The organism is Legionella nagasakiensis (genome assembly GCF_900639915.1).
In the GTDB taxonomy this organism is placed as follows: Bacteria; Pseudomonadota; Gammaproteobacteria; order Legionellales; family Legionellaceae; genus Legionella_A; species Legionella_A nagasakiensis.
The window spans coordinates 1-102,064 of sequence record NZ_CAAAID010000012.1 but is presented as its reverse complement, the minus strand read 5'-3'; the positions used below and the strand labels follow the sequence as shown (position 1 = coordinate 102,064).

Sequence of the window (102,064 nt, the reverse complement as noted above, 5' to 3'; positions counted from 1 at the left end):
CTTTTAAAGCCTTAGCTTCACTGGGTAAGACACTGGGAGCTTGGAAAGATGAAGTCGCCAGAATGTGGCGGTTTAGTAAATCAAATGGAATCACAGAAGGGTTTCATCGCAAAATGAAACTCATTCAGCGAAGAGCTTATGGGTTTAGAAATTTTGAAAATTATAGAGTGCGTGTTAAGGTGCTCTGCGGGTGATTAATAGCTGCCCCCTTAAATGGGAAAGAGCCGCTTATGGGTTTAGAAATTTTGAAAATTATAGAGTGCGTGTTAAGGTGCTCTGCGGGTGATTAATAGCTGCCCCCTTAAATGGGAAAGAGCCGATTAATAGCTGCCCCCTTAAATGGGAAAGAGCCATAAATCAACAAGTTATATGGTGGAGGCGGCGGGAATTGAACCCGCGACAAATTTTTGTAAATTATTGATATTACTATACCTTATTTAGTGCCCAATATTTTTGGGCAGATTTTGGGTAGTTTTTTGTTGATAATTGTGTTCTTATTCAGTTCGATTCCGTATATGGGAATCGAACTGAATCTCTTACAATTGCTATGTTTTTTTAATTAATCTTTAACGTTGCTTGATAACCCAATTTATAGCTGGGTGAGATACCATTTTTTTCGCCAATTCACTGTCATCGGTTATTAACTCAGGGGATACAATACCTTCATTTCTTATTTTGGTAATAAACAGTTTTTCATTTGCATTAAGAGGCAATAGATCAGCTAATCGTTCTCGAAGCTCTTCAATTCTTGTAACAGCCCACTCCTTTAATTCACGAGTGTTTCTTGAAACAGACATCTGGTGCATGACGGGAACAAGTCGATTGCGCAAATCCGTTAAATCAAAATCTATCTTTTCAGGCACCATATGCGATAAATCGATTTTGGTCATGGCTAAGTAAGTCACAAAGGCCAGTTTCAATTTAGGCTTGTCTAGCGGCATTTGCGTCAATAAATAATGTGCATCAAACCAATCACGACTCGCGCTGCGATCAAATAGCGCAGATAATTTTCCAGCGGCCAGTTCATGAATATCCAGCACAGGGCCTTGCAACTGTTTGTATTCTTGGATATTGGGTGACTTTAATAGAACAGGAAATAATGGTTGGCGATACATAAAATTGATATCAATTTCAAGAGAACCGCGCTGCCCCAATAGGCTGGGATAAAACCACACCATTTTACCGCCAGCATGCATCATCGGAGCACGATGCCGTTCAAATTGGTTTTGTAACATAATTTGCTGAATTGCATCCATGATCATTGGTTTTTCTTCAAGCATCTTTTCTCGATCAAGTGCGCCAATGTAATTGAGGTCAATATCAACAGAAAGTCTTGGTAGACGTTCAAAACAAAAAAGATTGAGTGCTGTGCCTCCTTTTAAAACCAAGCGTTCCTTGAGATATGGAATCGACATGATTTGTTGAAATACATCAAGCAGTCGATACACTTTTTCTAAAATTTCTGGTTTATAGCCGTCAGCTCGCGCCTGACTCATGAGTTGTTCTTTAGAATTCAGCATCAGGTTCTTCCCATGATTGATTGATTACAGATAAGGGCAAGTAGATATTCCAAGGTTTAACCAGTTGAAATTGCTCTGTGGCTGCTCCCGGGATATATTGAGCAACTTTGGGTTTTCCCGCAAGCAAGGGGGATAGCTGCTGTTCTGTAACAGCAAAAGCATCTTGGCGTTGACTTAAAAAATACCCCACTTTTGCATTTAATCGAGAATTATTAAGCATTAAGCAGTAATCAATGACCTGATCAATATTCAATACAGCAAGACTACTTATCGAGCGAAATACCTCTTCCCAGCCACCACAAAGCTCAACTCGATCGAGAACATCAACAAAGGTTCGAGCTGGATTGGTTACCCGAATATCCACGCCTTGCCTGTTTATAGTGACAACACAAATATCAGTTGCTTGCTTCTGTTGCAACGCTTTTGGCACTGCGACAGACTGATACCAATGACCAACAAACTCAAAAGGCTTGCTTTTCTGTTCTGTGACATATGTTAACTGGCCAAAGCTAGAATAGGCCACACCTAATAATTCCAAAGCAGAATGGTAACCGATAACAGCATCTTGTGTCGCTTTGCCTGCCACAAGGTAAGGATCAACCGATACACTATCTACCGATTGATTTGGTGGTACAACCGCATATAATTTGCGGCGAATAGGCTTAATACGGCCAGATTTGGCATAATATGTTAAGGCCGTATTCACCGAAGTAGACTTAATTGCTCCGTGTTCTGACTTGAATAGAGCAAATTCCTCATATCGAAATACCGGATGGTCATAAAAAAACTGCTCTACTGTCATTTGTTTTAATCTCCAATAATATATATATATTAGTAGTTATCGGAGATAAAAACAAATATTAGGTGTTGCTATTCACTATTAACGTTTTTGACCAATCGGTGACTGGCTGATACCCTGCCACAGTTGATTTATCTGGAATCCAACGCCCATAATGTTTGATGATCATTTCTGTATCTCGATGACCCATCTGGGTTGCAACCCACAAAGGGTTTTCCCCCGCTGAAAGCATCATCGAGGCATAAGTGTGACGGGTTTGATACGGGTTACGATATCGAACCCCCGCCTTTTTCAAAATATGTGCCCAACAGGTTTTACGAATCTGACCATCGGTTTCCCATGGAGTATTGGTGCGGGGATTATAAAAGACTCGCTTACCTTCAAGATAAGTAAACGCTTTTTGATTTTTTAAAGCTTCTAATGCAGGAGGAAGCAATAAAACATCACGAACACCCGATTTTGTTTTTGTTCCTTTTTCCTGTTTTAAGACCACCGCACGAGAAACACGAACTAAGCCTTTTAGCCAGTCAATATCCTCCCATTCTAGAGCAATAAGTTCTGACGTGCGAAGACCAGCAAAAAAGGCAAATTGAAATAAATTTCTTGCTTGTCCTGTGGCTGTATTCAAGATGGCTTTAATTTCTTCTTGATCAAATGGATCAACTTCCCAATTGCTTTGGCTGGTCTTTTTATTGATCAGTTTTGAAAGAACTAGTCTATCCAGAGGGTTTCGCTCAATGATGCCGTCATTCAAAGCCTGATCCAGCATATTTCGCAGAGGCGTTATAATATTACGTATCGTTTTGACGGTCAGGTTCAATTCAGTTACCCAGTTACGGATAATGACTGGGGATAGATCGCGGATCGGTATTTTTCCAAAGGTGGGATATAAATGTGCCTCACAAACCTTCCTATACCCATTATAGGTACTTGCTTCTAAAGTTTTTTCAGCGATATCCATATAGTCTTTCAACAGCTCACCGGTTGTTGCTTTGATGATTACATGGCCGAATAGTCGAGCGCGTTTGGAGTCTGGAAAATAATCGGCATAATTAAAAGTACCCAAAGCAATGGCATTAATGATTTCGCCCCGCAGCCGCTCAGCATATTTTAAATTAGCTTTCGTGGGTTCAAGCTTTAATGTTTCCCGACATTGAACTCCACGAAAGCTGAATATAATCCGAATGGCCTGCCCTGTTCCCCACTCACGAATACTTACCCCGCGCGCAGGCTGCAATTCGTTGCCTTGTTTCCGTTTTCCACCCATTTCTCAACCTCAACTAAATTGATCCATATATTGCCATCTGGTCCTATTTTACATTGTACACCATCAAGCCACATGCCGCGTTTGCGTTTGGCGTGTACTGCATCGGATGTGTCGCCAGATTCTTGGCAATATTTTTTGAGTTTTACCCATTTCATAATTAAACTTCCTTCTTTTTTATGAAAAAATTCTACCCAGCAATAGAGCAGTTTTTCTGGTTCATATTCACCTCAAGCACAATCTGATAAAGCTTTAGTAGTTGTACTTCTGATTTGAAGCTGATTGGCAAAAGATCATGACAATGGATTGCACGAATGCTATCAAGAGACGCACTTGATAACTGTGCAATATGCTTTAGGGTATAGTGGGTTGAATCTAAGATATACTGAATCATTCCTTTGTAGATGATCAGCTTTGTATGATGTTCCATGGTTCGGCACTCCTTAACTCCCATCAAACTACAAATAACCTACTGATATTTTTGTAAGTTATGTTAATATTTACTTTTACATCAATGTAATTGAGTTACATAGATGTAACCTATTACATAAATGTAACTAAGTCAAGGCATGTCTACTACTTTTTTGAATGAATCGAGCCATTTACTATTGGCACAGACACTTACCGAATTGATCGGGCGAGATAAAAAACTCTCCCCCGCTGCTCTCGCGCGGCAATTGGGGATCCCAACCAATAAAATTACCCGTATCTTAAATGGTGATGTGACCGATCCAAAAGCCAGCACATTGATTCAAATTGCAAACTATTTTGATATCACCATAGAACAACTTCTGGGCCTGGAACCCATTGTTCGCCAAGGTGAAGCTGAGCTGGAAAGCACAAGGCCATTGCCGGTTTTTGAATTTAGCACGGCAGGAGAGTCTAATAGGCCAAAAGAATGGTATCGGTGGGCAGAGAATGATGTTGACGGTGAATATTATGCTCTTGCAATTGATACCGATCTGTATGAGCCAACTTTTCCGAAAAACTCACTACTCATTATAAACCCGGATATTCCTCCTGATGATCGCTCCTACATAGTTGTAAAGAAAAAGGATGGTTCATCTCATTGCTCAATTAAAAAATACGTTATTGAAGGAAGTCAGATCTATTTGTATCCCATCAATCCCAAGCTCCCAGTAGAAATTTATGATGGAAATTTTTACACTATTACGGGTGTAATCCTTGAGGTACACCAAAAATTGCGTTCTAAGAAGTAAGTTGTCAGGTTGTAACTATGGAAAAATGGAAACCAAAAAGCAAGTTGCTACGTTTTGTCTATCAGCAAATAATTGTACGTTTCACTGGTCAAGTCAGAGAGCCATATCTTATCCGCATTGATAGAATATTTACTCACCCAGATACCAATGAATTATCTGTTGCTTTTCACATTGCCAAAACGCGTTAATCAAGAGATGCCTGTCGCTAAGTTTGTTAAGTCGGATATGATTTACCTCATTGATCCGCGCATCGTTTTCGATATAGGGCAGCAATTTGGCGCCCATTCAGAACAGCTTGCTATTATGGAAAAAAAGAAACCAAGCTTAAAAACTAAATGTGTTGTTGGCTTAAAGCGAGTGTTTGTTGATGAGTAACCCGCTTACCGGTAAATCAAAAACACCGCTTCAATTTAAGTTATTCCATACTCTGATTGGCTTTGCTGTCTTTTTTTCTTTAATTACCGTTCCAGCGGAAGCACAGGTTATCAATCTATTTGGCATACCAACAGCATCCGAATTTCTGTGGTGGCCAATTGTATTTTTTGTTTTTCAATTGATTTACAACGTCTATGGTTTTGCCTATTTGCGGCATGCAACTTATTTGGTAATACTATTCCATGCCATTTACATTTTGTTTTTAAAATTTGCTATCTGGTTACCAGCATCTTCATTCTGGCAAATGCAGGATACATATACGCAGGTACTTGGTAGAGAGTTTTTTTACATCATCGAAAGCTCAGTGTTTTTATGGGGTAGTATCCTTCTACCGATTCGAGTGATCAGCCCCACAAGCGAAAAGAAAGCTCGCTACATGTTTTTAGCCTCTTTGGTGATATTTTCTCTGTTGAATATGTTATGGCTTAATCCTAACAAAGCTCATGAAGATTCTCAGCTTATCATCCCATTATTGATTTACTGCTTTTTCAGCATTTTTTCTCCTGTTTTGCGGAACATTATTACGAAGATTGAAAAGACAGAAAGTCTGGGGGATGCCAATAGGCAGTTACTTAAGTTTCATCTGCCACAGACTGTGGCTAACAGGAACGGTAATATTTTCAAGTACCACCACATCCTTTTTTGCTCCAGCATCGTATTTTTTATCGCATCCAAAACCATGGCAGCTAAATTCATCTCCATTGGCTTTTTAACTATTAATGTGGGCGGCATTGTATTTTCTTTAGCATATTTGGCTGCGGATATGATGACGGATGTTTATGGTATTGAACGCACCAAGCAAATGGTTCTTTTTGTTATTTTTTGTAATTTACTCTTTGTGTTTGACGTCTGGATCACCAATCTTTTGGCTATGGGTGGGGATGGTTCGTTTAAATTAATTTTGCATAATCAAGCGCGAATGTTTGTAGCTTCGGCAACTGCGTTTTTTCTTGGGATGACGATTAATTCGACCGTGATTTCAATTATAAAATCGAGACAGCGAAGGCGGGGCATTTCGTTAAAAAAAGAATTCATCACCACAGTTTGGACTAGAATAGCAACGTCCTCGGCTTTTGGAATCATAATTGATGTCAGTCTTTTTTCTTTGGTGGCGTTCTATGGGATTGTGCCAGCTGATAAACTGGCAAACGTTATCTTATTTGAGGATGCTTATAAGATATCTTATGAAATTGTACTAGCACCAGTATCGATTTTATTGATCTATTTCCTCAAGGTGAAAGAGAAAGTGGATATTTATGATGAGCTATCGAACTTAAATCCATTTAGAATTGATACCAATTACAAGATCAGTGCAAATAAATTTGATGAAAACTATTATAAATCTAAGAGAAATAACGATGGATAAACATATTTATGATTTTATGGCGACCACAATAGAAGTGGCAGCCGAAAACCCCATTGCTCCTTATGGTGCAATTATTGTTTATGATGATAAAGAAGTACTTTTAAAATCGGTCAACAGCGCCCACCATCATCCACTGATGCATGGTGAGTTGTCGGTTATTCATTCCCTTTTTAATAATGGTTTTGATGGTGATGTCAGCAAATTAAGCCTTTATACAACGGCTGAGCCTTGCCCTATGTGTGCTGCTGCTATTTACTGGGCGATGATTCCGAAGGTAGTTTATGGATCATCGATTGCATTTTTGCATGATTTGTTTGGTCGGCAAATTCAGGTTGGGGCTGAGGAAGTTCTTTCTAAAACACCTGATTTTTACAGCTGTCACTTAATTGGTGGAGTGATGGAAGAGAAGTGCAATGATTTATTTATTAAAGCTAAGCAATTAAGAGAATAATCTATAATTAAAACCTCAAAAAATCATGGGTTTTGTGTACACCAATTTTCCATGTGGAGCTTAACTTCAGGTATTTGAACATCATCAACTGAAAGATGTCCGTCAGTAACAACTACTTCTTCATATAAGTAAGCTTGAAAATCATTATAATTAAGCCATATTTTGTTTCCGCTTGCGGCCCTTCCTAAATCCTCAACTACCAGCCAATCTCTCACAGCATTTATAGCTGCACTTACTTCATTATCATGTTTTTTTATATCGCATCCAGATAAATCAGAAATGGCTTTGTGGAATCGGTGTCGCTCACTATCTAAGATAAGAATTTTTTTATCTGGAAATTCTTCTCTGTATATATTTTGACAAGCATAATCAATCCCCAGCTCAAAGGGCATATTCATTCTATAAAACTCACCTGATTTAGCAGATACCATTCTTGATAAATCATGGATGCCAAATTTTGATTCTTTAATGAGATTTACAATTTTATTTATTCGCGTTTGTCCTGAATCGGCGCTTTCAAGAGCTAATCGTGGGGTGTATGAGAGATATATCGCAGTGAACAATATCCCTAAAAAAATTTCTCTAAAATCATCATCAAAGGGACAATTAATGAAAATATTTTTACTATATTCATTTGGCATATAAATAGACCACTATTTTTTATCTTTTGGAGGGCATGGATCTTTCCCATAACTGCGCTTATCTTGGATTTTTCCATCTTTTCCATGTATATATAGCTCGGTTTTTTGATTTTTAGCAATTTGTTTGCCTTGCTCGACAGCTTCTTTCTGTGTTTCGAATACTTTAGTTGCTTTTGAAGAACCCCCTTTTTTTACAGCCCAACCACCACTGGGGTTTTTAACGATATGCTGCCCCTTTTTTTTAGTCATTATTGCACCCTGATTTAATTAATTTCATATATTACAGAAATATAAATTTAAATAATAAAAACCCACTTAGTATTATAGACAAACATACTCTAGCAAACACACTTATTTTCCGTGATTGCTTCAGTAAATTATGAGCCTCAACCAGCGAACTTGATATCATCATTTTTATAGCCTGAACGGACTCGCTGGTAGATTCCTGAAGCAACTTAGCCATAGCGTCTTTACTGCTAGACAATGCGGCATTAAGTACCTTCTCCGCTTTTCCCTTGGCATCATCTTTCCACTGAGAGGAAATGTTTTCCATTTCCTCTTTGAACTGGACAAGCATTTCCTGTTGGGCTTTTCGATTTTCTTCAAGTAGCCTGTCGTTCATGGTCTGAAGGATTAGGATCGGATCATCTTTACCCAAAACCACACCATGTTTGACCGCAATGTCTTGAATGATTTGATTAATTTTATCTGACATTAGATCACCATGGCATTATCAATCTGGCTAAACAGTTGATCTCGTATCAGCTTTAATCGCTGTCTAGTCATAATATTACGCTGAGGGGAGTCGATTGCTTCATTAAAGGTGATTTTTTGTTGAAGCATGTGTGATAGATCCAGGCCGAACGTTTCTTTTTTTAAATCAGGGATATTGATTATTGCCGCGATTCGGTCTTTTGTTTCTTTGTATACCCTTAATTGCTCAAAAGGCTTCCCTTCACTTTCAATTTTTCCCCAATAAGGATTTAACCAAACAACATAACGAACATCTTCTGGAAATTGATTTACCAACTGAGCAAAGCCGTTTATTGTATCCAGCAGCGCTTGACCGCCAGTGATAACGGTATGAATGATCAGCTCATGTCCCATATCTTTTAACAAAATGGGTACTTGGTTGGTGATGAGATAATGCGATAAAGGCACAAAGGTGCTGGCACCATTATCGATAATCACGTCATCTTGCGTATTTGCAATTTTTTCAATTAAAGCATCAAAATGGCGCGGATTTATTTCATCACCTTCCATAATATTCAAGCGTTCTACATTAAGTGACTTAAAACCATGAAAAGTGGCGTTAATGGGATCGGTATCAATACAAAGTGGGGATTGTGCTTTATTAAGCTTGTACTGAGCAGTAGTCGACGAGACAAAGGATTTGCCGACACCACCTTTGCCCTGCATCGTGATATGTATTTTTGCCATTACAAGAGTTCCTCCGGGTTGGGTATTGGATTAAAAGTAAAACCTTTGATTTCATTTGTAGTTTTACTTTTGCTCTGTTTATCATCCCTGGTGTTTTCCTGCTCTGACTTAATTAACTTAAGTACATAATGTCTAAACGCTTTATAGCCAAATGAAATTTGACCTTCATCAGATAAAGTTTCCCAAACAGCTTTCATTGAACACCCCTTATCCAGGGCTTCTCGAATGTCTTCCTTCAGTGAGATAAATTGAATCTTGGCATTGACTCGCCCGTTCTTTTTTTCTGACTGATTTTGGATTACCCGTTCGGAAAGTGGTTTTTTCATTCTTCTATGGCGTCAATTTTTTTATTTAAAAAGACTAAATCATAATTTAGGTTAAAACAAGACAAAAAAAAGAATATTTTGGAACCATTAAAGAATTTACTGGAATATTAAAATTACCATTCAAGTCTTATAAAAGAACTTTTAGGAATAATTTTTGATTATTTTGGTGCTATGGGCGGAAAAGTTCTTTGAAAATCGTTGCAAGTTCCAAAAAGTTCCTGATATGATTCTTAAAAGTGATCTAGAAAAGCAGGGCAAGATAGGTGAAGTTAGCTAACCAGCAAGCTGGCTATCAATCTTCACAAGCCTTATTCGCACCTTTGGTGCTCAACGGGTATCTTGCTTTTTGAGATCAAAAAGAAAACAATCAATTAATACCTAAAGGATTGCAAACCACTTGTTAAGAGGTCAGCATCCTTATGGGCGATAAAAATAAATCACCTACCAGAAAACACGGTCGTCACCTTCGTGTTCCCGTTCTTCCAAATGAAGAAATATCTATTAAATCGAATGCAGCTCAGGCTGGACTTTCTCTTGCTGAATACCTGCGCCGTGTCGGCCAAGGTCACCCAATCCAAAGTGCTATTGATAAGGAGTATATTCTTCAGCTATCCAAAATAAATGCAGACATGGGAAGGCTTGGAGGACTGTTTAAGCTTTGGCTTACTCAGGATAGGCGTGTCGCACACTTTGATCACCGTATGATAAAAGCATTACTGGATCGTATTCAAACAACGCAGGAAGCCATGTTTGAGGTGGTTAAAAAATTATGATTATTCGACATATACCCATGAAATCAGCAAAACTTAGCAGCTTTTCAAGCTTGGTGAAATATATTGTTGATGAACAAAACAAGCAGGAACGAGTCGGCAAAGTCAGGATATCAAACTGTAACAGTATTGACCCCACCTGGGCCATTCAAGAGGTATTAGCAACACAGGCAAGAAATCAACGAGCCAAGGCCGATAAAACTTACCACTTACTCATATCATTTGCTCCTGGGGAAAATCCTGCTGAAGAATTATTGAAGGCTATTGAGGATCGGGTTGTATCAAGCATTGGATTCAAAGAACATCAAAGAATCAGCGCTATTCATCACGACACAGACAACCTGCATATACATGTTGCAGTTAATAAGATTCATCCAAACTCCTTTAATATGATTGAACCGTATAGAGCGTATAGGGCTTTTGCTGAAGTAGCATCAACATTGGAAATTGAGCTTGGACTTGAAATAACCAACCACCAAACACGTAAATCTCGCTCAGAGAATCTTGCCGATGATATGGAACAACATTCAGGTATCGAGAGTTTGATTAACTGGATGAAACGCCATTGCTGGGAGAACTTGGAATCAGCAGAAAATTGGGATGAGTTTCATAAAATTCTTGCCCTGCATGATTTGGAAGTTCGGGTCAAAGCAAATGGATTTGTTTTTTGTAATAAGGATGGCCTTAGTATTAAGGCCAGTTCAGTTTCAAGAGGATTTTCTAAGAAGAATCTTGAGTATCATCTAGGTCCATTTCTCCCTTCACCCTTCAAAACTCAACTAATTAGACAAAATATTTATCGCTATGAACCACTCAACAAACAAGTGATCGGCAAAGAAATTTATGTGCGTTACCTCCACGAAAAAGCGCATGGCAAAACACTTCTTTCCGAAAAACTTAAGAGCCTTCGTGAGGCTAAGTCCCGATTGATTGATAAGGCCAAAAAGCGTGGCAGAATCAAACGTGCTGCTTTGAAACTATTGAAAACCCCAAGGACTCAAAAAAAATATCTATACAAGCAAATCAGCAAAACCCTTTTGAACGACATTGAAAAAATACGGCAAAATTACACTAAAGACCGAAACAATCTGCTTGATTTACATAAAAAAAATACTTGGGCTGATTGGTTGAAATACAAAGCTCAGCAAGGTGATAAAGATGCTTTAACAGCATTGCGTTACCGTAACCGAAAAAATCAAAGTAGCTACACCTTATCTGGCAAATCTCCCGGTATTTCATCAGCTGATATTGAGCAAGTTGACTCCATTACTAAAGAAGGAACTGAGATTTATAAAGTTGGCAAGGCTGTCATCAGAAATAACGGAAGGGAAATCAACATTTCTAAAGGTGGATCTGTTGCCACACTGAAAAAAGCAATTGAGATGGCACAGCAGAGATATGGAAGGCATATACAGGTAAATGGCTCGCCTCTTTTCAAAAAGATCATTATTCAATTAACCGTTCAGAACAACATCCCAATCACCTTTGCTGATCCTGAAATGGAATCTCAGCGCCAAAAATTAACTGCACAACTGGAGAAACAATATGAGCAATCAAGACGATACAGATTTAATGATGGAAGAAGAACTTCAAGAAGCCATGAAGCTGCTGGAGCAGCCTTTGGAGAAAGAAAAATCCGTGCCAGATCACAGTCGAACTCTGTCAGCACTAGACAAGGCCCGCCAGCCAAAGGTCAAAACAGCTTGCGAAACTTGTCCCAACTCGATATGGTTCAGCTCACCAGAAGAAGTGAAATGCTATTGCAGGATAATGCACATGATCAGCTGGAGCGGCAAAGACTCCAACCTGATAACCATGTGCGACGGAAAATTTTTGGATTAAAGCCGAAAGATAAAAATATCAAGCACTCATGAGGTTCGATCGAGAGCAACTTGGACAAGGAGGATATCGGCTCCTGGCCGCTAACCACAAACTGAATTAAAATGGAATCTTTACCTAAACCCCCAGTCGGATGCAAAGATGATGAAAAAAGCAGAGGTTATAATCGACTTGCCCCTTGTTCAACGATTAGTTAACAAACAATTTCCGCAGTGGACTGATTTGACAATCAAACCAGTTGCATCCAGTGGATGGGATAATCGAACGTTTCACCTTGGCGACGATATGACGATTAGGCTTCCGAGTAATGCAGCATATGCAACACAAGTCGAGAAAGAACAATATTGGTTGCCTAAATTGGCGCCTGAATTGCCACTAGCCATTCCAAAACCAGTCGCTATGGGTAAGCCCACAAACGAGTATCCATGGCACTGGTCAATCTATCAATGGCTAGAAGGGCAAACTGTCACAGCCTCGCGTATCAGTGATAAGAATCTTTTTGCTGAAAACCTGGCAAAATTTCTTAATGCTTTACAACAGTGTGATACGTTAGGCGCGCCAGTAGCTGGGCCTGATAATTTTTATCGTGGCGGAGACTTGAGCGTTTATGATGTTGATACCAGAAAAGCCCTTGCTCAAATTGATAATGAACAATTGGCAAATACACTAACAGCTATCTGGGAAAAGGCACTATCTTCCACATGGCAAAATGATCCAGTCTGGGTGCATGGTGATGTTGCTGTTGGCAATTTACTTGTAAATAAAGGTGAACTCGTTGCCGTTATTGACTATGGACAACTTGCCATAGGGGATCCTGCTTGTGATTTAGCCATCTATTGGACCTTTTTATCAGGACATAGCCGTGACATATTTCGTGACATTTTAGAGCTTGATAAGGATACATGGGACAGAGGGCGCGGTTGGGTTTTATGGAAAACACTATGCGCACCGATTGCAGGGACTGACTGCGATACAATTTTGAATGACATCATTACTGACTTTAATTTAGTTTCGGGAAGTGAGTCGTATGATAAGTAATAGAACTTTGCCTGAAGTATTAAGCCAACAGAAATTTCTAGCGCGAAAATTTTCAACTTCGTTCGATTGCGATCACCAAATAACTCAATCCTTTTTGAGCCTGGGAATTTCTAGTTTTAATGAGGCGGTAAATTACATTCATAGCTTACCTTATGGAAGAAATACTTCTCGCAAGGATTATAGACTAGTTTTAAAGGAAGGTAGAGGCACATGCAGCACAAAGCATGCTCTTATAAAATCATTGGCAGATGAGAATCGTGTCGATCTCGATTTGTTAGCAGGTGTTTTTTTAATGACAGAATCAAATGCACCGGCAATCAGCCAAATTTTAAAACAGTACAATGTTAGTGCCATTCCTGAAGCACACTGCTATTTACGCTGTAAAGGCAAATCATTTGACATCACTTTTCCAGACAAAATTACAGACCCCACTAGCCTCATTATTTTGGAAGAAATATCAATAAGCCCTGAACAAATAGGCGAATATAAAATAAATTTTCATCAAAATTTTATTCGCAACTGGATCAACAGTAACGACTTATCTATTTCCTATGAAGATTTATGGAGTTGTAGAGAAAAATGTATAAACGCTTTGAGCGAAGCATCATAGGGTAAAAAACATGATTAAAATTGATATCCGCAAGGCGGACAGTGATGACCTACCTTCCATTATACAATTACTTGCCGATGACTTGCTTGGTGCTCAGAGAGAAGATAGTGCCATGCCGCCCAACGCGCTTTACCTTAAAGCATGGGATAACATTTCCAAGAATAATAACTGTGAAATATTTGTTGTAGAAGATCAAGGTAAAGTCGTTGGTGTCGCTCAATTAGATTACTTACAATACTTAACCTACCAAGGTGGACGTCGAGCTCAAATTGAAGGTGTTAGAGTTCATCGAGAATACCGGAATAAAGGTATTGGCAAAAAGTTATTTCAATTCTTAATAGAGAAGGCCCGCCAGAATGACTGTCACTTAGTGCAGCTCACGACAGACATCACCAGACCAGATGCCCTGAAATTTTATGAGAGCCTTGGATTTGTGCAAAGTCATATCGGTATGAAACTTCACTTTGAAAAAAAGACGGAGGCTGATAATGAGCCAAAGCCGTAAGAGCAACTATTTCATTTTAACTGGTGCTATGGGGGCAGGTAAATCAACAATCCTCAAAGAATTGAGAAAATTTGGATTACTCTGCGTTGATGAACCGGCCAGGCAAATTTTAGCGGAACAAAGAGCAATCGAAGGAAGAGGTGTTCCTGAGCATGATCCAAAATTATTTACCGACCTTCTACTATCTCGCTCAATCTACCAATTCAAGCAAATGGAAAATCGTCAGGGCATCGTTATTTATGATCGTGGCATTCCTGATAACATTTGCTATGCAGGACTATTTGACTTAGATTCGCATTCTTCAACCAAAGCTGCTTATCAATATCAATACGACAAACACGTTTTCTTCCTCCCAGCTTGGGAAGAAATTTATGAAAATGATGATGAGCGTAAAATGACTTACAGTCAGGCCAAGTTGTTTGGTGATGAAGTCAGGAAGGTTTATGAAGACTTGAGCTACAATATCATTGAAGTTCCATTGCTACCCCCATATGAACGAGCAGAGTTCATAGTTAATACCATTGTAAAAAAAATGGGGGCTCAATCAGCAATACCTCTTAAAACAGCGCCTGATTGTCAAAATATATTACAAGAGCTCAAACAAAGGGAACCAATTTTTCACAGGCGAGAGTTTGGCACATCCCGTGAAGCATTGGAAAATATGACGACTACATCCTTTTGGGAGATCGGTGCTTCAGGACGAAGGTATAGCCGAGAAGATGTCATCAAAACATTGCTTGAAAGATATCAACAGGAGCCTATTGATGAATGGAAAACTGAGCAGTGGGGAGCAACAGATTTTTGTTGCCAGGAAATCGCTGATCATAATTACTTGCTAACTTATACCCTTATACAGGGAACAAGAATCACAAGGCGTTCAACGATATGGCGGCTTGAAAATGATTCCTGGAAGATTGCATATCATCAAGGTACTGTGGTGGAAGATACATTATGACCGATGAAAAGGCTAATAATATACTTAAAGAAGCTATTCAATGGGCCTGCAAAGTCCTGACATCGCTTGGGTATACTCTAAAAACAGATTTACCAGAAAAGGTGCAACACACCCATTGGTCTTATGTCGTCAGGTTTAAAACATCTGAGGGATATGTCTATCTAAAACAAACGCCACCGGCAATTGCCTTGGAAGCTAAAATATCTCAAGTTTTACATGAACAATTTGATGCCTCTACACCAAAAATAATAGCTTCAAACGCCGAATTGAATTGTTTTTTAATGAAAGATGCTGGTCAATCTTTAAGAGAAATACTAAAGAAGAAATTTGATAAAGAATTGGTTTGTAGCGCTATTGACCAATTTACATCACTTCAGATAGCAGTTTCAGAGCGCGTTGATGTTCTTCTGGATGTTGGTGTGCCAGATTGGCGATTAGAAAACTTTCCTGACTTGTATAGAGAGGTAATTTCAGACAAGAAGTTGTTGATGGATGATGGATTGTCAGAAATAGAAATCGATGAAGTAGGGGCTTTGGTTCCAAAGATTTACACTTTATGTGAAAAATTATCTTCATATTCAATAAAACAAACCATTGTCCAGCCTGACTGCAATGACAATAATATACTTATTGATGACACCTCAAAGACAATCACTATCATTGATTTAGGTGAACTAGTTATTTCCCATCCTTTTTTTTCGCTGCTTAATTTTTTGCACATAATTAAAAAACATCATGCCTTAAAAGAAGAGGATAAGACTTATGTGGAGATAAAGAGCGCCGGTCTTAAGCCTTACATGATGTTCGAGTCCGAAGAAAATATATCAGGTGCTTTTTTAATAGCACAAGAACTATGGTTTGTTTATGGAATCTTAGCACATTATCGATTAATGCTGGCATGTGGTAAGAAAAGAATCATGTCCTGGCAACACGGAAAACTTAGCAGTTTATTTAGAGGCTTTATGGCCAGCGGAAGATGATATGACCGATGAAAAGGAAAATAATATAGATATTCCAGGTGACTTTAAAGAACGAATTATCAATACACATGGTGAAAAAGGTTCAGCATGGCTTAGCGGTTTAAGTCATGTAATAAAGTACGCTGAACAAGCCTACAAGCTATCAAATATCCAGCCTCTACCCCATCTTTCTTTCAACTATACAACCACTGCAAGGCAAAGTGATGGAAAGACCATTATTGTTAAATTTTGTATGCCTGGAACTGAGGCTGACAGTGAAATAGAGGCACTTAATTTTATGCGTGGCGAAGGCATTGTTAAACTTATTAATTATGATAGGAATCAAGGTATTTTGTTACTTGAGGAATGTTGCCCAGGAAAAACATTAGCAAATGTTGTTAGTGAATCTGAAGCGACGCGTATTGCAGCTAATGTCATTATTAACATCCAAAAGTCGATATCTGATGAATTAAAGTTTCCCTCGACACTTGATTGGTTTAAACGACTTGATATAGAGGTTAAATGTCCTTCAGGGTTCAACACCAAGCACATTAAAAAAGCAAAACGCATTGCTGGTGAGTTGCACAATCAGTCAAAGAAAAAAGTCTTACTGCATGGAGATCTTCACCATTTCAACATTTTGTCTGCCCACAGACAGCCATGGTTAGCGATTGATCCAAAAGGTGTAGTAGGGCCACCAGAATATGAATGTGGAGCTTTTCTAAGGAACCCTATTCCTCAACCTTGCGACTATGCCCAACCTGAAAAAAATTATGGCTGATCGCATTGATATCTTCGCTGAAATACTTGGTTTTGATCGACAAATTATTACTGGCTGGGGATACTCGCAAGCTATTTTAGCCAGTGTTTGGTGTCTTGATATGAAATCTGACGATTGGGGTGTTTTTTTGGCGTGTGCTGAGGTATTAAATGATTTTATATGAAATACGAATCATAGCGGTCAGCTGAAGGTCAAAACAGTTCTCAGAGCCTGCCCAACTCAATATAGTTCAGTTCATATACGCAAGCATCATAATTTTGCGAGGTTTGTTAGATGCTGGCTAAAATCTCTGCGACTACATTAGTTTTCCACACAACACCCAAATCAGATTCAGAATTAATGCGGCCACTATAAACGCCAAGAAGATTAGTGATTGGATTATTAAAAAAAGCCGTACTACCTCCTTCCAATGCTACAGCACCTCCGCTTCTATGTGCCACTACGGGCGATCCTGATTGCCCTTGTCTTGATCGGCAATCAATCAAAAACTTTGGCATGCCTTCATATTGTAAATTCGGTTCGCTTGCCATAAAACCTGTTGCCCATATGGCAAGGCAACCACCAGCAGTTTTTCCAAATGGGAAACCGATAACGCTTACAATATCAGCAGGGCTAATGGCAATTTTATTTTTTTCATCAAGGGAATATGGGTAGCAAATAACACTGTCATTTAGCTGTAGAGATAAGGCAACCACATCTGCCTTTTCGCCTAATTTTGGGTGTTCATGCCACAGAGGTTCTTGCATTATTTCTGGGTCATTGTAAAGCTTTTGCTTAATAGGCATCCAACTACCCAATTTGTCTTTAACATTGTGAAAAATTTCCACACTATTTGGTATGCCGCCATGAGACGAAAGTACTTCGCCAGTATAAGGATTTCTACCTGTGAAGTTATGTCTATTAGTGATCAATACATATCCACTTAGTGTTTCGATAGTAAAGCCAGTTCCTGTAGCCAATAGTGTATCGTTAAAATACATTCTTAAGAATAGAGATTGGACAGATTGTATTTGTATACTGTTTGGCTTATTTGATGACACTTACATTCTCGATAAAATCTTTGTACATAAATATCAGAATAACAAATTGACAAAAGAAAGTGGAATACCATCTCACTTAATGTATGCGAGTGTATGATGGGTTGCTTCAAAATACTCCCTATTATTGGTTGCATTTATATTTGAGACAACACGATAACAGTAAATCAGGGTGCCAACTGTTTATAGATTATGTGATATGAACAACGTTTCCTTTTTGCGGCTGACGTAAATATTTATATCGCTTAGCAATTCTATCAACCTTGGGTTTAATCTGCCGTTTCACACCATCAATTCCTAGCTTACTACGGTTGCCCAAGTCATTAAAATCACTGAATTGTTTAGGATTTAATGACTGCTCACCTGGCGCAAAGGTCGGTATAACAATAAAGCCGTTGACTGCATCGGCGGCTTCACCAGCTTTTTCTTTGCCTGGGTTGATACCTTTCGATTGCTCAAGGCGCTTGTCATCATCCGCGGCCAGCATGATCGGGGTATGGGGATATTTTTCATGTATTGCCTTTGCCACCGATTTAAGATTTCCTGCATCAAAGGCAGAAACAACGGCTGGCAGATCAGTGGCTTCTTTTATCGTTGCCGCAGTTGCATAGCCTTCAGCAATGACAATGACAGGCGAGTCAGCAAGCTTTTCCAAGCCACCTAATGCATGAAAGCATCCTTCCTTTTTGGAGTCTTTGGCAAAATTTTTGGTGCCATCATCACCGATATATTGAATACTCCAGATTTTGCCATCGATATCCATTGCTGGAATACAGGTCATTTTGTGAGCATGGCTAGTATAAACACCAGGGTGAAGCTGAATACCTTTTGACTTCATATACGGGGTTAGCTCGGTGGCTTCTTTCATTTTAGATAGCCTAAGCTTTAGTTTGAGTGCGGTACTTTCATACTTTTCATCAAGCTCAAGTTCTCGATTTTTCTGATTCTCAAGCGCTTGGGCTTTAAGCGCTGATTTTTGCTCATCGGTTAATACATAACCTTTGCACTTCCATTTTAATTCACTACCGGTACGGTTATTTTTAATATAGCCTGCGGGAATACCATCTAAATGGGCTACATAAAATCCCGCCTTTTCACCGTGTTTATCATCGTCCATTTGAATGCGGTGGGGTTTACCATCCATGATAGGATGTTCACCTGTTACGATTGCACCTAAGCTGATTAACGCTTCCTTGAATTCATCAGCAGGTGAAAGGGCTTTATCTTCTGGCGAAATTTGGTTTGCTGGAAGCCAGGCTTTGATTTTTTCAATAGAAACACCTGGGTTTGCATACCAGCATTTTTGTTCTTTATTCCAGGCAATGCCAGGTGTGCCATCAGCCAGTTTTCCGGCGATTGATTTTGCTTGGTCTTTTTCTTTGTATGGGATGCTAAGCCAGATTTTTTCAGAGATGGATAGTTTTGATTCCATGAGGATTTCCTCTTTTGGTTGCTCATCCCTGATTTCAATGCTTTGCTCAAGATTTATATCTTGGACTTGTTCTAAAGAGAATATGTGATTGACGATTTTTTCCGCATCAGCTGATGCTCTGAATATTTCCAGCGGATCATTTTCTAAAACGCGAATCCATGATTTGATGTAAGTCGTGTGTTGGGAAGGGTCATGTCCAATGCCAAGCTCCGAACCCAACAACATGCTGGCGATTTCAGCCCTTAGTTCCTCTTTGGCGTAAGCTTCACTGCCAAAGGGATGGCTTAGATCCCGATCAAGCCTGGAGGGATGACCACTCCAATGCCCAAGTTCATGAAGGGCTGTAGCATAATAATGGGCGGCTGATTTAAATTGCTCTTTGGGCGGCAGGTGAATGCTGTCGGTTGATAGTCTGTAAAATGCTCTATCAGATTCGGAATGGAAAATGGCAGCACCGGAATTAAGCAGCAGGTTTTCTGCTCTTTCAATTAAAGACCAGTCCTGCTCCTTTTGTACTAGCTCGGGCATATTGTCAATTTGTGAAGCGTGGAATACCCTGGCATAAAACACCTTGGGTCTTTCAAGGTTGACTTGCACTTTAACCGGATTGCCCTGTCCATCGAGGACTAAGTTTCCCGCTTCATCCTTTTTGACTTTTTCATCTGTGAACTTCCAGTATTGAACGGTCGTGCCTTTTTCTCCCTTCCTCACTTGTGCATCAATACTTTGGGCTTGTTTGTAAGTTAACCAGCGATTGTCTCCGGTTTGATTCAGCATTAAATACAAAGCATTGATGCCGCGATATCGCTTTCCTGTGACAGGATTAAAAGGAATTTGCCCGTTGCCGATACCTGGCTCCCATGGTTTTAACCAGGGTGCGGTTCCAAGTTTCAGGCTTTCGATGATTTGATTGGCGACAATCTGGTGATGAGACAACTTAGTCATAGACTGCCTCCTGAGCATCAATTGCGCTTAAGGCATCTTCAGAAAAGGCGCCCATAGTGTCTGCCTCAATGGGTGTGACGTCAGCGATAAAACCAGGAATCATCAAGTCCTCTAATTTTTCTGCAATCACATCGTTTAGATTGGTTTCTTTATTCATGCTATTTCTCCATTGTTGCTTTGACCCATACGGGTGTGATCATTCCCTTGATTTGCCCCGTGTGAACAGGGCCGTAATATCGACTGTCAAAAGACCATGCGCTTTGACTGGTCATGGTCAATATTTCATCTTCTTTAAGCTGATAATTTCTGGTGTGCCATTGCGGTAAAGGGCGGTCCATTCCATCAGATGGTATTGGTTTTGAAAAGGGAATAGGTTGGTGATTAACAAAGACACCTTCAGAGGTGACAGATATTTTATCACCATTTGTTGCCACCACTTTTTTCATTAAATACCCGTAACCATCTGGACAAAGACCACTGTCAATATAGCCTCTTTCTAATCCTTCTTTAAAAGCTGGTCGATCCTCTGGGCAAAAAATCACAAAAGCATTCTTAATATTTTTTAAGTTTGTGATGCGGTAAAGTCCAACTGGAATTGAATCAGTGGTGTTCACTCGAAAGCCCATTAGCATTAAAAGAAATGCCATGCTGATGATGCTTAACATAAGAACAGCAATCCAGGAAGTAAACTTTTTCATAACCTGATTTCCTCATCTTTACTTAAGCTGGCGCGTAAGATATCGGATTGCTCAGGCGCTTCAACAGAAGCTCTAGCGATAAACACAGGGTCTTTAAAATAAAGCGGTTGTTTGCCATAAATGGCGGGAAATCCTGCCACATACACCACCATATCACCTGCTTCCTTGATCAAACCGTTTTCATCTTTTTTTGGCCCTGGCATACGTTGACATTCATCTGCCGTTAAAAGTGGTCGAGAGACTTCTTGTTTTGTTTTGGAAATCTGGTTTAAAAAGGTTGAAAACCGTTTGCCGCTGGTGGTGATGTGCTCTTTGACAATAGTGGTCTGGCCGGTTAGTTTTGAAAGATGCTCGGCGGTTTCAATCCGATTAGGCGGATAGGCGTTTTGGATATGACAATTCGAGGTAATAGTTTCATCAGGCCCATAACCTCGATCACGACTTTTAAGCTGGTTGATGTCCTGACAGATTAAGTAAAACTTCAAACCATAACCGGCAACAAACGCCAATGACTCTTGTAAAATATCAAGCTTCCCAAGACTTGGAAATTCATCAATCATGCACAACAAACGATGTTTATAGGTTTTTTTTGTTCTTATAAACCCGTCTACCCGTTCGAATTCCATTTTGTCCGCCAAAAGACGCACAACCATATTAAGCATCACCCGAACTAGAGGCTGCAATCGTGCTTTATCATTAGGTTGTGTAACAATATAAAGACTGACAGGACTTACATGGTGCATTAAATCTTTAATGCAGAAATCGGATGCAGAGACATTGTGGCCGACCACCGGATCACGGTATAAAGCCAGGTACGATTTTAAGGTGGATAAGACAGAACCCGCTTCTTCCTCCGGCCTATCTATCATATCGCGAGCTGATGCGCTGATCACAGGGTGCGTTTTGCCATCAACATGTGAGTATTGCGTCATTTCAATTAATAAATCAGCGATATTGGTATTGGGATCGACCAACATGCGATCAATATTGGGAAAAGTAGCCGGTTCTCCTTGATTTTTAAGCTTATAAATCGCATGCAGAATAAAACCGACCAACAGTGCTTGGGATGTTTTCTGCCAATGTGTTTCAAGCCCTTTGCCATCAGGATCAACCACAAGTGTTGCAAGATTTTGCACGTCACCAACTTCATATTCCGTACCCACCCTAATTTCATCTAACGGATTCCAGCGAGCAGAGCCTTTTATTGTCGCCGGCTCAAAGCGAATCACTTTATTCTTGGCATGCTTTTGGCGCCAACCGGCCGTCAATGCCCAAAGCTCTCCTTTTAAATCGGTAATCACACAAGACTGTTTCCAGGATAATAGGGTAGGAATAACAAGACCCACCCCTTTGCCAGAACGTGTAGGGGCATAAGTCAAAATATGCTCTGGGCCATTATGGCGTAAATAATGAATATCACCTTTTTCATCTTCAATGGCGCCGACATAAACGCCTTCCTCATTGCCAAGCAGTCCAGCATTTTTTAAATCATCGCTATTGGCCCACCTTGCTGAACCATGCAGGTATTCACTAATGTTTTCTTTTTTTAAATGCTTGCCAGAAAAAACAATCAACATTAAAAAAAGACTGCCGCTCATCACCATCAAACCAAAGGCCGCATTAAAATAATCGGGATAATAGTGATGATATTTCAGGCTCCACCAAAGTGACTGCCATGGCAAATAGATATGACTTAAGGAATATCCCAAGTTGTCACTAAAATGTAACTTATAAGCCACAAATTGCGTGCCAATCTGCATGCTTATGAAAAGAGAAATCACAACTAAAACAATAAGTTGTTTATTCGACTTGTCCTGACACTTTTCTCTCACCTGTGGCCCAATGGATTTGTTGGGTTTGTTCAAGTTCATTGAGCGTCTCCAGATGCTTTTTGATTAACAAACTGATTGACCTCATCATCACTGCTTACGTCTCCCGAGCTAAAACTGCCTTCTGGTGCCCCCATCGAAGTGACATTTTGAGAATCAGATTCTTGATGATTGGAAGTTGGCGATTCAGCATTGGAAGATGCGCGCTGATGAATGGCATCAGCAATTTTACCGCCTGTTGTTTCAGACGCTTTTGAAGAAAAAGCATCCTTCATGCTGCCTACTTTTTCACAGGCCACATCAAACGCACCAGAGGCTAAATGTGAACCAAAAGAACCGGCAAATTTAGAAGCTTGTCCCATGGCTTGGGCTAAACCGCCTAGTTTTGATCCTGGATTATCTCCTGAAAGAGAACCTGCGCCACTTGAGCCGAGACTTTGAGAAGCTGCTTTAAATGCAGCATTTAATGCTGACAAACCCCCAGCACTTTGTGCCGTTGCTGCACCTGCCGCTCCCGCTAATGCTGCCCCTGCAATTCCGGCAGCCCCTAATGCACCACCTAAACCTAAACCGCCACCGCCACCTGAGCCACCACCTGAAACGATGCCGGATAAAACCGGTGGAATTTTATTAATAAGAACTAATAAAAGTACTGCGACCACCAACATCACAAACATTTCTTTCAATAAAATGTCTTTAGACATGGCAGCATAGTATTGATCCACAAATGATTTGCCGATGCCGATGATTAAAATCATTGCAAACGCCTGCAATGCGATACCCAATACCGTTTTGTAATATTGAATTGCGATATCCTGAGTCCAGCGGCCACCGCCAAACCCTAATAATATGATGCCGCCATAGGTTAACACCCAAGCTGTAATAAGGATAATGAGCATGTTGATGCTGACTAAGGCGAGCACAATTAAGATAATGCCCGCTACAATCAACCCCACAGTCGTTGCCGCCGGTGACCAGATGGATGAGTTATCAATTGCTTTTGAGACAATATCAAAGCCCACATCAACAATATCAGATGGAGATACGTGCCAATCAATTCCAGAAGCTTTTGCGGCGAGTTGGCGCAAAGAATCCATAATAGCGGTTGCAATGCCGGGGCCATTATCTAAAATCCAATAGAAAAAACCGACAACCACAATGAATCTTACGGTTTCCGCCATGAATTCTTGAATATCTGCGCGCCGTAATGCCATTAAGCCATAAGTCCAGACCATGCTGATGGTGGCCAAAGACCAAAAAAGGTATCTGGCATAGCTTAAGATAGTTTGGCTCCACATCGAGGCGGTAACAGAAAATCGATACAGGATATTATCGAGCAGATCCCTGCTGTCCATACCGATGCCCTGGGCATGGCTGCTTACCGAAAATCCAATTAAAAATAATAGGATTAAATAAGGAAATATCTTTTTTTTCATAACATTACCATTTATGGCCTGAGCTTTTGGAGTAACTGCCTCGTTTAAAACAAGCATCGGCAATCGCCTGCAACTCTTCTTTTGTCCGGCCTTCTTTGGAACTGTCACAAGTCAGTGAGGCAAGATGTTCTGCCTTTTTTCTTGCTTGGGTTTCAGCATTCTCACAGCCTGAAAGAAAATACGCTAAAAGCACTATGGTTAAACTTAATATTTTCATTTTTTCTCCTTAGTTTTTTACTGATTTACCATTTTTTCCCTGAGCTTTTGCGATAAGTTCCCGCACGAAACCGTTCATCACCAGCCGCTTGGATGGCTTCTTTATTCAAAGCCGCAGCATCTTTTGTCGCTTGGGCATTTTGCTGAGCTAGTAATAGTCCTCTTATTTGAAGTAATTGATGCGATTGATTGCTGGCTAATTGAGAGGCGGCTTGAAGCGCTTGTTTTTGTCCCTGGGCACTTTGGGCCTGGGTTTGTAAAGTGCGAAGTTTTTCTGAATCGCTCTTTAAATTCTGCTGCTGCTTATCAATGCCTTTAAGCATTGCGTCATTTGCTCTTTTTTGGGCAACGGATGCAGACAGTTGATTTTGGTTTATTTTTTTAAGCTCATCGGGTGAGCACCTTCCATTGCCATTAAAGCATGGTGTTTTTTGGTAGTACTCTTGGCTTTGGTAACGGTCGAGATAACCTTGAAAGCTTCCTGCTTCTTGTTTGTAATAATCAATGGTATTGGTCGCATCCAGAAGGTTATTAATAACACCATTGGCATTATCCCATTGGAATGAAGTCAGTGATTTGGTGTTTTCGAGCATATTTTGATATTGCTCAAGCTGATTCTTGTATTGATCAACCTGGGTTTTGTACTGGCTCACCTGATTCAGGATAATTTTTCCATTTTCAAGCCAGTTGGCAAAATCAAATACGGGTGCACCGCTTGAAACTGCATTTGTAATCCATAAAAAAACAAGCAAGATTCTAAGTTTCATGACTTTCCCCTGTATTAATATGCAAACTGCCTATAAGGCTGATTAAAAGTTAAGTCTTTTATGACAATGACATTAAATCGGTAACCTGGGCGTACATTAATCGTTGGCGATACATTTAGATTTTTTGAAACCAATTGCGCGGTCACTTCACCCAGCTGTTGCCCCAAAGCCTGGCTTAAGACACTACCTGCGGTTGGTTGACTATATCCGTATGGATTGGATTGATTTGTATTTTGACTGTAGGTAATGCCTGCGACGATACCGGACATGAGAAGGGCTGAGCCATAAATTCTTGCATAATGATGGTCAACCTGATCACGAAATCCTGCGTACCCCGCACTATCTGCCCCTGGCATAGAGCCAATATCTAAGGCTTTGCCATCTGGAAAAACCAAGCGCTGCCAGGCCACTAACACGGAGTTCTGACCAAAGCTCACATCACTAGAATAAAGTCCAATAAGCTTTGTTCCCTGTGGGATTAAAAGATACTTACCTGTTGCCGTATCATAAACGTTTTGCGAAACCTGACCGATGATCTGTCCTGGCAATTCAGATGAAATGCCGCTAATCATTACCCCAGGAATGACACTTCCTGCCCTTAATTCGAAGCGACTATTCGGGTTCTCGAGGCTTGAATTTAAATGCCAGCGACTTGCATTTTCTTCACCACCCAAAGTTTGTGGCATGGGTTTGGCGTTTTGCCGTCCTTGTAACTGTTGAAGTTGCTCTCTGAAGTTAAGCGCTACATTAACCTCATTTGATGACTCATGGCTAACGATTGATGTCTTTGTGATTTCTCTGGTATTTAGTCGTGAGTTATCAACCATGATTGTTGTTTTTGCATTGACTGCTTCCTCAAAAGCTTGCGTTTTTTCCTGTCGAATGCGCTCCATTTCAGCATCGGTTGCGTTCTGGTTTTCTAAATCTTGTTTTTGGGGCGTATTTTGTGGATTAGGTGCTGGTAGTTTTGATTCTGGAGCGTTTGCCAACTTCTCAGGATTAGTAACTACCCCTGGTTTGTGATTATCAATGACCTCATAAGCCAAGCTCATGGTGTTTTTCTTCGCTGCTTTTAACTTTGGTGGTTCTATCACCAGGTTTTGTGCGTTTGCTCTTTTAAGCGCTACGAGCGCTATCAATAGAACAAAAACGGTTAGGATCCCAATAGCGATAAATAAAGGCATGTTATTTACACGCCTAACCCCTTTGGTTTGAAGCTTTTGTGGCGAAGAATCAGGTGATAATAAATCGTTATTTTTACGCATGAGATCATTCCTTATGTGACCACGGGCTGATTGGAGCAAGTTTGTTATTGGTTTTTGCATATACCCTGCTTAAGGTTTGCGAGCCAATGTATAGACTGACTCGGTAGTGACAGCCCGGTTTAATCTCATCGACCACATAGAAAAAATTGGCTTTTTGTCTTCGGCAGACGTTTTCTATGAGGCCATATCCTTTTTGCCGCATCATTTGAATCAAGTTAATGCCAAACCCGTCACAGATTTTTTGATTAATACAAAAGGTATTCTGCGCTGGTGGATAAACTCGCCTTAATTGAGATACCGCATCTTTAGCCAAATAAACCTCCTTGCTTTGGGAAGCGTCGGTAAAATTTCCATATCGCATGCTGGCACAGCTTGATAACAACAAAGCGAGCAATAAAATGCTTAATTTCTTCATCTTTAGCACCTCGTAATGGTAATTTTTTCTTGAGCGCTACCGCTTCCGACCACCAATATCGCCTTATCAAAAACGCTATCAACAATGTAGCGGCAACCTTGCAATCGATAATTCACCATGACGGACTCTGATTTTTGAAATAAACCACGACTTCTTAAAACCAATAAGGCAGGGGCTTCGCTTTGAGCCATCGTCCCTGGCATCTCAATGATGGTCTTAACGCCATTGTTGTAAACTCGAACTGGCTTAAATCGTGCATTACCCTGAATTCGGTAATTAAAATTAAGATTGCCAAGATATTCATTGGTTTCTGGCAGAGTATCCGCTTTACGTCTTTCTGCCTGAATCTGTTGAATTAACCGCCATTTTGCTTTAGCTTCATCAGGATAAATAAAAGAGATATAGGGCATAAAATCATATCGGTCTGACTTTAAGCGGAAATGATAGGTCCGTCTGTCGGTAGTCACGACTAAAGATGAATCAAGACCAACATCTCGCGGTTTGATAATCATGTGTATTTGTTGGCTGGCTCCTGCTCCTGTTATTGATGGCTCAACCATAAAGCGTGGGTCACCAACATTCATCCCGTTAAACTGTTCACCTGGCTGTAATGCAATATCGCATACCTGTAGCGGTGCACAGACGATACTGATTTGACCTGAGCCATAAACAAACTGAACCGAACCATCTGATGAATGAAAAGGCTTGCTTGTTTGGTCGCCTTTCTGCCATTTTCTAGCGATATTTAATGCTTGTCGTTCTTGAGTTGAAAGTCTGGGCACGCTTTTGGAAAAGTAGCGCTGGTCGATGTCGCTTTTATCAAAAGCAATAGCAGATAATGGCAGTAGTAGACTAATGGTGAGTATTATTTTTTTCATGCGCTTTCTCCATGCTNTAGTTGTAAAGAAAAAGGATGGTTCATCTCATTGCTCAATTAAAAAATACGTTATTGAAGGAAGTCAGATCTATTTGTATCCCATCAATCCCAAGCTCCCAGTAGAAATTTATGATGGAAATTTTTACACTATTACGGGTGTAATCCTTGAGGTACACCAAAAATTGCGTTCTAAGAAGTAAGTTGTCAGGTTGTAACTATGGAAAAATGGAAACCAAAAAGCAAGTTGCTACGTTTTGTCTATCAGCAAATAATTGTACGTTTCACTGGTCAAGTCAGAGAGCCATATCTTATCCGCATTGATAGAATATTTACTCACCCAGATACCAATGAATTATCTGTTGCTTTTCACATTGCCAATAAACGCGTTAATCAAGAGATGCCTGTCGCTAAGTTTGTTAAGTCGGATATGATTTACCTCATTGATCCGCGCATCGTTTTCGATATAGGGCAGCAATTTGGCGCCCATTCAGAACAGCTTGCTATTATGGAAAAAAAGAAACCAAGCTTAAAAACTAAATGTGTTGTTGGCTGGCTCCTGCTCCTGTTATTGATGGCTCAACCATAAAGCGTGGGTCACCAACATTCATCCCGTTAAACTGTTCACCTGGCTGTAATGCAATATCGCATACCTGTAGCGGTGCACAGACGATACTGATTTGACCTGAGCCATAAACAAACTGAACCGAACCATCTGATGAATGAAAAGGCTTGCTTGTTTGGTCGCCTTTCTGCCATTTTCTAGCGATATTTAATGCTTGTCGTTCTTGAGTTGAAAGTCTGGGCACGCTTTTGGAAAAGTAGCGCTGGTCGATGTCGCTTTTATCAAAAGCAATAGCAGATAATGGCAGTAGTAGACTAATGGTGAGTATTATTTTTTTCATGCGCTTTCTCCATGCTTTAAGTCATAAGACCAGTTAAAGTCGCGGACATATATCAAGTGAGGGTTTTTCAGAATCGTATCGCTCGATGCGTCATTGAGCACATTATCCTGATAGAGCGTGACCATGGCTTTCATCACCGCTGGTTTGTCTTTAATAGTGCCATCGTGATTGCGGACTGTTTCAATCCAGTCGACCTGCCAGGTATTTTCTGATTCCTGCAGTACAGAGCGAATTTCAATATTCACGATTTCATGGGTTGCTCTTTCAAAAGGATTGGCGCGTTGCTTATCATTATAAAATTCTTGGACTTTTGATAATGCCGCATCGTTTTGATTTAAGTAGGAATACACCTGAAAGACAGCTTTCTTTTGTAACTCAACATCAGCACTGACCATGCGGATATTTTCTATAAAATGTGCGGCTGCCGCACGATAATCATCAATACTTGCTTCGCCTACTTTATCCGCACGAGTCACCGATAAGGTGTTGCCATTCGCGTCTTGTTGAAAAACCAAAGGAATAAATTTGGACTGACTGCCAATCGATATCAGCCCACCAACACAAGCCAAAGTAACCAATAGACTGCTTAATCCCACAAACTGCCAGATTTGCAAGGACTTCATTAGACCTGCGGTATGGACATTCCAGGCACGTTTGGCATTGAGATAAGGGTTATCGGTTAGCTGAATCCTTTGCTTATCCGGATTTGTTTTATTAAACCATTCTTTGAGTTTGCTCATGCTGCTTCTCCATATTGTTTGAAATCAATTCCTTTTTCTTTAATCCAATAAGACACCCATTGCGCACCGTATTGCTGCTCAAGCTGTTTCATGTGGTCAATGGAATCGGGATCAGTGGCACCCACAAAGGCCAGTGCCATCGGGCCTAATGCCAGTTGATATAAGCGTTGGCCTTTTTCACTGACATAGTAGTAATCCCGTTTGGGCTGAGCCGATGCGATAATGTCAATTTGACGTGGATTTAAACCCATACGCTCGTAAATGCCCCGGGTTTCCGGATCTCTTGCGTAGAGATTTGGTAAAAAGATTTTGCTTGCGGTTGATTCAACAATGATATCTAAAATGCCAGAGCCCGCCGCATGGGATAAATGTTGCGTTGCCATAAAAACCACGCAGTTTTTCTTGGCCATTGAATCGAGCCATTCTGCGATTTTGTTTTTAAAGACAGGATGCGCGAGCATTAGCCAGGCTTCATCAAGCAGGATTAAAGTTGGTCTGCCATCAAGTGAAGTTTCAATTCGTCGAAATAGATATAGCAAAACAGGTAGAGCAAACTTTTCACCCAACCCCATTAAGTGCTCAATTTCAAAAGTCATGAATGAAGACAGGCCAAGACCATCGCTGTCCGCATCCAGTAGGTGCCCCATTAACCCATCAATGGTGTATTGTTTTAGGGTTTCCCGAATTTCTTCATCTTGAATCGTCATGACAAAGTCAGATAAGGTTTTGGAACCGCTTTGATGCATACTGATAATGGCATGACCGATCTCATTGCGTTGAGCTGGCGTGGTATTTAAGCCATTCAAAGCAAGAATGGTATCAATCCATTCCATCGCCCAGGCACGGTCTGCTTTGGTTGATAAAAACTGCAAGGGAGCAAAAGCCAGACGCGAATCTTTATCGGCAATGGTATAATGTTCGCCACCTGTTGCCTTACAAGTTGGATACATGGACATACCTTTGTCAAAAGAATAAATCCGAGCATCTTTATAACGGCGCCATGATAAAGCAATTAAACCAAGGTGGGTTGATTTACCTGAACGGGTAGGACCAAACATAATACCATGACCTAAATCCCGGACATGAAGGTTTAAACGAAAAGGCGCATTGCCACTGGTAACACAATGCATCAATGGAGGGGAGCTGGGTGGAAAGAGTGGACAAGGCGCTTTGTTTTCACCGGTCCAGATGCTTGATGTAGGCAGCAAATCAGCGAGATTCATGGTGTTGATTAAAGGCCGTCGGATATTTTCAACACCATGCCCGGGTAGGCTGCCCATAAAGGCATCCATGGTATTAATCGTTTCTGTTCTAGCGGTAAATCCAAGGGCATTAATGTTTTTCTCAATATAGAGCGCTGCTTTTTCAACTAAAGAGCGGTCCTCATCCATTAACACCACCACAGATGTATAATAGCCTTGCCCAACCATACCGGAATTTGTTTCAGCAATGGCTGATTGGGCATCATTGACCATGCTCAATGCATCTTCATCGACTACACCCGAACTGGTATTAAATATCTGGTCAAAAAAACCTCGGACTTTCTGTTTCCATTTTTTACGAAACTTAGTGAAATGCGCCACGGCTTCATGGTTATCCATGAATATAAAACGAGAGTTCCAACGATATTCAACCGGTAGTTGAGTCAGAGCTGTTAAAATGCCCGGATAAGACTCCAATGGGAAACCTTCAATGGCTACACATTGAATGAATTTGCGGCCTATCTTTGGAGTGATACCTGAAGCTAGCTCCTGACCACCTATCAGGGCATCAAGGTAAATTGGATTTTTTGGCAGATTGACAGGATGATTAAGGCCCGTCACGCAATACTGGATATGTCTTAGAAAATTTTCCTGCGTAATAATATGGCCATGATCATCAACAACCTTTTCAGATTCAAGTCTTTCTAAGTGAAGGGCTGAACCTAAGCGTGATTCAAAATTACGACAGGACTGCTTAAACTCTTCAATCAACTGAGCTGTCTTTGCTTTCTGGCTTAATCGCTGGTTGCTATCATCAAACATTAATTCTACAAATCGTTTTTGCGCCAGAACAGGTGGATACCAGGTTAAGGTAATGACGAAATAGCCTTCATATAAAGTTCCGATTTCTTCAAAAAGCTGTCTTCTTTCTTCATCAACAGCTTTTGAAATGTCATCAGGAAAATAAGAATAGTCACGCTCACTATATCCGGGAGCCGCCCGTCTGATAGCATCGATATGAACCATCCAGCCACTGTCCATTGCGGACAATGCCTGATTGATTCGAAAGGACACCATTTCACGCGCTTCATCCGTGGTATTGGCATTATCTTCACCGCTATAAAGCCAGGCCGCCATGAGTGAGCCATTTTTACCGACAATCACACCATCATCAACTACCGATGCATAATTTAGTAAATCAACCAATCCTGCTTTTGAGCTCCGATGCTTTTTTAAATGGTATTGCAGACTTTTAAGTCTTGTCTGATAAAACAGAGTGCTTAAAAAGATAAGCCCTGTTATCGATAGTAAGAAGGTAATTAATACAATCATTGATAACCTCTTTTGTTATCCCTGAAAGGGGTTGAGCGGGGCGCATAATAATTTTGATAGCGTCTTTGTCTCAGATAGATTGGTCTCATGTAAGGATCGACTTTTGCCATTAAACGCAGTGCTTTCAGTGATAAAAACCACATCGCAATACCAACGATGGCTGCCAACCAATCCTGAGCCGCAAAAACCAAAATGGCTGACAACAATCCCGAAAACATAATAAGCTCACGATCCCCACCCATAAAAAGGCCAGGACGGTTTCCACATTGACGAATCGGAATGGTACGAAGGCTCATGACCTAGCCTCCGCATTCACTATTTCAATATCGGGCTTTGAAATTTCAGCCCCTTTACCGGTGATGGCGGTCATGGTGTTTTGTGCAGCAACTAAAAATGACAGTACCAGAACGAAAAAAATGAGGGTTCTCATAAAGCCATTCATATCCCCACCAAAAATCAAAGTTGCACCAGCAGCAACTAATCCGATGATGGCAGCACTAAAAGCAAAGGGGCCTGTAATAGATTTCTGGATTTTCGTTAGCCATGAATCAAAAGGTAGGCCGCCACCGGTTGATGAAGCTAATGCCGGCTGAGTGATAAAAAGTAAAAATAAGACGACAGACCCCATCAGCAATATTTTTTTATAATCAATTGAATTTATCTGGTTCATTCATATTCTCCTTAAGAAAATTGTTTAATTTGATATTGGCCGTCTTTAAAGCCATTCACGGATATGATCTCTTCAACCTTTCGGCCATGTGGGGTTCTTGCAATATGCACAACACAATGAACGGCTTCACCAATCAGAGGTTCAATATCAGCAGGGGCTGCCGGATTTCGGGTTATCAGGGATTGAAGACGCTGAAGCCCTGCAAGACAGTTGTTAGCATGCAACGTTGCTACACCGCCCTCATGTCCTGTGTTCCAGGCGTCCAATAAATCAAGCGCTTCACTACCACGCACCTCACCAACCAGGATACGGTCAGGCCGCATTCTGAGCGTTGTTTTTAAAAGCTGAGTCATCGATATATCAAGGGTTGTGTGATATTGAACACAGTTTTGAGCAGCGCATTGGATCTCACCAGTATCTTCAATAATGAAAATACGCTCTTGGGGTGACTGAAAAACCATTTCCTGAATGATGGCATTCACCAAAGTGGTTTTACCTGAACCTGTACCGCCTATGACTAAGATATTTTTATGCGTTGTAATCGCATATTTAATCTCATTGCATTGCTTTTCAGTCATAATGTCGGTCCGAACATAGTCATCCAAGGTAAAGACGGTTATGGCTTTTTTACGGATTGCAAAGGTAGGGCTTGATACAATCGGTGGTAACTGACCACTAAAACGGGAACCATCCAGAGGTAGCTCACCTTCTAAAACCGGCATAGAGCGGGTGACTTCTTTCCCATGAAATCCGGCAACCGTTTTTATAATCGATTCAGCGCGGCTATCAGAAACATGACCGATGTATTCCATCTTTTCACCGAGTCGCTCCTGCCACAGTCTGCCATCAGCATTTCTCATAACTTCAACGGTTTTAGGATCGTTTAATGCGTTTTCAATCAAGCTCCCCAGATCGCGCTTGAGTTTCAACTTAGCGCGATCTTTTACCGTTAAACTCTGTTCTTCATACTCAAGCATAGGGCTGCTCCTGAGAATGAAGTTTGGGCTCAGTTGACCAATGACCTTGCTTAAATTTATTAATTAACCGATCAACAATGTTTTCTTGCTCTGCGTTGCGGTCATAGAACCAATTATCATTTTGACGCTCGCGATAGATACGACGTTGAATCTCATCACGGTGAATAGGTAATGACTTAGGTGCATCAAAAGCAAGACGAACCTCGCCATCACGATAACCAACAATGGTGCAATACACATCTTCACCAATAACCACTGACTCGCCAATTCTTCTAGTTAATACCAACATGTGTTATCTCCTTCTATTTAAAATTTCTTTCATTTTGTTAAGGTGGTACGCCGCTGTTTCCGGGCTTGATGGGCTACTAGGCTCTTTTTTCTTAACGTATTGACGGTTGACTTCGTTCTTACAGAGTCCAATGAACTGCGCCATGGTCGGAGGAAATTCAAACTGCTGTTCGCAAATATCAGTCACTCTTGCGATAACAGAGTCCGAAAACTGCTTTAAATTTTTTCCCCACTCCTTTTTGGCAAAATCATTAAAGCGGTCATCCTGTAAATCTCTCAACCAGAAATGACGAAACGCCACAGCAAACTTTGTGAACATCATTTCAATCACCTTGCGATTTTTAACGCTTTCTGAATTCGACGACTGTTCCTCGTTCTGTGAGTTCCTCGTCTTCGTCAGGGATATAAAGTCCGCTGGTCGTTGTTTGTTTGCCAGTAGTTGTCCTACGCTTTGCATTGGTTCTCTCCTTTGTCACTTCAGTGTTGATTTCATCTTCCCAGCATTTTTGAGCCAGCCAGTTCGCTGGAAATTTCCAGGCTGGTACCCAATCACCATAAGCCTGCTTGGCCTGATAAGCTTTGATTTGACTTTCAAGTGCCTGCAGCATGGTTTGAAGAAGGGTTTCATTGGGGTTAATCAGCTTAAATGCCTCGAATGCTTTATCACGGGATTTTTTTTCTGGATACATCCGCCAAAAATGCTCAAATCCCCTAAGAAGATATATATAATTATCTTCTTTAAGAGGTGTGGCGGCTTTTTGGGGTTCCGCTGTGTCGGCTTTTGAGGCCCAATCTTCTGAAAAGCGCGTGTCTAAAGGGTTTGAAACAGGCGGGATTGTGGTGGCTTTCTGTGGCGGGTTTATGGCGGCTTTATTTTGGACAGAAAAATCCCTGGAAGCTAAAAGACATTTTAAAATAAGCTGCTTACTTTCAGATTGAATTTCAACTATTCCAGCACGATCTAAACCAGAAACAGCACGACGAACTTGATCACGAGAAAAACTTTGGCTTTTAACCCCTTGGTGAGGCTCAATATAAAGCTGCTCAGATATCGACTGATAACTGATGCGTCGCTTGATGCCTGTAATTCCTGTTTTAACATCCATATATGGCCTTATTCCTCTAAAATAAGTCAGTTGCTGGATATGGGGTAAACCACACATCACCTCCAGCTCCTCACCATTAATGACAAAATCCATCATCGTACCTATCCCTGTAAAAACTCGTTTTTATTTTCATACTGTGATATATTTATATAAACTACATATAATTATCACGAAATGTGAATAATAGATTTTAATATATATCACGTATTGTGATATTGCAATAGGTTAAACTGATTATTTTGGAGCAAATTTGGCTGAACTAAACATTAAGAAAGAAATTGGCAAACGAATTCTTGAAGCTAGAAAAGCTAAGGGCTTAACGCTAAAGGCACTTGGGGAGCTTGCTGGTAACTTGAAGCAAACGCGCCTAACCAATTGGGAACAAGGTACACGCGCCCCTGGGCCAGAAGAAATTAAACAATTAGCTCGGGCACTTGATGTTTCACCAGCGTACTTAATGTGTTTATCAGATGATCAACAGAAACAGAAACAAAAGAATCACAGCCACTTAATTCCATTATTGGATCATCAGCAAGTCGGTGATAGTGAATCCAATGTTGGAGCGATTTCACAAAAAGAGGCACATATTGATACGGTGTTTATTTCGGTAAGCAATGTGTTACTACCTAGGTTAAGCAAAGAAGCATTCGCTCTAAAGATGGATGATGAAAGTATGCATCCCGAAATCAGGGTAGATGATATATTGGTGATAGAGCCTTTAGCTTCACCAAAACCAGGAAGCTTTGTTGCTGTTAAAATAGAAGGTGCTCAAAAAATCATTATTTGTCAGTACAAAAAATTATCCTTTGCAACGTCTGATTTTGAGCTTATGACCTTAAATGACAATTGGCCAAATGTACAAATATCTGATGAGCTAGGGCTAGAGATTAAAGGGGTTGTGCTACAGAAAATTACATCATTGTCATGAGCGAGCAGAGTAACAGGAAGATTTAAAACAAATGATCAGGTGGGTTTGAAATAAAGCAATAAGTATGGACAGTTAACTCAAACCGTATCAATGTCAATCATTATTTCTATATGATAATCTTTGATAATAGACGCACAAGGTCGAATTTTATTTCTTGAGATCATATATAGGGATAGCTAATGAAAAGAAGGGGATATTTGAAAGCGGCTTTAGTGTGCTTTTCCGTTGTAAGTATTATCTCAATTAACAAAGCCTATTCATTTTCTTTATCTCTAAAGCAAGCTGAAAAACTTGCTATAGAATACTCAACAGAGCTCCAATCCTTGAGAGCAAAAAATGAATCCTTATACCAGGCCGCTATAGCTGCAAATCAATATCCCGATCCCAGCCTCTTTGGGGGGGCTTTGAATGTGCCTGTTGATACCTTTAAGTTTAACCAGGAGCCCATGACGCAAATTCAAATTGGTGTTGGTCAATATATTCCCAGAGGGAAAAGTTTAAAGTTTGGCTCCCAAGAGAAAAATTGCTTGGCCAAGGCTGAGCTCTTTAAAATACAAAGTACGCGCCTAGATATTCTTCAAAAAGTACGCTTAAGTTGGCTTCACTTATATTACTGGCAACAAGCAAGAATCATTGTAGTAAAAGAAAAGGCTATTTTTAAAGAGTTGCTCGAAGTCGCCAAATCAATGCTAGCCAATAATAAAGCGCAACAAAAGGATGTGATTCGAGCACAATTGGAACTCTCTGAATTAGACAATCGGTTGATTCAAATCGATGAGCAAATTCAAACAGCCAGGTTTCAATTGGCACGCTGGATAAGTGAATCCAATGCGCATAAAGCACAAGCCTCAAGTTTGCCTCTATGGCCTTCATTGCCAGCAAAGCAAATATTATTGAATGTTGTAAAACAACATCCAGAATTAAAAACTGACTCAGCAACCATTTCTGCATTTCAAGCAAAAGTGCACTTAGCACTTGAACAATATAAACCTGGCTTTAATGTCAATGTCGGGTATGGATTTCGCCAGGGGCGCGGAATAGATAGGCGAAAATGGCCGGACTTTTTAACAGCTACTGTCAATATGGACTTACCTGTATTTACTCCAAATAGACAGGATAAAAGCTTAAAATCTAGCCAAGATAACTTACTGGCTTCTGAAAAAGACCGAATGAGTCACTACCGAAACTTAAGAGAGTACCTCAATATTCAATACAATATCTGGCAGCAACAACAAAAAAGCACACATTTATTTAAAGGATCATTAATTCCACAAGCCAATCAATATGCTAAAGCCACTATGACGGCATATCAAAATTTTCAAACTGATTTTCCAACGCTGGCCAGAGCCTATGTTCGTCAATTAAACACAGAATTGGAAGCATTAAAGGTTAAGGTTGACCGGGATGCCGCCCGCATAAACCTTCTATATTTACAGGGAAAATAATATGAAGCGCAGAATCATTGAGGTATTGGTTTTAATTATCGTTTTTTTAGCAGGCATGTTTTTCTTCCACTTTTGGCAATCAACAAAAGATTCAAGTAATTCAAAAACCGAACGTAAAGTTTTGTATTGGGTTGCGCCCATGGATTCAAACTATCGAAGAGATAAACCCGGCAAATCGCCGATGGGCATGGATTTGGTTCCCGTCTATGAGGACAAAAACATACAAGACAAAGACACCGTTCAGATCTCTTCATCGGTTGTTAATAATCTAGGGGTTAAAACATCGAAAGTTTCCAAACAAAATTTGTCGCGCATAGTAAAAACTGTTGGATATGTCACAGTTGATGAAAACAATATTGAACATATTCATACTTTTGCTGATGGCTGGATTAAAGAGCAATTTGTCAAAGCAACCGGTGAACAAGTCAAGCAAGGTCAACTATTAATGACATTATACTCACCAACATTAAATAATGCGCAAGAAGAATTGATAATAGCGCTCAAAAATAATAACCGGGCCTTGATTGAGGCCGGCAAAAAGAAACTAATTACATTGGGTATGGCCGAATCACAAATAAAACAATTGATAACCTCTCGTAAGTTAATGGAGCAAGTTAAAATTTTTGCCACACAAAATGGTATTGTTTCAAAAATAAACGTACGTGAAGGTCAGTTTGTAAAGCCAGACACTGAATTACTTAGCATTGAGGACTTATCTCAAATATGGATAATCGCCGAAGTTTTTGAATATCAAGCTGACTGGATAAAACAAAATCAGGCAGCCATTGCCACACTTCCCTATCTACCCGGAAAAACTTGGCAAGGTGTTGTTGATTATGTTTACCCAAGACTTGATGCTAAAACACATACATTAAGGGTAAGACTGGTTTTTCCAAATCCAGATTTCACCCTTAAACCAAACATGTATACGAATGTAAAAATTATTAGCAACCCGATTGAAAACACCCTGGTTATTCCTAAGCTTTCACTGATAAGAACGGGCGACAATGATAGAGTCATTGTGTCACTGGGTAAAGGACGTTTTAGAGCACAGCCAGTAACCATTGGTATCGAATCAGAAAACTTTTATCAAGTATTATCTGGACTTAAGGGAGATGAGGAAGTAGTTACCTCCGCGCAATTTTTAATTGACTCTGAATCAAATATGAAAGCAGCCATTAACCGAATTGATGATAAGAAAAGTACCAAATCTAATGACCCTAAAAACATTAAAACCGAACACATTGGTATGGGTAGCATTAAAGCGATTGATATAGAAAATCATCAAATTACGATTTTTCATCAACCCATTTCCTCATTAGGTATGGGAGAAATGGTTATGACAATACCAGTAGCTAAAAACGTTTCGCTAACGTCAGCCAAAGTTGGCGATTCGATTCACTTTATTATGATAAAAAAGGAAAACGGCTTTGTGATCACCAAACTTCACATCATGCATAATATGTCACATGGTAAGGATAAAAAATGATAGCAAAAACCATTCAATGGTCTATAAAAAATCGCTTTTTAGTCCTTATCATAACGTTTCTAATCGCAGCAAGTGGTATCTATTCACTACTAAAAACACCAGTTGATGCTATTCCTGATTTATCGGACGTCCAGGTCATCATTAAAACTTCATACCCAGGACAAGCACCCCAGGTTGTGGAAGATCAGGTCACCTACCCCCTGGCCACCGCAATGCTTGCTGTACCAGGAGCAGTAACGGTTCGAGCTTATTCTTATTTTGGTGATTCCTATATCTATATAATTTTTAAGGATGGGACTGACTTATATTGGGCACGCTCTCGTGTCTTAGAGTATTTAAATCAGGTTGCAGGCCAATTACCGCCAGGGGCAACACCACAACTTGGCCCTGATGCGACAGGGGTTGGTTGGGTATATCAATATGCGCTTATTGATAAAAGTGGCAGACATGATTTATCTGAGCTGACAACATTGCAAAACTGGTTGTTGAAATTCGAGTTACAAACGGTTCCCGGTGTGTCCGAGGTTGCCACCATTGGCGGTATGGTAAAGCAATACCAAGTGGTATTAGAGCCAGATAAAATCAGAGCCTATGGTATTCCTTTAGAAAAAGTAAAAAACGCCATTAAAAATGCCAACAGTGAAATTGGCGGCTCAGTCATTGAAATGGGTGAGGCTGAGTATATGGTGCGTACCGATGGTTATATACAAAGCATCAAAGCATTAAAAAACATTCCTCTTGGAATGAATGAGCATGGCACACCCATTTTATTATCCAATGTAGCTCAAATTACCTTAGGCCCTGAAATGCGCCGAGGAATAGGTGAACTTAATGGACAGGGTGAAGCTGTTGGCGGGATAATTGTTATGCGTCAAGGAGAAAATGCGCTAACAACCATAAAAGCCGTTAAAAATAAACTAACAAGTTTGCAATCAAGCCTACCTAAAGGCGTTTCCATTGTTGAAACATATAACCGCTCAAGCTTAATTTATCGTGCCATTGATACGTTAAAATCAAAATTAATAGAAGAAACCATAGTTGTGATATTGGTCTGTTTTTTATTCCTTTTTCATTTTCGATCTTCTCTAGTCGTTGTGGTAAGCCTACCTCTTGGTATCTTATGCGCTTTTATCGTTATGTATGCACAAGGGATTAATGCGAATATCATGTCTTTAGGTGGAATTGCCATAGCTATTGGTGCAATGGTTGATGCCACTATTGTTATGATTGAAAATGTTCACAAACATATTGAAAAAAATCCAATTACAGATGAAAACCGCTGGCAAATTATTCAAGAAGCCTCACTAGAAGTTGGCCCGCCTCTATTTTTTTCATTGCTTATTATCACCTTAAGCTTTTTGCCCGTGTTTGCACTGCAAGCACAAGAAGGACGTTTATTTGCGCCTTTGGCGTATACAAAAACTTACGCTATGGCAGCTGCTGCTGGACTTTCAATCACATTGGTTCCAGTGCTTATGGGCTATTTTATCCGGGGTAAAATTCTACCAGAAGACAAAAACCCCATTAATCGCTTTTTGATAGCAACCTATCGCCCAATCATTAATGCCATATTAAAGGCTCCAAAAGCCATTCTTGGTGTCACGCTCTTTTTAGTTCTAGTAAGTTATTGGCCTCTTGCTCATTTAGGTTCTGAGTTTATGCCTGAATTAGATGAAGGTGACTGGATGTATATGCCAACAACACTGCCTGGTGTTTCTATAGGAAAAGCACGGCAAATCCTTCAACAAACAGACAAATTAATTAAAAGCATTCCTGAAGTTGAAACAGTTTATGGTAAAATTGGTCGTGCTCAAACGGCAACCGATCCAGCGCCACTGACTATGATTGAAACGGTGGTTCAATTTAAACCGAAAAATAAATGGCGGAAAGGGGTAACCAAAGAGAAGCTAAAAGAAGAGCTTAATCGCCTAGTGCAACTACCAGGCCTTACCAATGCCTGGGTCATGCCCATTAAAACACGTATTGATATGCTTGCAACGGGTATTAAAACGCCTGTAGGTATTAAAATTTCAGGCCCTTCATTAGATGAGCTGCAAAAAATTGGGGAAAATATTGAGCGAATTTTAAAAAAAGTATCTGGTACTGCTTCTGTTTATGCTGATAGAGCGGCTGGTGGTCGCTATGTTAATATTAAAATTAACCGAAAAGCCGCTTCTCGTTATGGATTAAACATCAAAGACATTCAAGAAGTTGTTAGTACAGCTATTGGCGGTATGAATGTTACCCAGACAATTGAAGGTCGCGAAAGATACCCAGTTAATCTTCGTTATCCTCAATCAGAACGTGATTCAGTGGAAAACATAAAATCATTACCCATCATTTCCCCATCGGGTGCCCATATTCCTTTAATGGCGGTAGCTGATGTATCCATTGATGATGGGGCACCTATGATCAAAAGTGAGGATGCGCGCTTAACCAGTTGGGTGCTTGTTGATTTGAATGATACAGATATTGGTTCATACATCAAACGTGCTAAAAAAGCGATAGATCAAAATTTAAACCTTAAATCAGGCTATTCATTAAGCTTTTCAGGGCAATATGAATATATGCAGAGAGCAAAAGAACGATTAATGCTTGTTGGTCCGGTCACGCTCTTAATCATCATGTTTTTGTTATATCTTAACTTTAGGCATGTTGGCGAAGTGCTATTGATCTTATTAACTTTACCTTTGGCTTTAACAGGTGGCATATGGCTCTTGTACGTATTAAATTATAATCTGTCTGTCGCAGTCGGCGTTGGATTTATCGCTCTGAGTGGTGTTGCGGTTGAAATTGGGGTTGTCATGCTGGTGTATTTAAACCAAGCATTGCAACAAGCCACCGACAACTGCAAACAATTAAACAAAAAAATCAGCGATAAAGACATCAAAGATGCTGTCGTTAAAGGAGCATTATTAAGGGTTCGTCCAATAATCATGACGGTATCTGCCATCATAGGTGGCTTGTTACCCATCATGATAACAGCGGGCACGGGTTCTGAAGTGATGAGGCGTATTGCTGCCCCTATGATTGGCGGCATGGTAAGCGCGACCATCCTGACTTTAGTGGTCATCCCTGCAATATTTTTATTATGGAAACAAAAGCAAATTAAATATTAGAGATATGCAATGAACCAGGTATTAGAACTTTGGCATCAATCAGCTATAACAACTCTAGGATTATTCTGGATGGCATTCTGGGCATTCGGCTTGGGGTATCTTATCAGCAGCATGATTCAGGTGTTTGTTACCAAAGAGCGCATGCAAAACACTATGGGTGATACGGGGTTTAAAAGTATTGGGTTAGGTACGTTTTTTGGTTTCATCTCTAGTTCATGCTCTTTTGCAGCCCTTGCAACCACCCGCTCTTTATTTAGCAAAGGGGCAGGATTAATCTCCTCATTAGCATTTTTATTAGCTTCTACTAATTTAGTGATTGAATTAGGAATTGTGATAGCTGTTTTTTTAAGTTGGCAGTTTGTTGTAGGCGAATATGTGGGAGGCTTATTACTCATTCTTTTGATGTGGGGATTAGTTCGTATTAGCCTTAATAAAAAAATGGAGGAAAATGCTCGACAACATGCCCAAAAGCTAGATCAAATTGAAACAAAGAATGAGTCCAATGACTGGAAGGCGCTAATCTTAAGCAAACAAGGGTGGTCTCAGGTAGCAAGCCAATATGTCATGGAATGGAAAATGGTTTGGAAAGACGTCACCATAGGCTTTAGCGTTGCAGGCATTATTGCCGTTTTTGTTCCAAAGGCTTTTTTTGAAACGTTGTTTGTTGGTTCTTCCGTATCCAATCCCGCGGTTTGGCAAGTGCTTTTTCAAAGCCTCATTGGACCAATTGCTGCTTTTTTTACCTTCATTGGCTCGATGGGTAATATTCCGTTAGCTGCAGTTTTATACAGTAATGGGGTTAGTTATGCTGGGATTATGGCATTCATATTCAGTGATTTAATCGTATTTCCGGTATTGAGAATTCAAGCAAAATACTACGGTTGGAAAATGGCTTTATATATTATGGCGGTTTTTATCACTATTTTAGTACTAACATCGATAATCTTGCATTATGGCTTTGCTTTGTTTTCTTTGTTACCAAATCCAGGTCAAGTTAAAGGTTTATCACAAAGAAGCTATTTTGATATCAACTATGGTTTTTATCTTAACTGCATCTTCATTTTATTAAGCATCGTTTTTGCTGTTTGTTATATGGTAACCGCTAAAACAAAAAAGGCTAAAAACTCTGTAATTGAAAAAATATTGTTTTTCTTTGCAATGGTTGCTATTGCCTGGCTAGTAGTTGGGATATTTATATAAAATTATCTAGCTTATATGCTATTTCTATCTAATATGACTCGTTAAAAACGATTTTTGGCTATATTTTATATATGAACGTGAATGAAAAAATCATTTTGCAATTATTTAAAGAGCAAATGCTAAAACGAAACGTCTTACGCTACAATTTTCATCTATCTATAAATGATGTTTGTGAGATATTACATCCAAAAACCACACAAGAACGCGCATCAATTCATCAATTAATTGATGATTGCGTGAACCATGGATATCTACCCGCTAAATCTTCATTATCAGCTTTTCCTAAACAGGATTTATATACCATATCTGTACTTGGCTTAATTAAGTTGGATGATGAATAAATCTATTCCATTTCTAGCTCATATTTAACTTGTTATTGATAAATTGATAAACCACTTTTTCTGGACTATGGTTTATGAAGTTCTTTCATTTTAAAACAAAGGAGTGTAACGATGCACCATAAAGAATGTATACAGTCATGTCTTGACTGCCTAAAAGCCTGCGAGGCCTGCGCTTACCAATGTTGTTTTGGAAACGATTCTCACCTTGAATGCTTCAAGCTTTGTACCACTTGTGCTGATATTTGTAATCTATGCGCCAGAATTTGCATGCGAGGAGATATGCCCTTTTGTAAAGAAATTTGCGAGCTTTGCGCTAAAATCTGCGATGCATGTGCTGTTGAGTGCGAAAAACACGATGAAGAGTTATGCAAAGCTTGCGCTAAAGCTTGTCGCGAATGCGCTGAAGCCTGCCGAAAATGCTGCTAAAATAATCATCGTTTTGTATGGCATGAAACTTTCTCATGCCATACTAGATTTTTATTAAATAATTTTCATCAACAATAACATCAAAGCCATTACAACCATACCAATATCTTCAGTTAAGGTGACGGTTGATAGCGGGACATCAAGTATCGAGCCCATACAAGGGCAGTTAATATCTAAGCCTGCTTTTAATGCTCTAATCACGCCAATACTACCAAAGGTTAAAATGACAATAGTTAACACATACGTCAACATTGGCAAAATAAAGGAAAGATATAAAAGCCCTAAGATTAACTCAATAACAGGATATGCATAAGCATAAATACGTGATCGTTTAGCCAAAATATCATACATTTCAAAGCCATCAGCAAATTTAGCAGGGTGAAAAAGCTTAAGTACACTGAATACCAGTAAGAACACACCCATAAAATAATGCATCCAAATGGTTGCACTGCCATTGACGCGCCAATTAATGGCAAATGCTGCCAATATGGAAACCAAAATTAAGGAAATTAAAGGCCAATATTGTTTTATTGAAGCTTTTTTTGCTTTAGTATTCATAATTAATATCTTTTAACTTACTGTTAAATATAACTATAGCAACCTTAGATAGATTTTCTAATCCGGGTATTTTTTAAAGGATTTAATCGAATGAAAAAAGGATGTTTATTCCTGCTTATATTCCCATTTTTTATGAATAATCTTTGGGCAAAGCACCATACCGTTGATTTAAATGTGGCTTATGATACGGTTAATTTTACAGGTTACCCTGCCCGGGCAATTACCGTAAATCACCAAATCCCAGCCCCAACTCTTCGCTTTAAAGAAGGCGATACCATCACTTTAAATGTGCATAACCATTTGGATAAAGAAACAGCCATACACTGGCACGGAATTATTCTACCCTGGCAAATGGATGGGGTAATGAATATCACCCAAAAAGGCATTCCACCAGGAGAAACCTTTCGCTATCACTATACGCTCAGACAATCTGGAACTTATTGGTACCATGCCCATGCAGGCTTGCAAGAACAAGATGGTCTATATGGCGCCTATATCATAGAGCCAAAAGAACCGCCTCCCTTTTCGTACAATAAAGACTTTGAAGTCGTGTTATCCGATTGGAAAAACACCAAAGCAGATCACATTCAGGCTAATTTGAAAAAAACAGGGGAATATTACGGCACAAGATTTCCACTTCAACCATCCTTACTCCATTTCATCCAAAGCTATCGAAAAGCATCAAAAGAAGAACGTAAAAAGCTATGGATGGATTATAAAATGATGCAATTTATGCGTATGGGAATTTTTGATTTAAGTGATATTGCTTATGATGCATTTTTAATGAATGGTCACCCAGCAAATCACCCCTGGGTGAAAAAAGTCAAGGTAGGAGATGTGGTGCGTTTGCGTTTTGTAGGAGCAGGTGCCAACTCCTTTTTCAAAGTCAAAATACCCGGCAGCGCCATGCAAATGGTTCATATTCAAGGTAATGATGTTATACCCTATCCTGTTAAAGACTTTTTTATTGGGCCTGGTGAAACCAATGATGTGTTGGTCAAAATTAAAAAAGACCAACCTTATATCATCTATGCGGAATCATTTGATAAAGTCGGGAAAGCTATAGGTGCATTAGTCACATCTTCCAATCAGCACATCCCCTTTGAGAAAGTAAAGCCCTTTCCCGACCCAAAACCTGCAACCCGTACCAAAATGAAAAACGAAAAGGCCAGGGGACTTATGCCTATGAAACATATGGGCATGCAAAGTACGCTGCATCATCAGCCACTTATCAATACCATTGCTGCAGCACACACACCAAAAAAGATAAATAAGCCACATCATCAAAATAAAAAAGAAGCTTATGTAACGGTTGGCACAAAATATCAGGACTTAAAAGCCCAGAAGGTGACTAACAACCCAAATAGACCCATTTATAAAACCGTTGAAATGAAGTTATTTGGCTTCATGGACCGATACATTTGGTTTATTAATGGCGTGCCAGCATACAATGCAAAACCGATTAATTTATTGCCTGGTAAACGCTATCGCTTGGTCTTTACTAACAATTCTATGATGCATCATCCTTTGCACCTGCATGGGCACTGGATGATTTTGCGAAATGGCCATGGGAAATATGACCCTCTGCTACATACCATTGATGTGCCACCAGGAAGTATGGTCACAGCCGATTTAGACACCGATGCAAGTGGTCAGTGGTTTTTTCATTGTCATATGCTCAATCATATGATTTCAGGGCTTGCCAGAACGTTTCAATACAATGATATCATTAAAGTGGCCGAAAATGAGAAAAAGCCAGCTCATGTGATTAAAGAAACCGGATTTTATAATCGCCCCATTGTTAGAGTTGATGAGCTAAGACCCATACCTCTTTCCATTGTTAAAAACGCAAAGTCTCATCCTCAGCAAATGTGGGCTGCTTCGTTTTTGGAATTTGGCGGGGATTTTAATAAAAATCGCCAGACATTGACCTATCTTGGATTATATGGCTATGACTTTCATAAGTTACAATTATTTGTAAATGATGCTGAAATGAGCAAAGGCTCAATCGAAAACGCTGATATTGATGTGTTTTATTGGCATTTATTAAATCAGTTTTGGGCCGTAAAAGGAGGGGCTAACTATTTTTACAGGCCCTCACAAACACCTTACTGGCAGCCAGGTATTGGCTTTGAAGGTTTGATGTATTATTTTATCGCAAATAATTCACGCTTTTACTACCACAAGGGAAGTATTAAAGCCGATATAGAGTTTGGAAGAAATACTCAGCTTACCAACAATCTATTTTTAGGCCTTAGTGCACGTGCCACAGCAGCAACAAAAACCATTGCGAAAGACCAAATCGGAAGTGGTTTGAACCAAATCTGGCTTACAGTGCGACCAAACTATCGCCTAATGCCTGGAGTGGCCGCTTTTATAGAGTATGAATATGTAAAATATTACGGCTCTTTAAAGAATATTCGAAGAAACATAGGTGAATCAGCAACAGAAAACTCACTCTTTTTTGGAATAAGTGTTATGGTTTAAGTAAATATACATTAAAATCGGCATAGCAAGGAATGCAAATGATAGAAATAATACCGAACTGGCACCCTATTTTTGTGCATTTCACTGTGGCATTGACAAGCATTGCTACTTTTTTCTTTTGTCTAGGATTTGTTCTTCAAAACATAAACTTTGGTAAAGAGTTGCTAGTTGCAGGTCGCCTTTGTCTATGGGCAGGAGCGCTTGCTGCAATTGCAACAGTCACCGCTGGATTTATAGCTTATTATACTGTCTCCCATGACACGCCTTCGCATGAAGCGATGATAATTCATCGAAACTGGGCTCTTACTACACTGAGCGTTGTTCTTATTACGGCTATTTGGTCTATATACATATGGCTAAAAAATAAAACGATAGGGGTGTTTTTTCTATTGGCTATGGTAAGTGCTTTTTTACTTGTGACTATTACCGCCTGGCATGGCGCTGAACTGGTCTATCGTTATGGGCTAGGGGTGCAATCTTTGCCAAAAGAATCCCATGCTGGTCACGCACACCATTTGAAAGCAAAAGAGAATCATGATTCTGATAGCGGACATGATCATAATCATTGAAATGTCGGCTTTAATTTATTACTCAAATTAATATTTCATTGTTTAGCAGCAAAATGCGTAAGATAGGAATATTATCAAATAATATTTAGCCACATTTAGTGTGTTTTGAGTATTCTACGTTCAAGTAACCCCAAATTTTTGGGCAGATATTGGGTACTTTTTTCTGAATTTTGGGCATTTTTTGGGTGATTTTTGAGCCAACAGGAGACCATAAAAGACAGCGTCAAAAGAGAAAAAATTAGCCTTAACCCCTTGAATTAAAAGGGTTTTTGATGGTCTTTGGTGGTCATGAGTGGTTTAAGTAATTGGTGGAGGCGGCGGGAATTGAACCCGCGTCCGCAAATCCTCTGCCATCAGCTCTACATGCTTAGCCTGGTCTATTATTCTGACCGTGGACCCTCCGACTGGCAGGATGGTACACGGCGATTCCCTGAATTTCGCCCTTTGATGCGGGACAAATCAAAAGACTAGCTTATCTTCTATGACCGTTGATTCGATACCGACAAGCGAGCTCGGTCAACGGGGCGCTGGTTTTTGGCAGCGCACAGTGATGTTTCTGGTAAAACCATCAATGCTTACGCAGCGATAGCTTCTCCCTCAACACCAGCAAAGTTTTCATCATTTGCATTTATATTTAGTTGAGTCTTATTTACGAGAGATCTCATTCTCGGCATGCACTTCAGGTTTCGCAACCCACGTCGAAGCCAGGTCGCCCCCTTTTAGGTACACTTTAATTATAACATAAAATGCCCTGAAACAATCTATTGTTATTGTTCCGCAACCTCAACAGCCGCTTGGCGGCTATGGGTCTTGTTTCGACGCATGGAAGGATGATGGTTGAGAAAATGCTGCAAATCCTCAGGCGTACCCAACCCCCACATTTTATCGACCGCATACGCTTTAAATTTCATGCCGTCGGCGATGGCCTCATTATAGACAGGTGCGACGTAAAACTCGTTGTTTACCCGGATATTTTCGGCAATCATTTGTTTAGCGTAACGCACATAATCCTTACCACGTGTCCAGTAATAAATACCGACGGTTGCCTGATTGGAAATGACTTCCTTTTCCCGCAGCGTTGTGACATTCCCATACTCATTCAGGCGAATATAACTCCATTTAGGATGAGTACTTTCAAACGTTAAAATACCGCCATCAATGTGAGGAGCATTCATCGAGTGAAAAAATGCACCGCTTTCCCATTCTACATATTGATCCGAATTGGCGATCAACAATGGCGCATCGTTGTTGATGTACTCTTCGGCTAACAACGTGCTGCAGCAAGCCCCCTCGGTAACACCGTCCGTTAATACGATCTTGCAGCCCGGGGCAATAATTCTTAGCAGCGATTCCAGGTGATACGTTTCATAATGATCGCGTCGAACAATAAAAATAAAATTAGCGGCAATGTTCAAGTTTTCGACTGCCAGCTGGATCATTGGCTTTTCACCAATGCTGATGAGCGGTTTAGGGAAACTAAAACCCACATTGGCAAAACGGCTGCCGGCACCAGCCATTGGAATGAGGACATTGAGGGTTTCATCAGACCATTTAGCGGACTGGAATGTACGCCTCATGTCCTGATAGATTTTAGCCAAAGTCACTTCTGCAGGGCTTTTCACCGCACACAAGTTGGCGCCGGAAGAAATGGCTGCGGTACGGCCGACGTAGGAATCTTCCACAATCAGAGTTTCTTTGGGCAATACTTTTTCTTTGATCATCGCCATCCAGTACATTTCCGGGTGCGGTTTGGGAGATAACACGTCTTGATTGGAGATGAAGTAATCTACATATTTCATCAGCTCCATTTTTAATAAGATTTGTTTGACGGTTTCACGGATGGAATTGGAGCACACATAAATTTTTAAGCCATCTTGTTGTAACTGCTGAAATAATGCCATAATTCCTGGATTGGGTTTGAGCAATTCATCAATGACCTGGAACGTTAATTCCTGTTTTTTTTGCCAAATGCGCTGATGAAGGCTACTGTCTAACCCCCGCACTTCTGTGAGCAAATTCAATTTGCGCTGCGTGCTTAAGCCATCAAACAACTGCAAATGATCTTCTTGCGAAATGATAAAGCGTTCATCTATTTCAGCCAAAGCGCGATTTAAGGCAACAAAATGATGTTCACGTGTATCAACCAACACCCCATCCAAATCAAAAATGATAAGTTTAATGTTCATGCGGCGGCTCCATCGAGGCTTGGTATTAATTCCTGGCAATGCTGCATGACTCGTTGATGCTCCGGAGGCAACGTCATGTAATCGTCACCATACAATTGCATCAAAATAATCTCGGCCTTGTTGATAATATTAAACTCACCTGTTTCAAACTTAGTCCGTCGCAAAGGATAAATATCATCATAAGAAACGAGGTTACTGTTGCTGCAATCATAACCATAGCCAAAAAAGGAACTATTACTGCCATTAGCCTGTTGAATGATGGATTGTAATTTATTGTCGAGAACTTTTTTGGGGATAAAACGTCCAACCGCCGTATATAACCAAGCATTATGCCCCATGACCAGCGACGTGTATTTATGACGCATCAACCGCAGAATTTTTTTAGCCATGAACTTATAACGCTTGCGCAAACGCACATCAACTGGCATGGAATCATACACAAACACATCAATAAAAATCCCTTGCTGGTAAGGTTCTTTTCCTGTTTCATGCGCTTCAATAAAACGGCTATTGCGATCGCGGATTTTAAGAGGAACACAAAAATTAAAATAACCAGGATCGGTGTGCGGGGTTTGCAGCCACATATGTTCTGGGATTTCTTGTGGTGCCAAACGAAGAAATGCTTCATAGCTGGCACGTGGCATGGATATATCGAGGTCATCATCCCAGGGAATAAAGCCCTGATGGCGAATAGCGCCCAGCAGCGTGCCACCTTCCAGCCAATAGTCCAGCCCATGTTTTTGACAAATAGTATCAACCACTTCAAGCATGCTTAACATTTTAAGTTGCGCTTGTCGTAAACGACCATCTTGCTGTGCCGTGGCTGCCGAATGTTGATTGATTGACTGTCCTTGATTCGTCATAACATTATCTTAAGAGAAGAGAAAGTCATCATTATACTGATCACCGCAAACAGTGGCGAACTATTTTCATGGCGAGCAATTCTCCGTAACCATAGCGTACCATTATTGTTTGGTTAATAATTCATCCAATGCATTATGGATGGTTTTAAAGGACGTGGTTGGTGGATAGCGTCTTAACACTCGGCCGTTTTGGTCAACCAGGATTTTGGTGAAGTTCCAGGGAATAAATATCCACGGCTTTTTCTCAATGTGGCTGGCAAGATAGGCGTATAAAGGCGCTTGACTTGGTCCTTTGACATCACACTTGCCAAATAAAGGAAACGTCACCCTAAAGCAACTTTCCGCAAACGCCTTGATTTCTTCATTGCCGCCAGGTTCCTGCTCACGAAATTGATTGCAGGGAAAACCCAATACAACAACACCACGCTGGCGATAGTCCTGGTACAAGGATTCAAGCTCAGCGTATTGCTTGGTAAATCCACAACGGCTAGCTACATTAACAATTAACATTACCTGCCCCTTATAGGGTTTGAGTGTCGTGGGTTCTCCGTTGATGGTTGTCACGGGAATATCATAAAGGTCTGTTGGCATAATATTATCGGTAATTGCAAAGGTTGATTATAGATTAATGACTTATTTAAAAAATACAAAATTCTGATAACGACTCATTGACAAAGGGGATTGATTTTTGCAAATTTGCATGATTATAAATCATTCAGGATGACAAAAACGAGTTATGAAATACATTGAATTGCCGCCAGGTGTTGACGCTTTGCAACAAGATGCAGAGGGTTATCATTATTTTGAATACCAAGAAAATATTTATTACCTTCACGCCATTATTGCGACAGCGGAAAAAGAAACTTTTTCTGATAAAGACACCGGTTTATCGTTGTATGTTGGCGAACGCTGCCCAAGAAAAGACACATTGTATGCTGAATACCTGCCAAGAGATGGTCAACCTACCCGTTGGTGTAAATTATATAACGGCCTAGAAAAAGGCAGAGAGCTTGATCGCATGTGGCAATCGCAATCTTGGATAATGACTACTCCAATATCGGCATCACGCCGGGAAGAAGCTGAAGCCGCACGCAAAGAGCAGCGAGATGACCGACGGCACAAAGGCCCCAAAAGCGTTTAAAGTCCATAGGCACTCTTCCAGTCATGGACTTTAAAGCCGTCTATTCAATGCCATTATGCCTTAATAAAGCATCGACAGTAGCCGGCCGCCCTCTGAAAGATTGATAAGCGTCTTCGGCGTTTCGTGCTCCCCCAACTTCCAGGATACAACGAAGAAAATCACGTCCTGTGTCTTCATTAAAAATCCCTTCTTCTTCAAAACGCGCAAAGGCATCGCTGGAAAGCACTTCAGCCCATTTATAACTGTAATATCCGGCAGCATAACCACCGCTAAAAATATGAGTAAAACCATGTTGAAATCGATTATAGGAAACAATGGGGACAACAGAAACATTCCGACGAACGTCTGCAAGAATGGAAGCAATAAATTCCGGCTGATTGCTTGCGTATTCCTGATGAATGCGAAAATCAAAGAGAGAAAATTCAAGCTGGCGCATCATCATCATGGCCGACTGGAAATTTTTTGCAGCCAATAATTTTGCAAACATATCTTTCGGCAAAGGTTCTCCAGTATCGCGGTGAGATGTTAACCATTGCAGCGCCTGTTCTTCCCAACACCAATTTTCAAAAAATTGACTTGGCAACTCGACAGCATCCCATTCTACTCCATGAATTCCTGAGGCGCTCAGGTAGTCAACTTGAGTCAAAATATGATGTAAACAATGCCCCAATTCATGAAACAAGGTCAAAACTTCATCATGTGACAAAGAAGCGACTTGATTCGCCGCAGGTTTAGCAAAATTGCAAGTCAGGGTTGCGATTGGCCGTTGGATGCTACCATCTACAAGCTTACGTCGGCTTTGACAAGAATCCATCCACGCACCACCACGTTTGTGCGTGCGTGCAAATAAATCAACATATAAATAGCCACGCGTATTATGTTCACTATCTCTAACTTCATAGCAAATAACATCTGAATGCCATGTATCGATGTCTTTAATTTCCTGAACGCTCATACCATATAATTTGTTTACAATGGCGAACAACCCTTCCATCACTTTGGGCAGAGGGAAAAAAGGGCGTAATTCTTCTTGAGAAATCGCATGCAATTGTTGTCTTTTTTTCTCGGACAAATAAGCAATATCCCACGGTTGAACTTCATCAAGCGCATAATTCTTTTTGGCAAAGTCCTGCAACTGTTTAAACTCTCCTTTGGCTTGTTGGTAAGCACGATGACTTAAATCCAATAAGAAATCAGTCACCTGTTTACAAGATTTCGCCATTTTGGTAGCCAACGATAATTCCGCATAATTGGCAAACTCAAGCAGCTGAGCTTTTTCATGGCGTAATGCCAATAGCTCATTCATAATGGAAGTATTATCAAATTGTCCGGCGTTAGGGCCTTGATCGGAGGCTCTGGTCACATAAGCTCGGTAGATTTCTTCACGCAAAGTACGATCATCGGCATAAGTGACTACGGCAAGATAACAAGGAATCTCTAGATTGAGCACCCAGCCGTCCAGTTTCTTTTCTTCAGCCAATACACGGGCATGATGTAGGGCATGGTCTGGTAAACCCGTTAAACGAGCAGCATCCGTGATATGTAACTGATAGGCTTGCCCCGCATCAAGAACATTATTTTCAAATTGATTAGATAATTCTGACAAACGAGTCTGAATCGCTTCGAAGCGTTGTTTCTTTTCAGAAGATAAAGCAACCCCAGCCAGCTCAAAACCACGTAGCGTATCTTCTATAATTTTAACTTGTGCCTCGTCCAATTTATTTCTATCCAATGATTTAACGGCTTCATATAAACATTGATTATGACCAATAGTCGCTTCATAAGAAGATAATTTAGGCAAACATGCCTGATAGCAATTACGCAAATCTGGCGAATTGACTACGGCATGTAAATGAGCCACAGGCGACCAAAAGCGCTCAAGTGCATCCTCCATGTCCTCCAAAGGTCGCATGAGATTATCCCAAGTAAACGAATTATTTTCAGACAACAAGCTGGAAATCTGCTGTAAATTAGCGTTTAACAGCGCGTCAAGCTGTTCAACAAAATGCTTAAGATCAATATCAGTAAATTGAGGTAAGGAAGTAGCGGACATGAAAGCCTCTGGCTAAACTTAAAGGCCATAAGGATACCATTGAAAATCAGCTCATTTCTACTGAAGATTCAACGCGCGTATTGTGCCCTCTTGATGAGAAATAAAATCGCCTGTGTTGCGTGATATTTGTAATTCTTGCTGCAGGATTAATGGTGAAGGGCTGGGTTTAAATAAACCATGGCGAGCTAAGTTGGATTCTTTCTGTGGTTCAACTTTAAGACACGAAACATCATCTGTTGGCTTTTGTTTTTGCAATTGTCGAATCGCACTATGAACTACAATCGTCGTTAATACGGCCAATGCAGCACCAAGCACAGGAATTAAGGGATTAAAAGCCAACGCTGGGATCGCTAAGCTAAGGGCCAATAGAAGTACAACGGTATTGATCACAATTAAGCCCAGCCGTTTTCGCTCATGGGCAATACGTTTTTCCAAATGATATTGATACTGACGAATATCATTTTGTTCTTCTGCTGACATACTTTTTTGGTTAAGCATCTCTGCATATTGCTTCTGTAATTGTCGCATTCGACTGATTTCTATATGGGCTTGTGCGACTGCCATCGCAATATCAAACACTTGCAAAGCAAGTGAAAGATAAAGTCCAAATGGCGACAGCACACCGGTCAACACAAAACAGTTAAGTAATCCGACCGTTAACCAGGCAGAATCATTTCCCAAGAAAAACCATCGCCGCTGCCACTGCAGCATAAACCGTGTTTTTAATCCCAAGTCATATTCGTTCTTACTCATCCACCAGCCAGGAATTGTATGCTTTGCCATCATGACCAAATTCACCAACAACCTTGGTATAAAAAAAATCCAGCCAAAATAAGCCAAAGCAGGACGCGCCCATTGATCCATTCGATCTATCCATTGACGGTAGCTTGAAAATTCATGGGTTAAAGCACTGATACTCACTAATAATCGTCGAGTACGTATGGAATAAAGACGAAACCAATTAAGAGTGGCAGAGGTTTCATGAACAGTTTTACTAATACCCAGTTCGTTTATATGTTTTTCTTTATCCGCTTGAGATTTAATAAATTGATAGCCTTGTACCATCAAAAAATGTTTGTAAATGGCTTGTTCCCGGCGTAAACGTTCGACTTCACGTGGAACATACAGGTAATCACGATAAATAACCTCAAGCGCTTCCGCCAGGATCAATGCGGTTTTTATTGACTGAGTTAATTGAGCATGATCTTCTGTTCGAATAAAGTCATGCGCCAATTGCGTACAAAGCACTCCGTACTCAAAACGAAGCAATGTATGGTGACGCACCAGGTTACGAAAAAAATCAATATCTTTTTCGCGCAATTGTTCTGAGAACGTCCATGCATTTAATTCATCGCAGGCTTCTGGAAAATTAAATCCACTAGACTGTAACCGCTGTAAAATGGCTGACATTGGACATTAATTTTTAGTTAAATAGAACGATCATCCTAGAAAATGGACAAAAAGTAAAATTTTTTTCATCTTTTTGTCATTTGTCAAACTTGCCGAATGGCATCTTCTGAGCGACAATAGTGCCCCTGTTGACCGTCAATGAGTACGCATGAGTTCAATCAAAGAGTTATCTCTTGCCATTCGATTTTTAAGTATCGATGCCGTTGAAAAAGCCCAATCAGGACACCCAGGCATGCCTTTAGGCATGGCCGATATTGCCACGGTATTGTGGAAAAAATTCTATCGCCATAATCCTAAAAATCCACATTGGTTCAATCGCGACCGCTTTGTCCTCTCGAATGGCCATGGTTCCATGTTGCTTTACTCACTACTGCATCTGACCGGTTATAATTTAAGTCTGGATGAGCTAAAAAATTTTCGTCAGTTGCATTCTAAAACACCTGGACATCCCGAATGCACGGAAACGCCTGGCGTAGAAACCACTACAGGCCCTCTAGGCCAAGGACTTGCTAACGCCGTCGGAATGGCCATCGCGGAAAAAATCCTTGCCGCCCAGTTTAACGATGAAGAAACCACGTTGGTTGATCATTTTACCTATGCATTTGCTGGCGATGGTTGCATGATGGAAGGCGTTTCTCATGAAGCTTGTTCTCTTGCAGGAACGCTGGGGCTTGGCAAATTAATTGTTTTTTATGACGACAATGGCATTTCCATTGATGGTAAAGTCGAGCCTTGGTTTACCGATGATACGGCCGCTCGCTTCAGAGCTTATCATTGGCATGTGATTGATGCCGTTGATGGGCATAATTATGAGGCCATTGAGCAAGCCATCTCTGCGGCCCGGCAAGAAACCCAAAAGCCAACACTCATCATCTGCAAAACCATCATAGGGTATGGTTCCAACGCCGCAGGTAGCGAGAAGGTACATGGCGCGCCACTAGGGCGTGAAGACATTCAGCAGATGAGAGAACGCTTTCATTGGCCACATCCACCGTTTGTCATTCCCGATGCACTTTATGCTCGTTGGAATCATATTGAGCAAGGTGTACAAGATGAGCAACAATGGTTAGAAGAATGCCATCATTATCAACACCGGCGGCCCGATGATTATCATGAGTTTCTGCGACGAATCAATGGTGATTTACCAGACAACTGGCCAACCGATGCCAAAGCATTTATTGAACAATGTCAGAAAAACGATAAAAACGTCGCTACCCGTAAGGCATCTCAGCAATGCCTGGAACACTACGCGCCTTTACTGCCGGAACTTTTAGGTGGATCTGCCGATCTTACAGGTTCTAACAACACCAATTGGTCAGGCAGCAAAGCCATTACCCATGACCATTGTAACGGTAATTATCTTTATTATGGCGTGCGCGAATTTGCCATGTCAGCCATTATGAATGGCATTGCCCTGCATGGTGGTTTTATTCCCTATGGCGGTACATTTCTGGTATTTAGCGATTACGCCCGCAATGCAGTACGTTTAAGTGCCTTGATGAAACAACGGGTGATTTATGTTTACACGCACGATTCCATTGGCTTAGGTGAAGATGGGCCGACGCATCAACCCATTGAGCATGCCGCCATGCTACGTATGACCCCAAGTCTTGACGTATGGCGTCCGGCTGATCTGACAGAAACCGCTGTGGCTTGGCAACAAGCCATTGAACGTCATAATGGTCCCTCATGCCTGCTGTTATCAAGGCAAAACTTACCTTCTTTAGGCCATGCTGCTCAACAGCTTACACACATTCAACGCGGCGGTTATGTTCTTAAAGATTGCCAATCGTCACCCGATATCATCCTGATTGCTACTGGTTCAGAAATGCAAATAGCGGTGGCTGCTGCGGGTCTACTCGAAGAACAAGGGGTACGGGTGCGAGTTGTGTCCATGCCATGCGCTGAACGTTTTCTGCGGCAAGAAACCACTTACCAAGAGCAAGTATTGCCAACAGCCGTACGCAAACGAATAGCCATTGAAGCAGCGGCAACAACATACTGGCATCGTTTTGTTGGTCTCGATGGCATTGTCATCGGCCTGGATCGTTTTGGCACGTCGGCTCCCGCTCAAGAAGCCTATAATTACTTAGGGATCACCATAGAAAAAACGGTGGCTGCGGTGCAGTCTTTATTATGAAAACTAACTGCAAATTTCACCCATGTTCTTTAGGAATAACGATAATTTTTAATATGCTCTTAAGGTTCGGAGAAGTAACATGACAATACGCGTTGCAATTAATGGCTATGGCCGCATCGGCCGATGTATTTTACGATCAATTTTTGAATATGGACGTCAAAATGATTTTAATGTCGTTGTCATTAATGATTTATCAGGCATTGACACTACCGCTCATCTAACTCGCTATGATTCCACCCACGGTCGATTTCAAAGCAAGGTTGAAGTAGATGGCGAACATTTAGTGATTGATGGTCACCCCATTCTTGTAACCTCTGAACGTCATCCAGAAGCTTTGCCTTGGAAAGATTTAAACATTGATCTGGTATTAGAATGCACTGGCTATTTCACGAAGCGTGAAGCGGCCATGCAACACATTACCGCAGGCGCAAAAAAAGTATTAATCTCGGCACCGGGAAAACAGTCTGATACCACCATTGTTTATGGCGTTAACCATCATACACTTCAAGCCTCTGACATCATCGTCTCCAATGCCTCCTGCACCACCAATTGCCTGGCACCTGTTGTTAAACCGCTCAATGATGCCTTGGGAATCGAATATGGCTTATTAAATACCGTTCATGCTTACACAAAAGATCAAATGCTTCTCGATGGCAGTCATCCGGATTTACACCGCGCACGGGCTGCAGCCCATTCAATTATACCAACCAAAACCGGCGCAGCTTCTGCCGTTGGTCTAGTATTGCCTGAACTAGCTGGCAGGCTGGATGGATTCGCCATGCGCGTGCCAACACTTAATGTATCTGCAATCGATCTAACCTTTACGGCACAACGTCCTACTTCCGCCGATGAAGTCAATGACATCATGAGAAATGCAAAAAGTGACATAGTACACATCAATGAAGAGCCTTTGGTTTCTTGTGATTTTAATCATTGCCCAGCTTCCGCAACGTTTGATACCACGCAAACAAAAGTCCTAGGAAATTTGGTTAAGGTTGTTGCCTGGTATGATAATGAGTGGGGATTCTCCAATCGTATGCTGGATACGGCTTATTACATGATGAATCTTTAAGGAATAATCATGAACCTTATTAAAATGAGCGATCTTGATCTACGTGACAAACGTGTGTTGATTCGTGAAGACTTAAATGTACCCATTAAAGAAGGAATCATCACCAGCGATCAACGTTTGCAAGCCGCATTGCCTACCTTGCAAGAAGCCTTGCAAGAAGGCGCTGCAGTCATAGTATTGTCTCATCTTGGCCGACCTGAAGAAGGTCGATATGAAACGCACTTCTCACTTGAGCCTGTTGCCGAGTATTTAGCTTCCCACCTTGATTATCCAGTGCATTTTTCCAACAATTATTTAGACGGCGTCCAGGTCAAACCAGGTGAACTCATGGTATGTGAAAATGTGCGCTTTAATCCGGGTGAAAAAGCCAATGACAAAATCCTAGCCAAAAAACTTGCAGCCTTATGCGATGTCTTCGTCATGGATGCCTTTGGTACCGCTCATCGCGAACAGGCATCAACTTATGGTGTCGCCCAATACGCACCTATTGCCGCTGCCGGACCACTCTTGGTCCGTGAACTTGAAGCACTGCAACATGTGCTCGAGGCACCAGAAAAACCAATTGTTGCCATCGTTGGCGGAGCAAAAGTTTCCTCTAAATTATCACTCCTTAAACAAATGGTAAGCTTGGTGGATGTCTTAATTCCTGGCGGCGGTATCGCCAACACGTTTCTCAAGGCACAGGGCCATGAAATCGGTGTTTCCTTATACGAACCCGAGCTTCTTGATGAGGCACGCGCCATATTGGCGCTTGCTGCAGAAAAAGGATGTCAAATTCCTTTGCCTAGCGATGTTGTCGTTGGCAAATCATTCAACGACAGCTGTCCGGCTTTTAATAAAGCATTATCTAATATTGCCGAAGACGACATGATTATGGACATTGGCCCGAATACCATCACTCAGTATATTGATTTTCTCGATGCCGCAAAAACCATTATATGGAATGGCCCTGTTGGCGTATTTGAATTTCCCCAATTTGCTTACGGTACCCGTGCCTTGGCCATTGCCATAGCCAACAGTGAAGCTTTCAGCATTGCCGGTGGTGGAGACACATTGGCAGCCATTGACCAATATGATCTGACTGACCAGATTTCTTATATTTCTACGGGTGGAGGGGCATTTCTGGAATATCTGGAAGGCCGACCATTACCTGCTGTTGTCATTTTGGAAGAACGAGCTCATGCAACATCGTCGCACTAAAATTGTTGCTACCATAGGCCCTGCCAGCAATACGCCGGCAACATTACGATCCATGCTTCTGGCAGGTGTCGATGTATTGCGTATTAATTTTTCCCATGCCAACAAAGAATTTGATCAAACCATTAAACTGGCGCGTGAGCTTGCAACCGAACTTCATCGTCCACTGGCCATCATGGCCGATTTGCAAGGCCCTAAAATTCGCATAGGCCGTTTTAAAAACGATGCCATCACCTTAGTGGAAAAACAAACCTTCACCCTATCATGTGCAAGCGATGCTAAATTAGGCGATGAAAATGGTGTATCCGTTGCTTACCCTAACCTATGTAACGAATTGGCAGTCGACGATCATTTACTATTGGATGATGGTTTGATTGAACTAGTAGTAACAGCCATCAGGCCACCCTACATAGACTGCGTCGTCATTGAAGGTGGTGTATTAAGCAACAATAAAGGCATTAACCGTAAAGGCGGTGGCTTAGCGGCTGGGGCGCTTACTGAAAAAGACCAGAAAGATATGGCAGCAGCCATTGCCGCCAAAGTAGACTACATCACTTTGTCTTTTGTGAAAGATGCTCATGATATCCGTATGACAAGGCAGCTCTTAACAAAATTAGGCGCACGACACGTGCCAATCATTGCGAAAATTGAACGGACAGAGGCCCTGGACTGTTTGACAGATATCATTCTGGAAGCGGATGCCGTGATGGTTGCCCGTGGTGATTTGGGCGTAGAAGTCGGCGCTGCTGAAGTGCCTGCCATTCAAAAACGCATCATTGAGCAAACCCGCCAATTAAATAAAATCGTCATTACAGCAACTCAAATGATGGAATCGATGATCAACCATCCTCAGCCTACAAGAGCGGAAGTTTCTGACGTTGCTAATGCAATTCTGGATGGTACAGACGCCATCATGTTGTCTGCTGAAACGGCAAGCGGACATTATCCAATAAAAGTCATCAGCATGGTGGATAAAATTTGCCTGAGTGCTGAAAAACATGCGGCTTTTTTTTATCAGATTGCCAGCGATTCCTGTCATTATCAACGAGCCGATCAGGCCATTGCGATGGCGACCATGCATGTAGCCAACCATTTTCCAATCAAAGCAATTGTGGCACTGACGGAATCCGGGGCGACCGCCATCTGGATGTCGCGTCATTACAGCACGGTTCCCATTTATGCCATATCAGACAATGAAGACACGGTAAGAAAATTAAGCCTGGTGAATAATGTGTTTCCTTTATTTTATGATTATCGCGAGATAGCGAACAAAGACATCAATCATCAGATAATGACTTATCTGATGAAAAAAAATCTGGTGGAAAAAGATACCTTTTTACTACTGACCCGAGGCAGTCTCATAGGCAAGCCTGGCGGTACGAATTGCATGGAAATCATACACGCCATATAGCCATGTAGAATTGGTCTACGCTCCAAATTGAGGTGCCGCAACGTCCATGAGCTTTTCTACAAAAGCATCCAGTTTTTGCTCAGAATCGGTCTTCAGTGGTTTAAAGAAACGAAACTCGCCGGTGAACGCTTTATTGGCCAATGGTGCCAAACCAAACGTCACAGTGGACGTTAACCAAAAAGCCAGATCCGCAAGAATCTTTCCCCAACCGCGATGCTCTTTCAATACGGGACGAGCAGTTTCTATGGCTGCGTTGCAACGCATGTAGAACGTATCAAAGGTATCAAAGCTTATTTTTTCACCCTTAAAGAAATCCTGAGCTGCCTTCTTAAGTTCGATATGCAACCGTTTACCTGCCTTACTGGCCGCATCATACTGGTCATTTGTTTTTGCTTTTTCCGTCATCTCTTCACTTTTCAAGCGAATTTGTCGCAGCAAACGCAAGAACTCAGGTTGAGATTGCGCTATCAATCGCTCATGCGTTATCAAACGATCTTTGGTTGACTGAACTTGCTCTTTAATTACGGGGCGCAATACTTCATATTTCGCCAAAGCGGATGTCAAAGCATGTTGTGCGGCTTCTACCTCATCAAGCTGCTGCCTAAACTCTATAAGCCGGTCATTTTCTTCTTCATCAATGTTAGGCAAAATCGCTTGCAAGCTTGCTGTTAGTGCATTCAACGTGCAATATAATCGGCCAATATTACATCGCAATGCAAACTCACCACGATAAAAGTCTTTTGTTGCTAATTCAAACTGTGCAAAATTTTTAGCAGCTTGCAAACGTTGGTGATTGTCTGGACGGAATAGATAAGCATCTTTAAGTTCAGTTATTTCCGTCTGAAGAATGCCAAAAAGCCTTGATAAATACCGCTGAACCCTCTCCGATTTATTGCTAGTAACAGCACTTAATAACTGATTTTTAACGCGCGTAACATCTTTTTCTTCCTTAGCAGTTATATCACGCGACTCTTTAAAATAGGTTTGTTCAAAATCACTCAAATCCTGAAAAGCTGGATGATGGATAAAGCCATTCAGAGTCCATCGACGAAGTTTACTAAGAAGGCTAGGATAGTCCCGTTGCAGGGGAGTCAACGTTTCTTTTAGATGCATTAGACGTGAATTTAAACCTTCTTTCATACAGCCTCAACATAATAAATACAAAAAACGCATTATATTCGCACAATGGGCAAAAATTTGCAAATTATGAGGCGCGCATACGTATATTGATTAATCCCATGGCTTATGTAATTACTCAACGGGCTCTTTTTTCCGCGATAACCCTAATTTTTCCTTCAATCGAGCAACAGCCTCCGGATCGTATTGACGAGATGATTTATGTTTAACCATGATCGAAGCAGATTTAGTTGACGGCAAGAGACCCTGTTGTGCTGTAAATGCGGATGAACGCTCTGAATAAGAAGGCATCAATTCCAGCCCTGAAACATCATTAGGCGGATTTGCTACGTTCGAATGGCTGGGAACAGAAGATTTACTATTTAGATTTTTACGTGCGTTTTTAACACTTTTTTCCACTATTTTTTTAATTTTTATTGCCGCTCTTTCTGCTTCTTCCTCCGTCACCTGGCCAACAGAATGTCCCTGTAAATCAATGCGCGTTTCACGCGCCTTCAACGATGCCAAATAATCAATACGACGAGTAAACACGACAACAGCTTCTCGCAACTTACCTTTGGAAATTCCTACAGCCGCTGCTTCATCCGCATGAAGCAAAATATCATTCATAACCCCCAGTTTTAACGGTCTGATCTGCAGCGTATTATCAAACGCCTTAGGAAACATCGCAGCCAACCAGCGCAAAGCTTCGAAACGCAGGTGTTTAGACTGGTTCTTTTGTTTTTTATTAATCATAGCCGTACGGGGATGCAACTCCTGTCTTCTCATGCGATAACCCTTGTCTGGTAAAACGTCTTTTAGTGAGATTGGAAAATTGAGCATGCAATGTACAGCGTTTGGATTTATTTTGCAAGCCGCGGCAAGAGGGTGAAAGACACCGTTGTTATTGCATCCAAGCATTAAATAATAGAAGATTATTATCAAACTAGGGCAATACCTCACTCCATTCTGCAAAGCAGAAATATAGATGATTGAGGACATACCCAAGGTTCTGTGAACAAAATTTTTCGCAAAGCGAAAATGTGGACAATTAAGTACCATTATGTCTTTGAATGAGGCGAGTAACTGGCTCTATTTAACGAATTCAAAGGCGCAATAGTGCCAATTAGCCGCATTTGCAGCTGTGAAAATTTTTGTTCACAGAACCTAATATGAATATATAATTATTGTTAGGGCTTGTTAACAACTTCACTTAAAAAGGTAACTGCACGATGAAACTGTTTATGTTAGGTCTCTCTTTTGTATTCCCTGCTCTAGTTTTACTTATATGTGATAATCCTGGCGGTGCTCTTATCGCACTTATTCTACAAGCGACCATCATTGGATGGATTCCGGCGACTATTTGGGCATTGAGGGTTGTGCGCGAAGAAGAAAAGTCCTCATCTGGAAGAAAATAGACTGGGAGTCAGTATGCAAACCCGTGTCATTGTAAATGGTGCGCAGGGAAAAATGGGAGCATATGCCTGCGAAACCATCACCAACCATCCGAATTTCCAGCTTGTCGCAGGGTTAACCCGTCACGATGATTTGCAAGCCGCCATTACTAGCACAAAAGCACAAATCGTCATTGATTTAACCCGCGCGGACTGCGTTTATCAAAATAGTTTGACCATCATCAATAGTGGCGTTCACCCAGTGATTGGCACCAGTGGTTTACTTGACGAACAGATTAAAACGCTAAAAAAAATATGCAAAGAAAAAAAACTGGGGGGTATCATTGTGCCCAATTTTTCTATTGCCGCTGTATTAATGATGCGATTTGCCGCCATCGCTGCCCGCTATCTGCCTGAAGTTGAGATTATTGAAACCCATCATCAGCAAAAGTTGGATGCACCCTCCGGAACAGCGATGAAAACGGCAGAACTGATCGCGACCGCAAGACAACATGAAAAAAATCAATTGCCATTAAAAGAATTAGTGCCCGGCGCTCGAGGCGCATCCTATCATGAAGTCAACATCCATTCGTTGCGCTTGCCTGGAGTACTTGCCCAACAGCAGGTTTTTTTTGGCAATCAAGGTGAAACTTTGAGCATTAATCATAACAGCATAGATCGTAGCTCCTTTATGCCTGGGGTAATCTTGGCTTGTCAACGGGTGCAAACCATAGATTCGCTCTATTATGGACTCGAACATTTACTGGATGATTAATAACCTCTTATCGTGTTACACTGATTAGCCACCTATTTTCAACAGACTCTAGGGGCATGTCTTCAATTCATTTTTTGCAACCATAGAATGCATTGAAATCATGCCTAATATTAAGAAAAAGAAGGAAAAAGGATGATCACAAAAAAAATAGGAGATTTTACCGGCTATTCAGACTCTGGTATTTATGAAGCCGTTCAAAACGCTTTAGAAAAAGCTGGGGAACATGCTCACTTTGAAGTGGTGGAAACGTGCTGCTCACAAGGTGGGGAGAATGACCGTCAATATCAAGTTACATTAACAACGTTTGGTGAATAATCGCATTTCAAGGAGGTAGGCGATGATTTACACAGTACCTCATTATATTGCAGGCAAAACACACACAGAAAAAACGGATCAATGCCACACGATTCACAATCCCGCCTTGGGCGAAACCATTGGCGAAGTCTTTTTTGCCAGTCAAGCCATTTGTAATCAAGCTGTTACTGCCGCGCAGCAAGCCCTGCCTGCCTGGTCAGAAACACCGCCCTTAAAGCGAGCACGAATTTTATTTAAATTTCGTGAATTGCTGGAAAAACATCAAGACGAGCTCGCTAAAATAGTGACTCGTGAACATGGCAAAACCCTGGATGATGCCAAAGGGTCTGTAGCGCGTGCGATTGAAGTGGTTGAATTCCACTGCGGACTCATGACACAACTGCAGGGTACTTTTTCACTGAATGTTGCTAATAATATCGATTGTCACACGTTGCGCCAGCCTTTGGGCGTTTGCGCGGGAATATCACCGTTTAACTTTCCAGTCATGGTTCCCGTTTGGATGATGATCCCTGCCATTGCCTGTGGCAATACGTTCATCCTTAAGCCTTCAGAACAAGATCCATCCGCACCAGTGCGCTTATTGGAATTGCTTAGTGAAGCAGGTCTGCCGGCAGGAGTAGCCAATTGCGTTCATGGCAATAAAACCACCGTTGAACAATTGCTGAAACAACCAGACATTCAGGCGTTCACAGCCGTAGCGTCCACACCGGTCGCTGAATTTATTTACACCACTGCAACAACACTTGGCAAACGTGCTCATACGTTTGGCGGCGCTAAAAACCATTGTGTGGTCATGCCAGATGCTGATCTTGATTTTGCGGCGAATGCCATTGTAGGAGCCGCCTATGGTTCTGCCGGCGAGCGATGCATGGCTATTTCGGTCGTAGTAACCGTCGGCGAACAGACCGCCGATCATTTATTAAAAAAACTTACTCCTCTCATTCAAGCCATTCGTGTCGATGCAGGCGATGTCCCACAAACCGATATGGGTCCAGTCATTAGCGCATCCCATCGTCAGCGCATTTTGACCGCTATAGGAAAAGGCATTGAAGAAGGCGCCAAATTGGTTATTGATGGCCGCGACTTCAAGCATCCCCAGCATCCTAATGGATTTTTCATAGGTCCTTCTTTATTTGATAAAGTAACGGAAAACATGTCCATCTATCAAGATGAGATTTTTGGACCCGTCTTGGCCATGGTTCGAGTTGCAGATTTCGAACAAGCGCTGCAATTAATTAATCGCAACCAATATGGCAATGGCACTGCTATTTTTACACGCGACGGATACGCGGCACGCGAATACAGCCAGCGCGTGCAGGTCGGTATGGTAGGGGTTAATATCCCTATTCCTGTTCCCATAGCAAGCCACCCCTTTGGTGGCTGGAAACAATCTTCTTTTGGCGACACCAACATGCATGGCCAGGAAAGCATTCAATTTTATACACGACGAAAAACCATCACCAGCCGCTGGCCTGTCACAGAATTACAGGCCAGCCAGTTTACTATGCCAAGCCATTAGGCTATCCCACGGTCAAAAAGGAGAAAAAATGGCACAGATTGCTTTTATTGGATTAGGACACATGGGCTTGCCAATGGCAATCAATCTGGTTAAAGCGGGACATGCCGTCACAGGATTTGATTTACAACCTCAGGCACTTGATGCATTCATTAAAGCAGGAGGCACTTCCGCGACCTTATTACAGGAAGCGGCACAAAATAAAGACATCCTCATCACCATGCTGCAAACGGGAGAGCAAGTCAGGCGGGTATGTTTGGGCGATGGCGGGTTATTTGCCGCGGCCAAAAGTCAGGCCTTATTTATTGATTGCTCATCCATTGATGTTCCAACCTCCCGTGAAATCCATCAGCAGGCAAGCCAATATCATTTGCAAGCGGTCGATGCACCGGTATCTGGCGGTGTAGCAGGGGCTGCCGCAGCGACATTAACCTTTATGGTCGGCGGCCCTGAAGAATATTTTACCCGTGCACAGCCAATTCTTGCGCAAATGGGTAAAAAAATTATCCATACGGGCGAAGCCGGCAGCGGCCAGGCCGCAAAGATCTGCAATAATATGATTCTTGGTATTTCGATGATTGCCATATCGGAAGCCTTTATCCTGGCGAATCAATTAGGCCTTTCAGCAAAAAAACTGCATGAAGTTGTTACCAATTCATCCGGACAATGTTGGGCGATGAGTCACTACGCGCCCGTGCCAGATGTGTTGGAAAATGTTCCGGCTAATCGTGATTATCAACCAGGCTTTACAGCCGCCATGATGCTTAAAGATTTACGTTTAAGTCAGAAATCTGCAGCAGTAGCAGGGGTTCATACACCACTGGGAGAGCATGCCATGGAATTGTATCAGCAAGTCAATAATAACGGCATGGGAGAACTGGATTTTTCTGCCGTGATCAAACTTCTCACTGCAGAACAATAATCATCTTTCATGGTTGACAAGAAATTTAATTTCAATAAAGATTAAATTCTAATCAATTTGCTTGGAGAACTTATTATGGGTGATGAAGAAACAAATTCCACACAAAATTCCACACCAGTCGCTCCTGAGGATACAGCACCTCGGTCCCCAAGACCTGCAGAAAGTGCTCCAATTCCTATACAGCCAAGACCTTCAACTCCTCCACTCTCTTTAAGCCAATCGCCTGATTTTTTGTTCTTTTCGCCCTATGACGCGGAAGAAGCAAGAGAAAGAGCATGGGTACGTGTTCAAATGGAGAAACAGCTAAAAAAAACGCCTGACAACAAATTAAAAAGACCACCGGTACCTAGAATCATCGTGGAGCCACCCACTCCTGCTCATGAAGAACATGGCGCAGATGATGGGTATGATGGGTCTGTATTTAAGATGGAATTGTAGTTAATGGGTTTCCTCGAGGGAGCCTGCATTAAAGTCAAACCATTGATTCAATCTCTGGATCAATTCTTCTACGCCTTGCATTTTCAAGGAAGAAAATACTTGGACTGAGAGCTGATCTTGTATGGATTGATAATGCTTACGTACCTGCAATAACGCACTTTTCGCCTGGCCACGACTTAATTTGTCCGCTTTGGTTAATACGACATGGGTAGGAAGTTCCCGTTCAATGGCCCAGGCTATCATCATTTGATCCAGTTCCTTGAGGGGATGGCGAACGTCCATCAACAGAACCAATCCTTTAAGACTTTCTCGTACTTCTAAATAATGAGCCAGATTTTTTTGCCACTCCTGTTTGATGTGTTGCGAAACTTTCGCATATCCATAGCCAGGCAAATCAACTAAACGTCGATTCACATCGTTTAAAACAAATAAATTAATTAATTGCGTCCTTCCTGGTGTTTTGCTGGTTCGGGCCAGCTGGCGAATGCCTGTCAGGCAATTTAGGGCGCTGGATTTCCCTGCATTGGAACGACCAGCAAAAGCAACCTCATAACCTGTGTCAGGAGGTAATTGTTCAACACGAGCGGCACTTTTTAAAAATTTGGCTTGAGTATAAGGGTTAATTAACATAGTAGCATTTGCAGATACGCTTTAAGACAGTGTAACATTAAATGAGACATAACCTATGAGACAATAATGAAAAAAATAGCATTAGCCGTTGTCTTATGCTGTCCAATACTGGCAACTGCTGCAGGCAATTATCAGGCCGGAGAAAAAAAATCAGCCGTTTGCGCTGCCTGTCATGGAGAGAAGGGCATAAGCATCAATCCTGAATGGCCCAGTATTGCCGGTCAACATGCTGCCTATTTTGTCAAACAATTAGAGGATTTTAAGGTTGGGAAAACGCGTAATGCGGCAACCATGACGCCTATTGTTGCTGATCTAAACAAACAGGATATGGAAGATCTTGCTGCCTTTTATTCTGAACAATCCTTACCCGAACTGGCAACCCCTAAAAAATACCTGGCGCGTGGCGAACAACTTTACCGGGGGGGAGATTTTACACAACACATTACTGCCTGTATTGCCTGTCATGGACCACAAGGCAAAGGAAATGCGCAAGCTGGTTTCCCAGTACTTTCCGGACAACAACCGCTGTATACTATCCAGCAATTACAAGCCTTTAAAAGCCATGAACGCCGTAATGATTTAAATGCCATTATGCAAGACATAAGCCAACGTATGACTAAGGAAGATATGGAAGCAGTCGCCTATTATATGGCTGGCTTGCATTAAAAATGCTGTTTTTTGATGTTAATTCGATTTAAAATAAACCAATCGCTCTAGAGTGGATTGACGATTTATTAAGGTGGCTCATGTTAAAATGTATTTTTTCTGTCGTTTTGTTGTTCATTATTCCCACAATAACCTTTGCTGAAGAGTTTATAGCTGGAAAAGATTATGTTCTCGTTAAAAACGCTGATCCGGTTCATTCCCCGGCAAATAAGGTGGTTGTTACTGAATATTTCAGCTATGGTTGCCCCTGGTGCTATCGTCTTGAGTCAGAATTAAACCGCTGGGTTGACGCTCAAGGAAAGACCATTTCTTACAATAAAGTCCCCGTCATTTTCAATAAAGATTGGGAATACTATGCCAAAGCCTATTATACGGCTAAGGCCTTGGATTTAAGTGCGCAATTGTCCCCTGCTTTATTTAATGCCATTCTTAAAGAGAAACAATCCCTTAATAATGATAAAGCAATGGTTGATTTTTTTGCAAATCACGGTGTTGATGCCAAGGTAGCCAGCAGCGCCTTTTTGCATTCGCCAAGTATTGACATCGAAATCAATGACAGCAAGCGGCAAATGGCGCATTATCAAATTGCCGCCGTACCAGCATTGGTCGTCAACAATGACTATAAAACCGATTTACAAATGGCGAAATCTGAAGAACGACTGTTTGCCATTTTGGATTTCTTGGTTAAGAAAACAGCGGCAGATAACGCCCAACGTTAACGTTTAACACATCCGGAGAGCAGGAAGCCATGGTGATGAAAGCGTCTGAAATAAAGAAACATAAGGCAGCTCATAAACAAGCACTCGGCCTGATTAATAAACCTGAAAAATTGATCAACATCAAGCAGACTTATGACCGGATTGCCTGCATATTTCAAGGCGGTGGAGCCTTGGGAGCCTATCAGGTTGGCGCTTTTCAAGCCATCCATGAACGAGGCTATGACCCCAATTTTCTGGCAGGTGTCTCCATTGGTTCCATTAACAGTTCTATCATTGCTGGAAATCCCCGTAAAAAGCAGATAGAAAAATTATTGGAGTTTTGGAGTACCATCACGCCGAGCTTATTCGCAGAGAATCTGGGTCAATTTCATGATTTTGATTTTACTCATCATTTAAGAAACCAGATGGGCGCCATGCATTCTATCCTGTTTGGCTTGGATGGTTTCTTTAAACCCCGAGTGTTTCCTCCTACGCCTCTAACGCACGACACTCCTGATAAATTAAGCTATTACGACACTTCCGAGTTGCGCAAGACATTGGAAAGATTAATTGATTTTGATCGAATCAATGATAAAAAAGTAACCCTTTGCCTTGGGGCCGTAAATGTAGTTAACGGCGAGATGGAGTTTTTTAATAATCAGATGACGACGATCACGCCCGATCACATTCTGGCAAGTTGTGCGCTACCTCCCGGTTTTCCCGCCATCAAGATCGGCGAAAATTATTATTGGGATGGTGGAATTTATGCAAATACACCGTTAGTCACGGTACTGGATGCTTTACCAGAACTCGATACCCTTTGCTTTATGGTCGATTGCTTTAGTCTGCAAGGCACGCTACCCAAAACCATGGACCAACTTGAAGAGCGACAAAAAGACATCCGCTACGCCAGCCATTCGCGCCGCTTAACCAACGTCTATGCGAGCCGGAAAAATCTACAAACGGCCATTAATTATCTAGGCACAAAATTAACGCCAGAAGCAAAAAAAGACCCAGAAGTGCAAAAAATCCTGGCTCTGGGGCATGAAAAACGGTTTAGTGTAGTACACATCATTTATCAGGACACCCCTTATTCTCATTCTTTTAAAGATTATAACTTCATCCGAACCGTGATTGATCTGCGTTTAAAAACAGGCTACAAAAACGCCATGGAAGTGCTCGAAAAGCCTGAATGGGAGAAAAAATCCGACAAAAAAATGTCTTGTTCCATTTATGGCGTCACTGAAGGCTATTTTGAGCAACACTAACCTAATCATTAGAGTCAGTCTTTAAAACCCACGCTTAGGGATACATGGTGTTTTTTATGATATTGACTAAACTTAAATGGAATGCTAGTAAAGATCGGAGAAAACCATGGCCAAAAGAACGCTTTCGTTAACCTCGTTAACGCTCTTTGTATTAACATCGGCTGGCGTTGGTGTTATTGACCCAACCCATACTGTTATTGCAACAGCTAAAGCTGCTGCTGCAACGAACCAACAGTCTTTCCCTGACCAGTTCAACCAATACCTCGAGAATGGCGATGTAACTGATGCTGCAAACCTATTACAGAACGCAACCGCTAGCCAGCTAAGCTCCATCTCCATCAACAATACACAGAATCCAACCATGATGACTACAATGGCCAATGCTATTGAACAGGCATGGTGGACATCAGGGACATCACAATTTACGTCGATCGTCCAAGGCCTTTCTCCAACAGTAACAACAGCCACGTTCGATTATGCAATAAACAATTTCAATAATCATAATGGCAATTTCGAAGCTACCGCTGAAAACATGATGCAAAATTTGTCATCAACGCAATGGGCCAATTTAGACCCTACAACCCTTGCAAGTAAAAACGTCGCATCAATCTTTAACACGGTATATGCTAACGAGAGTACCGCACAATTTAACACTATGATTAACGGGCTTAATAGTAATCCTGCCAATGCTGGAGCTGTGCTAACTGGCGTCGCTCAATATGACAGTGGCTATACCAGCGTAATAACTTCTGGGCTAAGCGATACAACTTTTTCAGATCCCAAGTTCACCCAGAGTATAAATTCCTTAACCGCTCAAATTAATAGCAATAATCCCCAAACATCCCAGGCAGCTCAAGCAGCGGTTCACAATATTGTTAGTAATTTATCTAATTCACAATATTCAAATTTAGTTACAGGCATTGTAACGTCCGGAAATGCCAACTCATTGGAAAGCATCTTGGCCACCACTTCACCTCAAGAGCAAGGCCAAATACAAAGTTTAAGTGCCACGACTTTATCAAGCCCAACGTTCAGCAGTGCCATGGGCATCTTAAGCAAAAACTCAGGACAATTTACGAACTTCATGAATGATCTAAACCAAACTCAACTTAATGCCATACTACCTAGTGGGTATTCTTATAAGAATGGCAATATATACAATAGCAATAATCAAATAGTATCTGCATCAGACGTTTTTCCTCCACCATCACCATCTGCTACCACCATGGGGGCAACTTCACCTTCGATGAAAAGCGACATCACAGATAGCGCATTAGAATCAAACAATCCATCCAGTACGAATACGCTTCCAACATTTGGCGCAAGCAAAGCAACCGAAGAAGCACTGCCGGCACAATCACCAAACACACTATCACCGCAACAAGAGCAATCTGAGGAGGCACTTGCAGTTCCTGAGAGATTGCAATAAATAAATCTACTTCTTGCATAGATTGATATTCTGGATTCCCCAGCTTCCTTCCTCTGGGGAACCCAGACTCTGACAATTTGCTAAATGTGAGTCAACTTATAAAAACAGACATGCTTGGCTGAAATTTGATAACATCTTATTATAACTTGTTTTTTAGGATAAAACACGATGCAAAAAGGGCTCAGACTGGTGTTTGTAACGATTCTGGTTCTGACAACGCTTTTGGCGTGTGAAAAACAAGATAAAAAAACCGATAAACTTGAACAAGCAGCCGTTCCTGTCACCGTCATTCCTGCCACCTTAGAATTGGTCAATGTCCAATATAAATCCATCGGCACTTTGGTTGCGCGAGAAGCGCCCGTCATTCGCGCCCGTATCTCTGGTCAAATTGAGCAATTGCTCGTTCATGAGGGCGAAGAAGTCCATAAAGACCAGTTATTACTTAAAATGAAACAAGAAGAATTGGCGTTAGCCCTCCAACAGGCAGAAGCTAAACTGATGCAGGCCAAGGCGCAACTCAATGAAAGCGTCCAGGATGTCGCGCGCGCTGACAAGCTCATCGGCAAAGGATACATTTCTCAGGAACAATACAGCCAAATTCAGGCACAGCGTCAAACCGCTCAAGCAAACGTCACAGTCGCCATGGCGGATTTGGCACACGCGCAATTTCAAGCCACGCATGTGAATGTATTATCTCCCATCAACGGCCATGTTGGAAAAATTGCCGTGTCCGTCGGTGAATACGTATCTGAAAGTACCGCGTTACTCAATATTGTTAATCATGACCAGTTACGGGCAGAGCTGCCATTTTCAGAACAAAAAACCCCATTACTTGCCAAAGGTCAAAAAGTACTGCTAGCGTCTCCTACAACGCCAGGGAAAACCGTCACCAGCACCATTACCTCCATTACTCCTGACATCAATCCCGATAATCGGGCGGTAAATGCGTTGGTTGTTTTTACCAACCAATATGACTGGAAACCAGGCTCCAGTATACAAGGGATTATTTCTGGTCCTACGTTGAAAACCATTATGGTTCCCGAAGCCTGTTTAGTCATGCAACCTACTGGAAAAATTGTCCATATTGTACAAAATAATAAAGCCGTTGCCCGTACTGTGGAAACTGGATACCAAACGGAGGGTTGGATAGCGATTACCAAGGGATTAAAACCAGGCGATCAGGTGGTGGTTGCCGGCACCCATTATTTATCGGATGGCACGCCGGTTATTGTGCAAAAACCAACAGCGAACAAATCATGAGTTTACCTGAACTATCCATCAAACGGCCAGTCATGGCCGTCATGATTAGCATGGCCTTTGTTGTTTTTGGTTTCATTAGTTACTTTAAAATAGGGGTCCAGGTAAACCCTGACATCACCTTTCCAGTCATTACGGTAACAACAACCCTTCCGGGCGGGGATTCAAAAATCATCAATGAAACCATCACCAAACCGATTGAGGTCGTATTAAACACCATTGCCGGCATTAAAACGATCAACTCATCCTCCAGCCCCGGACAATCGAAAGTTGAACTGCAATTTGCGTTAGGCACAAACATTGATGCCGTATTTAACGAAGTGCAAAGCAAACTTAATCAAGTGACTGGTCAATTCCCGGCAGGAACAAAATCGCCAGTCATTCAAAAGGCAAGCATTGGTGCAACACCCATCATGCTGATAGGGCTTGCCAGTAAAAGTACGATAGAAGAACTGGATGAAATTGCCCGCACCATGGTGCAAAAAAAATTACAAGGCTTGCCTGGCGTTGCTGAGGTTAACGTGGTAGGCTCCGACGGCGTTGTGGTTATGGTGGAACTTAACCTGGCAAAAATGGCCGCCTTAAATATTAGCCCCGGGATGGTGAAATCTGCGTTTTCATCCCAGCATGTGCAGTTACCAGGTGGTTTTGTGCGCGCTGGCAATAAACAATTTTCCCTGAACCTAGATCTTGAATTTCATCAACTTGCTGAGTTGGAACGCATGGTCGTCGCCTACCGGCAAGGTGCCCCCATTTATTTAAAAGACATTGCAACACTCACCCTCACGGTTCCAGACAAAGAAAACGTCGCCACTTTAAATGGTCAAACCGCACTAGGTATTAATATCGTCAAGCGACCCGAGGCAAATACCGTCCAAGTGGTGGAAGAAGTTCGACATCGTTTACAAAAAATCCAGACAGAGTTGCCACCAAATGTTCATTTAAAAGTCGTCTATGAGGAGGCGCACTATATTTTATCGGTTGTTCATGAGCTGGAGGAAGATACAATTTTAAGTATATTTGCCGCGGGATTTGTCATCTGGCTTTTCCTGCGCAACCTGCGCTCCACATTGATTATTGTCACAGCCATTCCAGTTTCTTTGTTAGGCGCTGTTTTAGCCATTTATGCGTTTGGCTTTACTCTCAATATCATTACCCTGCTTGGCATCATTTTACTCGTCGGAGTCGTTGTAGACGATGCGATTGTGGTTTTGGAAAATATCTATCGGCAAATGGAAAACGATGACTTGAAACCTGAAGATGCAGCAATCAAAGGCAGTGATCAGGTTGTCTTTGCTGTTTTAGCGGCCTCATTAAGTTTGGTTTCAATTTTTTTGCCCGTTGTTTTTATGGGCGGTACTCTGGGATTATTTTTTAAATCCTTTGCCGTTGTCGTGACCGCAGGGGTGGTGATCTCTCTATTGATATCGTTAACCTTAACGCCAGTCCTGTGTGCGAAATTCATGCGAATAATTGTAGAGTATGGCTCGGTCTATCATTACTTAGAGACAGGATTTCTGACGGTTGAAGTATTTTATAAAAAGATGTTAAACATCGCCTTGCGCTTTCGCTGGTTGATGGTCCTCCTGGCTCTGGCTACCATACTTCTTGGACTGCCCATATTGATGGCGATTGGTAAAGGCTTTCTGCCCGAGGAGCGCGATACAGGCCGTTTCCAGATTCTGGTACAAACAGCACAAGGTTCCAGTACCAGTTATACAAAATCCCGGATTACGGAAGCAGAGAAAATCCTGGCAAAAATGAGCAGCATCGAAACCTATTTTGCCTCTTTAAGTAAAGCCAATTCAGGGACCATAAACGTCAACTTGTTGCCAGAGCAAGAGCGCAAACTATCACAGCCGGAAATCATGGCGGCCGTGCAAAAACTCCTGAAAGAAGTTCCGGGGGCCTTGTTTTTAGTGTATAGCATGCAAGCAGGTGGCAACATGAGCTTTGAAGTGCGGGGAGAAGATTATCTGGGAACGGTTAAAGCTGCCTTTAAGCTTTATTCTGCGCTAAAAAATGAGCCGGCCATTGCCCCCGTCTACATCCATATCGCCCTTAATCAGCCTCAATATCAGCTGGTTATCGATCGTGTATTGGCCAGCAGTCTGGGGATTTCAGCAGAAGAAGTAGGGGCAGTCACCATGGTGCTAAATGATCGCGGCGTGAAGGTTGCCAAATTTAATAAGGAAGACGGCAACCAGCGTCACGACGTCGTGATAAAAGCGGATGAAAGTCAATACGTAACACCAGAGGATTTAAGCCAAATTTATTTAATCAATCAAGCAGGCAAGCGCATCAATCTGGATACCATCGCCTCTTTTGAATCCTCCCTGGCACCTCTGGAAATCACCCGCACCAATCAGGAATACAGCGTATCCTTTAGCGCTTCTCCAAAAATTTCGCTCAATAAAGCAATTAATCTCGTGCAAGACACAGCCGAACAGGCATTGCCGCAAGGTTATACCGTAACCATGACCGGTAATACCGAAGCATTGGGGAAAACGGAACGTTCGATGCTCTATACTCTCGCCTTAATATTAATTTTGATGTACATGGTACTAGCCAGCCAATTTAATTCGTTTATACAACCTTTCATCATCATGATTGCTCAACCACTTGCTTTAATTGGCGGTATTGTGGTTTTATGGCTCACCCATCAAACGCTAAATATTTATTCCATGGTTGGCGCACTATTATTGATGGGATTAGTTGCCAAGAACTCCATTTTATTGATTGATTTAACCAACCAGTATCGGGAAGCAGGCAAATCGATTCAAGACGCGTTATTAGAAGCCTGTCCCTTGAGGATGCGTCCGGTATTGATGACGTCCTGTGCAATTATTCTTGCGATGTTGCCAGCCGCCATTCTACCCGGTGCCGCCTCCAGCTCTCATCGTCCTCTTGCCTTGGTGATCATTGGCGGCATGATTTCTTCCACGCTCCTGACTTTAGTCATTGTGCCTGCAATCTATTCATTGATTGAAGGTGTGATAGAACGGGGTAGCAAAAGAAAAATGACCATGGAACAACATTAAGAACGGTTTAAATCAAACCCCTGACGTTCCAGGATTTTCTAGACTAAGAATGCCTGTATTAAAATCATAAGCAAAAAGTTCGGCGTAACGACCCCAGTCAATCATGGTGCGCAAAACCCGATCGGCTTCTTTTTCGCTCAAATAATCTTCTAACTTACTTAGAAACCGCTCCTCAGAAACCCAATGCCCGCTTTTTTCATCAAGGATTTTGCGAATGTAGCGGGCTAATGGCACTTTTTCTAATAATCGTTGGGCAAACAATTGTTTTCTCTCTTGCAAATCTGCTTCGGAAAATTGCTTGCCTAAATCACTTAAATGAATATCGCCATCAAGAACCTTGGCAAATCCCAGAATTTCCAAAGTTTCAAGAATCGGAAATAAATCATCGACATTCATCATCAACTCATCCGCCAGCTCAGGCAAGTCAATTTTTTCCTCAAAGGATTTCATCGTTTCAATTAAGCCAGATAATTCAGATGGCTCAACATCAGGCAAGCGATATCCTAACCCAATCTGGCGTTCAAGCCGGGCATGTCTTGCCCGCTCTTTAGGTCCAGTCGTCATGAGCGTATAAATTCTATCGACCAAGGCGCGAAATTCAGGCGTATCTGCTTCTCGAGGCTGGGGCAAATCAACCGGCAAATCGGCGCGGATATATCCGGGATCACTGCCTAAAATAACAATACGGTCTGCGAGCATGGCTGCTTCTTCGATATTATGAGTGACCAACAAAATGCCATTGGTATTGGTTTTCTTTTCCTGCCACAACTCCAATAAGTCTGATTTTAAATTTTCGGCAGTCAATACATCCAGTGCAGAAAATGGCTCATCCATCAGCAAAACATCCGGATTAATAACCAGTGCCCGGGCAAAGCCCACACGTTGCCGCATACCGCCGGATAATTCTTTAGGAAAAGCGGATTCAAATCCATCCAACCCAATGATATCAATCGCTTCAATAGCGCGGCGACGACGCTCTTCGCGCGGAACACCTTGCGCTTCCAATCCTAATTCCACATTTTCCAAAACGGTCAGCCAGGGCATGAGTGCAAAAGATTGAAACACCATGGCAATGCCTGGCACCGGTTTTACAACCGGATGTCCTCGATAAGTCACATCTCCACTGGAAGGAGAAACCAGGCCGGCAATGATTCGCAGCAGCGTTGATTTACCGGAGCCTGATTTTCCTAATAAGGCAACGATCTCACCTTCTTTCAATTCAAAATTGACGTCTTTGAGGACTAGCAAATCTTGTGTAGCCGCTTTCTTAAACGCTTTACGCAAATTTTTAAGGCAAATAATGGTTTCTGGCATGAGTATCTCAATTAACATTAAATCGTTCTTGCGCCAGGCGATAAAGAGGACGCCAAAGAACATGATTAAAGAATAGTACATACAAACACATCATCGCCGTACCTAAAGCAATTTTAGGAAAATCACCCGCAAGCGTGCTGGCCTGAATATATTCTCCTAGTCCTGTGGCTTTCAGTGTTGTATCACCCCAGCTGACCCATTCAGCCACAATGCTGGCATTCCAGGCACCACCTGCCGCCGTAATAGCGCCTGTAATATAAAATGGAAAGATTCCCGGCAAAGCCAAACGCCGCCACCACTGCCATCCTCTTACGCCAAAATTATCTGCCGCAAGACATAGATCGCGAGGGATCATAGAAGCTCCAGCAATGACATTAAATAAAATGTACCATTGCGTACCTAAAATCATCAAAGGGGTCACCCAGATTTCTACATTTAAATTAAAGCGCACAATGGCGATGACAAATAAGGGGTAAAATAAATTGGCTGGAAACGCAGCAGCAAATTGAATAACCGGCTGAAGTTTTTGTGCCAGACGAGGCCGCTGTCCTACCCAGACACCAACTGGAATCCACACCAAAGAGCTAAGAATAATAAGCACAAGTACCCTGGTTCCTGTCACCGCACCTAAAAAAAGGACATGAAAAATGTCTGAAACCTTAAGCTCTGCCAGTATAAAGTTTAACAAAAAATAACCGCCACTGATGATCGCAAGCCAAACAATGCTGTTCCACAGCCAATCCATGCGTCTCTGCCAGCTGTCATCAACCTCCCTTATTATTTTAGAGCCCGACTGACCAAACCAGGTTGTATTAACAAAATGATCTTTTAAAACACTAAAACCCGCACCAACATGCTTCGTCAACCGACTGCTGCGCATCCAATCAACCAACCAGGACTGATACTCTTCTTCATCCGGCGACTGTTCCATTTTAAATTTCTCTGACCAGGCAATCAGTGGTCGAAATAAAATCTGATCATAGAGAAAAATAACCACAACCATGGTTAAAATAGCATAGCCAACACTCGGCAAATCACGTTGTTCAATCGCTAATGCAATATAAGAACCCACCCCTGGTAAGCGAATGTCCTGATGGGACACAGCAATGGATTCTGACAGCACCACAAAAAACCAACTGGCGGACATCGACATCATCATGTTCCACAATAAACCGGACATTGAGTAAGGGACTTCAACCTTCCAAAATCGCTGCCAAGGGGAAAGCTGAAACATGGCAGACGCTTCACGTAAATCATGCGGTACTAATTTAAGTGATTGATAAAAACCAAAGGTGATGTTCCACACCTGTGCCGTAAAAATAACAAAAATAGAAGCGCATTCAGGACCTAATAAACTGCCGGGAAAAAGATGAATAAAGCCAGTAATTGTAATGGCTAAAAAGCTCAAGACCGGCACCGATTGTAAAATATCAATGGCGGGAATAATAATTTGTTCAGCTCGTCTATTTTTAGCGGCAAGCGTTCCTACAACAAACGTAAATAAAATAGATAAAATCAAGGCAATAAACATCCGCAGGACGGTTCTTAATGCATAGAATGGTAATTTTTCCGGATTAAGGGAAATAGGTAGAGGTTCGCCTAATTCATAAGGAACAGCCATTTGCTTGCCCGCCCACGCCAAAAAAAACAAGACGGAAAAAACAAGAATTAACAACAATAAGTCCCAGCGATTTACATATCGACTGACATTTTCACGATTGGCAAAGTAAAAACGGTTATTGGTCACAGCCTCTCCTCAAGTCAGTCTTTTTCACCAGGATGCCCGCAGACTATTCTACTACAGATGAACAGGCCTAAAAACGTTTAAATTTCTGTGTGCAATCCATGCATTCATCCCTCATAATTAAATAAAAATAGACAGGAGTAACCATGGTATATCTACGAACCTTATTGATTTACTCTGCTTTATTGTTGTTTCCTTTACAAATGCAAGCGGCTCCTGATGACACACAATTAGCCGTTTGGGCCAATGAAGCGATCGTTGCAACCTACACCTACAATTATCAAAACTACCTCGAGCGCCAAAAAGAAATTGCCAAGTACTTCACAGCCAAAGGGTGGATTGCTTACAGCAAGGCACTGAATGCCTCAAAACTTCCTGACGCAGTAAAAAAGAATGCCTATTATGTGAGTGCCGTAGCAACCATGCCGCCGCAAGTCAAAAACATCGGAGATAATCATTGGGAAGCCACCATGCCTCTTCTGGTGGTCTATAAAAATCCTCAATATCAGCAAAAACAAACGTTGAATGTTACCATTGGCTTTACTGTCACTCCTTCAGGCCAGGGCGTCAGAGGGTTAGCCATTACCAGTTTACAATCAAAAGTCATTCAGTCGCCATGCAAATGTCCTGTTGATGCGGATATGAATAACCATTCAGATGCAAAAAAAGATAAAGCCTCTTAGAGCTTATTTGCAAAGAGCGAAAACAGCTATTGAGGAAGAATAAACGGCTGATTAAAGCCTGGATAATGCAAAGGGATATCTTCTCAGATATCCCTTGCTGCTAACGCGGTTAACCAGCCTAAAAAACCATGCAACTATAGAAATCGACTGGCGCCACAGATTAACGCAGGAGCAACTGCGGTTTCCAGTTCAGAGGCTGATGCTCTTGGTGAAGCGAAGAAACCTATGGATGGAACAAGTTGGCTTTCTGCAATGGCCATGAATCTATCATGAGAAATATCTTGCAACTTTTTCCCTCTCTGCAATGCTTCTTTCATTTTTTGTAATGAATGCATTCTTCCTGCAAGGATATTTGCAAGGGTATAGGCATCCTTTTTTTCTGTTTTCTCCACAGTAATAAAGGAGGGCAGTAAAGGCTTAATTCGCAAAGTATTCTCATCAGACATCGCCTCCTCCAGAACATGTGCGACCATTACAGGAATGATTTCCTGGGCATGTGCCAAAACACTTGCTGCCTGCTCACAAGCCTCATAAAAGCCTCGCCGTTGTGCTTCTCTTAACAACGGCTTATCTTCTGCCGTTAAATCAAATAACGTCGGCACAACCTGCCTAGGTAATAAAGGATAGACGACTGTATCAAAAGGCATGAGATGTTGAAATCCAGTAATGTCTTCTAATCGATATCCTAAATAATCCACTCGACTGCTTTCGCGATTAAATTGCGGATTTTTAAACGCACCTTCCTCAGCAGTAAAGCCACCAAAACCTACTCCAAGAGAATTTCCCCAATCAACTATACTAAGTTTTAAAGTATCATCAGGCTGGCAAATGCATCCAAGATTCGATAAGTTAATATTATTAACCAAATCATAATGGCCAAAAAGGAGGGCAACAAAGTAAGCTTGGCCAAGCATCCGCGCTTGTTCTTCGGTCGTGACCAACGTTGCAAAATCCGGTGGAGGATGCCTTAACCAGTGATCTGGTGTTTTTGCTGGTTCTACTTGCGGATGTTCTGACAAAAACTCCCTGAGCATTCCAACCGACGGTGAAATAACCAAGAGATGACGTTCATGGATATGAAGATAATTTCGTGGGACGACTAATAAATCGCCCATAATGGCGCCACAAATCCGTGGCGCTAAAATTTCTAGAGCCGTATTGGATAACACTAGTTCATCAACGTGCTTCGTATAATTCACAAGGCTTGCCTGGATTTGCTCGAATTCCATCCTGTTTTCAGTGGATAAATCCTCAATCCTGCGTTGCGTTTCTTCATCTTCCGGAATCTCAATATGAGCCTCAAGAACACCATCTCCTAACAAGTCGCAACGACGCCCCATAAGCGCATTAAAAAATGCGTCGTTTTTAAAGATTTCTACAGCTTTTCTAGACTTGGACTCTTTAACGTAATAGTCTTTGCCATCTTGATCTTGATATAAGCCTTTCTTCGAGATTCCAGATAATTCTCTACCGTCGTCTTTGCGCCTTAATTGAATGGTCGTATGATCCCGCAGCTCTATAGTCAGCACTTCACTGTGATGGGGCATGATACACCTCAATCCATTATTGCATTCCTATTTCTACATCAACCTTTTTTGTTATTTTTAAACGTATCAAGAAAGAAAAAATATTGCTAGCTTGAAACGCGTATGCCTACCAACACAAGATGCAAAACGATGAATGCGAAAATAAGGACTAAAATGAAATTGAGTTTCCCCGGGATGCAGGTATCAAGAACGGCTTGTTCGGGTTTATCTGGATTATAATGCACGTCAATGGTTTCATCTTTTTGATAAGCTTTCGCCACTTTATAAGCAATATGGCGCGCATACTTACTGTTAGGATCATGGTGGGAAGTATCCAAAAATACATGTTCACCAATAAAATCCCGCTCGCCCACCTGATAAATGTATTCAATTTTTGGCCACAAACGATGTCCCTCAATCGTCCATTTACAATAAGTGATCCGTCCTTTTGTTTTCGGCCAATCCTGAGCTTGCCTGATTTCTCTACGCATGCTCCAAAAATAGCCCAATATCAATAGTAAAAACAGCAGCCACCCCAAATCAAGAGCATTCTGCCAAGAAATATACTGGGCTAGCATCAATCTATCCTGCTAAAAAATGATGCCTTTGATAGTAGAGCAAGAAATGCGATTATGCCATATTCATTTACTTGCAGAAGGCCATATGTTTACGTTTAACACGATTATTGTTTTATCTGCCACATTATGCTTAAATTTTTCCCCAAAAAGAAATGACTTATAAAATACAATCCCGATTTTACTAAGTCCAGACTGATAAAGCTTATTAGTTGCAACGCTAACAGGACGATCATGGCTGTAAGAAAATGGATGTTTTTATTTTTTCTATTCGTAGGTTCAAATGGATTTTCAGCAGAAAAAACTTGTGGCAAATTGTTAGATCAAATCATTATTAAATTTAATACAATTAGCAGCCTAAGTAATCCAAACCTGGATAGGCCTTTTTGGAAGGATTTTTCAAAAAAAAATAGCTTGCCTATTCAATCAGTAAAACCAATGGCAAGTGGCGCATATCTTATTGTAATAGATTCTAAAAAACTCGCTCAACTTGCAAAAAAGGCGGCCTTACCTACAAGCAATTACCTCAACCTAGCCATTAAAACTTTATCAAAACAGCCTGATGTGAAATACGCCGATCAAGACATGGAGCTTTGTCTGATTAAGCCTCCAATACCTATAAAAAAACCATCGTTATCGAACGCAAAAGCCGCCTTAATTTCCCATGCATCCCAATGGGATGTGTTTCACTATCCTGGAGTTTTTTTAGAATCTTCACCAGGCTTATTAGATGGTGCCTGGGCGACAACCTTGGGCTATGCCAATCCCCCTATTGTTTTATCCAATTTTGAGCCCATTAATTATAATCCTGATTTAGCGCCCAATGTATTAACCGGCTGGAATTTTGCAACGAATAATACCAATACCTCAGATCCCGGCGAGGATCATGGCACCCATACGGCCGGAACCATTGCCGCCACAGGAAATGTGTTCGGGATAGCCGGGATGGGGCCTGCGCTTAAAATTTTACCTATTGTAGTGGATACATTTTCTCAGCTTGAAGAAGGCATTTATTGGTCCATGGGTAACGATGTTTTCGGTGCTCCCCATAATCACTACCCAGCCAAAGTGCTGAGCATGAGCTTTATTTTACCTAAAATAGGGTGCCCTTCTTCGCTTCAAGAAACAATAGATGCCTTCGTCAAGAACAATGGTACTATCGTTGCAGGAGCTGCAAATAACAATCAACCTGTTCCCAATGCACCGCCGCAAGCGTGTAATCATGTTATCGTGGTCGCCGCCACCCAGATTAATGGGTACAGGGCTTTATATTCAAATTTTGGCCCACGAGTCACCTTAGCCGCCCCAGGAGGTGAATGGACAGAAGGAGGTGGGTGTGATGCGAATGGCATTTTATCCACCGTGTCTGCAAACACCGGATGTCAAAACAGTGGTTTTGCATTTTGGCAAGGAACCAGCATGGCAACCCCTCATGTTGCCGGGATTGCAGGGCTACTTTATGCCATTAATCCCAAACTCAGCGCAGCAGAAGTCAAAAACATTCTCTTGGCAAGCGTATCACCATTTCCAAGTACCGCTGATCCGGAACGCTCGTGTACCGGCGTAAAATCATGTGGTGCGGGCATTGTCAACGCCTATAACGCGGTACAGTTAGCATTATCCGGCCGCGTTGTTATACCATCCCCTCCATGGGCAAGCTTAAAGTTACAAACCTCATTTGATCCATTTAATCGCTGTCCGCCTAATATGTTTGTGCCAACCGCCGAGTCCATCGCATCCCCAATTTCTGGCAATTGGATAGTTAATAAAAGTACACGAGCCTGCCAGCCTCTGAGTGTATATGAAAACCCAATTTTCCAAGTGAATACTCAATACATCCAAGTCGCTTACGGTAAAACGCTATTGACCTTAAGCACTTCCGGATTAAATTGTCGGGTTAATTATCCATATGGATTTATATGTTAAGGAAAGACATGAACATCAGACATTTCATTTTTGCTGCAATAATGATTATTTTTACTACAAGCTTAGCCCAAGCCTCACAAAATAGGCCTATTTCCATGAAATTTGGCGCTGACTATTTTTGGAGTCAAAGCAGTAATTATTATATTAAACGCATCAATCCTATCACAGAAACACTTAACCCCTCGATTACCCCAGGCTCTCTCAGAAGCACTCATTGGGCAGGACATGTGGCGGTGGAATTAGTGCGCCCATTATCAAGCACATGGACATTAAACCCTGAACTTTCTTTTCTCCAGCTGGGAAATTTTTCAAAAAATTTTAATCCATTTATTGAAGGCCCTTATGAAAGTACCGATATCATTAATACGTTTCACTCAACAATGAAAGGGAATATTATTGCCGCAATTCTAAATATTGACTATTTAATAAATAATAAATTTTCAATGTATGCAGCACCCGGTTTAGGCTTTGCAAATATCAAAACCACGAGTACTTTAAATTATCAAACCGCGGAGGATGCAACTTATTTTTTGATAACCTCAAAAGATAGACATAGCAGTTTTAGCCCACAATTCTCGATCGGGATAATGTATGCAATGACTACGAATGTTTTTTTTGATTTGGGATTACAGTATATTTGGCTAGGAAATATCTCGTTTGGAACATTTTCAAGAGATTCGGATAATTACACCGCAACAAAAGTTGCCGCTGATCACGTTTATTTACTAGGACCCAAGCTTAATATAAGCTTTTTATTTTAATGGATAAATTAGATGAAGTCAGTGTCAAAACCACTTGAAAATGCTTCTATAAACTTGACCACGTCATGTCACCTCGCATTTTTATAAGCGAAAAGTATATAATCAAAACTATATTAAGCGAAATGAAGGAATCACAATGCTTGCAAAAACACCTCTGCATGACAATCATTTAGCCCTTGGCGCAAGAATGGTTGATTTTCATGGCTGGGACATGCCTCTTCATTATGGTTCACAATTGGAAGAACACCACATTGTGCGAGAACAGGCCGGCATGTTTGATGTTTCACACATGACAGTGGTTGATGTTTTAGGCGCTGGAGGACGGCAATTCTTGCGTAAATTATTGACTAATGACGTGGATCAACTCCAGCATACAGGACGTGCTTTATATAGCTGTATGTGCAATGAACATGGCGGCATTATTGATGATTTGATTGTCTACCAGCGCGCGCCAGATAACTATCGACTGGTCTTAAATTCAGCGACTCGCGCACATGACCTCACATGGCTTCGTGAAAAAATTCAAGGATTCTCTGCAGGGCTTCAGGAACGAACAGAATTGGCCATGCTTGCCGTTCAAGGACCAGAAGCAATAGCCAAGACATCAAACGTTTTAACGCCAGCACAAGCCGATGCCATATCCACCCTGACGCATTTTGAATGTGTTGATGTAGGGGGATGGTTTTTTGCTCGCACAGGTTATACTGGTGAAGATGGTCTGGAAATTATTCTGCCACAAGATGAAATTGCTCATTTATGGACAACACTTTTGCAAGCTGGCATTAAACCTTGTGGGTTGGCCGCCCGTGATACCTTGCGTCTCGAAGCCGGACTATTATTGTATGGACAGGATATGAATGAATCAACAACTCCGCTAGAATCAGGGCTGGCCTGGACCATTAAATGGGAGCCCGAAGATCGAGATTTTATTGGTATGGGCGCCCTCTTGTCGCAAAAACAACAAGGATTGCGCCGTAAATTTGTTGGCCTTATTCTGCAGGATAAAGGCATCATGCGCCCGAACCAACGAGTCATCGTTGAAGGTCATGGCGAAGGAGTAATCACCAGCGGGACCTTTTCTCCCACGCTGCAAAAATCCATTGCGCTGGCACGCGTGCCAATTGAAGCTGAGAAACAAGTCCTGGTTGAAATTCGCGGCCGGCTATTACCTGCCAAGGTTTGCAAGCCGCGTTTTGTAAAACAAGGAAAGCCTTTACAAGACTCTAACTAAACACTGACAATCTAATTAAGATTTCAAAAAGGACATAATAATGAACGATATCCCTAAAGAATTGCGATTTACCAAAACACATGAATGGATAAGAAAAGACAAAGAAGAATTGACGCTAGGGATTACTGAACATGCGCAGCAATTGCTAGGCGATCTGGTATTTGTTGAGTTGCCTGAAGTAGGAAACACCGTTTGCGCAGGCGATGAAATAGGCGTCGTGGAATCGGTTAAAGCCGCTTCTGATTTCTATGCCCCGATAGGTGGCGTCATCATAGCAGTCAACCACAAGGTCAGCGAAGATCCTGCGCTGGTTAATAAAGATCCTTACGGAGAAGGATGGCTGGTAAAAATCAGAGCTAATAATCCTAATGAAATCAAAGAATTACTTGATGCCGAACAATATAAAAATGAGATAAAGGATCGTTAACCATGCCATATATCCCACATACTGCCGAAGATATCGCTGCTATGCTCGCCAGTATAGACGTGCCTGATATACAAACGTTATTTGATGAAATTCCCCAATCTTTACTGCATGGGGAATTCAAAAATATCCCCTCCGGCATCAGCGAAATGGGAATGCTCAAAGAAGCAGGGCAACTGGCCGCTAAAAATCACCCTGCCATTTGCTTTATCGGTGCTGGTTGTTATGAACATCATATTCCATCTGCCGTATGGGATATTACATCACGTGGTGAGTTTCTTACCGCTTACACACCTTATCAAGCTGAAGCAAGCCAAGGAACACTGCAATTATTGTATGAATATCAAACGATGATTGCAGAATTAACTGGGATGGAGGTTGCCAATGCCTCCATGTATGATGGAGCGACGGCTCTTGCAGAAGCAATGCTCATGGCCATTCGAATCAATCGCCACAGCAAAAGTAACCGCATCCTGGTTGCCGGAACGCTCCATCCTTTCTATCGCGAAACCATAGAAACCATTGTGCGCAACCAGCATATTGAGCTTATTACTCTACCATTTGATAAAGAACTGGGAATTACACCTTTATCTGTATTAGAAAAATACCATGGCGAAGATATTTCAGCTTTGGTGATTGCTCAACCCAATTTTTTTGGCTGCCTGGAAGAAGTTGATGAATTGTGCAATTGGGCACACACTAACAATACAATAAGTATTGCTTGTGTTAACCCCATTTCTCTTGGCTTATTAAAACCACCGGGGCTTTGGGGTGAAAAAGGGGCTGATATCGTTTGTGGCGAAGGCCAACCACTAGGAGCACCAATGGCATCAGGTGGCCCTTACTTTGGTTTTTTCAGTACACGCAACCAATATGTGCGGCAAATGCCCGGTAGATTGATTGGCCGAACGCTGGATAAAAACGGTAAAACTGGTTATACCTTAACCCTACAAGCACGCGAGCAACATATTCGCCGCGGTAAAGCAACGTCGAATATATGTACGAATCAAGGCCTGCTCGTTACTGCTGCAACCATTCACATGAGTCTAATTGGTGCACAAGGATTAATGCAAACTGCACGTCTTTGCCATCATAATACCCACGAATTGGTAAATGCCTTAACTCAAATCAACGGCGTCGAGCGTCTATTCAAAGCACCTCATTTTCATGAAGCGCTACTCAGGTTAAACAAACCGGTCGCTAAAATATTGCATCTTCTGCATGAAAAAGGCATTGCTGGAGGATATCCGGTGGAATCGCATTATCCACAATTAACCAATACACTCTTGGTTTGTGCCACAGAAATGCGTACAGAAGAAGAAATTGCTCATTATGCCCAAGCGCTTAAGTGTATTATGGCTGAAGTGAGTGAGTGAAATTGATCATGTCTGCACTTAAAGAGAACAATTTGCAAGTTCAGACTATATGGTTCGCAGGGCCTATGCATGAGAAAAATCTTGATATCTACGTTCTGCGGTTTATCCGCGGAATCCAGCAGTATGGCTAGATGTCTGGATCTCGCGAACAAGTCTCGGAGCGTAGAAATGTTCAAGTTGGTTTTAATAAATTCAATTTTCATACGTAGGCACCAGTATGGCCTGATTGAGTGTCTCATGACCTATAACCGAGAGATCAAACCATGTTTATTGTGCAGTTAACCTACAAGACACCCATTAGTGAAGTAGACAAATATTTACAAGCTCACCGTGAATATCTTGATTATTATTTCAAACAAGGATTGCTCTTGGCAGCGGGGCCGATGAAACCTCGAACGGGAGGCATCCTCATTGCTCTAACCACCGATCGCAACCACTTGGAATCCATCTTGCAAAAAGATCCTTACTATCTTGCTGAAATTGCTGAGTATCAGTTGATTGAATTCACACCCGTGAAACATCGTGATGAAATCAAAGACATTATCTTTAATACGGAAGGTAAATTATGTTGATTTTCGAACAATCCCAAAAGAATCGTCAGGCGACTGCACAAATACCGACTCTTAAAACCAGCCAATATTCAATTCCGGAAAAATTTATGCGTCAGACACCCCCACGCTGGCCGGCTTGTTCGGAATTGCAAGTTGTACGTCATTTTACGCGCTTGTCACAAGAGAATTTTAGCATTGACACCAATTTATATCCGTTGGGTTCCTGTACAATGAAATATAATCCGCGCGGCGTTCATAAAGCGGCTTCGCTGCCAGGATTCAATAGCCGCCATCCCTTGACTCCAGCAGAGGCAAGTCAGGGGTTTTTACAGATAATCTATGAATTACAAAATTACCTTGCCGACATCACTGGCATGACAGGGGTATCCTTAACACCAATGGCTGGCTCACAAGGTGAATTTGCTGGTGTGGCAATGATTAAGGCCTATCACCACTCTCGTGGCGATTGCCATCGTAACGAACTCTTGATTCCAGACGCAGCTCATGGCACTAATCCTGCTTCAGCCGCCATGTGTGGCTTTAAAGTAATAGAAATCCCCACCGCTGAGGATGGTGACATTGATCTTGCAGAATTAAAGAAAAAAGTGGGCACCCAAACTGCTGGGATCATGTTGACCAATCCCTCAACGTTAGGATTGTTTATGCGCCAAATCAAAGACATCGCCATGATTGTCCATCAAGCCGGAGGCTTACTTTATTATGATGGCGCCAATTTAAATGCCATTTTGGGCAAAGTCAGACCCGGAGATATGGGTTTCGACGTCATGCATCTCAATTTACATAAAACATTTGCCACACCACATGGTGGCGGTGGACCCGGTGCTGGACCTGTTGCTGTCAATCAACGTCTGTTGCCGTTTTTACCTTTGCCAGTAGTCATACAGGACGAACAACATTACCGCTGGGCAGATAGAAATGATATTCCACAAAGTATTGGCCGCCTATCATGCTTTATGGGCAACGCCGGTATTTTGTTACGTGCTTACTTTTATATCCGTATTTTAGGAAAAGAAGGACTCATTCGCGTCTCAGAGCACGCGACGTTAAATGCCAATTATCTGCTGGCTGAGCTCAGCAGAGCCGGATACAGTCCTGCCTACCCTAAGCGTCGTGCCAGCCATGAATTTAGCCTGACCTTAAACCTTGAAAAAAAACAATATGGTATCACTGCTATGGATGTAGCCAAGCGTTTGCTTGACTATGGTTTTCATGCACCAACCACGTATTTCCCGCTTCTAGTGCCTGAATGCCTGTTGATTGAGCCAACAGAAACAGAATCTAAAGAAGAACTGGATGGCTTTATCAGTGCCATGAAAGCCATCCGCCATGAAGCCGAAACCAATCCCGCCCTACTGCAAGAAGCACCTCATACTACGCCAGTTAAGCGACTTGACGATGTCAAAGCGGCACGAGAATTGGATTTAAATTATTATGAACCGCATCATACGCAATAAAAGTATAAGAACCTGTCTTCAGAGTCGCTAGGCTTTTAGCCCTGCGTAGTTAGACTATGAAGACAGGTTCTGCTGATTTCTTTTAAAGAGAGGCTGCATGCTGCATCGATGTTTCCAAGGGAAATTCCATCTTCATCACTTTATCTAATTCAGCCAAGGTTCGTCTTGAATGCCCCGCTTCCAACTTCGTTTTAAATGCTTGCAATGCCTCAATAAATCGATATTTCAACTGTTCTGGCGATGAAACGAACGATTCATTCATGGCACGCAACTCTTTGACGAATGCATGGATGGTATCACTATGCACACCTTTTATAAAAAAGGCAAAAATATTGGCGCGATGGTGCAACGCCTTGTTTGTTGCAAAATGATGCGCTATTTTTGCAATGGTTTCTCGTAGTGGCTCGTGTTCCATCGCCATTATCGGTTTTGTCTGCGGAAGAAGAGGACTTAGCAAGCGTTCAGTACATTCTGTCCTTATTTCTTGCAAACGCTCTATTTCAGGCAAGTTTCTCTCAAGATCAAGTAAATGCATATCACGGATGTGCAATATTTTTTTATCATCAACATGAGAGAAATCCTTGTTTAACAACCATGGAAGCACTTCTCGCAAAAAATCCGCATTATTCGTTTTAAGCATTTGCAAAATAACCACGCGCTGATCCAATCCTGCAAGCTCTTCTTTCTTTATATGACATTTTTGATGCTTATTATAACTTGCTAAAAAATCATCAAACCGACTGGGTAGGTTTTCTACAGCCTGGCTGTGAAGCGCATTGAAATAACGGCCAACTTTCTCCTTATTTTCATCAATAATATCCCGAGAGCGCGCCATGAACAGTTCGTCCTTAAAGACACGCAATATTTTTTCATCGGTTATGTCATCATCACTCTGACTAATAAGGCGCACATACTGAAGATGCACGTCTGACTCGTCAACATCTCTCTGAATAATTCCATGCTCTTGCGCCCATGTGAACAAGTCCGAAAATGTCCTTTGTCCATAAATTTCAGCATAAGCTTCATTTTGCAAAAAAGCAGTCACAAAGCCACTACCTGTTTGATAATGAGGAAGATAACGACTGTCACCATGATTAAATATCTGAATATTTACCGGACGTTCGACAGCTTCCCAGGAAACGGTTTCGGGCTGTGTCGTGGTAAGAACTTGCCCACGTTCTCCCCGAGCCGTTGCAAAACGTGAACGCAGATAGGCATTAACGGGCAATTCCGCAATTTGATCACGAAGGCTTGGAAAAACCAGGCCGGCAATCGCACGTGTATAGTCTGCAACAATATATTCGAAGTCACGGGGCTGCATGGAATGTTCTTCCATTGAAACTGGAATTTCAGCACCGATATAAAGCACGTCGTTGGCATAAAACACACGAATTCTTGGGGGACGTACCAACTTCCAGCCATAGGCTGCCAATATGTCTCGCCACTCGGTCGCATCCAAAGAGCACTGTGCAGCTTCCAATTGCTCACAAGTAAGCAAAGGAGTTCCTGATTGTGGATCATTAATAAAAAAAGTGGCCGTGCCATGGGTGGGGACTAACGGCATTGCTTCAACATCAGGGGACGATTCCCTCAGGTATTGCGTTGCCTTATCAGGGTAAATAATAGAATCTTTTTTATCATCATCACGGAGTCCACCGGTGGCTGCATGAATCTGAATGTCTAATTCTCCTTCTCCAAGCCCACCCAATTCTGCTGCATGTTCCTCTAGTAAATGCAACACGCCTTCTTTGGTGGCAGTAAATGAGTCGGTACTGACGTTTCGATTCAGTAATAAAGGTGGCTCACCTAATTGATCCAGCGTTTGCAATAACAACAGTTGCAAATCACGGATTTGAATCTGGGTAAACCGTTTATCAGAAAACACACGGTCATCATGATGCTGAAATCCTTGTGGCACGGAAAAGTCCCGATCGTAGGTCAAACGAGCTAATGCCTCTCTATTCACGCCGTCTGCAATTAAATGCTCAGTAACCACATCGTTTTCAAAACGGAAAATATTGGCGCGTGCTCGTACTCTATCAATATCTCGTAAATCTGGACGCAATCGATTATCTACAATAACAATCTTGGCGTCTGGACTCATCCGTCTTATCTTCAAAGCACGATGCAGATTAGCAGGTCCTGCACCAACAAACACATGTACTGTCATCTTTATTTGCCTCTAATTTTGCTAATGTAAGTTTTGCAAAAGACAAAACAAACTCAGCTCGTTATCCTGCTAATATGAAAAAATAAAACATAAAGTGTATTAATAAGCAGGAACATGATTATTACTTAGACATAACATAAAGATAACAGACAAACCTTAAGTCCATGTTAACAATCTAGGCAAAAATGTAAAAAATATGTAAATTTTGTTGTTTATCAACCATTATGGTAAATTTAAAAACACTTGTTTCTTAATATCACAAACAAGATTGGACCGTTACTGAAACGTTTTACACATCCACTTAAAAAATAGCCGTAACCTATTAAAAAATATTCAAAAAATACTTTTCTAGCAATAAAAAATAAGTTATAACAAGCTGGCTGGCTCTGATGAATTTTATTCATGACTTCTTGTTGATGACGCCTTACGAGCCAGATATGAGCAGGTATGAGTAGTAACAAGGATTGTATGGTTAGCGCTTTATCTTGAATAGGTTGATATGATTATTCTTTTCAAGGAGTGAAAAATGAACAGTAAGGTGTTTTCACAACGGTTTAACCGTGAGCTGTCTTTACTTGGTTTTCCCGAAGAGATCCATGAAAAAACCAAGGCCGTAGCTAAAGTATTCGGTGTTACGCGGCATTTAGCTAATGCCATGATCTTTGGACACATTCTGCCACCCGATGCACAATTGGATAAAATCGCTGAAATTCTTGAAGTTTGCCCACAATGGTTAAGTGGGGCATCCGATAGAAAAAAAGCATACTCGGGGCGTGAAACCGCAGACCAAATTTAATAAACGATCGAAGAGCTTGTGAAAGCCAATATCCACAAGCCTTATAATATGATAATCTGCATGTAAATCATTTTTCATCCACCGAGTGGATTTAACATGGAATGCCTAAGTTTTTGTATTGCTAACAGCATTGATCTATCAAGATTGGATAGTCACTACAAAACCAATCTGACAAGCTATACGTCCATCAAATCACGCGATACCCTCAAATTAAGACATAATGATACCAATAATACAGTCTTTGTTTTCAAAAATGGGACCGTGGTTTCGTGGGCCGTTAAGCGCCATCAAATCAACGCTTATTTGGATACCATTCGGCTTTTTGCTGATAAACCGATTACCTTTTGGGTTCATGATGAATTCAGTTACCAACTAAGTGATAAAACGGCCATTGAACCCCATGATTATTTTGATGTGGATTGTCTCCGTATCGATGCTGATAGTGATGAATTAAAACTCAGTTTATCTTATGGTTTTTCTCAATCCGTAAAGTTGCAATATTTTGAAACCATATTAGAAGCGCTGATTGAAAAATATACTCCGTTAATCCATAGCTTATCTTCACAAGGAGAAATGGGTATATCCCGCAAGCAAATCCGTCAAGTTATCGGTGAAATTCTAGGCGCTAAAAGCGAAATGAATTTAATCAGTAATTTTCTTTATCATCCTAAGTATTTCTGGCAGCATCCAACGCTGGAAGAATATTACACCATGCTTGAACGCTATTTGCATATACAACGTCGTGTCAATGCCATTAATCATCGTCTGGATACTCTGAATGAAATTTTTGACATGTTTAATGGTTATTTGGAAAACCGCCATGCTCATAGCCTTGAAGTTACTATTATCATCTTGATTGCTATAGAAATTGTATTTGGCGTACTGAATTTTCATTTTTAATGTGCCTCTCATTTATGATTAATTTTCAATCACCCACGACCGAAACCTCCACCTATAAAACGGAAATTTTAGCCGGCATAACAACCTTTTTGACCATGGTTTATATTGCCTTTGTCAATCCCGCTATTCTTCATGACGCAGGAATGGATCAAGGTGCTGTTTTTACAGCAACGTGTCTCATCACTGCTTTTGCCTGTGCCTTGACTGGTATTTATGCCAATACGCCTATTGGCGTTGCACCAGGAATGGCTTTAAATATTTATTTTTCTTATAGCGTAGTCATTGGCTTAGGCATCAGTTGGCAGCATGCTTTGGCCATGGTTTTTATTTCAGGCGCCTTGTTTCTTGTCGTCAGTTTAACGCATTTGCGTCGCTTGTTAACGGATTCAATCCCCCATGATTTACAAGTTGCTATTTTAGTTGGCATTAGCCTCTTGATCGCACTTATTTCCTTGGAAACCAATCAAATTATTATCAGCGGCAAACATACCCTGATGCATCTAGGCGATCTTTCAAATCCCAAAAGTTTATTATTTTTTCTAGGGTTTTTATTAATCCTTACCTTGGATTACTACCGTATCCCAGGAGCCATTATTATTGGTATTCTTGCAATCAGTGGATTAAGTCTCATTCTCGGTTTAACCACCTGGCAAGGCATCGTGGGATGGCCTCCCTCCATGGAGGCTACCTTTCTTAAACTCGACTTTTCCGGTCTGTTGAATGTAGCTACACTGAAGGCGATGTTTGCTTTTTTTCTGATAGCCGTATTTGATGCCACTGGAACACTGATTGGCTTATTAAATCAATCGGTTTTTAGACATCATGCCAATTATTCAGAACGCTTACGTAAAAGCCTTACCGCAGATGCCGCTGCCTCGACGATGGCAGGGTTATTAGGTTGTGCCAGTACCTCTCCTTTTATTGAATCAGCGGCTGGGATTGAAGCAGGGGGGCGTACTGGATTAACATCCCTCGTTGTGGCGGCAGGATTTATTCTAACATTATTTTTTTTCCCGCTTGCCGAAGCCATTCCAAGTTATGCTTCAGGCCCCGCTATGCTCTATGTAGCTTGCTGTATGATGAAAAGCATCTGTGAATTAAAATTTACCGACATCACCGACATTGCCCCCTGCATGCTCACGATCATCATGATTCCATTTACGGCCTCTATTGCAGATGGCATTGGCATCGGCATCATCCTTTACACATTACTTAAATTACTCACTCATAAATCAGTAAATCCTCTGCTTTTAATCTTAAGTGGCGTGTTTATTGTCTTTTTCCTCATCAGTTAAATCACACTTATGCTCATTCAAACCAACCAACTCAATGCACCTCAGCTGACAAAGCTTGATGGGTTAATCGCTGAATGTAAAATGAAGGATCACAACACGTTGCCTGTTTATAAGCACATTCTTTCACAACAACGCGATAAACCTTACAACATCCTGTTTTACCATCAACAGCATCTAGTGGGTTTTATGAGTGTTTTTTTCTTTTATGAAACAGCATGCGAAATTATTTTGATGGTAGCTCCGGCCTTTCGCCAACAAGGTATCGCCTCAACGTTGATTGCCAAAATGATTCCCCTGCTTAAAGCTTACTCGCTGGATTCTCTCCTATTTCCTGTAGCGCAAGGATTAAACTTAAGCCAGCACTGGATGCTAAGTCATGGTTTTCATTATCAACACAGTGAATATGAAATGGAATGCATGCAGCGGCAAGAAATATCAGAACAGCAAAACTTGTTACAGATACGGCTAGCCAAAGAATCTGATCTTGCTTTTTTGTGTTCAATTGATAACGCTTGTTTTCCTCAGCAGCACATCGACATGGCGGCGCGCTTTCACATGCTCTTTTCTGATAAAAATTACAGTATTATTATTGCCTGCCTAAATAATGTACCCATTGGCAAAGCTCATATTCATTGGCTAGAAAATAGTGCCCGTCTTACGGATATTGCCATTATTCCTATGCAGCAAAGCCGTGGTTTTGGGCGCGCCCTTATTGCTTATTGCATCAATTATGCTTTAAAGCAGGGCATACCAACCATGGTTCTAGAGGTGGAAGCCAATAATCAAAAAGCGTTAGAATTATATATTAATCTGGGTTTTACGATAATAAACGCTTATGATTACTGGAGCATACCGCTTGATGCATTCTCTGAGCAATTTACTTGACGGTTTTCAATGCCACCATTAGTATTGCGTTGCACGGTAAAGGAATAGAGGCAAAGTAATAAAATGAGGATACGGCATGAAGAAAAGGGTTGTCATTACGGGCATGGAAATCACCTCATCCATAGGATGTGGGCTTGAAGCATTTTGGCACGCAGCAAGAAATGGCATTTGCGGTATCAAACGTATCCAATCTTATGATCCATCTCCCTATACAACTCAAATTGCCGGGGAAATTACTGAATTATCTTTAGCGCATCTGCCAGAGTTTGATAAGCGAAAACGTTATCCTCGCTCCGCTCAATATGCCTTATATTGTGCTCATCATGCCATTGAACGTGCTGGATTAACGACAAAAGAACTCAACACAGCAGGCACTTATATTGGTACAAGCCTTGGTGGAACACCTGAGCTCGAAACAGCTTATCAAGCCTTCTTTACCGAAAACTGGAAAAAAATTCCAGCATTAAGCGTTATCCGAGGTATGCCTAACTCGATTGCTAACCACATTGCCATTGCATTTGGTATTGGTGGACCCAATTCAACCATTTCTAATGCTTGTGTTTCCTCTGCAGAAGCGATTGGCAATGCATATCACCAGATTTCTCAAGGAAGACTAGCCGTTGCCCTATGCGGCGGCACCGAATCTTTAGTGTGGGAAACCACCATGGCAGCTTGGTGTAAATTGCGTGTCATGTCCACGTTAAATGACAGGCCGGAACAAGCCAGTCGCCCTTTTGATAAAAACCGTGATGGAATGGTCATGGCTGATGGTGCCGGTCTATTAATACTTGAGGATATGGAACACGCACAAGCACGTGGTGCCAAGATGTATGCCGAGATTATTGGTTATGGAGCAAGCTGTGATGCTCATCACGTAACAGCACCGTCTACCCCGGGACAAGCGCGCGCAATCCAAGCGGCGCTGGATGATGCTAAACTAGCAATCAGTGACGTTCAATACATCAATGCTCATGGAACTGGCACACAATTAAATGATAGAACTGAAACAGAAACGATTAAAACGGTTTTTGGTCGCCTTGCTTATAAAATCCCAATCAGTGCACAAAAAGCGATGACGGGCCATGCCATTGGCGCGGCCGGAGCCATGGAGATCATTGCAACCACATTAAGTTTGCAACACGGTATTTTACTGCCAACCATCAATCTTCATGACCCTGATCCGTTGTGTGATCTGGATTATGTTGCTCATGAAGCCAGGAAACAGCAAGTTGATATTGCACTCTCCAACCATTTTGCATTTGGAGGAGCTAATGCAGCTTTAGTGTTGCGCAGAATATAGAATTCGCAACTTCTCCATCATCACGTTATAATTGCGAGATTTTTGTAAAGTTATAAGGTCCTTCATGAATGCTTCATTATTTGAGATTGCAACTCTCGTTCAAGGAGTGGTGGTTGGTGACAAGACATTAAAGGTTTCAGCGTTATCGCCCATTGATAATATCACTGCCAATTCCCTCGTCTTTGCGGAAGGGGATGACAATATTAAAAAAGCAGAAGCGTCGCAAGCAACCGCCATCCTGGTAGCAAATCAAGTTCAAGGAATTAGCAAACCAGTGATCCAAGTATCCAATCCACTTAAAGCGTTTATTACACTACTAAACCATTTCTATCCTGGACTTAAACCCAACATGGGCCTTCATCCTACCGCCATTATTGCCGATAACGTTAAACTTGGTCGAAATCTGTCGATTGGCCCTTACGTCATCATTGAAGACGGTAGCAGCATCGGTGATAATTGTGTGATCAAAAGCCATGTCCACATAGGACGAGGGGTAAGCATCGGAGCAGACACCACCCTGCATCCGCATGTAACCATTTATGATAACTGTCAAATTGGCCAACGCGTCAGTATTCATGCATCGACGGTAATCGGGGCAGATGGCTTTGGTTATACGCAGGACAATGGCAAGCATTTGAAAGTACCTCATGTTGGCAACGTCATTATTGGCGATGATGTTGAAATTGGGGCAAACACGGTCGTTGATCGCGCTACCATGGGCTCGACCATGATTGGTGAAGGAACCAAAATCGATAATCTTGTTCAAATAGCCCATTCAGTGAAACTCGGCAAACACAATATTCTTTGTGCCTTTACTGGAATTGCTGGAAGCACCATCAGTGGTGATCATGTCATATTTGCTGCCAACGTCGGGGTCAGTGATCACGTGCGAATTGATGATGGTGTGGTGCTTGGCGCCCGCACAGGCGTTCCCCCTAAAAAACATTTAAAACAAGGTAATATTTATTTAGGGAGTCCAGCCAGACCAAAAAATAAAGCGATTGAACAAGAACTTGCGACAACGCGCATCCCTATTATGCGTAAGAATTTGAAAACGTTGACTGAAAAAGTTGAAAAATTAGCCAAACAAATCGAACAAAAGGAGAATCAGTAACCATGCCCAAACCTCTGGTTCTGGTCGATGGATCGTCTTATTTTTTTCGTGCTTTTCACGCCCTACCCCCACTAACAAATTCTAAAGGACAACCCACCGGTGCAATTTATGGGGTTGCCAATATGATCCGACGCCTCATCAAAGATTATCAGCCGGAACGAATTGCAGTTGTCTTTGATGCAAAGGGTAAAACATTTCGTGATGAATGGTATCCCGACTATAAAGCCAACCGCCCCCCCATGCCAACCGAGTTAAGCAGCCAATTTAAGCCCCTCCAGTCGGTGCTTGAAGCGATGGGTTTACCTCTATTAACCGTTGAAGGCGTTGAAGCTGACGATGTGATTGGCACGCTGGCCAAACAAGCTACCGCGCAAAACCAGCCTGTTTTAATTTCAACCGGCGACAAGGATATGGCGCAACTGGTTAATACACACGTTACACTCATTAATACAATGACAGGTACAATTCTCGACGGCGAGGGCGTCAAAGAAAAATTTGGCGTAAGACCTGATCAAATAATCGATTATCTGACACTCACCGGCGACACATCTGATAATATTCTTGGCGTGAGCAAATGCGGGCCAAAAACCGCCGTTAATTGGTTGAGAAACTATGAAACACTGGACAGTCTCATTAAGCACATTGATGAGATTAGGGGTAAAATCGGCGAAAATTTGCGTGCGGCTCTACCCCATTTACCTCTTACCAAAAAACTGATCACCATACGAACTGATCTTGATTTGCCAGCCACAATCAACGACCTTACTCCTCGCCCAGTTGACCGTGAGCGATTGATTTCCCTCGCACGTGAATTTGAGTTCAAAACCTGGTTAAAAGAATTATTAACCGAAGAGGAACAAGATAATAAAACGACGGAAAATTTAAAACGAACCGTGGAAATCATCACCAGCCAATCACAGCTTGAACATTGGCTGAATAAGTTGCAGATTTGTTCAAAATTCTGTGTGGATACTGAAACAACGAACCTAGATGCAATGTGTGCCAGTCTTGTAGGGATCGCGCTGGCCATAGACGCTGACTTTCCCGCCTACCTCCCATTAACTCACAAGGATGACAGTCAGCAATTAAAGATCGAGAAAGTATTGGCAGCGCTTAAGCCAATCCTGGAAAATCCGGACATTAAAAAAATCGGCCAAAATTTAAAATACGATTATACCGTCTTTAAAAATCATGGCATTACACTCAATGGTATTTTTTGTGACACCATGCTGGAATCTTATATTTTAAACAGTACTGCCGCACGCCATGATATGGATTCCTTAGCTTTAAAATACCTTGGCTATAAAACCATCAGTTTTACCGACATTGCCGGAACAGGAGCCAAACAATTACGATTTGACCAAATTCCAGTTGCCAAAGCAGCACCCTATGCTGCCGAGGATGCAGAAATTACTTTGAAATTACACCAGACACTCTATCCCATGATGGATGAGCGATTAAGACATGTTTTCCATGAAATTGAAATGCCGCTACTGACCGTCATTGCGGAAATCGAACGCCATGGTGTTCTGATTGATACAGATACACTTGCCAGACACGGTGAACGCCTAAAAGCAGAAATCGTCGATCTGGAAGAAGAAGCATGGCAATTGACTGGGAAAAAATTCAACTTGAACTCACCTAAACAACTGCAAGATATTTTATTTAACGAGCAACAACTGCCTATTCTTGCCAAAACACCAACCGGCCAACCATCAACCGCTGAGTCTGTTCTTCAGGAACTCGCTTTTGATTATCGATTGCCTGCGGTGATTCTCAGATACCGTGGCTTAAGCAAGCTGGTTTCTACGTATATCGATGCATTGCCAAAACGCATTAATCCACGCACTCATCGAGTCCATACCTCTTACAATCAAGCGGTAGCCGCAACGGGGCGTCTCTCCTCTAGTGACCCCAATTTACAAAATATTCCAATTCGCACCGAAGAAGGTCGAATGATCCGCAAAGCGTTCATCGCACCAGACAATCACTTATTACTGGCCGCGGATTATTCTCAAATTGAATTACGCATCATGGCACATCTTTCCAAAGACACTAATTTACTCAGAGCTTTTGCTCAAGGCTGGGATATTCATGCTGCCACGGCTAGTGAAATTTTTGCCATAGATTTGCCAAAAGTCACCGCAGAACAACGCCGCCGCGCAAAAGCAGTTAATTTTGGGTTGATATATGGGATGTCGGCTTTCGGTTTGGCGAAACAACTTGGCGTTGAACGCGAAGATGCACAATCCTACATCGATAGGTATTTTGAACGCTATCCCGGTGTGCTGGAGTACATGGAAAGAACGCGAAAACAGGCCCATCAACACGGCTACGTGGAAACCATATTTGGCAGGCGCCTGCATTTGCCCGAAATCAATGCGCGCAATATGATGCGTCAAAGGGCAGCCGAACGTACTGCCATTAATGCTCCAATGCAAGGCAGTGCTGCAGACATTATAAAAAAAGCGATGTTGGCCATTGCTGCCTGGCAAAACAAACCATCTTCCCGCAAAGCACGGATGATTATGCAAGTACATGATGAGTTGGTTTTTGAGGTTCAGAAAGAGGTGGTGGATGAAATAAAAATTACGATTAAACAGCTTATGGAACACACCGTTGAATTATCAGTTCCACTGGTTGTCTCTATTGGAATTGGCAAAAATTGGGATGAAGCGCATTAGGTTTTATCGTATCCATTTAATTTTGGCAGGTTTCGCCATACAAAATGTACTATTTTTTTTCATCCTCACTCAGGCGAGACGCCTGCTCTTAAGCATATAAACGTGTCAAATGCATAGCAGAAGATGGTCGGACGTAATAGCCAAAATCAAATTCTGTTGCCAGGTGGGCTAATGACTGATGCAAATGCTTTGGGCTAATCATTTTGGTCCAGTTACTGTATTCATTAAAGCGCTTGTCGTGCTGATAAAATATCTCGGCAAATTTTACCCGCATGGTATTGCAATCCGTCCAGGCAACGACAGCGGTATTAGGATATTTTCTCCATAACATATCAGCCAGTGCTGGACCATTGCAGTAACGGCCTTCACTAACACCTAAATCCCCATCCAAAATAACCAATTCTGGTTGATATTTTTCAAAATGCTTTAAAGCGATGTAACTGTTACTGGCAACCGTTACCTGAACATGCTGACAAGTCGCTTCCAATAAACGAGTCAGACATAACGCATTAAATGCATTATCCTCGACAATCAATATCCGCATCACTGCTCTCCTTAGTCAATGGCTAGCAGTATAACGACCGAACCTTAAGAAAAAATTAAGAGAATGGGTTTATTTTTTCCGTTCTTTGTACGGGACAATTTTTTAGAAAAGAAGCGGCTTTGAATAAATAACTCGCTGATTTTTAAAATATTTCATACAATTCTTTCGTCGAAAAAAGGAGTTTTAAATGAAATACATCAGCGATGTTAACGTGCATATTAGGTCAACAATTAAAGT

General features: G+C 41.6%; 100 protein-coding genes, 1 other RNA gene and 1 pseudogene. 56 read left to right on the top strand and 46 right to left on the bottom strand.

Annotation, left to right across the window (positions count from 1 at the left end):
• Positions 1-194, top strand: a 194-nt coding sequence (locus E1O52_RS10375; protein ID WP_165474655.1) for a transposase, incomplete at its 5' end; no start/stop codon positions are given.
• A 372-nt stretch (positions 195-566) separates the two neighbouring features.
• Here E1O52_RS10375 and E1O52_RS10370 read toward each other — a convergent pair.
• From E1O52_RS10370 to E1O52_RS10350, 5 genes are read right to left on the bottom strand one after another with little or no spacing between them, the layout of a single operon-like run.
• Positions 567-1,520: a nucleotidyl transferase AbiEii/AbiGii toxin family protein gene (locus tag E1O52_RS10370; RefSeq protein WP_133128641.1), complete on the bottom strand. Its 954-nt coding sequence runs from the start codon at positions 1,518-1,520 to the stop codon at positions 567-569.
• Positions 1,507-2,322 carry a type IV toxin-antitoxin system AbiEi family antitoxin domain-containing protein gene (locus E1O52_RS10365; RefSeq protein WP_133128640.1) on the bottom strand — a complete coding sequence of 272 codons (816 nt, stop codon included), beginning with the start codon at positions 2,320-2,322 and terminating at the stop codon, positions 1,507-1,509. The genes E1O52_RS10370 and E1O52_RS10365 overlap by 14 nt, the downstream gene beginning before the upstream one ends.
• 58 nt (positions 2,323-2,380) lie before the next feature.
• Positions 2,381-3,586, bottom strand: coding sequence for a site-specific integrase (locus E1O52_RS10360; protein WP_133128639.1), 1,206 nt, complete (start codon positions 3,584-3,586; stop codon positions 2,381-2,383).
• Complete coding sequence (locus E1O52_RS10355; RefSeq protein ID WP_133128638.1) at positions 3,535-3,741, bottom strand: excisionase; 207 nt, start codon at positions 3,739-3,741, stop codon at positions 3,535-3,537. Before E1O52_RS10355 ends, E1O52_RS10360 begins: the two co-directional genes overlap by 52 nt.
• A gap of 32 nt (positions 3,742-3,773) precedes the next feature.
• Entirely contained in the window at positions 3,774-4,013 is a 240-nt protein-coding gene (locus E1O52_RS10350) for a hypothetical protein (protein WP_133128637.1), read from the bottom strand.
• Positions 4,014-4,152: 139 nt separating this feature from the next.
• Here E1O52_RS10350 and E1O52_RS10345 point away from each other — a divergent pair, with 139 nt between their 5' ends.
• The 4 genes from E1O52_RS10345 to E1O52_RS10330 all read left to right on the top strand — a co-directional run bounded on the left by E1O52_RS10345 (position 4,153) and on the right by E1O52_RS10330 (position 7,055).
• Positions 4,153-4,803: a helix-turn-helix domain-containing protein gene (locus E1O52_RS10345; RefSeq protein WP_133128636.1), complete on the top strand. Its 651-nt coding sequence runs from the start codon at positions 4,153-4,155 to the stop codon at positions 4,801-4,803.
• Positions 4,804-4,950: 147 nt separating this feature from the next.
• Positions 4,951-5,178, top strand: coding sequence for a hypothetical protein (locus E1O52_RS13370; protein WP_242602229.1), 228 nt, complete (start codon positions 4,951-4,953; stop codon positions 5,176-5,178).
• A 226-nt stretch (positions 5,179-5,404) separates the two neighbouring features.
• A complete protein-coding gene (locus tag E1O52_RS10335; RefSeq protein ID WP_242602228.1) occupies positions 5,405-6,604 on the top strand; it encodes a VUT family protein in 1,200 nt (399 codons plus the stop codon).
• Positions 6,597-7,055, top strand: coding sequence for a nucleoside deaminase (locus tag E1O52_RS10330; RefSeq protein ID WP_133128634.1), 459 nt, complete (start codon positions 6,597-6,599; stop codon positions 7,053-7,055). Before E1O52_RS10335 ends, E1O52_RS10330 begins: the two co-directional genes overlap by 8 nt.
• Before the next feature lie 23 nt (positions 7,056-7,078).
• Here E1O52_RS10330 and E1O52_RS10325 read toward each other — a convergent pair whose 3' ends face one another.
• The 5 genes from E1O52_RS10325 to E1O52_RS10305 are packed head-to-tail and all read right to left on the bottom strand — an operon-like array spanning position 7,079 to position 9,462.
• Positions 7,079-7,696 carry a hypothetical protein gene (locus E1O52_RS10325; protein ID WP_133128633.1) on the bottom strand — a complete coding sequence of 206 codons (618 nt, stop codon included), beginning with the start codon at positions 7,694-7,696 and terminating at the stop codon, positions 7,079-7,081.
• Between the two features lie 12 nt (positions 7,697-7,708).
• Positions 7,709-7,945: a DUF2188 domain-containing protein gene (locus E1O52_RS10320; protein WP_133128632.1), complete on the bottom strand. Its 237-nt coding sequence runs from the start codon at positions 7,943-7,945 to the stop codon at positions 7,709-7,711.
• Between the two features lie 31 nt (positions 7,946-7,976).
• Positions 7,977-8,411, bottom strand: a complete 435-nt coding sequence (locus E1O52_RS10315; RefSeq protein ID WP_133128631.1) for a conjugal transfer protein TraM — start codon at positions 8,409-8,411, stop codon at positions 7,977-7,979.
• Complete coding sequence (locus E1O52_RS10310) at positions 8,411-9,136, bottom strand: P-loop NTPase family protein (protein ID WP_133128630.1); 726 nt, start codon at positions 9,134-9,136, stop codon at positions 8,411-8,413. Before E1O52_RS10310 ends, E1O52_RS10315 begins: the two co-directional genes overlap by 1 nt.
• Positions 9,136-9,462: a TraK family protein gene (locus E1O52_RS10305; protein WP_133128629.1), complete on the bottom strand. Its 327-nt coding sequence runs from the start codon at positions 9,460-9,462 to the stop codon at positions 9,136-9,138. Before E1O52_RS10305 ends, E1O52_RS10310 begins: the two co-directional genes overlap by 1 nt.
• A 419-nt stretch (positions 9,463-9,881) precedes the next feature.
• Here E1O52_RS10305 and traJ point away from each other — a divergent pair, with 419 nt between their 5' ends.
• From traJ to E1O52_RS13215, 9 genes are all read left to right on the top strand, one after another.
• The gene (gene traJ / locus E1O52_RS10300; protein ID WP_133128628.1) at positions 9,882-10,235 is read left to right on the top strand and encodes a conjugal transfer transcriptional regulator TraJ; all 354 of its coding nucleotides are present in this window, start codon (positions 9,882-9,884) and stop codon (positions 10,233-10,235) included.
• The gene (traI, locus tag E1O52_RS10295) at positions 10,232-12,106 is read left to right on the top strand and encodes a TraI/MobA(P) family conjugative relaxase (protein WP_133128627.1); all 1,875 of its coding nucleotides are present in this window, start codon (positions 10,232-10,234) and stop codon (positions 12,104-12,106) included. Before traJ ends, traI begins: the two co-directional genes overlap by 4 nt.
• 106 nt (positions 12,107-12,212) lie before the next feature.
• Positions 12,213-13,109: an aminoglycoside phosphotransferase family protein gene (locus tag E1O52_RS10290; RefSeq protein WP_133128626.1), complete on the top strand. Its 897-nt coding sequence runs from the start codon at positions 12,213-12,215 to the stop codon at positions 13,107-13,109.
• Positions 13,099-13,719, top strand: coding sequence for a hypothetical protein (locus tag E1O52_RS10285; protein ID WP_133128625.1), 621 nt, complete (start codon positions 13,099-13,101; stop codon positions 13,717-13,719). The genes E1O52_RS10290 and E1O52_RS10285 overlap by 11 nt, the downstream gene beginning before the upstream one ends.
• A gap of 10 nt (positions 13,720-13,729) precedes the next feature.
• Positions 13,730-14,224: a GNAT family N-acetyltransferase gene (locus tag E1O52_RS10280; protein ID WP_133128624.1), complete on the top strand. Its 495-nt coding sequence runs from the start codon at positions 13,730-13,732 to the stop codon at positions 14,222-14,224.
• The gene (locus E1O52_RS10275; RefSeq protein WP_133128623.1) at positions 14,208-15,179 is read left to right on the top strand and encodes an AAA family ATPase; all 972 of its coding nucleotides are present in this window, start codon (positions 14,208-14,210) and stop codon (positions 15,177-15,179) included. The genes E1O52_RS10280 and E1O52_RS10275 overlap by 17 nt, the downstream gene beginning before the upstream one ends.
• Positions 15,176-16,159: an aminoglycoside phosphotransferase family protein gene (locus tag E1O52_RS10270; protein ID WP_133128622.1), complete on the top strand. Its 984-nt coding sequence runs from the start codon at positions 15,176-15,178 to the stop codon at positions 16,157-16,159. The genes E1O52_RS10275 and E1O52_RS10270 overlap by 4 nt, the downstream gene beginning before the upstream one ends.
• Before the next feature lies 1 nt (position 16,160).
• Positions 16,161-16,919 carry an aminoglycoside phosphotransferase family protein gene (locus E1O52_RS10265; RefSeq protein ID WP_133128621.1) on the top strand — a complete coding sequence of 253 codons (759 nt, stop codon included), beginning with the start codon at positions 16,161-16,163 and terminating at the stop codon, positions 16,917-16,919.
• Positions 16,912-17,082: a hypothetical protein gene (locus E1O52_RS13215; protein WP_165474781.1), complete on the top strand. Its 171-nt coding sequence runs from the start codon at positions 16,912-16,914 to the stop codon at positions 17,080-17,082. Before E1O52_RS10265 ends, E1O52_RS13215 begins: the two co-directional genes overlap by 8 nt.
• Positions 17,083-17,188: 106 nt before the next feature.
• Here E1O52_RS13215 and E1O52_RS10260 read toward each other — a convergent pair whose 3' ends face one another.
• From E1O52_RS10260 to trbG, 11 genes are all read right to left on the bottom strand, one after another.
• Positions 17,189-17,959, bottom strand: coding sequence for a trypsin-like serine peptidase (locus E1O52_RS10260; RefSeq protein ID WP_133128620.1), 771 nt, complete (start codon positions 17,957-17,959; stop codon positions 17,189-17,191).
• A 187-nt stretch (positions 17,960-18,146) separates the two neighbouring features.
• On the bottom strand, positions 18,147-20,333 hold the full coding sequence (locus tag E1O52_RS10255) for a zincin-like metallopeptidase domain-containing protein (RefSeq protein ID WP_133128619.1): 2,187 nt from the start codon (positions 20,331-20,333) through the stop codon (positions 18,147-18,149).
• Positions 20,326-20,490: a hypothetical protein gene (locus E1O52_RS13210; protein ID WP_165474780.1), complete on the bottom strand. Its 165-nt coding sequence runs from the start codon at positions 20,488-20,490 to the stop codon at positions 20,326-20,328. The genes E1O52_RS10255 and E1O52_RS13210 overlap by 8 nt, the downstream gene beginning before the upstream one ends.
• Position 20,491: 1 nt before the next feature.
• Positions 20,492-21,031 (bottom strand): conjugative transfer signal peptidase TraF, encoded by a 540-nt coding sequence (traF, locus tag E1O52_RS10250; protein ID WP_133128618.1) that lies wholly within the window; start codon positions 21,029-21,031, stop codon positions 20,492-20,494.
• The gene (locus E1O52_RS10245) at positions 21,028-22,902 is read right to left on the bottom strand and encodes a type IV secretory system conjugative DNA transfer family protein (RefSeq protein WP_133128617.1); all 1,875 of its coding nucleotides are present in this window, start codon (positions 22,900-22,902) and stop codon (positions 21,028-21,030) included. Before E1O52_RS10245 ends, traF begins: the two co-directional genes overlap by 4 nt.
• Positions 22,899-24,296 carry a P-type conjugative transfer protein TrbL gene (gene trbL / locus E1O52_RS10240; RefSeq protein WP_133128616.1) on the bottom strand — a complete coding sequence of 466 codons (1,398 nt, stop codon included), beginning with the start codon at positions 24,294-24,296 and terminating at the stop codon, positions 22,899-22,901. Before trbL ends, E1O52_RS10245 begins: the two co-directional genes overlap by 4 nt.
• A gap of 4 nt (positions 24,297-24,300) precedes the next feature.
• Positions 24,301-24,513: a hypothetical protein gene (locus E1O52_RS10235; RefSeq protein ID WP_133128615.1), complete on the bottom strand. Its 213-nt coding sequence runs from the start codon at positions 24,511-24,513 to the stop codon at positions 24,301-24,303.
• A gap of 25 nt (positions 24,514-24,538) precedes the next feature.
• On the bottom strand, positions 24,539-25,279 hold the full coding sequence (gene trbJ / locus E1O52_RS10230) for a P-type conjugative transfer protein TrbJ (protein ID WP_133128614.1): 741 nt from the start codon (positions 25,277-25,279) through the stop codon (positions 24,539-24,541).
• Positions 25,280-25,293: 14 nt separating this feature from the next.
• Complete coding sequence (locus E1O52_RS10225; RefSeq protein ID WP_133128613.1) at positions 25,294-26,544, bottom strand: TrbI/VirB10 family protein; 1,251 nt, start codon at positions 26,542-26,544, stop codon at positions 25,294-25,296.
• A gap of 4 nt (positions 26,545-26,548) precedes the next feature.
• Positions 26,549-26,959, bottom strand: a complete 411-nt coding sequence (locus E1O52_RS10220; RefSeq protein WP_133128612.1) for a conjugal transfer protein TrbH — start codon at positions 26,957-26,959, stop codon at positions 26,549-26,551.
• Between the two features lie 2 nt (positions 26,960-26,961).
• On the bottom strand, positions 26,962-27,837 hold the full coding sequence (gene trbG, locus E1O52_RS10215; RefSeq protein ID WP_133128611.1) for a P-type conjugative transfer protein TrbG: 876 nt from the start codon (positions 27,835-27,837) through the stop codon (positions 26,962-26,964).
• Positions 27,838-28,053: 216 nt separating this feature from the next.
• On the opposite strand from trbG, the gene E1O52_RS10205 reads away from it, so the two are divergent.
• Complete coding sequence (locus tag E1O52_RS10205) at positions 28,054-28,422, top strand: hypothetical protein (RefSeq protein WP_133128609.1); 369 nt, start codon at positions 28,054-28,056, stop codon at positions 28,420-28,422.
• Here E1O52_RS10205 and E1O52_RS10200 read toward each other — a convergent pair.
• The 9 genes and pseudogenes from E1O52_RS10200 to E1O52_RS10160 form a co-directional block, all read right to left on the bottom strand.
• Positions 28,379-28,738: pseudogene (locus tag E1O52_RS10200) on the bottom strand (TrbG/VirB9 family P-type conjugative transfer protein); the annotation flags it as partial. The gene E1O52_RS10205 and the pseudogene E1O52_RS10200 sit on opposite strands and share 44 nt — an antisense overlap.
• Positions 28,735-29,478: a conjugal transfer protein TrbF gene (locus E1O52_RS10195; RefSeq protein ID WP_133128608.1), complete on the bottom strand. Its 744-nt coding sequence runs from the start codon at positions 29,476-29,478 to the stop codon at positions 28,735-28,737. The pseudogene E1O52_RS10200 and the gene E1O52_RS10195, both read right to left, overlap by 4 nt.
• Positions 29,475-32,012, bottom strand: a complete 2,538-nt coding sequence (locus E1O52_RS10190) for a VirB4 family type IV secretion/conjugal transfer ATPase (RefSeq protein WP_133128607.1) — start codon at positions 32,010-32,012, stop codon at positions 29,475-29,477. The genes E1O52_RS10195 and E1O52_RS10190 overlap by 4 nt, the downstream gene beginning before the upstream one ends.
• Positions 32,009-32,308 carry a conjugal transfer protein TrbD gene (locus tag E1O52_RS10185; RefSeq protein ID WP_133128606.1) on the bottom strand — a complete coding sequence of 100 codons (300 nt, stop codon included), beginning with the start codon at positions 32,306-32,308 and terminating at the stop codon, positions 32,009-32,011. The genes E1O52_RS10190 and E1O52_RS10185 overlap by 4 nt, the downstream gene beginning before the upstream one ends.
• Positions 32,305-32,682, bottom strand: coding sequence for a TrbC/VirB2 family protein (locus E1O52_RS10180; RefSeq protein WP_133128605.1), 378 nt, complete (start codon positions 32,680-32,682; stop codon positions 32,305-32,307). Before E1O52_RS10180 ends, E1O52_RS10185 begins: the two co-directional genes overlap by 4 nt.
• An 11-nt stretch (positions 32,683-32,693) precedes the next feature.
• Positions 32,694-33,659, bottom strand: a complete 966-nt coding sequence (gene trbB / locus E1O52_RS10175; RefSeq protein WP_133128604.1) for a P-type conjugative transfer ATPase TrbB — start codon at positions 33,657-33,659, stop codon at positions 32,694-32,696.
• Positions 33,652-33,948 carry a carbon storage regulator gene (locus E1O52_RS10170; protein WP_133128603.1) on the bottom strand — a complete coding sequence of 99 codons (297 nt, stop codon included), beginning with the start codon at positions 33,946-33,948 and terminating at the stop codon, positions 33,652-33,654. Before E1O52_RS10170 ends, trbB begins: the two co-directional genes overlap by 8 nt.
• A gap of 3 nt (positions 33,949-33,951) precedes the next feature.
• The gene (locus tag E1O52_RS10165; RefSeq protein WP_133128602.1) at positions 33,952-34,269 is read right to left on the bottom strand and encodes a hypothetical protein; all 318 of its coding nucleotides are present in this window, start codon (positions 34,267-34,269) and stop codon (positions 33,952-33,954) included.
• A 19-nt stretch (positions 34,270-34,288) separates the two neighbouring features.
• Entirely contained in the window at positions 34,289-35,149 is an 861-nt protein-coding gene (locus tag E1O52_RS10160) for a hypothetical protein (RefSeq protein ID WP_133128601.1), read from the bottom strand.
• A 154-nt stretch (positions 35,150-35,303) separates the two neighbouring features.
• On the opposite strand from E1O52_RS10160, the gene E1O52_RS10155 reads away from it, so the two are divergent.
• The 7 genes from E1O52_RS10155 (at position 35,304) to E1O52_RS13440 (ending at position 44,001) form a co-directional block, all read left to right on the top strand.
• Positions 35,304-35,981, top strand: a complete 678-nt coding sequence (locus E1O52_RS10155; protein WP_133128600.1) for a LexA family transcriptional regulator — start codon at positions 35,304-35,306, stop codon at positions 35,979-35,981.
• 179 nt (positions 35,982-36,160) lie between these two features.
• Entirely contained in the window at positions 36,161-37,426 is a 1,266-nt protein-coding gene (locus tag E1O52_RS10150) for a TolC family protein (RefSeq protein ID WP_133128599.1), read from the top strand.
• 25 nt (positions 37,427-37,451) lie between these two features.
• Positions 37,452-38,915: an efflux RND transporter periplasmic adaptor subunit gene (locus E1O52_RS10145; RefSeq protein WP_165474779.1), complete on the top strand. Its 1,464-nt coding sequence runs from the start codon at positions 37,452-37,454 to the stop codon at positions 38,913-38,915.
• Positions 38,912-42,034, top strand: coding sequence for an efflux RND transporter permease subunit (locus E1O52_RS10140; RefSeq protein ID WP_133128597.1), 3,123 nt, complete (start codon positions 38,912-38,914; stop codon positions 42,032-42,034). Before E1O52_RS10145 ends, E1O52_RS10140 begins: the two co-directional genes overlap by 4 nt.
• A gap of 9 nt (positions 42,035-42,043) precedes the next feature.
• Positions 42,044-43,234 (top strand): permease, encoded by a 1,191-nt coding sequence (locus tag E1O52_RS10135; RefSeq protein ID WP_133128596.1) that lies wholly within the window; start codon positions 42,044-42,046, stop codon positions 43,232-43,234.
• Positions 43,235-43,350: 116 nt separating this feature from the next.
• A complete protein-coding gene (locus E1O52_RS10130) occupies positions 43,351-43,575 on the top strand; it encodes a hypothetical protein (protein WP_133128595.1) in 225 nt (74 codons plus the stop codon).
• Positions 43,576-43,686: 111 nt separating this feature from the next.
• The gene (locus E1O52_RS13440) at positions 43,687-44,001 is read left to right on the top strand and encodes a four-helix bundle copper-binding protein (RefSeq protein WP_133128594.1); all 315 of its coding nucleotides are present in this window, start codon (positions 43,687-43,689) and stop codon (positions 43,999-44,001) included.
• Between the two features lie 54 nt (positions 44,002-44,055).
• Here the strand turns inward: E1O52_RS13440 and E1O52_RS10120 are convergent, their stop codons facing one another.
• Positions 44,056-44,559 (bottom strand): MauE/DoxX family redox-associated membrane protein, encoded by a 504-nt coding sequence (locus tag E1O52_RS10120; protein ID WP_061784094.1) that lies wholly within the window; start codon positions 44,557-44,559, stop codon positions 44,056-44,058.
• 90 nt (positions 44,560-44,649) lie between these two features.
• Between E1O52_RS10120 and E1O52_RS10115 the strand changes: the two genes are divergently transcribed.
• Both E1O52_RS10115 and E1O52_RS10110 read left to right on the top strand, forming a co-directional pair.
• Positions 44,650-47,046, top strand: coding sequence for a multicopper oxidase domain-containing protein (locus tag E1O52_RS10115; RefSeq protein WP_133128593.1), 2,397 nt, complete (start codon positions 44,650-44,652; stop codon positions 47,044-47,046).
• Positions 47,047-47,084: 38 nt separating this feature from the next.
• Entirely contained in the window at positions 47,085-47,615 is a 531-nt protein-coding gene (locus E1O52_RS10110; RefSeq protein WP_061784092.1) for a DUF2231 domain-containing protein, read from the top strand.
• 306 nt (positions 47,616-47,921) lie between these two features.
• On the opposite strand, the gene ssrA is transcribed toward E1O52_RS10110, so the two are convergent.
• From ssrA to E1O52_RS10090, 4 genes are all read right to left on the bottom strand, one after another.
• Positions 47,922-48,332, bottom strand: a transfer-messenger RNA (tmRNA) gene (ssrA, locus tag E1O52_RS10105).
• A gap of 50 nt (positions 48,333-48,382) precedes the next feature.
• A complete protein-coding gene (locus E1O52_RS10100) occupies positions 48,383-49,801 on the bottom strand; it encodes an HAD-IA family hydrolase (protein WP_133128592.1) in 1,419 nt (472 codons plus the stop codon).
• Positions 49,798-50,664, bottom strand: coding sequence for a LicD family protein (locus E1O52_RS10095; RefSeq protein WP_133128591.1), 867 nt, complete (start codon positions 50,662-50,664; stop codon positions 49,798-49,800). Before E1O52_RS10095 ends, E1O52_RS10100 begins: the two co-directional genes overlap by 4 nt.
• A gap of 102 nt (positions 50,665-50,766) precedes the next feature.
• A complete protein-coding gene (locus E1O52_RS10090) occupies positions 50,767-51,255 on the bottom strand; it encodes a glutathione peroxidase (RefSeq protein WP_133128590.1) in 489 nt (162 codons plus the stop codon).
• Between the two features lie 145 nt (positions 51,256-51,400).
• On the opposite strand from E1O52_RS10090, the gene E1O52_RS10085 reads away from it, so the two are divergent.
• Positions 51,401-51,805, top strand: coding sequence for a hypothetical protein (locus E1O52_RS10085; protein WP_133128589.1), 405 nt, complete (start codon positions 51,401-51,403; stop codon positions 51,803-51,805).
• Positions 51,806-51,845: 40 nt separating this feature from the next.
• Here E1O52_RS10085 and E1O52_RS10080 read toward each other — a convergent pair whose 3' ends face one another.
• Together E1O52_RS10080 and E1O52_RS10075 are read right to left on the bottom strand one after the other, a co-directional pair.
• On the bottom strand, positions 51,846-53,858 hold the full coding sequence (locus tag E1O52_RS10080; protein ID WP_133128588.1) for a M3 family metallopeptidase: 2,013 nt from the start codon (positions 53,856-53,858) through the stop codon (positions 51,846-51,848).
• Positions 53,859-53,915: 57 nt separating this feature from the next.
• Entirely contained in the window at positions 53,916-55,268 is a 1,353-nt protein-coding gene (locus E1O52_RS10075; RefSeq protein ID WP_133128587.1) for a hypothetical protein, read from the bottom strand.
• Positions 55,269-55,416: 148 nt separating this feature from the next.
• On the opposite strand from E1O52_RS10075, the gene tkt reads away from it, so the two are divergent.
• The 4 genes from tkt (at position 55,417) to pyk (ending at position 61,088) form a co-directional block, all read left to right on the top strand.
• Positions 55,417-57,408, top strand: coding sequence for a transketolase (tkt, locus tag E1O52_RS10070; protein WP_133128586.1), 1,992 nt, complete (start codon positions 55,417-55,419; stop codon positions 57,406-57,408).
• 79 nt (positions 57,409-57,487) lie between these two features.
• Entirely contained in the window at positions 57,488-58,480 is a 993-nt protein-coding gene (gene gap, locus E1O52_RS10065) for a type I glyceraldehyde-3-phosphate dehydrogenase (protein WP_133128585.1), read from the top strand.
• A gap of 9 nt (positions 58,481-58,489) precedes the next feature.
• Complete coding sequence (locus E1O52_RS10060) at positions 58,490-59,680, top strand: phosphoglycerate kinase (RefSeq protein WP_133128584.1); 1,191 nt, start codon at positions 58,490-58,492, stop codon at positions 59,678-59,680.
• Positions 59,661-61,088: a pyruvate kinase gene (gene pyk, locus E1O52_RS10055; protein WP_133128583.1), complete on the top strand. Its 1,428-nt coding sequence runs from the start codon at positions 59,661-59,663 to the stop codon at positions 61,086-61,088. Before E1O52_RS10060 ends, pyk begins: the two co-directional genes overlap by 20 nt.
• A 15-nt stretch (positions 61,089-61,103) precedes the next feature.
• On the opposite strand, the gene E1O52_RS10050 is transcribed toward pyk, so the two are convergent.
• Together E1O52_RS10050 and E1O52_RS10045 are read right to left on the bottom strand one after the other, a co-directional pair.
• Positions 61,104-62,228, bottom strand: a complete 1,125-nt coding sequence (locus tag E1O52_RS10050; RefSeq protein WP_133128582.1) for a hypothetical protein — start codon at positions 62,226-62,228, stop codon at positions 61,104-61,106.
• A gap of 111 nt (positions 62,229-62,339) precedes the next feature.
• Entirely contained in the window at positions 62,340-62,993 is a 654-nt protein-coding gene (locus E1O52_RS10045; RefSeq protein ID WP_133128581.1) for a ProQ/FinO family protein, read from the bottom strand.
• A 443-nt stretch (positions 62,994-63,436) separates the two neighbouring features.
• Between E1O52_RS10045 and E1O52_RS10040 the strand changes: the two genes are divergently transcribed.
• The 6 genes from E1O52_RS10040 (at position 63,437) to E1O52_RS10015 (ending at position 67,564) form a co-directional block, all read left to right on the top strand.
• Positions 63,437-63,622 carry a hypothetical protein gene (locus tag E1O52_RS10040; RefSeq protein ID WP_133128580.1) on the top strand — a complete coding sequence of 62 codons (186 nt, stop codon included), beginning with the start codon at positions 63,437-63,439 and terminating at the stop codon, positions 63,620-63,622.
• 13 nt (positions 63,623-63,635) lie between these two features.
• Complete coding sequence (gene dapB, locus E1O52_RS10035; protein ID WP_133128579.1) at positions 63,636-64,373, top strand: 4-hydroxy-tetrahydrodipicolinate reductase; 738 nt, start codon at positions 63,636-63,638, stop codon at positions 64,371-64,373.
• A 132-nt stretch (positions 64,374-64,505) separates the two neighbouring features.
• The gene (locus E1O52_RS10030) at positions 64,506-64,688 is read left to right on the top strand and encodes a dodecin domain-containing protein (protein ID WP_133128578.1); all 183 of its coding nucleotides are present in this window, start codon (positions 64,506-64,508) and stop codon (positions 64,686-64,688) included.
• A gap of 22 nt (positions 64,689-64,710) precedes the next feature.
• Entirely contained in the window at positions 64,711-66,207 is a 1,497-nt protein-coding gene (locus tag E1O52_RS10025) for a CoA-acylating methylmalonate-semialdehyde dehydrogenase (protein WP_133128577.1), read from the top strand.
• A 28-nt stretch (positions 66,208-66,235) separates the two neighbouring features.
• Positions 66,236-67,126: a 3-hydroxyisobutyrate dehydrogenase gene (mmsB, locus tag E1O52_RS10020; protein ID WP_133128576.1), complete on the top strand. Its 891-nt coding sequence runs from the start codon at positions 66,236-66,238 to the stop codon at positions 67,124-67,126.
• Between the two features lie 75 nt (positions 67,127-67,201).
• Entirely contained in the window at positions 67,202-67,564 is a 363-nt protein-coding gene (locus tag E1O52_RS10015; protein WP_133128575.1) for a hypothetical protein, read from the top strand.
• Here the strand turns inward: E1O52_RS10015 and yihA are convergent, their stop codons facing one another.
• Positions 67,565-68,194 (bottom strand): ribosome biogenesis GTP-binding protein YihA/YsxC, encoded by a 630-nt coding sequence (gene yihA, locus E1O52_RS10010; protein ID WP_133128574.1) that lies wholly within the window; start codon positions 68,192-68,194, stop codon positions 67,565-67,567.
• Positions 68,195-68,260: 66 nt separating this feature from the next.
• Between yihA and E1O52_RS10005 the strand changes: the two genes are divergently transcribed.
• The 6 genes from E1O52_RS10005 to E1O52_RS09980 all read left to right on the top strand — a co-directional run bounded on the left by E1O52_RS10005 (position 68,261) and on the right by E1O52_RS09980 (position 76,553).
• Positions 68,261-68,860: a c-type cytochrome gene (locus E1O52_RS10005; RefSeq protein ID WP_133128573.1), complete on the top strand. Its 600-nt coding sequence runs from the start codon at positions 68,261-68,263 to the stop codon at positions 68,858-68,860.
• A gap of 80 nt (positions 68,861-68,940) precedes the next feature.
• Complete coding sequence (locus E1O52_RS10000; protein WP_133128572.1) at positions 68,941-69,579, top strand: thiol:disulfide interchange protein DsbA/DsbL; 639 nt, start codon at positions 68,941-68,943, stop codon at positions 69,577-69,579.
• Between the two features lie 29 nt (positions 69,580-69,608).
• Positions 69,609-70,826 carry a DUF3734 domain-containing protein gene (locus tag E1O52_RS09995; protein ID WP_242602225.1) on the top strand — a complete coding sequence of 406 codons (1,218 nt, stop codon included), beginning with the start codon at positions 69,609-69,611 and terminating at the stop codon, positions 70,824-70,826.
• A gap of 106 nt (positions 70,827-70,932) precedes the next feature.
• Positions 70,933-72,255 carry a hypothetical protein gene (locus E1O52_RS09990; protein ID WP_133128571.1) on the top strand — a complete coding sequence of 441 codons (1,323 nt, stop codon included), beginning with the start codon at positions 70,933-70,935 and terminating at the stop codon, positions 72,253-72,255.
• Between the two features lie 168 nt (positions 72,256-72,423).
• Complete coding sequence (locus E1O52_RS09985; RefSeq protein WP_133128570.1) at positions 72,424-73,515, top strand: efflux RND transporter periplasmic adaptor subunit; 1,092 nt, start codon at positions 72,424-72,426, stop codon at positions 73,513-73,515.
• On the top strand, positions 73,512-76,553 hold the full coding sequence (locus E1O52_RS09980) for an efflux RND transporter permease subunit (RefSeq protein WP_133128569.1): 3,042 nt from the start codon (positions 73,512-73,514) through the stop codon (positions 76,551-76,553). The genes E1O52_RS09985 and E1O52_RS09980 overlap by 4 nt, the downstream gene beginning before the upstream one ends.
• A gap of 12 nt (positions 76,554-76,565) precedes the next feature.
• On the opposite strand, the gene E1O52_RS09975 is transcribed toward E1O52_RS09980, so the two are convergent.
• Together E1O52_RS09975 and E1O52_RS09970 are read right to left on the bottom strand one after the other, a co-directional pair.
• The gene (locus E1O52_RS09975; protein WP_133128568.1) at positions 76,566-77,867 is read right to left on the bottom strand and encodes an ABC transporter ATP-binding protein; all 1,302 of its coding nucleotides are present in this window, start codon (positions 77,865-77,867) and stop codon (positions 76,566-76,568) included.
• A 7-nt stretch (positions 77,868-77,874) separates the two neighbouring features.
• The gene (locus E1O52_RS09970) at positions 77,875-79,614 is read right to left on the bottom strand and encodes an ABC transporter permease (protein WP_133128567.1); all 1,740 of its coding nucleotides are present in this window, start codon (positions 79,612-79,614) and stop codon (positions 77,875-77,877) included.
• A gap of 143 nt (positions 79,615-79,757) precedes the next feature.
• Between E1O52_RS09970 and E1O52_RS09965 the strand changes: the two genes are divergently transcribed.
• The gene (locus E1O52_RS09965) at positions 79,758-80,294 is read left to right on the top strand and encodes a DotI/IcmL family type IV secretion protein (protein WP_133128566.1); all 537 of its coding nucleotides are present in this window, start codon (positions 79,758-79,760) and stop codon (positions 80,292-80,294) included.
• Positions 80,295-80,428: 134 nt separating this feature from the next.
• Here the strand turns inward: E1O52_RS09965 and E1O52_RS09960 are convergent, their stop codons facing one another.
• Positions 80,429-81,841 carry a hypothetical protein gene (locus E1O52_RS09960; protein WP_133128565.1) on the bottom strand — a complete coding sequence of 471 codons (1,413 nt, stop codon included), beginning with the start codon at positions 81,839-81,841 and terminating at the stop codon, positions 80,429-80,431.
• A gap of 86 nt (positions 81,842-81,927) precedes the next feature.
• Positions 81,928-82,398, bottom strand: coding sequence for a DUF3592 domain-containing protein (locus tag E1O52_RS09955; RefSeq protein WP_133128564.1), 471 nt, complete (start codon positions 82,396-82,398; stop codon positions 81,928-81,930).
• A 231-nt stretch (positions 82,399-82,629) separates the two neighbouring features.
• Here E1O52_RS09955 and E1O52_RS09950 point away from each other — a divergent pair, with 231 nt between their 5' ends.
• The 7 genes from E1O52_RS09950 to gcvPB all read left to right on the top strand — a co-directional run bounded on the left by E1O52_RS09950 (position 82,630) and on the right by gcvPB (position 90,139).
• The gene (locus E1O52_RS09950) at positions 82,630-84,321 is read left to right on the top strand and encodes a S8 family peptidase (RefSeq protein WP_242602224.1); all 1,692 of its coding nucleotides are present in this window, start codon (positions 82,630-82,632) and stop codon (positions 84,319-84,321) included.
• An 8-nt stretch (positions 84,322-84,329) separates the two neighbouring features.
• Positions 84,330-85,082, top strand: a complete 753-nt coding sequence (locus tag E1O52_RS09945) for an outer membrane beta-barrel protein (RefSeq protein ID WP_133128563.1) — start codon at positions 84,330-84,332, stop codon at positions 85,080-85,082.
• Between the two features lie 136 nt (positions 85,083-85,218).
• Positions 85,219-86,313: a glycine cleavage system aminomethyltransferase GcvT gene (gene gcvT, locus E1O52_RS09940; RefSeq protein WP_133128562.1), complete on the top strand. Its 1,095-nt coding sequence runs from the start codon at positions 85,219-85,221 to the stop codon at positions 86,311-86,313.
• A 40-nt stretch (positions 86,314-86,353) separates the two neighbouring features.
• Positions 86,354-86,740: a glycine cleavage system protein GcvH gene (gene gcvH / locus E1O52_RS09935; protein WP_133128561.1), complete on the top strand. Its 387-nt coding sequence runs from the start codon at positions 86,354-86,356 to the stop codon at positions 86,738-86,740.
• A 2-nt stretch (positions 86,741-86,742) separates the two neighbouring features.
• Complete coding sequence (gene gcvPA, locus E1O52_RS09930) at positions 86,743-88,113, top strand: aminomethyl-transferring glycine dehydrogenase subunit GcvPA (protein ID WP_133128560.1); 1,371 nt, start codon at positions 86,743-86,745, stop codon at positions 88,111-88,113.
• A gap of 263 nt (positions 88,114-88,376) precedes the next feature.
• Complete coding sequence (locus E1O52_RS09925; RefSeq protein ID WP_133128559.1) at positions 88,377-88,685, top strand: YciI family protein; 309 nt, start codon at positions 88,377-88,379, stop codon at positions 88,683-88,685.
• The gene (gene gcvPB / locus E1O52_RS09920) at positions 88,679-90,139 is read left to right on the top strand and encodes an aminomethyl-transferring glycine dehydrogenase subunit GcvPB (protein ID WP_133128558.1); all 1,461 of its coding nucleotides are present in this window, start codon (positions 88,679-88,681) and stop codon (positions 90,137-90,139) included. The genes E1O52_RS09925 and gcvPB overlap by 7 nt, the downstream gene beginning before the upstream one ends.
• Before the next feature lie 82 nt (positions 90,140-90,221).
• On the opposite strand, the gene E1O52_RS09915 is transcribed toward gcvPB, so the two are convergent.
• Positions 90,222-92,309: a hypothetical protein gene (locus E1O52_RS09915; RefSeq protein ID WP_133128557.1), complete on the bottom strand. Its 2,088-nt coding sequence runs from the start codon at positions 92,307-92,309 to the stop codon at positions 90,222-90,224.
• Positions 92,310-92,835: 526 nt separating this feature from the next.
• On the opposite strand from E1O52_RS09915, the gene E1O52_RS09910 reads away from it, so the two are divergent.
• The 7 genes from E1O52_RS09910 to polA all read left to right on the top strand — a co-directional run bounded on the left by E1O52_RS09910 (position 92,836) and on the right by polA (position 101,283).
• Complete coding sequence (locus tag E1O52_RS09910) at positions 92,836-93,105, top strand: hypothetical protein (protein ID WP_133128556.1); 270 nt, start codon at positions 92,836-92,838, stop codon at positions 93,103-93,105.
• Between the two features lie 96 nt (positions 93,106-93,201).
• Positions 93,202-94,005 (top strand): RMD1 family protein, encoded by an 804-nt coding sequence (locus E1O52_RS09905; protein ID WP_133128555.1) that lies wholly within the window; start codon positions 93,202-93,204, stop codon positions 94,003-94,005.
• Between the two features lie 14 nt (positions 94,006-94,019).
• A complete protein-coding gene (locus E1O52_RS09900; RefSeq protein ID WP_133128554.1) occupies positions 94,020-95,300 on the top strand; it encodes an NCS2 family permease in 1,281 nt (426 codons plus the stop codon).
• 9 nt (positions 95,301-95,309) lie between these two features.
• Entirely contained in the window at positions 95,310-96,185 is an 876-nt protein-coding gene (locus tag E1O52_RS09895; protein WP_133128553.1) for a GNAT family N-acetyltransferase, read from the top strand.
• A 76-nt stretch (positions 96,186-96,261) separates the two neighbouring features.
• Positions 96,262-97,485 carry a beta-ketoacyl-[acyl-carrier-protein] synthase family protein gene (locus tag E1O52_RS09890; RefSeq protein ID WP_133128552.1) on the top strand — a complete coding sequence of 408 codons (1,224 nt, stop codon included), beginning with the start codon at positions 96,262-96,264 and terminating at the stop codon, positions 97,483-97,485.
• 64 nt (positions 97,486-97,549) lie between these two features.
• Entirely contained in the window at positions 97,550-98,599 is a 1,050-nt protein-coding gene (gene lpxD / locus E1O52_RS09885) for a UDP-3-O-(3-hydroxymyristoyl)glucosamine N-acyltransferase (protein ID WP_133128551.1), read from the top strand.
• A gap of 2 nt (positions 98,600-98,601) precedes the next feature.
• On the top strand, positions 98,602-101,283 hold the full coding sequence (gene polA, locus E1O52_RS09880; RefSeq protein WP_133128550.1) for a DNA polymerase I: 2,682 nt from the start codon (positions 98,602-98,604) through the stop codon (positions 101,281-101,283).
• An 88-nt stretch (positions 101,284-101,371) separates the two neighbouring features.
• Here the strand turns inward: polA and E1O52_RS09875 are convergent, their stop codons facing one another.
• The gene (locus E1O52_RS09875) at positions 101,372-101,827 is read right to left on the bottom strand and encodes a response regulator (RefSeq protein ID WP_133128549.1); all 456 of its coding nucleotides are present in this window, start codon (positions 101,825-101,827) and stop codon (positions 101,372-101,374) included.
• Positions 101,828-102,064 lie beyond the last annotated feature (237 nt).

What these genes read in the sequence shown, in the direction of transcription:
- E1O52_RS10015 (WP_133128575.1), top strand. Translation starts at nt 67,202, where the DNA reads ATGGGTGATGAAGAAACAAATTCCACACAAAATTCCACACCAGTCGCT.
- E1O52_RS09945 (WP_133128563.1), top strand. Translation starts at nt 84,330, where the DNA reads ATGAACATCAGACATTTCATTTTTGCTGCAATAATGATTATTTTTACT.
- trbG (WP_133128611.1), bottom strand. Translation starts at nt 27,837, where the DNA reads ATGAAAAAAATAATACTCACCATTAGTCTACTACTGCCATTATCTGCT.
- E1O52_RS10280 (WP_133128624.1), top strand. Translation starts at nt 13,730, where the DNA reads ATGATTAAAATTGATATCCGCAAGGCGGACAGTGATGACCTACCTTCC.
- tkt (WP_133128586.1), top strand. Translation starts at nt 55,417, where the DNA reads ATGAGTTCAATCAAAGAGTTATCTCTTGCCATTCGATTTTTAAGTATC.
- E1O52_RS10265 (WP_133128621.1), top strand. Translation starts at nt 16,161, where the DNA reads ATGACCGATGAAAAGGAAAATAATATAGATATTCCAGGTGACTTTAAA.
- E1O52_RS09985 (WP_133128570.1), top strand. Translation starts at nt 72,424, where the DNA reads ATGCAAAAAGGGCTCAGACTGGTGTTTGTAACGATTCTGGTTCTGACA.
- E1O52_RS10290 (WP_133128626.1), top strand. Translation starts at nt 12,213, where the DNA reads ATGATGAAAAAAGCAGAGGTTATAATCGACTTGCCCCTTGTTCAACGA.
- E1O52_RS10255 (WP_133128619.1), bottom strand. Translation starts at nt 20,333, where the DNA reads ATGACTAAGTTGTCTCATCACCAGATTGTCGCCAATCAAATCATCGAA.
- E1O52_RS10235 (WP_133128615.1), bottom strand. Translation starts at nt 24,513, where the DNA reads ATGAAAATATTAAGTTTAACCATAGTGCTTTTAGCGTATTTTCTTTCA.
- E1O52_RS10100 (WP_133128592.1), bottom strand. Translation starts at nt 49,801, where the DNA reads ATGAACATTAAACTTATCATTTTTGATTTGGATGGGGTGTTGGTTGAT.
- E1O52_RS13215 (WP_165474781.1), top strand. Translation starts at nt 16,912, where the DNA reads ATGGCTGATCGCATTGATATCTTCGCTGAAATACTTGGTTTTGATCGA.
- gcvT (WP_133128562.1), top strand. Translation starts at nt 85,219, where the DNA reads ATGCTTGCAAAAACACCTCTGCATGACAATCATTTAGCCCTTGGCGCA.
- E1O52_RS09890 (WP_133128552.1), top strand. Translation starts at nt 96,262, where the DNA reads ATGAAGAAAAGGGTTGTCATTACGGGCATGGAAATCACCTCATCCATA.
- traI (WP_133128627.1), top strand. Translation starts at nt 10,232, where the DNA reads ATGATTATTCGACATATACCCATGAAATCAGCAAAACTTAGCAGCTTT.
- gcvPA (WP_133128560.1), top strand. Translation starts at nt 86,743, where the DNA reads ATGCCATATATCCCACATACTGCCGAAGATATCGCTGCTATGCTCGCC.
- E1O52_RS10115 (WP_133128593.1), top strand. Translation starts at nt 44,650, where the DNA reads ATGAAAAAAGGATGTTTATTCCTGCTTATATTCCCATTTTTTATGAAT.
- E1O52_RS10275 (WP_133128623.1), top strand. Translation starts at nt 14,208, where the DNA reads ATGAGCCAAAGCCGTAAGAGCAACTATTTCATTTTAACTGGTGCTATG.
- E1O52_RS09980 (WP_133128569.1), top strand. Translation starts at nt 73,512, where the DNA reads ATGAGTTTACCTGAACTATCCATCAAACGGCCAGTCATGGCCGTCATG.
- E1O52_RS10350 (WP_133128637.1), bottom strand. Translation starts at nt 4,013, where the DNA reads ATGGAACATCATACAAAGCTGATCATCTACAAAGGAATGATTCAGTAT.
- E1O52_RS10050 (WP_133128582.1), bottom strand. Translation starts at nt 62,228, where the DNA reads ATGAAAGAAGGTTTAAATTCACGTCTAATGCATCTAAAAGAAACGTTG.
- polA (WP_133128550.1), top strand. Translation starts at nt 98,602, where the DNA reads ATGCCCAAACCTCTGGTTCTGGTCGATGGATCGTCTTATTTTTTTCGT.
- E1O52_RS10045 (WP_133128581.1), bottom strand. Translation starts at nt 62,993, where the DNA reads ATGAGAAGACAGGAGTTGCATCCCCGTACGGCTATGATTAATAAAAAA.
- E1O52_RS09910 (WP_133128556.1), top strand. Translation starts at nt 92,836, where the DNA reads ATGAACAGTAAGGTGTTTTCACAACGGTTTAACCGTGAGCTGTCTTTA.
- E1O52_RS13370 (WP_242602229.1), top strand. Translation starts at nt 4,951, where the DNA reads ATGAATTATCTGTTGCTTTTCACATTGCCAAAACGCGTTAATCAAGAG.
- E1O52_RS10180 (WP_133128605.1), bottom strand. Translation starts at nt 32,682, where the DNA reads ATGAACCAGATAAATTCAATTGATTATAAAAAAATATTGCTGATGGGG.
- E1O52_RS10355 (WP_133128638.1), bottom strand. Translation starts at nt 3,741, where the DNA reads ATGAAATGGGTAAAACTCAAAAAATATTGCCAAGAATCTGGCGACACA.
- lpxD (WP_133128551.1), top strand. Translation starts at nt 97,550, where the DNA reads ATGAATGCTTCATTATTTGAGATTGCAACTCTCGTTCAAGGAGTGGTG.
- E1O52_RS10360 (WP_133128639.1), bottom strand. Translation starts at nt 3,586, where the DNA reads ATGGGTGGAAAACGGAAACAAGGCAACGAATTGCAGCCTGCGCGCGGG.
- E1O52_RS10120 (WP_061784094.1), bottom strand. Translation starts at nt 44,559, where the DNA reads ATGAATACTAAAGCAAAAAAAGCTTCAATAAAACAATATTGGCCTTTA.
- E1O52_RS10165 (WP_133128602.1), bottom strand. Translation starts at nt 34,269, where the DNA reads ATGATGTTCACAAAGTTTGCTGTGGCGTTTCGTCATTTCTGGTTGAGA.
- trbJ (WP_133128614.1), bottom strand. Translation starts at nt 25,279, where the DNA reads ATGAAACTTAGAATCTTGCTTGTTTTTTTATGGATTACAAATGCAGTT.
- E1O52_RS10170 (WP_133128603.1), bottom strand. Translation starts at nt 33,948, where the DNA reads ATGTTGGTATTAACTAGAAGAATTGGCGAGTCAGTGGTTATTGGTGAA.
- E1O52_RS10140 (WP_133128597.1), top strand. Translation starts at nt 38,912, where the DNA reads ATGATAGCAAAAACCATTCAATGGTCTATAAAAAATCGCTTTTTAGTC.
- E1O52_RS10245 (WP_133128617.1), bottom strand. Translation starts at nt 22,902, where the DNA reads ATGAACTTGAACAAACCCAACAAATCCATTGGGCCACAGGTGAGAGAA.
- pyk (WP_133128583.1), top strand. Translation starts at nt 59,661, where the DNA reads ATGCAACATCGTCGCACTAAAATTGTTGCTACCATAGGCCCTGCCAGC.
- gap (WP_133128585.1), top strand. Translation starts at nt 57,488, where the DNA reads ATGACAATACGCGTTGCAATTAATGGCTATGGCCGCATCGGCCGATGT.
- E1O52_RS09995 (WP_242602225.1), top strand. Translation starts at nt 69,609, where the DNA reads ATGGTGATGAAAGCGTCTGAAATAAAGAAACATAAGGCAGCTCATAAA.
- mmsB (WP_133128576.1), top strand. Translation starts at nt 66,236, where the DNA reads ATGGCACAGATTGCTTTTATTGGATTAGGACACATGGGCTTGCCAATG.
- E1O52_RS10080 (WP_133128588.1), bottom strand. Translation starts at nt 53,858, where the DNA reads ATGTCCGCTACTTCCTTACCTCAATTTACTGATATTGATCTTAAGCAT.
- E1O52_RS10325 (WP_133128633.1), bottom strand. Translation starts at nt 7,696, where the DNA reads ATGCCAAATGAATATAGTAAAAATATTTTCATTAATTGTCCCTTTGAT.
- E1O52_RS10195 (WP_133128608.1), bottom strand. Translation starts at nt 29,478, where the DNA reads ATGAGCAAACTCAAAGAATGGTTTAATAAAACAAATCCGGATAAGCAA.
- trbL (WP_133128616.1), bottom strand. Translation starts at nt 24,296, where the DNA reads ATGAAAAAAAAGATATTTCCTTATTTAATCCTATTATTTTTAATTGGA.
- E1O52_RS10220 (WP_133128612.1), bottom strand. Translation starts at nt 26,959, where the DNA reads ATGAAGAAATTAAGCATTTTATTGCTCGCTTTGTTGTTATCAAGCTGT.
- E1O52_RS10225 (WP_133128613.1), bottom strand. Translation starts at nt 26,544, where the DNA reads ATGCGTAAAAATAACGATTTATTATCACCTGATTCTTCGCCACAAAAG.
- dapB (WP_133128579.1), top strand. Translation starts at nt 63,636, where the DNA reads ATGCAAACCCGTGTCATTGTAAATGGTGCGCAGGGAAAAATGGGAGCA.
- E1O52_RS10075 (WP_133128587.1), bottom strand. Translation starts at nt 55,268, where the DNA reads ATGTCAGCCATTTTACAGCGGTTACAGTCTAGTGGATTTAATTTTCCA.
- E1O52_RS10310 (WP_133128630.1), bottom strand. Translation starts at nt 9,136, where the DNA reads ATGGCAAAAATACATATCACGATGCAGGGCAAAGGTGGTGTCGGCAAA.
- E1O52_RS09965 (WP_133128566.1), top strand. Translation starts at nt 79,758, where the DNA reads ATGGTATATCTACGAACCTTATTGATTTACTCTGCTTTATTGTTGTTT.
- E1O52_RS10330 (WP_133128634.1), top strand. Translation starts at nt 6,597, where the DNA reads ATGGATAAACATATTTATGATTTTATGGCGACCACAATAGAAGTGGCA.
- E1O52_RS10365 (WP_133128640.1), bottom strand. Translation starts at nt 2,322, where the DNA reads ATGACAGTAGAGCAGTTTTTTTATGACCATCCGGTATTTCGATATGAG.
- gcvH (WP_133128561.1), top strand. Translation starts at nt 86,354, where the DNA reads ATGAACGATATCCCTAAAGAATTGCGATTTACCAAAACACATGAATGG.
- E1O52_RS10130 (WP_133128595.1), top strand. Translation starts at nt 43,351, where the DNA reads ATGCTAAAACGAAACGTCTTACGCTACAATTTTCATCTATCTATAAAT.
- E1O52_RS10000 (WP_133128572.1), top strand. Translation starts at nt 68,941, where the DNA reads ATGTTAAAATGTATTTTTTCTGTCGTTTTGTTGTTCATTATTCCCACA.
- E1O52_RS10060 (WP_133128584.1), top strand. Translation starts at nt 58,490, where the DNA reads ATGAACCTTATTAAAATGAGCGATCTTGATCTACGTGACAAACGTGTG.
- E1O52_RS10135 (WP_133128596.1), top strand. Translation starts at nt 42,044, where the DNA reads ATGAACCAGGTATTAGAACTTTGGCATCAATCAGCTATAACAACTCTA.
- E1O52_RS10320 (WP_133128632.1), bottom strand. Translation starts at nt 7,945, where the DNA reads ATGACTAAAAAAAAGGGGCAGCATATCGTTAAAAACCCCAGTGGTGGT.
- E1O52_RS09895 (WP_133128553.1), top strand. Translation starts at nt 95,310, where the DNA reads ATGCTCATTCAAACCAACCAACTCAATGCACCTCAGCTGACAAAGCTT.
- yihA (WP_133128574.1), bottom strand. Translation starts at nt 68,194, where the DNA reads ATGTTAATTAACCCTTATACTCAAGCCAAATTTTTAAAAAGTGCCGCT.
- E1O52_RS10095 (WP_133128591.1), bottom strand. Translation starts at nt 50,664, where the DNA reads ATGACGAATCAAGGACAGTCAATCAATCAACATTCGGCAGCCACGGCA.
- E1O52_RS10270 (WP_133128622.1), top strand. Translation starts at nt 15,176, where the DNA reads ATGACCGATGAAAAGGCTAATAATATACTTAAAGAAGCTATTCAATGG.
- E1O52_RS09955 (WP_133128564.1), bottom strand. Translation starts at nt 82,398, where the DNA reads ATGCTAGCCCAGTATATTTCTTGGCAGAATGCTCTTGATTTGGGGTGG.
- E1O52_RS09925 (WP_133128559.1), top strand. Translation starts at nt 88,377, where the DNA reads ATGTTTATTGTGCAGTTAACCTACAAGACACCCATTAGTGAAGTAGAC.
- E1O52_RS10185 (WP_133128606.1), bottom strand. Translation starts at nt 32,308, where the DNA reads ATGAGCCTTCGTACCATTCCGATTCGTCAATGTGGAAACCGTCCTGGC.
- E1O52_RS10005 (WP_133128573.1), top strand. Translation starts at nt 68,261, where the DNA reads ATGAAAAAAATAGCATTAGCCGTTGTCTTATGCTGTCCAATACTGGCA.
- E1O52_RS10110 (WP_061784092.1), top strand. Translation starts at nt 47,085, where the DNA reads ATGATAGAAATAATACCGAACTGGCACCCTATTTTTGTGCATTTCACT.
- E1O52_RS13440 (WP_133128594.1), top strand. Translation starts at nt 43,687, where the DNA reads ATGCACCATAAAGAATGTATACAGTCATGTCTTGACTGCCTAAAAGCC.
- trbB (WP_133128604.1), bottom strand. Translation starts at nt 33,659, where the DNA reads ATGCTTGAGTATGAAGAACAGAGTTTAACGGTAAAAGATCGCGCTAAG.
- E1O52_RS09950 (WP_242602224.1), top strand. Translation starts at nt 82,630, where the DNA reads ATGGCTGTAAGAAAATGGATGTTTTTATTTTTTCTATTCGTAGGTTCA.
- E1O52_RS10285 (WP_133128625.1), top strand. Translation starts at nt 13,099, where the DNA reads ATGATAAGTAATAGAACTTTGCCTGAAGTATTAAGCCAACAGAAATTT.
- E1O52_RS10345 (WP_133128636.1), top strand. Translation starts at nt 4,153, where the DNA reads ATGTCTACTACTTTTTTGAATGAATCGAGCCATTTACTATTGGCACAG.
- E1O52_RS10090 (WP_133128590.1), bottom strand. Translation starts at nt 51,255, where the DNA reads ATGCCAACAGACCTTTATGATATTCCCGTGACAACCATCAACGGAGAA.
- E1O52_RS10040 (WP_133128580.1), top strand. Translation starts at nt 63,437, where the DNA reads ATGAAACTGTTTATGTTAGGTCTCTCTTTTGTATTCCCTGCTCTAGTT.
- E1O52_RS09960 (WP_133128565.1), bottom strand. Translation starts at nt 81,841, where the DNA reads ATGCCCCATCACAGTGAAGTGCTGACTATAGAGCTGCGGGATCATACG.
- E1O52_RS09900 (WP_133128554.1), top strand. Translation starts at nt 94,020, where the DNA reads ATGATTAATTTTCAATCACCCACGACCGAAACCTCCACCTATAAAACG.
- E1O52_RS09875 (WP_133128549.1), bottom strand. Translation starts at nt 101,827, where the DNA reads ATGCGGATATTGATTGTCGAGGATAATGCATTTAATGCGTTATGTCTG.
- E1O52_RS10305 (WP_133128629.1), bottom strand. Translation starts at nt 9,462, where the DNA reads ATGAAAAAACCACTTTCCGAACGGGTAATCCAAAATCAGTCAGAAAAA.
- E1O52_RS09905 (WP_133128555.1), top strand. Translation starts at nt 93,202, where the DNA reads ATGGAATGCCTAAGTTTTTGTATTGCTAACAGCATTGATCTATCAAGA.
- E1O52_RS10205 (WP_133128609.1), top strand. Translation starts at nt 28,054, where the DNA reads ATGGAAAAATGGAAACCAAAAAGCAAGTTGCTACGTTTTGTCTATCAG.
- E1O52_RS10085 (WP_133128589.1), top strand. Translation starts at nt 51,401, where the DNA reads ATGAAATACATTGAATTGCCGCCAGGTGTTGACGCTTTGCAACAAGAT.
- E1O52_RS10315 (WP_133128631.1), bottom strand. Translation starts at nt 8,411, where the DNA reads ATGTCAGATAAAATTAATCAAATCATTCAAGACATTGCGGTCAAACAT.
- E1O52_RS09975 (WP_133128568.1), bottom strand. Translation starts at nt 77,867, where the DNA reads ATGCCAGAAACCATTATTTGCCTTAAAAATTTGCGTAAAGCGTTTAAG.
- gcvPB (WP_133128558.1), top strand. Translation starts at nt 88,679, where the DNA reads ATGTTGATTTTCGAACAATCCCAAAAGAATCGTCAGGCGACTGCACAA.
- traJ (WP_133128628.1), top strand. Translation starts at nt 9,882, where the DNA reads ATGGGCGATAAAAATAAATCACCTACCAGAAAACACGGTCGTCACCTT.
- E1O52_RS10025 (WP_133128577.1), top strand. Translation starts at nt 64,711, where the DNA reads ATGATTTACACAGTACCTCATTATATTGCAGGCAAAACACACACAGAA.
- traF (WP_133128618.1), bottom strand. Translation starts at nt 21,031, where the DNA reads ATGAAAAAGTTTACTTCCTGGATTGCTGTTCTTATGTTAAGCATCATC.
- E1O52_RS10160 (WP_133128601.1), bottom strand. Translation starts at nt 35,149, where the DNA reads ATGATGGATTTTGTCATTAATGGTGAGGAGCTGGAGGTGATGTGTGGT.
- E1O52_RS10030 (WP_133128578.1), top strand. Translation starts at nt 64,506, where the DNA reads ATGATCACAAAAAAAATAGGAGATTTTACCGGCTATTCAGACTCTGGT.
- E1O52_RS09915 (WP_133128557.1), bottom strand. Translation starts at nt 92,309, where the DNA reads ATGACAGTACATGTGTTTGTTGGTGCAGGACCTGCTAATCTGCATCGT.
- E1O52_RS10190 (WP_133128607.1), bottom strand. Translation starts at nt 32,012, where the DNA reads ATGATTGTATTAATTACCTTCTTACTATCGATAACAGGGCTTATCTTT.
- E1O52_RS10370 (WP_133128641.1), bottom strand. Translation starts at nt 1,520, where the DNA reads ATGCTGAATTCTAAAGAACAACTCATGAGTCAGGCGCGAGCTGACGGC.
- E1O52_RS13210 (WP_165474780.1), bottom strand. Translation starts at nt 20,490, where the DNA reads ATGAATAAAGAAACCAATCTAAACGATGTGATTGCAGAAAAATTAGAG.
- E1O52_RS09990 (WP_133128571.1), top strand. Translation starts at nt 70,933, where the DNA reads ATGGCCAAAAGAACGCTTTCGTTAACCTCGTTAACGCTCTTTGTATTA.
- E1O52_RS10150 (WP_133128599.1), top strand. Translation starts at nt 36,161, where the DNA reads ATGAAAAGAAGGGGATATTTGAAAGCGGCTTTAGTGTGCTTTTCCGTT.